The organism is Bradyrhizobium sp. UFLA05-153 (assembly GCF_054185185.1).
The window spans coordinates 114951-223772 of record NZ_JBBIAM010000004.1; the positions used below are offsets into that span (position 1 = coordinate 114951).

General features: G+C 62.7%; 99 protein-coding genes, 2 tRNA genes and 5 pseudogenes (1 of these 106 cut by a window edge). 29 read left to right on the top strand and 77 right to left on the bottom strand.

Annotated features, from left to right (window positions below; genetic code table 11):
• From dnaE to Q2941_RS04275, 4 genes are all read right to left on the bottom strand, one after another.
• Positions 1–2465 carry the 5' portion of a DNA polymerase III subunit alpha gene (dnaE, locus tag Q2941_RS04260; RefSeq protein WP_458191735.1) on the bottom strand. It extends 1039 nt beyond the left edge of the window, so 2465 of the gene's 3504 nt are visible here — the first part of the coding sequence; it begins with the start codon at positions 2463–2465; the stop codon falls past the left edge of the window.
• 485 nt (positions 2466–2950) lie between these two features.
• Complete coding sequence (locus Q2941_RS04265; protein ID WP_254112192.1) at positions 2951–3676, bottom strand: outer membrane protein; 726 nt, start codon at positions 3674–3676, stop codon at positions 2951–2953.
• Between the two features lie 366 nt (positions 3677–4042).
• On the bottom strand, positions 4043–5914 hold the full coding sequence (gene nirK, locus Q2941_RS04270) for a copper-containing nitrite reductase (protein WP_458191736.1): 1872 nt from the start codon (positions 5912–5914) through the stop codon (positions 4043–4045).
• 526 nt (positions 5915–6440) lie between these two features.
• Complete coding sequence (locus tag Q2941_RS04275) at positions 6441–7214, bottom strand: helix-turn-helix transcriptional regulator (protein WP_458191737.1); 774 nt, start codon at positions 7212–7214, stop codon at positions 6441–6443.
• Between the two features lie 115 nt (positions 7215–7329).
• Here Q2941_RS04275 and Q2941_RS04280 point away from each other — a divergent pair, with 115 nt between their 5' ends.
• Complete coding sequence (locus Q2941_RS04280; protein ID WP_458191738.1) at positions 7330–8409, top strand: zinc-binding dehydrogenase; 1080 nt, start codon at positions 7330–7332, stop codon at positions 8407–8409.
• Positions 8410–8533: 124 nt separating this feature from the next.
• Here the strand turns inward: Q2941_RS04280 and Q2941_RS04285 are convergent, their stop codons facing one another.
• Positions 8534–11221 (bottom strand): arylsulfatase, encoded by a 2688-nt coding sequence (locus tag Q2941_RS04285; RefSeq protein ID WP_458191739.1) that lies wholly within the window; start codon positions 11219–11221, stop codon positions 8534–8536.
• A gap of 194 nt (positions 11222–11415) precedes the next feature.
• Here Q2941_RS04285 and Q2941_RS04290 point away from each other — a divergent pair.
• Positions 11416–11655 (top strand): annotated as a pseudogene (locus Q2941_RS04290) (transporter); the annotation flags it as partial.
• A 479-nt stretch (positions 11656–12134) separates the two neighbouring features.
• Positions 12135–12506 (top strand): hypothetical protein, encoded by a 372-nt coding sequence (locus Q2941_RS04295; protein WP_254112186.1) that lies wholly within the window; start codon positions 12135–12137, stop codon positions 12504–12506.
• Between the two features lie 210 nt (positions 12507–12716).
• Here the strand turns inward: Q2941_RS04295 and Q2941_RS04300 are convergent, their stop codons facing one another.
• From Q2941_RS04300 to Q2941_RS04355, 12 genes are all read right to left on the bottom strand, one after another.
• Positions 12717–13418, bottom strand: a complete 702-nt coding sequence (locus Q2941_RS04300; RefSeq protein ID WP_027523840.1) for an ABC transporter ATP-binding protein — start codon at positions 13416–13418, stop codon at positions 12717–12719.
• A gap of 4 nt (positions 13419–13422) precedes the next feature.
• On the bottom strand, positions 13423–14703 hold the full coding sequence (locus Q2941_RS04305) for a lipoprotein-releasing ABC transporter permease subunit (RefSeq protein WP_027523839.1): 1281 nt from the start codon (positions 14701–14703) through the stop codon (positions 13423–13425).
• Between the two features lie 74 nt (positions 14704–14777).
• Positions 14778–16097: a proline--tRNA ligase gene (gene proS / locus Q2941_RS04310; RefSeq protein ID WP_254112185.1), complete on the bottom strand. Its 1320-nt coding sequence runs from the start codon at positions 16095–16097 to the stop codon at positions 14778–14780.
• Between the two features lie 175 nt (positions 16098–16272).
• Entirely contained in the window at positions 16273–17835 is a 1563-nt protein-coding gene (locus Q2941_RS04315; protein WP_458191740.1) for a copper resistance CopC/CopD family protein, read from the bottom strand.
• Positions 17835–18350 carry a YcnI family copper-binding membrane protein gene (locus tag Q2941_RS04320; RefSeq protein WP_027523836.1) on the bottom strand — a complete coding sequence of 172 codons (516 nt, stop codon included), beginning with the start codon at positions 18348–18350 and terminating at the stop codon, positions 17835–17837. The genes Q2941_RS04315 and Q2941_RS04320 overlap by 1 nt, the downstream gene beginning before the upstream one ends.
• 38 nt (positions 18351–18388) lie before the next feature.
• Entirely contained in the window at positions 18389–18922 is a 534-nt protein-coding gene (locus Q2941_RS04325) for a copper chaperone PCu(A)C (protein WP_458191741.1), read from the bottom strand.
• 41 nt (positions 18923–18963) lie between these two features.
• The gene (locus tag Q2941_RS04330) at positions 18964–21429 is read right to left on the bottom strand and encodes a TonB-dependent receptor (protein ID WP_458191742.1); all 2466 of its coding nucleotides are present in this window, start codon (positions 21427–21429) and stop codon (positions 18964–18966) included.
• A gap of 85 nt (positions 21430–21514) precedes the next feature.
• Positions 21515–21889, bottom strand: a complete 375-nt coding sequence (locus tag Q2941_RS04335) for a DUF2946 domain-containing protein (RefSeq protein ID WP_254112182.1) — start codon at positions 21887–21889, stop codon at positions 21515–21517.
• A gap of 88 nt (positions 21890–21977) precedes the next feature.
• Positions 21978–22907 carry a copper homeostasis membrane protein CopD gene (gene copD, locus Q2941_RS04340; RefSeq protein ID WP_051389789.1) on the bottom strand — a complete coding sequence of 310 codons (930 nt, stop codon included), beginning with the start codon at positions 22905–22907 and terminating at the stop codon, positions 21978–21980.
• 14 nt (positions 22908–22921) lie between these two features.
• Positions 22922–23254: a copper resistance CopC family protein gene (locus Q2941_RS04345; RefSeq protein ID WP_458191743.1), complete on the bottom strand. Its 333-nt coding sequence runs from the start codon at positions 23252–23254 to the stop codon at positions 22922–22924.
• 39 nt (positions 23255–23293) lie between these two features.
• Positions 23294–24295 (bottom strand): hypothetical protein, encoded by a 1002-nt coding sequence (locus Q2941_RS04350; RefSeq protein WP_458191744.1) that lies wholly within the window; start codon positions 24293–24295, stop codon positions 23294–23296.
• Positions 24296–24350: 55 nt separating this feature from the next.
• The gene (locus tag Q2941_RS04355; protein WP_254112180.1) at positions 24351–24725 is read right to left on the bottom strand and encodes a DUF2946 family protein; all 375 of its coding nucleotides are present in this window, start codon (positions 24723–24725) and stop codon (positions 24351–24353) included.
• Between the two features lie 483 nt (positions 24726–25208).
• On the opposite strand from Q2941_RS04355, the gene Q2941_RS04360 reads away from it, so the two are divergent.
• The 4 genes from Q2941_RS04360 (at position 25209) to Q2941_RS04375 (ending at position 29326) form a co-directional block, all read left to right on the top strand.
• Positions 25209–25613, top strand: coding sequence for a globin (locus Q2941_RS04360; protein ID WP_254112179.1), 405 nt, complete (start codon positions 25209–25211; stop codon positions 25611–25613).
• 139 nt (positions 25614–25752) lie between these two features.
• Positions 25753–26775 carry a sugar ABC transporter substrate-binding protein gene (locus Q2941_RS04365; RefSeq protein ID WP_027523828.1) on the top strand — a complete coding sequence of 341 codons (1023 nt, stop codon included), beginning with the start codon at positions 25753–25755 and terminating at the stop codon, positions 26773–26775.
• 7 nt (positions 26776–26782) lie between these two features.
• The gene (locus tag Q2941_RS04370) at positions 26783–28285 is read left to right on the top strand and encodes a sugar ABC transporter ATP-binding protein (protein WP_458191745.1); all 1503 of its coding nucleotides are present in this window, start codon (positions 26783–26785) and stop codon (positions 28283–28285) included.
• A gap of 12 nt (positions 28286–28297) precedes the next feature.
• Positions 28298–29326 carry an ABC transporter permease gene (locus Q2941_RS04375; RefSeq protein WP_027523826.1) on the top strand — a complete coding sequence of 343 codons (1029 nt, stop codon included), beginning with the start codon at positions 28298–28300 and terminating at the stop codon, positions 29324–29326.
• Between the two features lie 81 nt (positions 29327–29407).
• Here the strand turns inward: Q2941_RS04375 and Q2941_RS04380 are convergent, their stop codons facing one another.
• Both Q2941_RS04380 and Q2941_RS04385 read right to left on the bottom strand, forming a co-directional pair.
• Complete coding sequence (locus Q2941_RS04380) at positions 29408–30106, bottom strand: L-2-amino-thiazoline-4-carboxylic acid hydrolase (RefSeq protein ID WP_254112177.1); 699 nt, start codon at positions 30104–30106, stop codon at positions 29408–29410.
• 48 nt (positions 30107–30154) lie between these two features.
• Complete coding sequence (locus Q2941_RS04385; protein WP_254112176.1) at positions 30155–30541, bottom strand: RidA family protein; 387 nt, start codon at positions 30539–30541, stop codon at positions 30155–30157.
• A 133-nt stretch (positions 30542–30674) separates the two neighbouring features.
• Between Q2941_RS04385 and Q2941_RS04390 the strand changes: the two genes are divergently transcribed.
• Positions 30675–31304, top strand: coding sequence for a LysR family transcriptional regulator (locus Q2941_RS04390; protein WP_458191746.1), 630 nt, complete (start codon positions 30675–30677; stop codon positions 31302–31304).
• Positions 31305–31391: 87 nt separating this feature from the next.
• Here Q2941_RS04390 and Q2941_RS04395 read toward each other — a convergent pair.
• Positions 31392–31635 (bottom strand): annotated as a pseudogene (locus Q2941_RS04395) (oligopeptide/dipeptide ABC transporter ATP-binding protein); the annotation flags it as partial.
• Between the two features lie 355 nt (positions 31636–31990).
• Here Q2941_RS04395 and Q2941_RS04400 point away from each other — a divergent pair.
• Both Q2941_RS04400 and Q2941_RS04405 read left to right on the top strand, forming a co-directional pair.
• The gene (locus Q2941_RS04400; RefSeq protein WP_027523822.1) at positions 31991–32209 is read left to right on the top strand and encodes a hypothetical protein; all 219 of its coding nucleotides are present in this window, start codon (positions 31991–31993) and stop codon (positions 32207–32209) included.
• Between the two features lie 171 nt (positions 32210–32380).
• Positions 32381–33217: a hypothetical protein gene (locus Q2941_RS04405; protein ID WP_027523821.1), complete on the top strand. Its 837-nt coding sequence runs from the start codon at positions 32381–32383 to the stop codon at positions 33215–33217.
• 22 nt (positions 33218–33239) lie between these two features.
• Here the strand turns inward: Q2941_RS04405 and Q2941_RS04410 are convergent, their stop codons facing one another.
• The 8 genes and pseudogenes from Q2941_RS04410 to Q2941_RS04445 form a co-directional block, all read right to left on the bottom strand.
• Complete coding sequence (locus tag Q2941_RS04410; protein WP_027523820.1) at positions 33240–33929, bottom strand: class I SAM-dependent methyltransferase; 690 nt, start codon at positions 33927–33929, stop codon at positions 33240–33242.
• A gap of 9 nt (positions 33930–33938) precedes the next feature.
• Positions 33939–37055: an adenylate/guanylate cyclase domain-containing protein gene (locus Q2941_RS04415; RefSeq protein WP_458191781.1), complete on the bottom strand. Its 3117-nt coding sequence runs from the start codon at positions 37053–37055 to the stop codon at positions 33939–33941.
• Between the two features lie 108 nt (positions 37056–37163).
• Positions 37164–37289 (bottom strand): annotated as a pseudogene (locus tag Q2941_RS04420) (zinc-ribbon domain-containing protein); the annotation flags it as partial.
• A 183-nt stretch (positions 37290–37472) separates the two neighbouring features.
• On the bottom strand, positions 37473–38525 hold the full coding sequence (locus Q2941_RS04425) for an ABC transporter ATP-binding protein (RefSeq protein WP_035662732.1): 1053 nt from the start codon (positions 38523–38525) through the stop codon (positions 37473–37475).
• Positions 38518–39498, bottom strand: a complete 981-nt coding sequence (locus Q2941_RS04430; protein WP_458191747.1) for an ABC transporter ATP-binding protein — start codon at positions 39496–39498, stop codon at positions 38518–38520. Before Q2941_RS04430 ends, Q2941_RS04425 begins: the two co-directional genes overlap by 8 nt.
• Complete coding sequence (locus tag Q2941_RS04435; protein ID WP_027523817.1) at positions 39495–40316, bottom strand: ABC transporter permease; 822 nt, start codon at positions 40314–40316, stop codon at positions 39495–39497. The genes Q2941_RS04430 and Q2941_RS04435 overlap by 4 nt, the downstream gene beginning before the upstream one ends.
• Entirely contained in the window at positions 40313–41236 is a 924-nt protein-coding gene (locus tag Q2941_RS04440) for an ABC transporter permease (RefSeq protein WP_027523816.1), read from the bottom strand. The genes Q2941_RS04435 and Q2941_RS04440 overlap by 4 nt, the downstream gene beginning before the upstream one ends.
• A 59-nt stretch (positions 41237–41295) precedes the next feature.
• Positions 41296–42885: an ABC transporter substrate-binding protein gene (locus Q2941_RS04445; RefSeq protein WP_458191748.1), complete on the bottom strand. Its 1590-nt coding sequence runs from the start codon at positions 42883–42885 to the stop codon at positions 41296–41298.
• Between the two features lie 326 nt (positions 42886–43211).
• Between Q2941_RS04445 and Q2941_RS04450 the strand changes: the two genes are divergently transcribed.
• Positions 43212–44093: a hypothetical protein gene (locus Q2941_RS04450; RefSeq protein ID WP_458191749.1), complete on the top strand. Its 882-nt coding sequence runs from the start codon at positions 43212–43214 to the stop codon at positions 44091–44093.
• Positions 44094–44151: 58 nt separating this feature from the next.
• On the opposite strand, the gene mtnK is transcribed toward Q2941_RS04450, so the two are convergent.
• From mtnK to Q2941_RS04580, 26 genes are all read right to left on the bottom strand, one after another.
• On the bottom strand, positions 44152–45441 hold the full coding sequence (gene mtnK / locus Q2941_RS04455; RefSeq protein ID WP_027523813.1) for an S-methyl-5-thioribose kinase: 1290 nt from the start codon (positions 45439–45441) through the stop codon (positions 44152–44154).
• Positions 45442–45473: 32 nt separating this feature from the next.
• Positions 45474–45821 (bottom strand): hypothetical protein, encoded by a 348-nt coding sequence (locus Q2941_RS04460; protein ID WP_254112172.1) that lies wholly within the window; start codon positions 45819–45821, stop codon positions 45474–45476.
• Between the two features lie 30 nt (positions 45822–45851).
• The gene (locus Q2941_RS04465; protein ID WP_027523811.1) at positions 45852–46127 is read right to left on the bottom strand and encodes a DUF1467 family protein; all 276 of its coding nucleotides are present in this window, start codon (positions 46125–46127) and stop codon (positions 45852–45854) included.
• Between the two features lie 9 nt (positions 46128–46136).
• Positions 46137–46541: a methylmalonyl-CoA epimerase gene (mce, locus tag Q2941_RS04470; protein ID WP_027523810.1), complete on the bottom strand. Its 405-nt coding sequence runs from the start codon at positions 46539–46541 to the stop codon at positions 46137–46139.
• A 90-nt stretch (positions 46542–46631) separates the two neighbouring features.
• Positions 46632–48302 carry a ribonuclease J gene (locus Q2941_RS04475; protein ID WP_254112171.1) on the bottom strand — a complete coding sequence of 557 codons (1671 nt, stop codon included), beginning with the start codon at positions 48300–48302 and terminating at the stop codon, positions 46632–46634.
• On the bottom strand, positions 48302–49108 hold the full coding sequence (locus Q2941_RS04480; RefSeq protein ID WP_458191750.1) for a biotin--[acetyl-CoA-carboxylase] ligase: 807 nt from the start codon (positions 49106–49108) through the stop codon (positions 48302–48304). Before Q2941_RS04480 ends, Q2941_RS04475 begins: the two co-directional genes overlap by 1 nt.
• 2 nt (positions 49109–49110) lie before the next feature.
• Positions 49111–50547, bottom strand: coding sequence for an NADH-quinone oxidoreductase subunit NuoN (gene nuoN / locus Q2941_RS04485; protein ID WP_027523807.1), 1437 nt, complete (start codon positions 50545–50547; stop codon positions 49111–49113).
• Between the two features lie 22 nt (positions 50548–50569).
• Positions 50570–52078 (bottom strand): NADH-quinone oxidoreductase subunit M, encoded by a 1509-nt coding sequence (locus tag Q2941_RS04490; protein ID WP_027523806.1) that lies wholly within the window; start codon positions 52076–52078, stop codon positions 50570–50572.
• Positions 52079–54157: an NADH-quinone oxidoreductase subunit L gene (gene nuoL / locus Q2941_RS04495; protein WP_458191751.1), complete on the bottom strand. Its 2079-nt coding sequence runs from the start codon at positions 54155–54157 to the stop codon at positions 52079–52081. It abuts the gene before it with no gap.
• Positions 54158–54164: 7 nt separating this feature from the next.
• Positions 54165–54473, bottom strand: a complete 309-nt coding sequence (nuoK, locus tag Q2941_RS04500) for an NADH-quinone oxidoreductase subunit NuoK (protein WP_027523804.1) — start codon at positions 54471–54473, stop codon at positions 54165–54167.
• Positions 54470–55108: an NADH-quinone oxidoreductase subunit J gene (locus tag Q2941_RS04505; protein ID WP_027523803.1), complete on the bottom strand. Its 639-nt coding sequence runs from the start codon at positions 55106–55108 to the stop codon at positions 54470–54472. Before Q2941_RS04505 ends, nuoK begins: the two co-directional genes overlap by 4 nt.
• A gap of 9 nt (positions 55109–55117) precedes the next feature.
• Entirely contained in the window at positions 55118–55606 is a 489-nt protein-coding gene (nuoI, locus tag Q2941_RS04510; RefSeq protein WP_026232873.1) for an NADH-quinone oxidoreductase subunit NuoI, read from the bottom strand.
• Between the two features lie 14 nt (positions 55607–55620).
• A complete protein-coding gene (nuoH, locus tag Q2941_RS04515; RefSeq protein ID WP_027523802.1) occupies positions 55621–56688 on the bottom strand; it encodes an NADH-quinone oxidoreductase subunit NuoH in 1068 nt (355 codons plus the stop codon).
• A 10-nt stretch (positions 56689–56698) separates the two neighbouring features.
• Positions 56699–58774: an NADH-quinone oxidoreductase subunit NuoG gene (gene nuoG / locus Q2941_RS04520; RefSeq protein WP_027523801.1), complete on the bottom strand. Its 2076-nt coding sequence runs from the start codon at positions 58772–58774 to the stop codon at positions 56699–56701.
• Between the two features lie 5 nt (positions 58775–58779).
• On the bottom strand, positions 58780–60105 hold the full coding sequence (gene nuoF, locus Q2941_RS04525; protein WP_027523800.1) for an NADH-quinone oxidoreductase subunit NuoF: 1326 nt from the start codon (positions 60103–60105) through the stop codon (positions 58780–58782).
• A 15-nt stretch (positions 60106–60120) separates the two neighbouring features.
• A complete protein-coding gene (locus tag Q2941_RS04530) occupies positions 60121–60327 on the bottom strand; it encodes a hypothetical protein (RefSeq protein ID WP_027523799.1) in 207 nt (68 codons plus the stop codon).
• Entirely contained in the window at positions 60327–60938 is a 612-nt protein-coding gene (nuoE, locus tag Q2941_RS04535) for an NADH-quinone oxidoreductase subunit NuoE (RefSeq protein ID WP_027523798.1), read from the bottom strand. Before nuoE ends, Q2941_RS04530 begins: the two co-directional genes overlap by 1 nt.
• 12 nt (positions 60939–60950) lie before the next feature.
• The gene (locus tag Q2941_RS04540) at positions 60951–61913 is read right to left on the bottom strand and encodes an FkbM family methyltransferase (protein WP_458191752.1); all 963 of its coding nucleotides are present in this window, start codon (positions 61911–61913) and stop codon (positions 60951–60953) included.
• Positions 61913–63109 (bottom strand): NADH-quinone oxidoreductase subunit D, encoded by a 1197-nt coding sequence (locus Q2941_RS04545; RefSeq protein ID WP_254112164.1) that lies wholly within the window; start codon positions 63107–63109, stop codon positions 61913–61915. Before Q2941_RS04545 ends, Q2941_RS04540 begins: the two co-directional genes overlap by 1 nt.
• 2 nt (positions 63110–63111) lie before the next feature.
• Positions 63112–63723, bottom strand: coding sequence for an NADH-quinone oxidoreductase subunit C (locus Q2941_RS04550; RefSeq protein ID WP_027523795.1), 612 nt, complete (start codon positions 63721–63723; stop codon positions 63112–63114).
• Positions 63724–63734: 11 nt separating this feature from the next.
• Complete coding sequence (locus Q2941_RS04555) at positions 63735–64325, bottom strand: NuoB/complex I 20 kDa subunit family protein (RefSeq protein WP_027523794.1); 591 nt, start codon at positions 64323–64325, stop codon at positions 63735–63737.
• Positions 64316–64681 (bottom strand): NADH-quinone oxidoreductase subunit A, encoded by a 366-nt coding sequence (locus Q2941_RS04560; protein WP_008136158.1) that lies wholly within the window; start codon positions 64679–64681, stop codon positions 64316–64318. The genes Q2941_RS04555 and Q2941_RS04560 overlap by 10 nt, the downstream gene beginning before the upstream one ends.
• 264 nt (positions 64682–64945) lie before the next feature.
• Complete coding sequence (locus tag Q2941_RS04565; RefSeq protein WP_254112163.1) at positions 64946–65155, bottom strand: hypothetical protein; 210 nt, start codon at positions 65153–65155, stop codon at positions 64946–64948.
• Positions 65152–66288: a PepSY-associated TM helix domain-containing protein gene (locus Q2941_RS04570; protein ID WP_254112162.1), complete on the bottom strand. Its 1137-nt coding sequence runs from the start codon at positions 66286–66288 to the stop codon at positions 65152–65154. Before Q2941_RS04570 ends, Q2941_RS04565 begins: the two co-directional genes overlap by 4 nt.
• Before the next feature lie 22 nt (positions 66289–66310).
• Positions 66311–68572, bottom strand: a complete 2262-nt coding sequence (locus Q2941_RS04575; protein ID WP_458191753.1) for a TonB-dependent siderophore receptor — start codon at positions 68570–68572, stop codon at positions 66311–66313.
• Between the two features lie 194 nt (positions 68573–68766).
• The gene (locus Q2941_RS04580; protein WP_027523792.1) at positions 68767–69282 is read right to left on the bottom strand and encodes a MarR family winged helix-turn-helix transcriptional regulator; all 516 of its coding nucleotides are present in this window, start codon (positions 69280–69282) and stop codon (positions 68767–68769) included.
• Positions 69283–69456: 174 nt separating this feature from the next.
• Here Q2941_RS04580 and Q2941_RS04585 point away from each other — a divergent pair, with 174 nt between their 5' ends.
• From Q2941_RS04585 to Q2941_RS04595, 3 genes are all read left to right on the top strand, one after another.
• A complete protein-coding gene (locus tag Q2941_RS04585) occupies positions 69457–70647 on the top strand; it encodes an aromatic ring-hydroxylating dioxygenase subunit alpha (RefSeq protein WP_027523791.1) in 1191 nt (396 codons plus the stop codon).
• A 45-nt stretch (positions 70648–70692) separates the two neighbouring features.
• Entirely contained in the window at positions 70693–71988 is a 1296-nt protein-coding gene (locus tag Q2941_RS04590) for a spinster family MFS transporter (protein ID WP_027523790.1), read from the top strand.
• Positions 71989–72113: 125 nt separating this feature from the next.
• Positions 72114–72317 (top strand): hypothetical protein, encoded by a 204-nt coding sequence (locus Q2941_RS04595; protein WP_254112159.1) that lies wholly within the window; start codon positions 72114–72116, stop codon positions 72315–72317.
• Between the two features lie 98 nt (positions 72318–72415).
• Here Q2941_RS04595 and Q2941_RS04600 read toward each other — a convergent pair.
• Positions 72416–72492, bottom strand: a tRNA-Asp gene (locus tag Q2941_RS04600).
• Positions 72493–72836: 344 nt separating this feature from the next.
• Here Q2941_RS04600 and pepT point away from each other — a divergent pair.
• The 13 genes from pepT to Q2941_RS04665 all read left to right on the top strand — a co-directional run bounded on the left by pepT (position 72837) and on the right by Q2941_RS04665 (position 88293).
• Positions 72837–74084 (top strand): peptidase T, encoded by a 1248-nt coding sequence (gene pepT / locus Q2941_RS04605; protein WP_027527432.1) that lies wholly within the window; start codon positions 72837–72839, stop codon positions 74082–74084.
• Between the two features lie 86 nt (positions 74085–74170).
• Entirely contained in the window at positions 74171–74371 is a 201-nt protein-coding gene (locus Q2941_RS04610) for a GDCCVxC domain-containing (seleno)protein (RefSeq protein ID WP_458191754.1), read from the top strand.
• A gap of 139 nt (positions 74372–74510) precedes the next feature.
• The gene (locus Q2941_RS04615) at positions 74511–75125 is read left to right on the top strand and encodes a class I SAM-dependent methyltransferase (RefSeq protein ID WP_254112157.1); all 615 of its coding nucleotides are present in this window, start codon (positions 74511–74513) and stop codon (positions 75123–75125) included.
• A gap of 67 nt (positions 75126–75192) precedes the next feature.
• Positions 75193–75570: a hypothetical protein gene (locus Q2941_RS04620; RefSeq protein WP_458191755.1), complete on the top strand. Its 378-nt coding sequence runs from the start codon at positions 75193–75195 to the stop codon at positions 75568–75570.
• Between the two features lie 116 nt (positions 75571–75686).
• Entirely contained in the window at positions 75687–76094 is a 408-nt protein-coding gene (locus tag Q2941_RS04625) for a FixH family protein (RefSeq protein ID WP_027527435.1), read from the top strand.
• The gene (locus Q2941_RS04630; protein WP_458191756.1) at positions 76091–77548 is read left to right on the top strand and encodes an efflux RND transporter periplasmic adaptor subunit; all 1458 of its coding nucleotides are present in this window, start codon (positions 76091–76093) and stop codon (positions 77546–77548) included. Before Q2941_RS04625 ends, Q2941_RS04630 begins: the two co-directional genes overlap by 4 nt.
• Positions 77545–80790, top strand: a complete 3246-nt coding sequence (locus Q2941_RS04635) for an efflux RND transporter permease subunit (protein ID WP_458191757.1) — start codon at positions 77545–77547, stop codon at positions 80788–80790. The genes Q2941_RS04630 and Q2941_RS04635 overlap by 4 nt, the downstream gene beginning before the upstream one ends.
• A 277-nt stretch (positions 80791–81067) precedes the next feature.
• Positions 81068–81370: a hypothetical protein gene (locus Q2941_RS04640; RefSeq protein WP_458191758.1), complete on the top strand. Its 303-nt coding sequence runs from the start codon at positions 81068–81070 to the stop codon at positions 81368–81370.
• Between the two features lie 70 nt (positions 81371–81440).
• Entirely contained in the window at positions 81441–81797 is a 357-nt protein-coding gene (locus Q2941_RS04645) for a hypothetical protein (RefSeq protein ID WP_458191759.1), read from the top strand.
• 56 nt (positions 81798–81853) lie between these two features.
• A complete protein-coding gene (ihpA, locus tag Q2941_RS04650; RefSeq protein ID WP_254112154.1) occupies positions 81854–83128 on the top strand; it encodes a divalent metal ion exporter subunit IhpA in 1275 nt (424 codons plus the stop codon).
• Positions 83125–84096 (top strand): divalent metal ion exporter adaptor subunit IhpB, encoded by a 972-nt coding sequence (gene ihpB, locus Q2941_RS04655; RefSeq protein WP_027527439.1) that lies wholly within the window; start codon positions 83125–83127, stop codon positions 84094–84096. The genes ihpA and ihpB overlap by 4 nt, the downstream gene beginning before the upstream one ends.
• Positions 84089–87307 carry an efflux RND transporter permease subunit gene (locus tag Q2941_RS04660; RefSeq protein ID WP_458191760.1) on the top strand — a complete coding sequence of 1073 codons (3219 nt, stop codon included), beginning with the start codon at positions 84089–84091 and terminating at the stop codon, positions 87305–87307. Before ihpB ends, Q2941_RS04660 begins: the two co-directional genes overlap by 8 nt.
• Before the next feature lie 2 nt (positions 87308–87309).
• Positions 87310–88293 carry a cation diffusion facilitator family transporter gene (locus tag Q2941_RS04665; protein ID WP_458191761.1) on the top strand — a complete coding sequence of 328 codons (984 nt, stop codon included), beginning with the start codon at positions 87310–87312 and terminating at the stop codon, positions 88291–88293.
• Between the two features lie 142 nt (positions 88294–88435).
• Here the strand turns inward: Q2941_RS04665 and Q2941_RS04670 are convergent, their stop codons facing one another.
• The 5 genes and pseudogenes from Q2941_RS04670 to Q2941_RS04690 all read right to left on the bottom strand — a co-directional run bounded on the left by Q2941_RS04670 (position 88436) and on the right by Q2941_RS04690 (position 91814).
• A complete protein-coding gene (locus Q2941_RS04670; RefSeq protein ID WP_458191782.1) occupies positions 88436–89296 on the bottom strand; it encodes a class I SAM-dependent methyltransferase in 861 nt (286 codons plus the stop codon).
• Positions 89297–89304: 8 nt separating this feature from the next.
• Positions 89305–90189 (bottom strand): cytochrome P450, encoded by an 885-nt coding sequence (locus Q2941_RS04675; protein ID WP_458191762.1) that lies wholly within the window; start codon positions 90187–90189, stop codon positions 89305–89307.
• 73 nt (positions 90190–90262) lie between these two features.
• Positions 90263–90721 (bottom strand): annotated as a pseudogene (locus tag Q2941_RS04680) (cytochrome P450); the annotation flags it as partial.
• 113 nt (positions 90722–90834) lie between these two features.
• Complete coding sequence (locus Q2941_RS04685) at positions 90835–91332, bottom strand: hypothetical protein (protein ID WP_051390169.1); 498 nt, start codon at positions 91330–91332, stop codon at positions 90835–90837.
• A 290-nt stretch (positions 91333–91622) separates the two neighbouring features.
• A complete protein-coding gene (locus Q2941_RS04690; protein ID WP_156944805.1) occupies positions 91623–91814 on the bottom strand; it encodes a hypothetical protein in 192 nt (63 codons plus the stop codon).
• A gap of 273 nt (positions 91815–92087) precedes the next feature.
• Between Q2941_RS04690 and Q2941_RS04695 the strand changes: the two genes are divergently transcribed.
• Entirely contained in the window at positions 92088–93950 is a 1863-nt protein-coding gene (locus Q2941_RS04695) for a caspase family protein (RefSeq protein WP_458191763.1), read from the top strand.
• Between the two features lie 235 nt (positions 93951–94185).
• Here Q2941_RS04695 and Q2941_RS04700 read toward each other — a convergent pair whose 3' ends face one another.
• The 13 genes from Q2941_RS04700 to Q2941_RS04760 form a co-directional block, all read right to left on the bottom strand.
• Positions 94186–95274: a site-specific integrase gene (locus Q2941_RS04700; protein WP_458191764.1), complete on the bottom strand. Its 1089-nt coding sequence runs from the start codon at positions 95272–95274 to the stop codon at positions 94186–94188.
• A 412-nt stretch (positions 95275–95686) separates the two neighbouring features.
• Entirely contained in the window at positions 95687–95938 is a 252-nt protein-coding gene (locus tag Q2941_RS04705; RefSeq protein ID WP_458191765.1) for a helix-turn-helix transcriptional regulator, read from the bottom strand.
• A 533-nt stretch (positions 95939–96471) separates the two neighbouring features.
• On the bottom strand, positions 96472–96780 hold the full coding sequence (locus tag Q2941_RS04710; protein ID WP_458191766.1) for a hypothetical protein: 309 nt from the start codon (positions 96778–96780) through the stop codon (positions 96472–96474).
• Between the two features lie 94 nt (positions 96781–96874).
• Positions 96875–97057 carry a hypothetical protein gene (locus Q2941_RS04715; RefSeq protein ID WP_458191767.1) on the bottom strand — a complete coding sequence of 61 codons (183 nt, stop codon included), beginning with the start codon at positions 97055–97057 and terminating at the stop codon, positions 96875–96877.
• Between the two features lie 331 nt (positions 97058–97388).
• Positions 97389–97970: a Swt1 family HEPN domain-containing protein gene (locus Q2941_RS04720; RefSeq protein ID WP_458191768.1), complete on the bottom strand. Its 582-nt coding sequence runs from the start codon at positions 97968–97970 to the stop codon at positions 97389–97391.
• A complete protein-coding gene (locus tag Q2941_RS04725; RefSeq protein ID WP_458191769.1) occupies positions 97957–98595 on the bottom strand; it encodes a DUF5343 domain-containing protein in 639 nt (212 codons plus the stop codon). Before Q2941_RS04725 ends, Q2941_RS04720 begins: the two co-directional genes overlap by 14 nt.
• Before the next feature lie 226 nt (positions 98596–98821).
• Positions 98822–99163, bottom strand: coding sequence for a hypothetical protein (locus Q2941_RS04730; protein WP_458191770.1), 342 nt, complete (start codon positions 99161–99163; stop codon positions 98822–98824).
• Positions 99160–99510 carry a hypothetical protein gene (locus Q2941_RS04735; RefSeq protein ID WP_458191771.1) on the bottom strand — a complete coding sequence of 117 codons (351 nt, stop codon included), beginning with the start codon at positions 99508–99510 and terminating at the stop codon, positions 99160–99162. The genes Q2941_RS04730 and Q2941_RS04735 overlap by 4 nt, the downstream gene beginning before the upstream one ends.
• Positions 99511–99829: 319 nt before the next feature.
• Positions 99830–100267 carry a hypothetical protein gene (locus Q2941_RS04740; protein WP_458191772.1) on the bottom strand — a complete coding sequence of 146 codons (438 nt, stop codon included), beginning with the start codon at positions 100265–100267 and terminating at the stop codon, positions 99830–99832.
• 15 nt (positions 100268–100282) lie between these two features.
• Entirely contained in the window at positions 100283–101365 is a 1083-nt protein-coding gene (locus tag Q2941_RS04745) for a hypothetical protein (RefSeq protein WP_458191773.1), read from the bottom strand.
• Between the two features lie 325 nt (positions 101366–101690).
• Positions 101691–101915 carry a hypothetical protein gene (locus Q2941_RS04750; protein ID WP_458191774.1) on the bottom strand — a complete coding sequence of 75 codons (225 nt, stop codon included), beginning with the start codon at positions 101913–101915 and terminating at the stop codon, positions 101691–101693.
• A complete protein-coding gene (locus tag Q2941_RS04755) occupies positions 101893–104214 on the bottom strand; it encodes an AAA family ATPase (protein ID WP_458191775.1) in 2322 nt (773 codons plus the stop codon). The genes Q2941_RS04750 and Q2941_RS04755 overlap by 23 nt, the downstream gene beginning before the upstream one ends.
• A gap of 188 nt (positions 104215–104402) precedes the next feature.
• The gene (locus Q2941_RS04760; protein WP_458191776.1) at positions 104403–104576 is read right to left on the bottom strand and encodes a hypothetical protein; all 174 of its coding nucleotides are present in this window, start codon (positions 104574–104576) and stop codon (positions 104403–104405) included.
• Between Q2941_RS04760 and Q2941_RS04765 the strand changes: the two genes are divergently transcribed.
• On the top strand, positions 104575–104847 hold the full coding sequence (locus Q2941_RS04765) for a hypothetical protein (protein WP_458191777.1): 273 nt from the start codon (positions 104575–104577) through the stop codon (positions 104845–104847). The genes Q2941_RS04760 and Q2941_RS04765 overlap by 2 nt on opposite strands.
• A 112-nt stretch (positions 104848–104959) precedes the next feature.
• Here Q2941_RS04765 and Q2941_RS04770 read toward each other — a convergent pair.
• The 4 genes and pseudogenes from Q2941_RS04770 to Q2941_RS04785 form a co-directional block, all read right to left on the bottom strand.
• Positions 104960–105034: transfer RNA gene (locus Q2941_RS04770), tRNA-Val, on the bottom strand.
• A 190-nt stretch (positions 105035–105224) separates the two neighbouring features.
• A complete protein-coding gene (locus Q2941_RS04775; RefSeq protein ID WP_027527444.1) occupies positions 105225–105629 on the bottom strand; it encodes a GFA family protein in 405 nt (134 codons plus the stop codon).
• 59 nt (positions 105630–105688) lie between these two features.
• A complete protein-coding gene (gene lon / locus Q2941_RS04780) occupies positions 105689–108112 on the bottom strand; it encodes an endopeptidase La (RefSeq protein WP_027527445.1) in 2424 nt (807 codons plus the stop codon).
• A gap of 320 nt (positions 108113–108432) precedes the next feature.
• A pseudogene (locus tag Q2941_RS04785) lies at positions 108433–108822 on the bottom strand (ATP-dependent Clp protease ATP-binding subunit ClpX); the annotation flags it as partial.

The following is a 108822-nucleotide window of genomic DNA, read 5'->3' on the forward strand; positions in this document are numbered from 1 at the left end:
AAGGTCGCGCCGGAGCGGTTGACGTTCGGCGGCTCGACCTTGATGCCGAGGCGCTGCGCCTCGGAGCGGAATTCGGAGAGCTTGTCGGTGTTGTTGAGATCGAGCGTCATCGACGCCGCGATGAACTCCACCGGATAATGCGCCTTCATGTAGGCGGTGTGGTAGGACACCAGCGCATAGGCCGCCGCGTGGCTCTTGTTGAAGCCGTAGTCGGCGAATTTGGCGAGCAACTCGAAGATGGTCTCGGCCTGCGCCTTCGGCACGCCGTTCTTCACCGCGCCCGCGACGAAGATGTCGCGCTGCTTGTCCATCTCGGCGCGGATCTTCTTGCCCATCGCGCGGCGCAGGAGGTCGGCGTCGCCGAGCGAATAGCCCGACATCACCTGCGCGATCTGCATCACCTGTTCCTGGTAGATGATGACGCCGAACGTCTCTTTCAGGATCGGCTCCAGGACGGGGTGGAGATATTCCGGCTCCTCGTCGCCGTGCTTGCGCGAACAATAGGTCGGGATGTTCGCCATCGGGCCCGGGCGATAGAGCGCGACCAGCGCGATGATGTCCTCGAAACGGTCGGGGCGCATGTCAATCAGCGCGCGTCGCATGCCCTGACTTTCAACCTGGAACACGCCGACCACGTCGCCGCGCGCCAGCATCTGGTAGCTCTCGGCATCGTCGATCGGCAGCGTCGCGAGATCGACATGGATGTCGCGCGGCTTGAGCAGCTTCACCGCGACATCGAGCACGGTCAGCGTCTTCAGGCCGAGGAAGTCGAACTTCACGAGGCCCGCGGGCTCGACCCATTTCATGTTGAACTGGGTCACCGGCATGTCGGACTTGGGATCGCGGTAGAGCGGCACGAGCTCGCTCAAGGGGCGATCGCCGATCACGATGCCGGCCGCGTGCGTCGAAGCATGCCGCGTCAGGCCTTCGAGGCGCTGGGCGATGTCGAAGGCGCGCGCCACCACCGGGTCTTCATCGCGGAACGCCTGGAGTTTTGGTTCGCTCTCGATCGCGGCGGCCAGCGTCACCGGCGCGGCCGGGTTCTGCGGCACCAGCTTGGTCAGCTTGTCGACCTGGCCATAGGGCATTTGCAGCACGCGCCCGACGTCGCGCAGCACGCCGCGCGCCTGCAGCGTACCGAAGGTGATGATCTGCGCGACCTGGTCGCGCCCATAGCGCTGCTGGACGTATTGGATCACCTCGCCGCGGCGGTCCTGGCAGAAGTCGATGTCGAAGTCCGGCATCGAGACGCGTTCCGGATTGAGGAAGCGCTCGAACAGGAGGCCAAACTTGATCGGATCGAGATCGGTGATGGTCAGCGCCCAGGCAACCAGCGAGCCTGCGCCGGAGCCGCGGCCCGGCCCGACCGGAATGCCCTGCAACTTCGCCCATTTGATGAAGTCGGACACGATCAGGAAGTAGCCCGCATATTTCATGCGGGTGATGACGTCGAGCTCGAAGGCGAGCCGCTTGTTGTAGTCCTCTTCCGTCGTGCCCTGCGACAGGCCGTGCACGCGCAGGCGGTTGGCGAGCCCCTCCTCCGCCTGCCGCTTCAATTCGCCCGCCTCGACCGCGGCCGCATCGGAGCTGCCTGCGGCGCCGACGGTGAAGAACGGCAGGATCGGCTTGCGCGTCATCGGTCGGAATGAGCAGCGCTCGGCGATCTCGATCGTCGAGGCCAGCGCTTCCGGAATGTCGGCGAACAGCACGGCCATCTCGGCGCGCGTCTTGAAGCGGTGATCGGGCGTGAGCTGCTCGCGCTCGGTCTCGGCAATCAGCCGGCCGCCGGCGATGCAGAGCAGCGCATCATGGGCCTCGTAGTCATCGGTCGAGGCGAAGTACGGCTCGTTGGTCGCAACCAGCGGCAGGCCTTTTGTGTAGGCGATGTCGATCAGCCCGCTCTCGATGCGGCGTTCCTTGTCGATGCCATGGCGCTGCAACTCGATGTACAGGCGGTCGCCGAACAGGGTCGAGAGCCGCTCGCAGCGCGTGGCTGCGAGCTCGGCATGGCCGGCCCCAAGCGCAAGCGAGATCGGCCCGTCCGGACCGCCCGTGAGCGCGATCAGGCCGTCGGTCTCGCCGTCGAGCCAATCGAACTTGATGAACGGCGCGTGGCTGTCGGGCGTCTCGAGGAATGCGCGCGAGTTCAGCCGCATCAGGCTGCGATAGCCGCGCTCCTGCGCCGCCAGCAGTACGACCCGCGACGGCAGAATCGCATTGCGCGCATTCGGATCCTGGTCGCCGAAATCGATCGCGAGCTCGCAGCCGACGATCGGCTGGATGCCGGAGCCCGCCATCTTGTCGGAGAACTCCAGCGCACCGAACATGTTGTCGGTGTCGGTCAGCGCCAGCGCCGGCTGATGGTCCTTTTTCGCAAGCTCGGCGAGCTTGGCGATCTTGATCGAGCCCTTGAGCAGCGAATAGGCCGAGTGAACGTGAAGATGGACAAATCCGGCGCTCGGCATGGTCGCTTAGGGCCTCTCAGCATCGTGGGGACACCAGCCGGACCAGGGCGCAGCATGCTGCACTTCGCTGGCCCGACTCGCCCGACAATGGTGGTGCCTCGGCCCCCAAGAGTCTACGGAGAGTCCACGGCAGGAGCGCACATTCCTCGCGCCGTCCCGCTTTTCAACAGAGGGGCCACCGATCCCCCGCTCAGAGCTGGGGAATCAGAGCTGGGGGATGACTTGCGCCCAGATCGCGATCATCCCGACGAACAGCGTGATCGACGCCAGTGCAGCGGCTTCTTCCACGAAGATCTTCAACACGGCCTTGCTCCCTCGCTAGAACATAGAGAGAACATTGTTCTATTTTTGTTCTAAGAGTCAAGCGGCGCAATGGCAGTCGCGGCGCGGCTTCGCACCCAATGGTTAACTCAATGAATTCAGAAAGAAAAAAGCCCCGGCACGAGGCCGGGGCTTTCGCAACCGCTCCGAGGGAGCGATCGATATCAGTACTTGGCGACGAGCGGGCCGCCGAACTTGTAGTTCAGGCGGACGAGACCCATGTCGACGTCCTGACGGATGCGGTCGGTACCCACGAGACCAACGAAGGTGACGTCCTTGTCCTGCAGGAAGATGTGGTTGTACTCGACGCCAACCGACCAGTTCGGCGCGAAGCCGACTTCGAGGCCGGCACCGATCGTGCCACCCCAACGGGTCTGGCTGGTCGAGGCGAGCAGCGCGCCGGTGGCGGTGCTGTACACATCGAACTTGTCGCCGACCACGGCCGCGCCGCCCTTCACATAGGCGAGCACGTTGTTCCAGGCGTAGCCGACCTGGCCGGTGATCAAACCGAACGAGTTGATGCGGGTGCGGTTGCGATCCGCGAACAGTGCGCTGATGTTGTCGCCGGAGAAGTCGGCCCAGTTGCCCTGGCCTTCGACGCCGAACACCCACTGGCCGGTCTGCCAGCGATAGCCGATCTGACCACCGACGGTGCCGCCGGTCGCGTTGTGCGAACCCTCAGTGCCCGTACCGACGAAGTCCCAGGTCGTGTGAGCCGAACCGCCACCGCCGTTGATACCGATGTAGAAGCCGCTCCAGTCGTAGATCGCGGCGACCATCGCGGGCGGAGCCTTCGTGTAAGGCCGTGCTGCGAGGTCAGCAGCCACCGCCGGCGCAGCCGCGCTGAGCGCAACGAGGCTAGCAGTGACAAGCAACAAACTCTTCTTCATTTGATTCCCGTTCCAGTTTCTTCGTAAAGGCCCCCGGGCCGTGGGCACCTCTTAACAGCGATCGACGGAATTGCTGTAGCCATGACGCAACAGTCCTATCGAAAGGACCTGGTACGTTAATGGATGTTTCTCGCGCGCAACCGGAGCTCGTTTGATCCCTGTTTTTGCAGTGGTTCCAGCGTTCATCGCATGATCCTCTGTTCACAGAAAACGCGTTCACATCTTGGTGTGAACGCGAGTGTGGCGCGCAAACTTTTTGTCTCCGCATTGCCGCCACAATCGCGCCAGCGCGGTTCCACAATGCAGCCCGTTCACAACGGCGTGTGGATCACAAGTTTCTAAGTGGAAGCGTCACTAGAGGCGTGGTCAGTGCCCCATGCCCGGCATCACCTGACCGTTGAAGATTTCGGGGTTCGGGGGCCCCTCGACGCTCAGGATGCCCGACAGCCCACGCTCCAATCGCGAAAGCGCATGATCGACCAGCGTGTAGTTGCCCGGGACCTCCAGCTTGAAGTCAACGATAGCCGCGCCGCCCGGCGCCACGGTGATGGTCTGGATTCCCTCATGCGGCGGGCTTTGAAGTCCGCCGAACGTGTAGACCTTGTCGAGTATCTCCCCGATGACGTGGAACGAGGATGTGTAGTTCGGCCCGCCGACGCCGAAGAAAATGCGCACGGTTTCGCCGACCTTGGCGTGCAGCGGGTGGAGCTTGGACAGCGCTCCGACTGAACCGTTGAAGACGAAGTATTCCGGGCGTTCGTTCAGAAGCTTCTCCACGCTAAACTCCGCGCTTCCACGCTGGCCGAAGGGCATGTCGGAATAGATTTCGCCCTGCATGACATAGAACTCGTGATCCACCGGCGGCAGGCCGCCTTCAGGCTCCACGAGGATCATGCCGTACATGCCGTTTGCAATGTGCTCGGCGACCATTGGGGTGGCGCAGTGATAGACATAGAGTCCCGGCACCAGCGCCTTCCACGTCATTGATTTCTCCTGGCCGGGATCGACCTGAAGAGCAGCCGCGCCGCCACCCGGGCCGGTTGCGGCATGGAAGTCGACCGAGTGGATCATCGAGCTGTCGGCGGAATTCTTCAGATGAATATCGATGGTGTCGCCGACACGCACCCGGATCATCGGGCCCGGCACCTTGCCGTTGAAGGTCCAGTAGCCGAACGTCGTTCCTTCCGCGAGCCTGCCTTCGAGCTCGACGCTCAAGAGGTCGACACGCACGGTTTGCGGATCGCGTTTGCCGATCGGCGGCGGCACGTCAGTGGGCTCACGCGAAATATCGGCTTCCACCACCGCCTGAGGCGGCGGGCGCGGGGTAACCAGGAATTGACCTTCCATCCCGGCTTGCCGATGGCCGGGCACGCTGCAGAAATAAACGAAGTCTCCGGACTTATCGGCGCGGAATGCGATCGTCGTGCTCGCGCCCTTTCCGGTAACGCGTGGCGAGGTGGTGTTCTGGTCGGGAAAGGCGATATCGTGCTGTGCCCCTTCGCCATTGATCAGAGTGAGTTGAACCACCTGTCCCTCAACCGCGGTCAGGACCGGATTGACCTTGCCGTCGATCTCGCCGCCCTCGCCGATATAGACCATCCGCCCTTCCGCGATCCCCGAACGCAAGGTGTATCGAGCGTCGGGAATGTAGGTGACGGAGGGACCGGGTGCGGCTTGCGCCACCTGTGTCTGGGCCGGCTGTGGCGTGGGCGACGCCGCAGCCTGCGAAGGCTGCTGCGCGGCGGTGGCCGCGGGCTGCGTGCCGCCTGCGAGATACGCGATCACGTCGGCCCGATCATGATCGGTCTTGAGGCCGGGAAACGGCATCTTGTTGCCCGGCACGACCTTCGCCGGGTCGGTCAGGTATTGGTCGAGCGTCTGCGCACTCCACACGATGTCAGCCGCCTTCATCGCGGGCGAATAATTGTAACCAGCCTCCGAGCCGGCCTTGCGGCCGATGACGCCGGCGAGCGACGGACCGAGCATGTTCTTGCCGGGCTCAGTAGAATGGCAGGCCTGGCACTTCCTGAAGACCAGACGACCTGCCGTGGCATCGCCGATTCCCCGCACGGCGTTCGAGGCGGCCGTTGCAGCATTGGACGCGGGCGCCGCAGGTGACTGTCCGGTCGTTGCGCTCGCCTGCGGCCTGTTGCCCTGTGCCATATGGTCAGGAGCGGGTGGTGACGGGCTGGCGGGCAGTGGTGGCGCTGCGCCTGGGGACAGGGTGTCCGCCGCCATGTGGTCATGAGCGGACGGCGAGGCAGCAACGGCCGGAGATGACGCGGCTGCGTTGGCGGTTGGCTTTGCGGTCGGCGCTGGATTGTTCTGATCGGCCGGCGACTGAGCAGGCGCCTTGCCTGATTGAGCGAGCTGCTGAGCAGGTTGCTTCGCGCTGCCGCCTTGTGGCGACGGCGTCTCGGTCGAGGCGACGGCCGGCTGGCCCCGATTGCGACCTTGATCCGATGAGGCGGCTTGATCCGAGGTGGGGGCTGCGGCAGGCGGCGGGTTCGTGGATGAAGACAGGCGTCCGACCAGATAGATCCCGCCGAAAATCACGGCCAGCCCGACAATGAAAACGGACGATGCCCGCCAGACGGCGCGAATTTGTTCCCACATCCTGAAAACCCGCTGCTTTGTCCGGCGCTCATCGGTAAGTATTGCTGCAATGCATCGGTCTCGTTTGATCTAAATCAACTGCGTAGGGTCGCTCCAACTGATCGCAACATTCCGCTCGGCCTTCACGCTTAGCGCTTGCCCTTACGCCCTAGACCGGCGTGTAGATGACGAGCTTCAACGCGGGATCGTCATTGGCCTGAAAGCTCGTGTGCTCGAAATGCAGCACGCCGAGGGTCGGATGAGACATGGTCTTGAGGCCCGAGGCGGTGCTGCGGATCTCGTGCGCTTCCCACCATTTGACGAATTCTGGACTGCCCTGCCGCAGCCGCGTCAGCAATTCGGCAAACGCCGGATCGCCCGCCCAGACGTCGTGGGTCGCGCGAAACATCGCGACCATGCGCTTGGCCACGTCCGCCCAGCCCGCACCGTAAGCCTTTCGCGTCTGCTTGTTGGTCATCATGAGAAGCATCGTGTTGCGATCTTCTTCGGGTAACCGACCGAACGCGAAGACCTCCTCGGCGGCATCGTTCCAGGCCAGCACGTCCCAGCGCCGCCCGGTGATATAGGCCGGCTGGTTCAGGCTCTCGATCAGGCGCTGGATCGGCGGCGGCACGATCTCGCGCGCGAACGCGCCCCTCGCGCCGTCGCGCGCCAACGCCTTCAGATGCGCGTGCTCGGTCCTGGAAAGGCGCAGCGCACGGGCCAGCGCATCGATCGTGGTGACCGACGGGCTGACGGTGCGCCCCTGCTCGAGGCGGATGTACCAGTCGACGCCGATGCCGGCGAGCTGCGCCACCTCCTCGCGCCGCAGCCCCGCGGTGCGCCGCCTTTGGCCAACCGGGAGGCCGACGGATTTCGGCGTCAGCTTTTCGCGGCGCGAACGCAGGAAATCGCCGAATTCGACACGTCGGGGATCGGCCATGATCTCTCTCTCCGCCTGTTATGCAGGGCCTTCATAATACTAGGATAATACCAGGCCTTCATGCACCTTCAAGGCAGGCGCATATTCCGTTCGGCTCGAATATGAGGTGAACATCATGAAAGCCGCTATCCTCAAATCCCTGGGAACACCGCTCGTCATCGAGGATGTCCCCGCCCCCACGCTCGGCACCGGCGAGGTCATCGTCGACGTCGTCGCCACCCGCGTGCTGCCTTATCTGAACGAGGTCTTCAGTGGCGCACGCAACTACGCGCTCGATCTGCCCGTGATCCCCGGTCCCGGCGGCATCGGCCGTATCAGCGCCATCGGGCCGGATGCGACCAGGCTCGCCGTCGGCGATTGGGTGTTTTGCGATCCGACCGTGCGTTCACGCGACGACGCGATCTCGCCCGACATCACGCTACAAGCCCTGAGTGCACGCGACGAAGGCGGCATGAAGCTGCAAAAGCATTTTCGTCACGGCTCGTTCGCCGAGCGGATGAGGGTGCCGACGGAGAATGTGAAGCGGCTCGGCGAGATCACACCGGCCGAGGCTTCGCGGTGGTGCGCACTCGGTACCATGCTCGTGCCCTATGGCGGCTTCCTCGCGGCCGACCTCAAGCCCGGCGAGACCGTGCTGGTCAGCGGCGCCACCGGCAATTTCGGCAGCGCTGCCGTGGCGGTGGCGCTCGCCATGGGCGCGGCCTGCGTCGTGGCGCCAGGGCGCAACGAGAAGATCCTCGCCGATCTCGTGCGGCGTTTCGGCCCGCGCGTGAGGCCCGTGAAGCTCTCCGGCAACGAGAGCGACGACCGCGAGCAGATGAAGTGCGCCGCACCCGGCCCGATCGATTGCGTGTTCGACATCATGCCGCCCTCGGTCAGTCCCACGGTGGTGCGCGCTGCGATCATGACGGTGCGCGCCCACGGCCGTGTCGTACTGATGGGCGGCGTCGGCATGGCCGGCGGCGTGGGGCTTGAGCTCCCCTACCCCTGGATCATGCGCAATTGCGTCACCATCCACGGCGTCTGGATGTATCCGCCCGATGCAGCGGTCCGCCTGGTCGCGCTCGTGCGCGCCGGGCTGCTGCGGCTCGACCATTACGAGACGACAGAATTCGATCTCGACCATGCCAACGAGGCCGTCGCGCACGCCGCGGCCCATGCGGCTCCGTTCAAGATGACGGTGATCCGGCCGTAGCCGACACAGCTCTGCGCGGCATGAAACCAGCCGGCCGCGGCCGTTCAACGACGCAGCTCTCGTCGAGACGAGGGGAGGCAACGCCAGCCCTCGTTGATTGGATGCGCATTGTCGCGCACCGGCGTCACTGCCCGACGCATTGCTGGACGAACTTGATGCGGTCCACCATGCCGAGACCCTGCGCCTCGGCCTGCTTGCGGCAGCCTTCGCGCTTGTCGATCCGCAACTGGATCTTCTCGACCAGGCTCACACCGACCGTGCCCACCTGCGGTTCGGCCGAAGCGGTCTTCCCGTCGTCGGTCGAAGGACCGTCGCCCGCCGCACGCGCGGCTTCCTGCAGCCGCTTGATGTCGTCCGGGCTCAGCTTTGGCCGATCGATGTCCAGCGTGATCCTGTTGATCTTGCCGGTGAAGGCGAATGGCGTCTGATAGTCGTTGTCATCGACCGGCGTGCCGGTGTCGGAACCAATGTCGAACGCCTCGTCCCACTGCAGGATGAAGGGAAGCGAGTGCTCCATCTTCTCCGTGGCCACCACGTTGCCATCGACCTTCAGCGTTCCGGTGCCGCCCTGTCCGATGCCGCTATAGTTTCCGAACACCATGGTGGCAGCGCCGAGGCCGTCATATTTGAAGTCGAACTCGATCACGTGCTTGCCGGGCGTCAGCTCAGGCCCTTCCCAGCGCACGCGCTTGAGATCGACGAGATTCCACGTAAACACGGGCTTGTTCTTCAGGAGATAGAGGCCATAGCCGGCGAATCGGCCGCCCTGGGTCACCAGCATGCCTTCGGCGCCGCCCTGCGGGATGTCCACGTCGGCCTTGAAGTTGTAGGACGAGTTGAGCAGGCTGGGCGCATCGCCATTTGGCGTGCCGGTTATCGGCTGGGTCCACGCGAAGTTCGTGCGTCCCGCGCTGAGACTCGGACGCGGCGTGATGATCCGGGTCGCCACCGACGAGTCGAGCGGCAGCACCTGATATTTTTCCGCTTCCTTCCAGAACTGCGCCTGCAATTCCTTCAGCTTGTCCGGATACTTGGCGGCAACGTCCTCGGCCTGCGTCCAGTCGTTGCGGAGATCATAGAGTTCCCAGGGGTAATCCTGCGGGGCCGGTGTCTTCGCAATCGTCACCCACGGCGGCCGCTGAACTTTTGTGCTCGCAATCCAGCCGTCGTTGTAGATGGCGCGATCCGCAAACATCTCAAAATATTGCGTCGTGTGAGTGGAGGGCGCGTTCGCGTTCTTGGCATCGAACGTATACGTCATGCTGACGCCCTCGATCGGGCTTTGCTTGATGCCGTCGACGAATTCCGGCTGCTTGATTTGAGCTGCCTCGAGAATGGTCGGAACGACGTCGATGACATGATGGAACTGGGTCCGGATGCCGCCCTTGTCCTTGATCGCCGCCGGCCAGGAGATCGCCATGCCCTGGCGCGTGCCGCCGAAGTGGGAGGCGATCTGCTTGGTCCAGGAGAACGGCGTGTCGAAAGCCCAGGCCCAGCCGATCGACATGTGGTTGTAGGTGCGATCGGTGCCCCACACATCATAGAAATATTTGAGCTGCTCCTCGACCGACGGGTTGATCTGGTTGAACATGGCCACTTCGTTCGGTGTGCCGTTCGGCTGGCCTTCCGCGCTCGTTCCGTTGTCGCCTTCGATGTAGATGATCAACGTGTTGTCGAGCTTGCCTATGTCCTGAATGGACTGGATCACACGACCGATTTCATTGTCGGCGTAGGCGGCAAACGCGGCAAAGACTTCGGCCTGACGGATGAACAGCTTCTTCTCGTCGGCTGAGAGTTGATCCCACTCCTTGATCAGATCCTTCGGCCACGGCGTCAGCTTCGCGTTCTGGGGAATGACGCCGAGCCGCTTCTGGTTCTCGAAGATCGTATCGCGGAGCTTGTTCCAGCCCTGGTCGAACAAATGCATGTCGCTGATCTTCTTGACCCACTCCGGCGTCGGGTGGTGCGGCGCGTGGGTTGCGCCGGGGGCGAATTTCACGAAGAACGGTGTGTCCGGCGATAGCGCGTTCATGCGATTCACATAATCGATCGCCTCGTCCGCCATCGCGGTCACCAGATTCCAGCCTGGCTTTCCCTGGAAGGGATAGATCGGCGTGGTGTTACGGACGAGATTGCCGGGCTCCCATTGATTGGTGTCGCCACCCATGAAGCCGTAGAAATATTCGAAACCCATGCCGGTCGGCCATTGATCGAACGGACCGGCCTGGCTCGCCTGGTATTCAGGCGTGTTGTGGTTCTTGCCGAACCAGGCGGTGTGATAGCCGTTGTCGGTCAGGATGCGGCCGATCGTTGCCTTGTCCCTGGTGATGACGCTGTCGTAACCGGGATAGCCGGTCGCCTGTTCGGCGACGACGCCATAGCCGGCGGAATGATGATTGCGCCCGGTGATCAAAGCTGCGCGCGTCGGGGAGCACAATGCGGTCGAGTGGAAGTTGGTATAACGCAAGCCGTTTTGTGCGATGCGATCAAGCGCGGGCGTCGGGATGACACCTCCGAATGTACTGGCAACGCCATAGCCGGCATCGTCGGTGATGATCAGCAGCACGTTCGGTGCGCCCTTGGGGGGCACCACGCGTGCTGGCCAGTACGGCTTTGAATCTCTTGCATCGCGCTCGATCTTGCCACCGAACTTCTGCGGTGGCGGCGGAAGTTGATCGCCGGGGATGGTGATCGTCGCCGCGGGAGATCCGGGCGGTGGCGCAACTTGTTGTGGTTGTGCTTGCTGTGCGATTGCCGGCGTACACAAGGCTGATGTCAGGATCAGCGCGGCAAAGGTCTTGCGAATATTCATTGCAAAATCCTCCGTGATACACGGACGCACACAGTCTGAAGAGCCCTTTCGTGCCGCACGCGTTGACACAGATCAACCATTCCAACGGAGTTACTCCGGAATGCTGATAGGTTCGACGAGATCGACACGCCGCGCTATCGGATTGCGCAGCACGCAAAGTGACTCCGCAGCCGAATACCGCGGACGAGCGATGCTGCGATAGTGGTTCCGGCGATCGCGTCGGCTGCTTCCGCTCGCGGGTCGGCGGCGTCGGCCCGCAGATAGGATTCATCTTCCCCGTCGGCGACATGCAGGGCTACCTCAACTTCAAGGGCTACAAGGAATTCGCTGCCGAGAACCGGCCCGAAGGCCGGAATGCCTGGGTGACGTTCGTCATCTCGCCAGCCGCTCCGCCCCCGGCGGTCACGCCAACCAAGCACGCGATCACGAACTAGGGCCCTTCATTCGCAACGGTTTGGAGCGCGGATGCGCGAAAGCCCTAACTGCCAATGAGCGGGCGGCCGTTTCGCTGTTCGTCCAAAACGTCCGATTCATTTGCGATAGATCAAGCAAGCACGGCCCCCCCTTCTTTAAAGAGGCAGGAACGCATTCGTATGCTCTGCTTCAGAGGAGGCGGGCCATGACGCAACGATGTGAGATTGTTCAGGATCTCCGCGGCGGGACACCTGGTCTTGAATCCCAATCTGCTTTCGACCGGCTGTTGAGACAATACTTCGCAATCCCGCCTGTTCGCGACTTTCGAGCAAAAGTTGGCGAAAGCGAAGAGCCCGGCGCAAGAATCCTTCCTCACACGCTGCCTGACCATAACTTCGTGGAGCAAGCGTTGGCATAGTGCACCCGCGCAGCCTGCCCAATTGCAGGAAGTACAGGCGCACTCCGTCGATGTGACCGGTGAGATACTAAGGAGCTTCAGATGAAGACCGCCCTGTTGTCGCTTGCGCTGCTCGCGAGCACCGCGCCCATACCCGTCTCCGATCGTGTTCCCGAATTGAAGGTCGAGGCGCTCTGCAAGGCGACGTCCGAAACGGACAAGGCCATGGGGTTGGCGCTGGCGCAGAGTGTTGCCGACTGCATGCGCGACGAAACCGCAGCGCAGCAGCAGCTCGGCACAGTATGGTCGACGACGAGAGCCACTGTCCGCGATGCTTGCGAGGGCGAGGCCAGTTCGGGTGGAATGCAAAGCTATGTCGATCTGCTCACCTGCATTCAGATGACGGACTCGGCAAGTGCGTTGTCCCCCGCACCGCCGCTCAGAGGCGCCAGCAAGAATCGAAACAAGCAGTAGCACAGGCCGCCGTTGTGCCGATCCCGCCGCCCGTGCGCCCGGGGGCGATGAGCCATCAGGCGCTCGCCCTTATCAATGTGACCGGCGTTGAACAGCGACCGCGATGATGGATTTATCGCGCTGATTTGCCCGACGCGTGAACCGATTTCGCAAAATCAGCAAGGCGCCGGCGGTCACCGGCTACTTTGCATGGGGTTGTTTTCGAGGTTTTTAGTCGAGCTCGACCACCTGGCCGTTGGAAAGCGACACCCGCCGGTCCATGCGGCCGGCGAGCTCCATGTTGTGGGTCGCGATCAACATCGAGACATGGGTCGCCTTGACGAGCTGCATCAGGGCCTGGAACACGTGCTCGGCGGTGCCGGGATCGAGGTTGCCGGTCGGCTCGTCCGCAAACAGAACACGCGGCGCGTTGGCGACCGCACGGGCGATCGCGACGCGCTGCTGCTCGCCGCCCGACAGCTCGGCCGGGCGATGGGTGATGCGGTCGCCGAGGCCGAGATAGCCCAGAATCTCCTTGGCGCGCTTCACGCTCTCGGACCGCTTCAGGCCGCGGATCATCTGCGGCAGCATGACGTTCTCCAGTGCCGAGAACTCCGGCAGCAGCCGGTGCGACTGGTAGACGAAGCCGATCTCGGTGCGGCGGAGCTGCGTGCGCTCGATGTCGGGCAGTTGCGAGGTCGGGGAGCCCCCGACATAGACCTCGCCGGAATCGGGCGCCTCGAGGAGGCCAGCGATATGCAGCAGCGTCGACTTGCCCGAACCTGACGGCGCCACCAGCGCCACCGACTGTCCGGCCCACAGCGCGAGCTTGGCGCCGTCGAGGATGGTCAGCACGTTCTCGCCTTGCACGTACTGCCGCTTTATCTCGTGGAGATAAATGACCGGTACATCTTCCGCCCCCTGCTCCATCAGCCCCTCACTCGTACCGGAGCGCTTCGACGGGATCGAGACGCGCGGCGCGCCAGGACGGGTAGAGCGTCGCAAGGAACGACAGCGTCAGCGCCATGATGACCACCGCCGTGGTCTCGCCGACATCGATCTCGGCAGGCAGGCGGGACAGGAAATAGAGCTCCGGCGAGAACAGTTCCGTGCTGGTGAGCCAGGACAGGAACTGCCGGATCGATTCGATATTGAGGCAGATGACGAGCCCGACGAAGAAGCCGACGAGCGTGCCGACCACGCCGATCGAGGCGCCCGTGATCAGGAAGATCCGCATGATCGAGCCTTGCGAGGCGCCCATGGTGCGCAGGATCGCGATGTCGCTGCCCTTGTCCTTCACCAGCATGATCAGGCCGGACACGATGTTGAGCGCGGCCACCAGCACGATCATGGTGAGGATCAGGAACATCACGTTGCGCTCGACCTGAAGCGCGTTGAAGAAGGTCGAGTTGCGCTGCCGCCAGTCGACCAGGAACACCGGACGGCCGGCAGCTTCAGTCACCGACTTGCGAAATGCGTCGATGCGATCGGGATTGGTGGTGAACACCTCGATCGCGGTGACGTCGTTGTTGCGGTTGAAATAGGCCTGCGCCTCGGGCAGCGGCATGAAGACGAAGCCGGCGTCATATTCGGACATGCCGATCTCGAACACCGCCACGATCTTGTACGGCTTGATCCGCGGTGTCGTGCCCATCGGCGTGACTGCGCCTTTCGGCGCGACCAGCGTGACGCTGTCCCCGGCATGCAGCGACAACTGGTCGGCGAGCCGACGGCCGATCGCCACACCCTGCCCTTCGTCGAAATTCTCGATCGAGCCCTGCTTGATGTTCTTGGCGATCGAGGTGAGGTTGTTCAGGTCATCGGCACGGATGCCGCGCACCAGCACGCCGGAGGCATTGAACGGCGATGAGGCCAGCGCCTGGCCGTCGACCACGGGTGCCGCGAGCCGCACGCCGTCGACCTGGCTGATGCGCTCGGCGACGTCCTTCCAGTCGGTCAGCGGCGATTCCAGCGGCTGCACCAGGATGTGGCCGTTGAGGCCGAGGATCTTGTCGAGCAGTTCCTTGCGGAAGCCGTTCATGACGGCCATGACGATGATCAGCGTAGCCACGCCGAGCATGATGCCGAGGAAGGAGAATCCGGCGATGACCGAGATGAATCCTTCCTTGCGGCGCGCCCGCAGGTAGCGCGCCGACAACATCCATTCGAACGGCGCGAAGGGCGCGGTTTGCACAGGCTCGGTCATGGTCTCATCCATCGCTCGATAATCCCATGATTCGGGGTCAATTGTGGCCGGATTGCCTGCCCCACAAATGGCGCGGTGGATAATATTCAGCCGGTCAGGCGTGCGACCGCGTCGGCCAGCGACATGGTCTCGCGCGAGCCGTCGGCGCGCCGCTTGATCTCGACCTTGCCGTCGGCGAGGCCCTTGGGCCCGATCATGATCTGCCAGGGGATGCCGATCAGGTCGGCGGCAGCGAATTTGGCGCCGGCGCGCTGGTCGGTGTCGTCATAGAGCACGTCGACGCCCTTGGCCTGGAGCTCGGCATAGAGCTTTTCGCAGGCCGCATCGACGGCGGCATCGCCCTGCTTGAGATTGAGCACGACGGCGCGGAACGGCGCCACCGCCTCGGGCCATTTGATGCCGGCCTCGTCATGGCAGGCCTCGATGATGGCGCCGACGAGGCGCGAGACGCCGACGCCGTAGGAGCCGCCGTGGATCGGCACGTCGACGCCGTCGGGACCCGCCACCGTCGCCTTCATCGGCTCGGAATATTTGGTGCCGAAATAGAAGATCTGGCCGACCTCGATGCCGCGGGTGTTGAGCCGCTTGGCTTCGGGCACCTCCTGCTCGAAGCGCGCGGCGTCGTGCACGTCTTCGGTCGCGGCATAGACCGAGGTCCACTGCTTGATGATCGACGTGAGATCACTCTCGTAGTCGACGTCCTCGCCCGGCACTGGCAGATCGAGCACGTCGCGATTGATGAAGACGCCGGACTCGCCGGTCTCGGCGAGCACGATGAACTCGTGGCTGAGATCGCCGCCGATCGGGCCGGTCTCGGCACGCATCGGGATCGCCTTCAGCCCCATCCGCGCGAAGGTGCGCAAATAGGCGACGAACATCTTGTTGTAGGCGACGCGCGCGGCCGCCTCGTTGAGGTCGAAGGAGTAGGCATCCTTCATCAGGAATTCGCGGCCGCGCATCACGCCGAAGCGCGGACGCTGCTCGTCGCGGAATTTCCATTGAATATGATAGAGATTGAGCGGCAAGTTCTTGTAGGACTTGACGTAGGCGCGGAAGATCTCGGTGATCATTTCCTCGTTGGTCGGCCCGTACAGGAGCTCGCGCTTGTGGCGGTCGGCGATGCGCAGCATCTCCGGACCATAGGCATCGTAGCGGCCGCTCTCGCGCCAGAGATCGGCGAGCTGCAAGGTCGGCATCAGCACCTCGATCGCGCCGGAGCGATCCTGCTCCTCGCGCACGATCTGCTCGATCTTCTTCAGCACACGGAAGCCGAGCGGCAGCCAGGCATAGATGCCGGCAGCCTCCTGCCGGATCATGCCTGCGCGCAGCATCAGGCGATGCGAGACGATCTCCGCCTCTTTCGGATTTTCTTTCAGGATGGGCAGAAAGAACCGGGACAACCGCATGGATACACTCGAAGAATCAGTGAGGGGTTGCAGTGAAACCGGATTGGGAGCGAAAACACAAGACCGGGTTCGAAGAAAACCCGCTAACGCGGCGAAATTCCTGTCATTTTTCTGTTTTCTTGAAGTGCCGCTTGAACACGCAGGGGGCCGCTTTCGGAACCCGGAGGCGAGGTCTTCAGCGCGGCGCGACGTCGAGGTCGTCCTCGAGTGTGACCTTCTCGAAATCGGTCACCAGCGCGTCGATACGCAGATGCCAGCGGCCGGGGTACGGCAGCTCGACCTTGCGCACGTGCCAGTAGCCGTCAGTGCCGAGCTCGGCGTCATATTCAATCGGCTCGATGCCGCGCTCAGGCAGGCTCAGGGTCAGCGTCGCCTCCTTGGCGGAAAGCGGCGCCGCCTCGCCTGTCATGAGCTGGAGGACGAAGTCGTCGGTGCCGGCCTTGCCGGGCGACACCAGGACCTGGAACATCGCTTTCTCACCGTGGATATGGACCGCAAGCGGCGTCTCCGGGACGATGGTGCGCGGCGGCGGCGTGAAGCGCCAACCGGCGACGACGGCGAAGACGGCAAGCGCAAGCACGCATTCAGCAAGGATCGAGCGCCTGAGAGCGGAGGCTGCCTTGAGGTTCTTGGCAAGCGCCGGCGTGAGGCGAAAGCGGTTCAGTGCGGCGAGCGCCAGCAGCGCGGCGACGAGCGCGAGCTTGATCGAGAGGATGATGCCGTATCCGGTCTCGACCAGGGCAGCAAAGCTCTCGAGCTGAATGATCGCCAGCGTCAGTCCCGTCAGCGCCAGGATGGCGACGACCGGCAGCGCAATGCGGGAGAACCGGTTCAGGATCGGCAGTGTGGCGGAGGTAGGCCTCGACACCAAAACGGCCAGCGGCGCCAGCGCGCCGGTCCAGAATGCGATGCCGAGGCCGTGGAGGAAGACCGCCGGCCGCGTCAGCGCCTCCGGCGGCGCAGTCGCGGCGTGGCCGGTACTGGCGAGCGACAGGCCGACGCCGGCGAGTGCGATGGCCGAGAGAATGCGCGCGCCCTGCCCTCCGCGCAGCGCGATGCCGGCGACCAGCATGGCGGCGATCGCGACCAGAAGCGCAAGACCGGCACTCGTCGTGAATGCAATCGTCCAGGGCGCTGATGTCAGAAGTGCGGTAAGCGACAGACCGAGGAGATCGAGCCCCAACAGGGGAAGCGAGGCAATCGCACTCAGCATGCCCACGACAAGCGCCGTGCGCGGCAAAACCATTCCATTCGTCGATCGCGCGATCCAGATCGCAAAGAACACGCCGCCGACGCCCGCGAAGAGCCCGAGATAGAGCCCTATCCGGGTCAGCCAGATCAGCGCGTTCACACCGCTATCCACACCCGCGGGAACTTGCGTCGCGGACGGCGCGCCGATCGAGAAGATGACCGATCCCGCCACGGGATGGCCATCCTGCGAGATCACGCGATAGCTGACGACTACCGTGCCCTGCGGCAGGTCCTGTGGCATTCCGATCGAAATGGTCTCGCCGGATGGGCTGACACGCGCCTCCTCGCGCACCTTTCCGGTCCCGTCGATCAGCCGGATCGCGCCGGGCGTCACCGCCTCATTGAAGCGCAGCTCGACACGCTTCGGCGCGCTCGCAACTATGCTGCCGTTGGCCGGCTCGACCGAGACCAGCGCCGCATGCGCCCACGCACCGGTCGCAAAGCCGATGCAGAGCAGCAGCGTCGCAAGCGCGGCGAGGACACGCATCAGGACTTTGGCAGCAGCTTCACGCCGGGCGCGGGCGATTTGCCCTCATGCGAAGGGGCCGCCCCCTCAGGGATCTCGATCCAGCGGCTGACGCCCTTCTCGCATTCCTGCACGACCGGGAAATACAGCGTGGTGTTCGGCTTCAGGCTGTCGGTGAGAAACGTGCTGATCACGAACTCATCATAGTTGTGATCCGGCAGCTTGCCGCCCGACCACACCACTTCCTTCGGCCCGGACGAGACCTTGTTGCCATGGTAATCGTATTCGCCAGTGTACTTGCCCTCGACGACGTCGACGCTCCAGCCGGACTTCGGCATCGGCTTCACGGCGATGACGCCTTCGGGGATCTGCACGCGAATCTTCACTGTCGGTGAGCCGGCGCAGCCATGCGGCACGGTGAACACGGCTTTGTAGGAGGCGCCGACTGTTGCCTGCTTGGTCTCCAGCGAGACATGCGCTGCCGCCGGCGATACGGCCAGCGCGGCAATCAGGATCAGGCAGGATCGCATTGACATGTTCATGTTCGGTCTCCCGAAAGAGCAGATCAAGCTCATCACATCTTCATTCCCGAATGATCCGGCATTTTTTTCCTATCCATGTGTCCGCCATGCTCGCCGCCACCCGGTGCCTGCGCGCCGACGGCCTGGACGTCGAGCGTAATGGCCACCTTGCCGGCCTTCTCAAACTGAAGCGTGACCGGGACCCTGTCGCCCTGCTTGAGCGGCCCCTTCAGCTCCTGCATCATCAGATGATAGCCGCCCGGTGCGAGCTTGACGGTCTTGCCCGGTTCGATCGCGAGGCCCTTATCGAGCGGCCGCATCTTCATCACGCCGTTGTCCATCGCCATCTCGTGGACCTCGATCTTGCCGGCGATCTCGGCCGAGACGCCGACCAATTTATCCGGCGCACTCCCCTTGTTCTCGATCGTCAGATAGCCGCCGGCGACCTTTGCGCCGCCGGGCGTGGCACGGCTCCATGCCTGCGTGATGACGAGATCGCCGGCCTTGACGTCGTCGGCGCGGCCGGGTGCGGCGAAAGCCAGTGCCGAGAGCGCTGCTAGCGCAAGGATGCGTGAGAGCTTGTTCATGTGGCTAGCCTTTCTTTTCATCGTTGCGTCCATCCCGCCCGTCAGAACGTGTACTTGCCGGCAAGAACGAAGGTACGTCCCGGGAACGGATGGAACAGGAAGTACTGGTAGTTGAAGAGATTATCGATGCCGAAATCGAGCGAGAAATTCTTCATAGCATTGTAGTGGATTTTCATGTCGACGACGAAGAACGGATCGAACGCCTGGTACACGTGGGGAACGACGTCGGTATTGTCGAGGGTCGCATACTGCTTGCCGGTGTAGCGCGCGGCAACGGTGTAGACCCAGCCCTCGTTCGGACGATAGCTGACGCCGACTTTCGCGCGCCAGTCCGGAACATACGGCACGCGCTTGCCGACGACGGTGGTCGTTCCCGTCCAGCTCGGATCCGAGATGATCCTGGAATCGACGTAAGTGACGCTGCCAAAGAGCTGCAGCCCGCTGAACAGGACATTGTCCTTGTCGGCCGACAATTCGACCCCTCGCATGCGAATGGCGGCGACGTTGCTGACCGCCGTCTGGAACGACTGGTTTCCGGCCACATCAGTCACGGTGGTCGTCTGCGAGATCAGCGCGTCGTTCGTGCGTTCGCCGAAGACCGTGAACCTGATCCGGCCGTCCTGCCAATGTCGTTCAAGATTGAGTTCGCCGGTGAAATCCTGCTCGGGCGCGAGCCGCGGGTTGGCAAGGTAAGTGATGTTGCTGACGGAGATGTTCTGATAAAGCTCCGTCACCGTCGGGTAGCGATATGCCTCGCCGAAATTCGCGGTGATGTTCCAGTCCTTGTTGGGATCATACGACAGCGAAGCCTTCGGCGAGAAATTGGTCGACGAGAGCGAGGGCTGATGCCTCGTCGTCACCGAGGTGATGGCGCCGGCGCCCGTCGCCGTCGTGTTGACGTTTAGGCCGTCGAGCGCCTGCCAGGTCTCCAATCGTCCACCGAGGGTCAGCTTGACCTTCGGCGTGATCTTCCAGGCGTCCTGAACCCAGAGTGCCTCGGTCCGCGTCTCGCCGACGCCCGTTGAGTAGAGCAGCCCGTTCCCCGTCGAAGGAGCCGTATACCAAACCGTGGAGGCGTAGACGGGGTTCTCGAGCCTGTAGCGGTCGCCGTGAACGCCGAAGCTGACCTCATGTGAACCGTCAATCCCGTCGGGACGCCAGACGCCCTTGGCATCGGCGTTCTGCCAGTTGGTACCGTCCATCCGCGTGACCTTGCCGTTCAGCGAGTAGCCGAGCCCGGGCGACGCCACGACGGTGTACGGATTGAGAAGAATATCCTGGAGGTAATTGTAGCTCGATGCCGAAAGATCAAAATCAAAGACGCCCTTGGTATCGCTCCGGAGTGAGAACGCGTTACTCACATGAAGCTCATCCCAGGTGTATTTGTTGGGAGCAAATCCCGAGAGACCTGCAAATGTCGGCTGGCCCGTCACGGTCGATCGCAGATAGGTCTGCGGCTCCGAGGTCTGGTGATTATTCCAGACTGCGAACGAATAGGTCGCCTGCACCAGCGGGGTCAGGTCGTAAGCCAGCCTGATATTCGCTGACGTCTGCTGAGAGTGTGCCACCGCGCCGGCGCCGACGACGTCAGCCACCCCGCCGGTCCGACTCGGTGCGATGAAGGTGCCTGTCGTCTTGGCCGGGACCGAGCCATTCGTCACGTAGCTCAGCGGCTGCTGATAGCCGTCGCGATAGTTGGCGCTGATGAGCCACGAGAGCGCACCATCGCGGTTGCCTGCGGCCGCACTGGTCTGGCTGGTGACGTAGGTGCTCTTGGTGCCGTACTGACTCCAAGGCATCACCGAGACCGTTTCCTTGGCCGTCGCAAACGACTTGTCCGGCATCTTCGAGGTCATCAGCAGCACGCCGCCGATCGAATTGCCCGGATAGGCCGCGGCGAACGGACCGTTGAGGTAATCGACCCGGCCGATCGCCTCCGGCACGATCAGATTCCACTTCGGCGAGGCGCCCGAGTTGTTGTTACCGGTCAGCGCCGAGATCAGGAGCTCGTCGTAGTAGACGAGCGTGCGCGCGCTGGAATTCAGCCCCCAGCTTCGAGTCGCCAGCACCGCCTGGTTATCGCCGTCGTGCCGTTTCCGCACGAACAGGCTCGGCATGTATTTGACGGCATCCTCGGGATCCCTGAGGTTGATCGTCTCGTCGATCTCCTTGGCGGTGATGCTGAACGAACGCTGAGGCAGTTGATAACGCACCGCTGCCGGCGGGATCTCCAGCGAGGCACGCGCGGTGCCGGCGCCCTGCCCGCTGGTGGCGACGGCCGCAGGAGGCGCTCCCGCGGAGCTTGCAGGTTTCGCGCTCCGGTTTCGCGCTGCCGCGGATTGGACGGCCGGCTTGCGCGGCTTATGTGGTGCCACAATTGGCGCATCGACCGTCACCGGCGGCAGGGCGCTTTCGCTGCTCTGGGCGGCGGCTCCGCCCGTCGACGCGAGCAGCGCGACCTGAACGGCAACGACACTCACACCACAGCGGGCATGACGAGGTAACATGGGAATTTCCTGACGCCGGCTTTCTCTCCGGCCCTTCGGCGGCATCAATCGCCGGCGGACGAGCCGCGGCGGTCACGAGGGGTCTTCAGGAAAATTGAGGGGGTGCGCGCGCCTGCGCGTTGGAGCCGGCGTGGGGCAAGGCGACACGATCTGCCACGTCGTGCCACGCCACGCGTTCGGCAGGTCGGACGGGTGCTGCGAAGACGGTCTGCGGCGCATCGAGAGACGCGCTCGCCTGCGCCAGGCAGCAGAGCGAGCAAGCGCCAGCATGTGAGCCGGGCACACTGGTCCGGTGGTCAATGCCCGCGCCTGAATCGCCACTAGCGTGGCAGATGACGGCGTTCTGAAGGGGATCGGCGACCGCAATACCGGCTGCCCAGCAGGCGGCGATCGGCGCCAGCACCTGCATCGCCAAGGCGATCAGGACGATAGGTAAGTATTTTTGAAGCCGCGCCCGCATCCGCCGAACCATTCGTTCGCTTACTACCTAGACACGATCCGCCGTGGAGTCGAGATCGCTCTTTCACCAGATTGACGCAGAACAACCATCAGTTCACCAGGTGTATCGCGGGATGCATCGTGCCAAGCATCCCAACAATGGTGAGGATGGCAAGGCCGAGAGCAAGCTCGATCGTGCTACTGCCCGTAAGCCAGCGCAACGCGTGCCCGTCCTGGACAAGCCGCGGCGTCAGCACAAGCCGGTTGACCAAAGCAAGCACCAGCATAATCGCGAACAGGACAAGCTTGAGCAGCAGCAGCCGTCCATACTCGGTGACGACCAGTGCGTGCACCGAGCCCACCAGGATGGCAGCATTGATGAATCCCGTGAGCAGCAGCGTTGCCACGCTGACCATGCCCATGATCGAAAATCGGCTCACGACGTCGCGGGCGAGCGCAATCGCCTTCTTTCGGCAGGCCGCAGCCAGGAACAGGATGAATGGCGCCAAGCCACCGATCCAGGCCGCGCTGGCCGCCAAATGCAGCGCATCCGCGGCAAGATGCAGGTACCCTGCCTCGCCGGTGGTCGAGCCGGCATGGCCGCTCCAGGCGAGGCTTGCGGCAAATGCGAGCGCAGCGGCAAATCCACCCCACCGCGCGATCGCCATGCGATCATAGGTCAGGCAAGCCGCCAGACAGATCGCAAGACCTGCTCGAAGCGTCGTCACCAGGCCAAATTGCGTTTCGTTGATCACCGTCGACAACACATCCGCCGACATTGCTTCATCGAGCGGCATCCCGCTCATCGAGGCAGCCTGAAGCAATAGCCAGATCGCGCCGGAGATCACCGCGAAGCCAAGACCGAGCCACGAAACCCACAAGGTGGGAGCCTCGAACGACACGGCCGCGGCCCGCTCCGAGCGGGCGACGGGCGCAACGATGACGGTCCGAAACATGACGTCTCCAACCGTGATCGCGGTTGCCGCGAAGTGCACGGCGCGCGTCGCGACCAACGGTGCTTCCGCTGCTGACCAGTCCATCGGCGGTCAGGCCTTCATGGACCGACCTGGAAGGTGAAGCTGCCGTCCGTCGTGTGGGCGTCCACGGACAGCACGCGCCAGTTCACGTGGTACGTGCCTGCCCCTCCAGACTTCAGCGGGATCGACATCTGGTTACCGCTGACGCGCGCCTTGCCGGCTTCGACGCGTTGACCGGAGGGACCCGTGACGCTTATCGAGCTGAACGCGGCCTCCAGCTTCTGCGTAAACCAGAGCGTCACCTCTCGCGGGGGACTTGCCACCTTGTTGCCGACGCGCGGCTCGGCGTGGTCGAGCTCGGCATGGGCGCTTGCTTGGCCAGGGGCCAGCGAAGCCAGCAAGAGGACCATGAACACTATCACTGAACTGAGGGATGAGCGTCGCATCGGTCAATTCCTCGCGAAGGGGTTGGCAGATTGGACCGGGCCACCGAAAAGCGGCTTGCCGATGCCGCGAGGATCAATGTCGTCGAGATAGAAGTGCAACTGTCCGATCACGCCGACATGCGTCCCACTTTGCCGATTGATCGGAATAAGCGCCTCAATACCCACCTGATACTTGTTGCCGATCCAGAGCACGCCGGGATTAATGGTGCCTGTCGTCATCGTGCCCGAGGTGAGCGTGTTCGCCACCGGCGTTTGCAGGTTGAACTCGACTAGCGGGATCAGATGATTGATGAATTCCGGAAGACCGAGATCGATGACCGAAGATTTCAGGTACGGCATGCTGTACTGGATCGTTCCGCCCCAGTTCAAAACGCGGGGGTGGAATTCGGTATCGGCTGTCAGGTCGCCCGTATCGGGGTCGATCCCGAACGTCGTCGTAAAATTCCTCGCCGGAATCGCGTAACCGAACTGGCCGGTGATAGCCACCGGTCGCAGCCACGAGAACGTGTCCGGCAGGTCGCCAAAGCCTTTGCCGAACCACAGCATCGGCGAGTAGGTGTGGAACGGATCGGCGCCGACGTTTTGCGCGCCGGTGCCGCCCCATTCGACGCTGAGGCCGACCGACATCACGAACTCATGGGTGGGATCCCTGAAGACTCGATATTTGAACGTCGTCTCCAGGTTCTGAAAGCCATTGGCTCCGGGGATAGTTGGATCGGTAGGATTCAGAAACGTGTAAGTCGAGCCGAACGAGATCGCGAAATCTTCGGTGATCCGTTTGGAGAACTCGCCGGAGATGTCGTGCTGCCGAACGGGCGGGACATCGCCGGTCTTGAAGCTGTCGACCGTTGGGATCGACAGTTCATCGTTGACGCCGGGATCATCGATGCCCAGCGTTGCCGGGAAGAAGCGGTTGCCAACGATCTCGTGAGCAACACTTCCCGAATGAGGGACGAGCGCAAGGGCGAGCCCCAGAAGGCCCGCACGTGTAAGACAGATGGACATTTGAGAATCTCCGCGATGTTGACGTGCGAATTCGGCGGCCGGTTGGCCGCCAGGCTCACGTCAGTTGCGGAGGCGCTCGTGCGCGTGCGTTGGATCCGCCGTGCGATGTGACCGCGGGTGCAGCCTGCTCATGCCACACCACAGGTTCAGCGAGCCGGAACAGATTCGCGAACGTGGCCTGCGGCGAATCAAGCGACGTATTGGGCTGCGCCAGGCAGCAGATCGAACAGCTTCCGGCATGTGTCGCCGGCACATTGGTTTGGCCGGCCGCACCTGCGCCCGGTGCATCAGCGCTGTGGCAGATCACCGCACTCTGGAGCGGATCGGCGACCGCAAGATCCGCGGCCCAGCAGGCGGCAACCGGCGCGAGCACCTGCATCGCGAGAGCCAGCAGGACCAGGGGCAGGAATTTTTGCAGCCGCGCGCGCATTTGCAGAACCATTCGTTCGCCTAACAACTAAACACCGCGCCGAACCCGAGTCGAGGTCACTTCGCCGGTCTGCTTGCGCGATCACAAATTTCTGGAAAACTGTGTTCGCTCCGCCCGCCCGACGGGTGACGGTCCGGCGTTTGAGGCAGAAGCGAGGCCGCCCTATATCCACAGATTTCATATATTTGTCATATACTTAGGGGGGCAAAAAGCCCGATCATTTCGTGAACTGCTCGAATTTTGAACAATCGTTGCCGAAAATGATGACAAGTGAGAAAAGTTGATCTAGCATCTCTTTGCTCAGGCTGGCCGCGAGGTCGAAGTCTGGTGGTCCAAGTCTCGGGAGGAGCCCCTGGCGCGCAAAACGCAGCGTCGCCCCGTCAATCAAGATCAAATCTCAGAGATCGGGGATAATAGGGTCGACACAATTTTTGAGCGGGGCTAGGGCCCCGCTCTCTTTTTTTGTGCGGGCACCCAACGCGGATGAACGCTTCAGCCAATCCGATCGAGAGAAGCTTCGAACTTGCAGCGACGCGCTGCGACGATCTGACACCACTCGTCTATCAGCGGCTGTTTGCCGAGCATCCCGAAGCACAGGTGATGTTTCGCAAAGACGGCGGCGACCTGGTCCGGGGATCGATGCTTGCGCTCACGATCGAGGCGATCCTCGATTTCGCCGGCGAGCGCCGTGGACATTTCCGCATGATCCAGTGCGAATTATCCTCGCACGACGCCTACGGCACACCCCAAGAGTTGTTCATCGAGTTCTTTCGCGTGATCCGTGATGTGCTGCGCGAGCTGCTGGGCAACGAATGGTCCCCTGATACGGATGAGGCCTGGAAGAAACTACTCTTGGAGATCGCGGGCCTTGTCGGCAGTCCCGCGTAACTCTCTTTGCGTTGCACCAAGGCAGGCGTCGCTGTCGCCATTGCAGAACGGGTAGCGTGAACTCGTCGATTGTGAGACACTGCCTGCCTTGGTAGCGCAAACAATGACGCCGCCAACGATAAAGTCATGGGAGCGAGCGATGTCCGAGACGAAAGATTTCTCGACAACCAGGCGCGATCTTCTTCAGGCGGCAACGACCGCCGGCGCCGCGGCGGCCATCCTCGGCGGCATGGGGATCAACCCTGCACTTGCAGCCGAGATGGGACGTTCGGAGAAGCCGTTGAAGGCGGCATTCTCCAATGCAGGCCTGCAGGCCACCTGGTGTGCCCAGGGCAAGCAGGCTGCGGAATTCTGGGGCAAGCTGTTCAACGTCGATGTGACCTGGTTCGACGGTCAGCTCGATGCGGTGAAGCAACGCGCGGCGATCGACAACATGGCCTCGCAGAAGTGGGACTTCGTCGCCATCCAGGCCTTCGGCATCGGCACCCTCACCCAGCCCGTGCAGAAGATGATCGATGCCGGCACGCCCGTCATCGACATGGACACGCTGATCGCCCCGCTCGATCAGATCAACGTGCATTCCTTCCTGGCGCCGGACAACGAGTTCATGGGCGCATCCGTGACGCAGGCGCTGTGCAACGCCATGGGCGGCAAAGGCAAGATCATCATGACGCAAGGCGCGCTCGGCCATACCGGCGCGCAAGGCCGTGCCAAGGGCTTCAACTCGGTCGTCAAGCAATTCCCCAACATCGAGGTGCTCGACACCCAGCCGGCCGATTGGGACGTCTCCAAGACCGCGCGCCTGTGGGAGACGTATCTGACGAAATACCCGCAGATCGATGCGGCCTTCTTCCACAATGACGACATGGCGCTCGCGGCCGCCAACATCATGAAGGCGCACAACCGTGCAAACATCCTGATCGGAGGCGTCGACGCCATGCCGCCCGCGATCCAGGCGGTGAGCGAGGGCCGCATGTTCGCGACCGTGCGCAATCCCTCCTGCCGCATCCATGGCGGCGCCATCATCGCTGGCGTCGCCGCGGTCGTTGGCGGGGAGAAGAGCGGCCAGGGCATTCCGAAGAGCGTGGTGACGGATGGCCCGGTCGTGACCAAGGCGAATGCCGCCGGCATGCAGTGGATGGAGGATCACTTCCTGATCTGATTCCTCCATGCCTGAAGGCCGTTCGCCGATCCTGGAACTACAGGGCATCACGAAGAGCTTTGGCGGCGTCGAAGCGCTTCGTGGTGTCGACTTCGCGCTGTACGCCGGCGAGATCCATGGTCTCGTCGGCGAGAACGGCGCCGGAAAAAGCACGCTGATGAAGATCATCGCCGGCGTGCACACGGAATTCTCGGGGCGCTTCCTCGTCGAAGGGAAGGAGACCCGGTTTCGCTCGGCCCGCGACGCGCACGCGGCCGGCATCGCCATGGTGCATCAGGAGCTCAGCGTCGCACCCGATCTGACGGTCGCCGAGAACGTCTTCCTCGGCAACCAGCCCACCAACCGCCTTGGCCTCGTGCAATGGCGGCAGATGGCACGCGAGGCCGGCGAGCAGCTCGCCCGCTTCGGCATCGACGTCGACCCGATGTCGCGGCTCGGCGACCTCCCGATCGGTCTCCAGCAGCTCATCGAGATCGCCCGCGTGCTGTTCTCCGGCGCGCGCATCGTCATCCTGGACGAGCCGACCTCCGCTCTCTCCCCGCCCGAGGTCGAGCGTTTGTTTGCGACACTCCGCCGATTACGCGACGAGGGCACTGGCATCGTCTTCATCTCGCATTTCATCGAGGACATCTTGCGCGTGTCCGACACGGTGACCGTATTCCGCAACGGACGGAAGGTCGCCGAGACCCCGGCTTCAGCAACCACCAAGGGCGCCCTGATCGAAGCGATGATCGGCCGCGGCGGCGAGGCACTCGAGCACAGCTATACCGACGATCTCATGTTGCCGGCCGCGAATGGGGGCCCGGTCGTCCTGAAGGTCGATCAGCTTTCGCTGGCGCGCAGCCTCCAGGACGTCTCGTTCGAGGCGCGTTCAGGCGAGGTGCTCGGCATCTACGGCTTCATGGGCTGCGGACAGCAGGAGCTGTCGCGCATCCTGTTCGGCAAGCTCAAGCCGGACTCTGGCGCGCTGATCGTCGACGGATCGCAAAAATCGTTTGCCTCGACCGCGGCCGCGCGGCGCGCGGGCGTGGCGCTTGTGCCCGAAAGCCGGCGCGCCATGCTGTTCCACCAGGAGCCGGTCTACAAGAACATCTCGATCAGCATTCTGGATCGCATTTCGGCCATGCTGCTCAAGCCCGCGCAGGAGCGCGACATCGCTCAGCGTCAGGTCGAGCAGTTGCAGATCAGGCCGCCGGTGGTCGGCCTCGACCTCGGCATGCTCTCTGGAGGCAATCAGCAGAAGGTGGCGCTGGCAAAATGGCTGACCTATCCGCCGCGGCTCCTGGTTCTCTGCGAACCAACGCGCGGCATGGATGTCGGCGCCAAGAACGACGTCATCAACATCGTGCGCGACCTTCGCGCCAAGGGCCTTGCCATCATCGTGCTGTCGACGGAGCCGGAGACGGTGCTGTCGCTGGCCGACCGCATCCTCGTGCTCAAGCGCGGCACGGTGGTGCGCGAATTCAAGAACGAGCCGGTCAGCAAAGACCGCCTGTTGGAGGCGGCGTGACGGAGAAGCACAATGGCGAGCAGTGAAGCAGTTTCCGGAGCGGCCCGCCGGCCTCGCGGCATTGGCTCTTTCCTGCGCTCGCAGATGCGCAACATCGCGCCGTTCCTGACGCTGATCTTCCTCAGCCTGTTCTTCGCCTTCGCAAGCCCCTCCTTCGCCACGCTGGACAATCTCGGCAACATCCTCACGCAGGTCTCGGTGACCGGCGTCATCGCCGTCGGCCTCACTTTCGTGATCCTCTGCGCCGAGATCGACCTCTCGATCGCCAGCATCGCCAACGTCACGGGCATTGCGGTCGCCTATTTCACCGTGCAGGAATCCTACGTCAACATCGCCAACATCCCTCTCCCCGGCGCCGCCGCAATCCTCCTCTCGCTGCTGCTCTGCGCGACTCTCGGGTTCGTCAACGCGCTGGGGCTGACCGTGATCGGCATCCCCTCCTTCATCATGACGCTTGCGATGATGCAGATCGCGGCCGGCATCTCCGCGCTGCTGGTGCGCGGCCAGATCGCCTACAAGGTGCCTGACCTGATCGCTACCCTCGGCTCCGGCTCGATCGGCGGCATTCCCTGGATCGTCATCGTCGCCGCGGTGATGCTGCTCGCCGGACACCTCGTGCTCACGTACACGCGCTTCGGCCGCTACGTCTACATGGTCGGCGGAAACCGCGAGGCGGCCGAATATTCCGGCCTCAACGTCAAGCTGATCCTCGGCGTCGTGATGGTCATTTCGGCGGTCTGCTCAGGGATCGGCGGCATGCTCGGCGTCGCCCATTTCGGCAGCGCGCAGCAGAACGAGTTCGACACCTATCTGCTCGACTCCATCGCCGCCGTCGTTGTCGGCGGCACCAGCCTGTTCGGCGGCCGTGGCGGCATCGGCAACACCATCGTCGGCCTGTTCGTGCTGGGCGTGCTCAACAACGGCCTCGACCACGTCAACATCGACAGCTTCCTGAAGATCCTGATCCGCGGCCTGATCCTCCTGGCGGCGCTTATCATCAACGTCTACGCGCAGCGGCTCAGGGAGAAAGCGGCGGAGTAGCGGCGCGATCGGCGTCACTTCAAAATGTCGAAAACAACCCCATGCAAAGTAGCGAGTGACGGTAGAGGCAAATTTCGTATTTTACGAAATCATTTGACACGTCAGCCGGGAGAATCGGAAATTGCAGTTGTTCGCGCCGCCAGCCAACGTTTGTGTCCTTTCCAGGCGGATGCCACGCGTTGCATAGGCGTCAAAATCAAGCCCACAAATGTTCGGCAAAATTTCTCTATCTCCATGACGAGCCGCGAATTTGCAAAAGCCGCAAGCTTTGTAGTTGATGCCGAATTCAAAGTTGTCGCCCGGGCCCGGCTCGACGAAATCGTAGACGAAGTCTTCCGGAAACTCTTCCTGATGGCTATTGGTGGTGCTTTTTGTCGCCTGCTCGCGCAGCAATGCCTGATTCTCTGACGACATGAACTGACGCCCCGAGGCGAGACGTTCCGCTTCGGGTACTGTGAGCAATTGAGCCTTGTAGGTTTCCCGCTCGATTTCGCCGATCACGGGCAGCGGCACGCCGTGTCGCCGGAGCACTCGGCTGATGGCCATAAAGCCCATGAGACGCATGAAAAAATCGCTCATGCGACTTGCCGCGCCTCCGACATAGGGCATCTGGGTGAGCACGATCTCGAATTCGTCCATCACCTCCTGCCTAATCCCATCGATATTGGATAGATGCGCACGCTCGCACAACATCGCTTCGGCAAGATCGAGGCGATGGCGCATGGCGGCCTCCATTGCACCGCGATGCGACTCGTAAAAAGGATGAATGATCTCAGTCATCGGACACCTGACACAATTGGCCTATTGCAAAGTCGGCGAGAGCTGGCTTCATTCCGCAGCAATCGCCTCGATCTCCAGCAACCATTTGCTGTCGACGGTTTCAGCGATCATGACCGTCGACGCGGGTTCATGTCCCTTGAGCATCTTGCGACGAACCGTGCGGTTGGCCACCACCTGATCCCGGTCGGTCAGAAACGTATTGATCTTCACCAGATGCTCGACGCCGAGGCCGGCGCCAGCGAGCACCTCGATGACGTTGCGCCAGGCTTGCTCACATTGCGCCTCAAAACCTTCAGGCACGGTGCCATCGGATGTCTCAGGCACCTGGCCGCTGATGAACAGCAGGCGGCGATGCTGCTTCAGTTCAAGTCCCATGCTGTAGCCACCGGCGGGAGCGTGGACCGTTGCGGGATTGTGGCTGACGATATGAGCCATGTCAGTTTGCCTCCTGTTCGACGAATTCCAGCCTATTCGGCGACATCGCCGCGGGGCAAAGCATTGTTGCTGCGGTTCAGCACTAGAAAATCTATTGCAAGGCCACAGCTCATCCGTGTCAAACTGCAGCGCGATGACCTACGCCCTTCCGCCGCTTAACGCGCTCCGCGCATTTGAGGCCGCCGCGCGGCACCTCAGCTTCAAACTGGCCGCGCATGAGCTGCACGTCACGCCCGCCGCCGTGGGGCAGCAGGTGAAGGCGCTGGAGGCGCGCCTCGGCGTACGGCTCTTCGAGCGATTGCATAAGCAACTCATCCTGACCGCGGCCGGTCAGGCCTATCTGCCCGGGATATCCGATGGCTTTCGTCGCATTGCGGAGGCAACCTCGCAATTGAAGCCGGCAGGCGCGGTGCTACTGCAGTTGGGGGTCCATGGCAGCTTCGACCTGCGCCGCCTCGAATTGGCGGAGTTTCGCAACGCGCATACGGACATCGGTTTGCAGGTGCTGCAGCCTGCCGGCTTGCACGAGTTGGTCGAGGGCAAGATCGACCTGCTGATTGCTCGCGGTCTCGGCCACCATCCGGGCTATCGCTGCGACCGTGTCAATGAGGGATCCGGTCTGGGCGATTGGCTGATCGCCCCTGAAGGCACCGCGGATTGTCCCGAGATCGTCAGCTTCCGCGAATGGCTGCGCGCCCTGCCAGCCAAGGCCCCGCTCGCAAACCACCGCGGCCCTCGTCTCGTGGGCGTTGTCGGAAGTTGAGACGATCGCCAAGCAGTAGGAATTCGGCATCGAAGATCCGGAAGTGCACCACAACGGACGCCCCTCTTTCCCACGGACGTCCCCCTCGCTCGAAGCCAATGCCGTCTGACCAGCATTCTCCTCACTTCGCCAACACCTCACCGAATGCCCGTCGGGACGCGTTTCAAGCGATGGGCCGAGCTCGCGACGACACACGCCTTCGGCGCAACGACAGCGAGGGCTGAACGCACATCCGTCCGGCGGGCTGAGCGGATTGGGAAGGTCGCCCCCCTGTCGTCGCGAGCGGTGCATGGCGCAGCGGATCGGGGATGGCGGAGATCAGGGCTTGCGTGGACATCGGCCACGACCATTCCACAATATCCGTCAGGCTCTCAGCGCTCCCACCGTTCGCCAGGCCGAGACAACGTCGTCATTTGAATCTCCCTCAAACTAGCATATTATCGCTCAAGGGTTGCGAATGTATTCGCTTCTCGCATAGCATGACGCACAAAGATAGATCAACTTATACGTGCTCACCTTTCCACTGTGAGGAACCCCCGCACTATCGATTGTACGGCTCAGGCGACGAAGACGGAGCTGGGCCACGACTACCTTTGCGGCGCAGCGAACGTTAGGTCGACGACGGGGTATTCCTCTGCGAGCAGAGGTCATAGTATCTTTAGGCGACATTCAACCATGAGGGGAATATGGCGAAGGTAAAAGACGAGGGCGGCAGCCCCCTAGCCAAGGATTTCGTTGCAGTTCGTGTCAATGTGACCTCGTCTCAACTGGACCAGGTCCTGACGGCGCTCGGCATTGCAAAGAAGCATAGGGCCAATTTTGCTGCTGGCAGCGTGTTCATCGTGCAAAAGAGGAAGGCGGCGGCGAGAAAGAAATCGCAACGGCGACCAGCAAAAAAGAAGTAGGCGTGACCGAAATTGACGAGTGACTGGAAGCTTACTTCGGTTCTTAGACGCTCGGGATCTCTCAAACGGTCTCGATGGATAAAGTCTCCAGCCTTTGAGGGAGATATTGGCGCGTTCAAGCTGCTATCGAGTGAAGCGCCCATCTCTTTGGAGCATCCATCCGGCAGGTCGATGGCAATCCTGCCGGGTGACATTTTTCTTGCGACGCCAGGCCATCGAGAGTCGACCCGATGGGTCGTGGGCGGCGTTCCCAAGGAAGGACTTCTTCCAGACAAGGAGTATTCGATACTATCGAGCTGCGGAATTATCGGCGAGCTCGTCGGCTCGTCTTCACAAAGGAAAAACCCCCTCGGTAAAGTCGAATTTCTTGGAACGTTGGGATCGAACAAAGCAAATATTCGGGATTTCTCGGCAATCAGCAGCGAGGAAAGCTCGGACAAGGGCGCCGAGCTCTACCTGATCGTCGGCACTTCCGCAGAAGTCGGAAAAACGACGGCCGGGCTCACGATCTTGCGGTCGCTTCTTCATCAGGATTATTCAAAGGTCGCAGTCCTCAAGGCCACCGGGACCTCGTCCATCGTCGAGCTCCTGACGTATCGGGATTTCGGCGCTTACAGCGCGCTGGATTGCGTCGACTTCGGCCTTCCGACGACCTACCCCTCCGAGAGAAAGGACATTGCACCGGTATTCGATCGCGCAATTCAGTACATGCTCGGATTGCCCGCTCAAGCCGTGTTGATCGAGTGCGGTGGAGACATCCTGGGCGCAAACGTTCCGATCTTCCTCGAACGTCTCAAGCGAACGCGGGCTGTTGACAAGCTCGTGCTCGCCGCGCCGGACTCACTGGCGGCGTTTGGCGGGCTCCGTATCCTGGATAAACTGGGCTTCGCGGTGGATCTGCTGACCGGCCCCTGCACCGACACGCCGACTCTGCTGGAGAGGACACAGAAACTGTGTGGGATTAGAGCGATGAACATGTTGGGCCACGTCTCCGGCGGTGCCCTTTGATGTTGGCTCAGGTCCCTCGGGCCTACTGACGCACCTTGACGCGTGCACTGATCGCCCAGAAATGTCTTAGTCGCGTGATGCGTACTTGGTCGCAATGATCTGAAAGTGCGCGCTTCAGATCATCATCGGCAGGATAGTTCTTAACAATTTCGTAGAGAACATCGTCCTTACCCACCCTTATCTCGTATCTATCTCCGAAGCGATCAAGCCTCGAGATTGGGTTCTTCGCCGTACCTCTGCGGTAGACTTCATCAACCAGCAGGAGCTTTGCGCCCGGCGCAAGCCGCGACAAGAATTGCGCAATGAACTTTTCTTGCTCCCGTTGCTTCAGATGCGACCACCAAAGGACGGCCATTCCGACCTCGAATCTGGTCTCGAATGCGGGCAAGCGAAATGCATCGGCGGTTACAAACGAGACCTGCGAACCGAGGCGCCGCCCAGCTGCAACGGTCAATGTATTGGCGTTGTAGTCGGTGGCTACCACCTGCCTGGCCGATCGAGAACACACTTGCGTCCAATAGCCCGTGCCTGCAGCTACCTCCAACACGGTCTTCCCCTTGACGTGCCGCGTAACCCATCTCCGTAACCAGGCAAGATCTGCCTGACGCCGGCGCAGTTTGTAAATGTCATCGTACTCAAACGCTCGATGCTTGTAGTACGTCTTGATTGCGTCTGTGCCGCTGCGGATCATGACTCCTGTCGATTTCAGCATGGGAATGCCTCAATCCTCGGCAGGATTTCTGGACAAGCGCGGTGCGCCAATAACGGCCGTTATATCTGCGAGAAGCTTTGAGGCCGTTTTGAAATCCGTCGTCGATTGACCTTCGGTCAGGCCGGATAGAGCCGGCAAAAGGACGTTGTACGCGGCGTCGTCTTTGCCTTCCGCATGCCAGCATGTTGCCTGGGCGGCGGCGGCCCTCAACTCCCAGAGCCTTGCTCCCTGCTTTCTGGCCGTCGCTACCGCTTCGGAAAGCCATTGGTCTCTTTCACCGGCATTTGCGGAGCAAACCAGCGCCCGCATCCGCATGATTTCTGACTTGCACCAGATCTCACCCGTTTCCTCCGCCAGCTGGAATGCTCTCTCCAACAGCATGAACGCCTCAGCACTCTGCCCCTGCTCGTGGTGCACTTCCGCAGCCGCTGCCATGAAGAACGGCAGGATCACCGAGTGACCAGCCTCGTGCAGCTCCTCAATATGGCTCCTCATGGCTTCCAGGTGACTTACAGAGGCTTCAGTCCGCGACAATGCCCACGAGTGAAAAAAGCCACCTTCACGCGTCCCCAGAAAGGTCTCGTGGTCTCTGTTTACTTCCAGAAGTCGTCCGGAAAGCGCTGCGCAGCCTTCCACGTCTCGCCACATGATGCGCTGTACGCAAGCCCTCCTTAGGGCAAGCACCAGCGTTATGACATGTTTGAGCGATTCCGCATGCCTTACGCCTTTCATTGCCGTTTCGCAGCCGGATTCCGGATAGCCCATGGCGGTCTGCGACATTCCGACTATCGTATACATGGACGCCTTCATGTCCCTGCTGGCCAAATTGGCATCAGGGCCATCCCGATCGACTTCGTAGTCGGTCAGCAACCTGGAGAGGATGTCGCAGGTTTCGCCAAACTGTCCACGAATGAAATGCGCCAATCCGGCGGCCCGGAACGACATCATTTTCGATTGGGAGTCGGCTAGTTTTGCATCCTGGTGAAGCTCGCGAATATCAGCGGCGCAGCGAGACAAGCTCTCTGCATCCGAGTGAGTGAAATGATAATTGATCAGACCGTCATAGACTCTCAGGAGAGATACGGTGTCACCGGTATGCAGGCTCAGTGTGCGAGCTCGCTCATAACAGGTCAGGACCTCTTCGCTGCCCGATCCTCGAAGATCTATGAGTGCCCGCCCGAGCTGCAATCGCAAAAACAGCTCTCGCTCAGCGCTCTCTGCCCCCGATGGAAGCAGGTCTTGCTGACGAAGCGCATTCTTCAAATGGCTGGCTTTCTCGGCCAGCGCGGAGCGACCGGATGCTTTTTCCGCGGCGAGCAAGCAGTATTTTATTGATCGGTCCGGTTCACCGGCCTCTTCAAAATGAAGCGCCAGAACCTCGGCGTTGGTCATCGGACTATGTTCAGCGGCTCTTTCCAAAAGTGTAGCAAGGCGTAGATGCAGGTGGCGTCTGCGGTTACGCAAAATGGAGTCATATGCCGCATTCTGAACCAAAGCGTGCTTGAATGAATACGAGCTGTCGGGCGCCCGCCCGCGACCATTCACAAGCCCCGCCGCCGTCAGCTCGTCGAGCGCCGCAATCAGAATGCTCTCGTCCAAGTCACTAATGCTTTTTAGAACTTCGAATGAAAACTCCCGTCCTATTACCGATGCCGTCTGAGCCACTTCTTTGGCATTTGGATGACGATCCAATCGCGCTGTCAAAGATGCATGGAGCGACGGAGGGACCAGCGCCGAACGTCTCACACCAACTTTAAGCCAGTCTAGTTGGCTTTCCAAAACTGACTTGGTCAGCTCCTCAATATGCAACGGCACGCCATCAGAGCGGGATATGATTTCATCGACCACCTCTGCCGATAGAGCATGCTCGCCAGATACGGCATCGACGAGCAAAGCTGCGTGCCGCCGATCAAGCCCCGTCAGGATCAAGTCGGTTACCTGTGGACGGGTAATCCAGGGCGGTCGGAACTCCAAACGACTGCTGGCGATCAACATCAGCGGAAATTGGTCGATTTCATCGATCAGCCTGTCTATCAGATCCAACGTAACTTGATCTGCCCAATGCAGGTCTTCAAAGACAGCCAGCCTTGCGGATTGAGACGTCTGCATTCTCAGCAACCGAATAATCGAAGCCAAGGTCAGGTCTCTTTTCCTGCGCGCCGATAAATCGAGCGGCAGGCCTGGCGTTGGCATGGCAATCGAAAGGAGATCACCAATCAAGAAACCATCAAGCTCCGTAGCACCGTATTCCTCGAGGAGAAGCGCCAGTTTCTCCGACCTTACCGGCATGGAATCTCCGCCTTCAATCTTCGCTGCGAGCTCGATGTGGCGGATGATTGGGTAAAGCGGCGCGTCCTGCTGGTGGGCTGAACACGAAAACTGCAGCGGAGGAAGTCGATCTCCTCCCTGACTTGCATCTTCAAGGACTGAAATGAGCCTGGATTTCCCAATCCCTGCTTCACCGATCAAGAAACACACCAGCCCTTGACCGGCGATAACCCGCTCCCATCGACGCAGAAGCAGGCCCTTCTCTTCCGCGCGGCCGATCAGAGGCGTCTCACTCGAACGAAGAGCTTTGAAACGACTCTCGATGATATTTTCCTTGGTCACCGCCCAGGCAGTTACTGGCCCCTTCAGACCTTTCAGATCCAAGGGGCCCAGGCGTCGGTACTGAAACATCTCACCGGTAAGTCGACGTGTCGCCTCGTCGATAACCACCACGCCTGTCTCGGCGATGGATTGCAGTCGCGCTGCGAGATTCGGAGTTTCGCCGACCGCAGTTTGAGAATCCCTGTCCCCGTCGACGATAGCACCGATAACGGCGATACCCGTCGCGATTCCGACACGACAGTTAAGCGAACCGGGAGGCCCCGCCGGGCTGCTCAGATGATGAACGGCCTCAACCGCGAGCAAGCCACTTCGCACGGCGCACTCGGCGTCGTCCTCGTGTGCGCGTGGATAGCCAAAATACGCGAGTATGCCATCGCCAATGTAGCGAGCGACATATCCTCCATTTTTGGAGACCAGATTCGTGACACATTGGTGGTGAGCGGAGATCACTTCGCGCAGATCTTCTGGATCCAATCTCGTTCCAAGCGCGGTCGACCCGACCAGGTCGACGAACATGACCGTTAGCCGACGCCGCTCAATCTGGGGCTTTGCGCCGTCTTCGGGAGCACCGGCTGCACCGCGTTCTTCGGGGAATTCTTTGGCGCTCGTCTGACCGCATTCAGAGCAAAATCGCGCGCCCGCAGCGTTTTGGTGTCCGCATGAACCGCATTGCCATGAAAGGGGCATACCGCAGTCACGGCAGAACTTTGAGCCAGTAGCAACACGCAATCCACAGCGGGAGCAGAGCATATCCACCTGCTAATCCGGACCGTGCTGTGCCCAGTTTGGTCCTAGCCGAAAGTCTAGAGTCCTGCTGACCTGCTGTCACGTGCCAGTAAGGGCGCGGGGTGCAAATCATTGCGCCTCGGCAACACCGCATCCAAAGTGGTGGGACTGGCCTGACAATGGCCTCAGACCGGCGAGCCACGCAGGTCAGGATGCTCCGTGCTCAGCATGTCCGCTTTCGCTCGAGGCCAAAGCCGTCTGACCGGCAATCTCGTCACTCCGCCAGCACCGGACCGAGTGTCCGTCGGGACGCGTTTCAAGTGACGGACCGGGCTCACGGCGACACACGGCTTCGGCGTGACGACAGCGCGGGCTGAAGGCGCATCCGTTCGGCGGATTGAGCGGATTGGGAAGGTCGCCGCCTGTCGTAGCTAACGGTGCGTGACGGAGCGGATCGGGAATGGCGGAGATCAGGGCTTGCGTATAGGGGTGCGCCGGCCGTTCGAAGATTTCGCGCCAATCGCCGTTCTCCACGATGCGGCCGAGATACATGACGGCGACTCTGTCGCTCATGTGTTCGACGACGCCGAGATCGTGGCTGATCATGATGTATGAGAGGCCGAGAGTTTCCTTCAATTCCAGCAGCAGATTGATGATCTGGGCGCGGATCGAGACGTCGAGCGCCGAGACGGGTTCGTCGCAGATGACGATCCTGGGATTGAGGATCAGCGCGCGCGCAATGCCGATACGCTGGCGCTGGCCACCCGAGAATTCATGCGGGTAGCGGTCGGCCTGTTCGGGCCGCAGGCCCACATGCCGGAGCATCGTCGCAACACGGTCCTCGATCTCGCTTGCGGCGGTCACCCCATGCACGCGCAGGGGATCTTCGAGCGTGCGACGAACGGTCTGGCGTGGATTGAGAGAAGCGTAGGGATCCTGAAAAACCATTTGCACGATGCGGGCGAGCGCCTTGCGATCGCCGGATTGCCGGCCCGTCACGACCTGTCCGTCCACCACGATGCGGCCGCGCGTCGGCCTCAGCAGACCAAGGATCGAAAGCGCGACCGTCGACTTGCCCGAGCCGGACTCGCCGACGAGGCCGAGGCATTCGCCTCGCCTCAAGCTGAGATCGACGCCGTCGACGGCACGGAGCAGCCGCCGGCCGCGGCCCAGCAAGCCTCCCCCCACCGGAAAATGGACCGCGAGATCCTCGACGCTGAGAACGATATCGTCGTTCGGCCTGCCCCGCGGCTCATGCATGGTGATGACACCTGACGAAACCACCCGCCTCCAGCAATGTCGCCTCCGGCGCGACTGTCCGGCAAATATCGGTCGCATGCGCGCATCGCGGATTGAAACGGCACCCGGCCGGGAAATTCGTGATGGCCGGAACGACGCCCGCGATCTCCTTGAGCCTGTTACGGCCAAGCGCCGCGCGGCTGCCCAGCCGCGGCAGCGAGTCGACCAGGCCCTGCGTATAGGGGTGCGAGGACGCCCGGAAGATATCGGCCGAGCCGCGCTCCTCGACAATGCGGCCGGCATACATGACGGCAACGCGGCGACAGACGTTGGCGACCAGGCCGAGATCGTGGCTGATCATCAGAATAGCCGTTCCTCTCTCGGCGCACAGATTGCGCATAAGCTCGATGATTTCCGCTTGCACGGTCACGTCGAGCGCGGTGGTCGGCTCGTCGGCGATCAGAAGATCCGGACCGCATGCGAGGGCGATGGCGATCATCACGCGTTGCCGCATGCCGCCCGAAAGCTGGTGCGGGTAATCGTTCACGCGCCGCTCCGGCGCGGGGACGCGGACACTCGCCAGCGCTTCGACGGCTAGCTGGTTGGCCTCGCGCCAGCTCTTGCCCTTGTGGAGGACGAACATCTCGGCGATCTGCCGTCCCACCGGCGAGACCGGATTGAGCGCCGTCATCGGCTCCTGGAAGATCATGGCGATGCGATTGCCACGCAGATCCCGTTGGGCGGCGGCCGAAAGGTGCTGAATTTCTCGCCCGTCGAACCGGATGACGCCACCTCCGATCTGCAGCGGCTGCCGCAGCAGGCCGATCAGGGCCAGCGCCGTGATGCTCTTGCCGCAGCCGGATTCACCGACCAGGCCGAACGTCTCGCCGCGATCGATGCGGAAGGAGATGCTCTCCGCCGCCGCAACGCGCCGCGATCCATCGTCGAGATCGATGCGGAGGTCTTCGACCTCGATCAGCGGTGTGCCGGTCATGTCCGCCGGCTCCGCGATTGGGGATCGAGGATGTCGCGCAGGCCGTCGCCGAGCAGATTGAGCCCGAGCACCGTCAGGAAGATCGCGAGACCCGGAAAGACCGAGAGCCATGGCGCCGTCGTGATCTGGTCGCGGGCATCCGACAGCATGCTGCCCCAGCTCGGAAACGGCGGGCGGACGCCGAGGCCGAGGAACGACAAGGCGGCCTCAGAGAGGACCGCGCTGCCCATGCCAAGCGTACCAATGACGACGATCGGCCCGAGCATGTTCGGCAGGAGCTGCGTGATCATGATGCGCAGATCGCCGTAGCCGAGCACGGTGGCGGCCTGCACATAGCCCTGGCTTCTGAGCGACAGTGCTGAGGCGCGTGCGATCCGGCAGGTGAAGGACCAATTGGTCAGCCCGAGTGCGATCAAGAGACTGGTCAGGCCCGGTCCAAGCACCGCCATGATGGCGAGCGCGAAGATCAGCGAGGGGATCGCGAGCATGACATTGGTCAGTGCGTTGACGAAATCGTCCCACCAGCCGCCCCAATAGCCGGCGCTCAGACCCAGCGCTACGCCAATGACGCTGTTGATGAGCTGCGAGGCGATGCCGACCGTCAGCGAGACCCGCGCCCCGTAGACGACGCGGGAATAGATGTCGCGCCCCTGGTCGTCGGTGCCGAACCACCAGGTCCAGCTCGGCGGTTCCTCCGCATTCATCAGATTGGCGTCGAGGACGGGATCGGTGTGCGCGAGCCAGGGCGCCAGTACCCCGACCACGATCGCGAGCGCGAACAACGCGCCACCGATGATGAGATTGGCGCGGAGCTTCATGCGTATCTGATCCTGGGATCGATCACGCCGTAGAGCACGTCGACCAGCAAGTTGATCGCGAGAAAGGCCAGCACCACCACGAGAATGGAGCCCTGGACGGCCGGAATGTCTCGCTGCAAGACGCTGTCTACCAGCAGCGAGCCGATGCCCGGCCAGGAGAATAGTTTTTCGACGACGACCGCCTGCCCCATCAACCCGCCGAACTGGAGGCCGACAGTGGTGAGAATGATGACAAGCGCGTTGCGCATCACGTGCCACTTCACCACCCGGGTCTCGCTCATGCCTTTGGAGCGCGCGGTGCGGACGAAATCAGCCGTCATGATCTCGAGGACCGCAGCACGCGTCGTCCGGGCAAATAACGCCATAGGTGAGACGCCGAGTGTCACGGCCGGCAGCAGCAGATATTTCAGGCCGCCATCGCCATAGCCGAAACTCGGCAACCAGCCGAGCTTCAACGCAAACAGATACATCAGCACCAGTCCGAGCCAGAATTTGGCGATGGATAGCCCCGACACCGCCACGACCATTGCCGCGCTGTCGACGAGACCGCCCGGCCGCAATGCGGCGATGAAGCCGAGCGGCACGCCGACCACAACGGAAAAGGCCATGGCCGTGAAGATCAATTGCAGCGTCGGCCATGCTCGCTTGGCGATCATCGTCGTCACAGGCTCACGCGTCCGGAACGACGTGCCGAAGTCGCCGGTCGCGAGCTTGGCGATGTAGTTGCCAAAGCGCACATAGACGGGATCGTTCAGGCCGAGTTGCTGCTTCAGGCGCAGCTCGACCTGGGGATCGACGTCGTCGCTCATGGTCGAGGCGATGCTGCCGGGAACAACGCTGAACAGCACGAAGACCAGCAGCACGACAGCGAGCACCGTCGGAATGGTTTGCAGGAGGCGACGGATCAGGAAGGAGAGCATCGGCACTTTCTTCCCTCCCTCCATCGCTCATCGCGACGGAGGGAGCACGAGAACGCGTGTCACTTCGCGGGCGAGGTCTCGTCGACCCAGACGTCCTCGACGTTCTGGTGGGTCAGCTCTGTCGCGTTCAGCTGAATTCCGTGGAGCCAGGGCTGCACGGCCATAACAGCCTTGTTGTAGTTGAAGAACCAGACCGGTGCCTCGTCATAGAGCAGCGCATTGGCCTTTTGCAGCAGCTGGGTGCGCTTGGCGGTGTCGTCGGCCTGCCCGGCCTCGTCGAGGATCTTGTCGAAGTCGGCGTTTTTGAAGTTCATGTAGTTGCAGGCCGATTGCGGCGTCGACGAATGGAAGCATTTCAGCGCGGCCTGGGGATCCGGGCCGGTCTGCTGGGAATAGATGAAGGCCTGGTAGTCGCCGGAGCGAACCACCTCCGCCAGCACCGCGGCCTCGACCTGCTTGACCTTGGCCTTGATGCCGACCTTGTCCAGCATCGGGATCACGGCCGCGACGATCGGCAGGCCCCAGCTTTCATTCTGGCTGGTGGTCCATTCGAATTCGAAGCCCTGGGGATAGCCTGCCTCGGCGAGCAGCTGCTTGGCCTTGGCGGGATCGTAAGCGTACGGTTTCATCTTCTTGTCGTAGGCCGGCGAAGTCAGCGGCAGCCAGCTTGTAGCGCGATAGGCCTTGCCCTTGACCAGCTTGTTGATGATCAGGTCGGTATCGATCGCGTAGTTGATCGCCTGCCGGACACGCTTGTCGGCGAACGGCTTGAATGCCGGATTCATCCCCATGTAACGGGTAAAGACCTCGGCGATCTCGGCGATGGTGCCCTTGAGGTTGGGATCGGCCTGATAGGCGACATATTGCGCGGGCCCGAGCACGGAGGTGTCGATCTCCTTGTTGCGGAAGGCGACGTCGCGCGCAGCCGCCTCGGCCATGATCGACACGACGACCTTGTCGGCATAGGGCTTGCCCGGCTTGTAGAACTTATCCCACCGCTCCATGACGATGCGCGATCCCGGCACGTGCTCGACGAACTTGAATGGCCCAAGGCCGATCGGATGCTGGATGAAGCTGTCCTTGGCGGCCTCGTCGGCGGGATAGATCGACGTCAGTGCGGTGAAGAAATAGAAGCCGGGATCGACCTTCTCGGTCAGCTTCATCTCGACGGTGAAGTCGTCGATCTTCTTCAGACCGGAGATCTCCTTGGCCTGCCCCTTCTCCAGCGCGGCCGCGCCCTCGATGATGCGGACATAGCGCGCGCCGGGATAGGCCTTGGCGCCGTCCATGATGCGATTGAAGGACCAGATGACATCGTCGGCCGTCATCTTGCGGCCGTTATGGAAATAGGCGTCGTCGCGGAGCTTGAAGGTCTGAACGAGACCGCCGCCCGAGACGATGACCTCCTTCGCAAGTTCAGGAACCGGCTTTCCTTCCGCGGAGTCCCAGATGTAGAGCGAGCGATGCAGGGCCTTGGCGTAGATTTCGTCCTGGGCGCGCTGGGTGGTGTGGATGTCGAGGCTGGTGAAACTCGAACCGTAGGGCGCGGTCATGCGGATGGTTCCGCCCTTGCGCGGTGTCTGGGCCTCCGCCGTGGCGGCGAGCGCCAGCCCTAAACCCGCGACGATTGCCATTATCCTGAACATCATATTCCCCTCCGACACTGCAGGCCTATTCCGAGTTGACCATTCGCGGCACGCCAAACGCAAGCTCCTCTTTTCGTCTTGATCGAGACCAAACCTTGCGCAGTCGCGGCACGCGCTCCGTCCTGAATTCCTGAAGCCGGAGCTCGGGAGACAAATGACAGTCGCCAGGAGCGACGCCGGTTCCGAACGACGGCCCGGGCCGGGCGCGAACTCAAAATCAGCTGAAAAAACAACGCTATACGAGCAGTGAACGTCTTCCGAGATCGATGCGACCAAGCTCAGGACGAGGGCCATTAGCCCAGGGATCTCGTAGAGATGGAAATCCGGAGATGAAAAGCCGAACGCTGGGCATTTTGCTCGTCGGCAGCTTGGTCGCGGCGACGGCTGTGCTGGCAATCCCAGTCACGCCAAGCCCTGCCGGGGCGAGTCCGACGGGCGAAATCCACACGGGCTGGACCCGCACATCGGGGTCGGACGACCACGGCGACGTGACGTGGTGGGCGGTCAAGGGCCGTTGCACCCCGGAATACGTCGCCCAGCGCCTGCTCTGCGCCGCCATTTCAGTCCTGACAGAGGCCACCAGCCGGGGGTTCGAGGCCAAGGTTTCCGCAGACACCGGTCTGCCGCTGCCCGAGGGCTGGGTCCTCACGACGGCGAAGAATTCGCCGCAGATCAATTCGGTCTACGCCGAGACGCCGCGCGATCTCGCAGCCGTGCTCGACTTCTACCGCGACGCACTCGGCAAGCGTGGCTGGGCCGAGAATGACGGAGCGGTCGTCGCACCTGATAGGGCGGTGATCACCTTCACGACGGCCGCACGACCGGTCCTGCTCCGGCTCTCCCGTCAGAATGACAAGACAGTCGCAGAGCTGTCGAGGCGCAAATTCGCCCCGGCGACTGCCGGCCTTCTGCCGAAGCCGGGGCAAGTGAGGCTGCTGCTCGGCAACAAAACGGATGAAGCGGCAGTCATCACCGTTGCCGAGCAGGCGATCAGGCTTGCGGCGCACGCCGGCGAGAAATTGACTGACTCCGACGCCGCTGCAGGCGAATTGCCGGACGGCCAAAGGATCGACCTGCCGCCCGGCAAGTACGAGGTCACCCTCAAGGTCGTGGGCAAGGTCCAGAGCCGGGAGTTCGAGGTCGCGGCCAGTGAGACCTGGGGTCTGCTGGTCGGCACGGACGGCGCCCTGCTGCCGATGCGCCTGTATTAGCGTTCCGCAACAGCCCCTCCCGTCATTGCGAGCGGAGCGTGCGCCTCGCGCGACGTCTTTAGCCTGACAATTCCGCCTGCCAATCGCGCAGCTTTCGCGCAGCGCCGGTAACGTCCGCGATAGCAGGAAACGCTGCCGTCTCCACCATCATTCCGCGCGCGAGACGGACGGCGCGGGCTTCGCTGATCGCACGCCGCTTCGGATCCTCGATCAGCTCGAAATCGATGTTGTGGGCAAGACCGAAGATGCGGCGAATGGTTTTTGCGGCGGCGAAGCCGACGGTGTCGGCGAACAGGCGCTGCATGTAGGTTTGCCGCTCGGCCTCCAGCCGCGCGGCGCCCTGCTCGCCAGCGAACAGCGAGACGGGATAGGCATCGCCCGTGGCGCCGGCGCGCCAGAGGTCGAGGAATTTGCGGGCGAACCCGTTCCAGACGCTTTCGACCGTCTCCAGCACCCAGGCCTCGAAGGCGGCGCGCTCGCCAGGCGCGCGCTCGTGGCCGGCGGAGGCAAAATAGGCCATCAGGAGATTGGCCAGCACGGCGCCGACGTCGAACCCCATCGGGCCGTAGAACGCGAATTCGGGATCGATCACCCGCGTCTCGCTCCCCGTCACCATGATCGAACCGGTGTGGAGATCGCCATGGATCAGCGCCTCCGGGCTCGCCATGAATTTCAGCTTCAGCCGGGAGATCGCGACATGCAGCTCCATGTCATCGCGCAAGGCCGCGGCCGTCGCGTCGAGGTAGGGCGCGGTCCATCGGTTCTGCTCGGCCACGCGATAGGGATCAGTGAAGATGAGGTCTTCGGTGATCTTGCAGAGCGCGTGATTGCCGGCAAAGGCCGCGATGCCCTCCTTCTTCTCCGCGGCGGTAAGCGCGAGATCGGAGGTGAAGAACAATGTTTGCGCCATGAAGGTGGTGACGTCATCGACGAAGCGCGGATATTGCGTGCCGGCGATCAGCCCTTTGCGCATGATGATGTGCGGCTCGAGCAGCTCCATCACCGTGAGCGCAAGCGCGTCATTGTGATGCAGCACCGACGGCACGAGGCCAGGCGCAAGCTCGGCCTGTCGCGTCAACGCCAGGTATTCGTAATGCGCGCGGGACAGCGGCAGCGGCCAGCTTTCCCCGACCAGGCGGACATAGGGCAGCGCCTGCTTCACGGCAACGCCACCGCGCGCTCCCTTCACGATGAAGACGAGATTGAGATTGCCGTCGCCGACTTCCGTGATCGACCAGTCGCCCGGTGCGCCACCCAGCACCGTCACCAGCTTCGGACGGCCCGCGAGATAGTCCCGCAGATCCACCTCATGCAGAATCCGATAGCTCTCCGCCTGCCCCTGCGTCATGACGATTCCTGCCCATGATTTTGGCCGGATCGTCAGTCGCGCTCCAGGAAGCTCGAACCGATATCGGCCTTTCTTTTGATCGGATCGTAATCGCAATAGACGCCGTCCGCTACCAGCGTGTAGCTCGCAACGACCGTATATTTGTCGAGCTTGATCGAATGCAGTCCGGCGATCGCGGTGCTCTTGCCGCCGTTCCATTTGAACGGCGTCGAGCTCTGCGCCTGCTCACAAGCCATCACCGCCTCGTTGAAGACGTAGCCCTCGACGAAGGCCTTCATGGTGCGGACCTGCACGGCCATCTTCCATTCGAAATAACCTATCGCGGCAAGCCCTGCGACGATCAATATCAAGAGCGCAATGACGATCCGTTGAAATGTCATTTCTTCCCCCAAAGCGTCGTCTCGAAAACTCTAGAACGGCATTCCCATCAATTTCGACAAGCGTTCGATCGAGAGATAGCCGGCATGATAGGCGGCCATGCCGATCGCAAAGACGACCGCCGAGATCAGCGTGGTCCAGATCAGCTTGCGGCGCATCCCGGTCAGGATCGGCGCGCCGGGATCGGTGCCGGGGGCGCCGACGCCGTCCTCGTGTTGGCTGCGCACGCCGAACGGCAGGGTCACGAACAGCGTGACCCACCAGAGCACGAAGTAGATCGCGAGCGCGGTGGAGATCTGGTAGGCCATCGCCCTGCCCTACGCCTGTTCGATCTCGACCAGCGCGCCGGAAAAGTCCTTCGGATGCAGGAACAGCACCGGCTTGCCATGCGCGCCGATCTTCGGCACGCCGTCGCCGAGCACCCGCGCGCCCTCCTTCACCAACACGTCGCGCGAGGTGATGATGTCGGCGACCTCGTAGCAGATATGATGGATGCCGCCGTCGGCATTGCGCTCAAGGAACTTTGCGATCGGCGACGCTTCGCCCAGCGGCTCGATGAATTCGATCTTGGTGTTGGGGAGCGTCACGAATACGGTGGTCACGCCGTGCTCGGGCAGAGCCACGGCCTCGGAAATCTGCGCGCCGAACGCCGCGCCATAGATCTTTGCCGCCTTGGCGGCGTCCTTGGTCGCGATCGCGACATGGTTGAGCCGGCCCAGCATGGTTCTCTCCCTTAGAGCATGATCCGGACCCGAAGGGCCGCGTTAGCGCAAAGTGTGACGCGGTTTTGCGAAGGGATCTGCTCAAAAAATTCAGACTGTCAGTACATGTACCAGACAGGGGGGCTTTTTGCCCCAATGTTCATTGATCACGGCCCGGACCGCCCGTCGCACCGACTCGCCCAATGCGTCCGGGTCGCGGCGGCGCGGCTTTGGCAGGCCTTCGATCGTCGAGACCACGGCGTCGAAGACCAGGTCGTCGAACAGCTCGCCCGCCTTGTTCTTCTCGGGGATGCCGACGAGATCGACCTCGGGTTCGTCGGCAAGCTCGCCCTGCGCGGTCATGGCGATGGCGACGAAAGCACAACCGGAGAAAGCCATCCGCCGCCGCTCGACCACCGCGCGCGACTTGGAATCCTCCAGGATCGTACCGTCCTTGTAGAGGCGGCCCGAAGGCACCTCGCCGACGATGCCGGGGTCGCCCGGGCCGAGCTTGACCAGATCGCCGTTGCGGCAAACCAGCACCCGCGGCACGCCGGCGGCGCGCGCGAGCTTGGCGTGCTCGTGGAGATGCAGGGCCTCGCCATGGACGGGGATCAGGAGCTGCGGCCTGGTCCAGGCGATCATGTCGCGCAATTCGTCGCGGCGGGGATGGCCGGAGACGTGGACCAGGTGGTCGCGGTCGGTGATGACCTCGACGCCCTGGAGGACCAGATTATTGATGATCGAGCCGACCGCCTTCTCGTTGCCGGGAATGGTGCGCGAGGAGAAGATCACGCAGTCGCCACGGTTCAGCGTGATCTCGGGATGGTCATCATTGGCTATGCGCGCCAGAGCCGCGCGCGGCTCGCCCTGGCTGCCGGTGCACAGCGCCAGCACCTTGTTCTGCGGAAGATGGCCATAGACCTCGGGCGAGCGGAAGTTCTGGACGCCCTCGAGATAGCCGGTCTCGCGCGCGACCTGCACGACGCGGTCCATGGCGCGGCCGACCACGACGACCTCGCGGTCGGCGGCGCGAGCCGCCTCCGCCACCGCCTTGATGCGCGCGACGTTTGAAGCAAAGGTCGTCACCGCGACGCGGCCCTTGGCTTCCTTGACGAGCTCGATGATGGTCCTGGCGACTTCGGCTTCCGAGGGCGAGCGGCCCTCGCGCACCGCGTTGGTGGAATCGCCGATCAGGGCAAGCACGCCCTCCTCACCCAGCTGGCGCAGCCGCCGCTCGTCGGTGGGACGGCCGATGATCGGGGTCGGATCGATCTTCCAGTCGCCGGTGTGCAGCACCGTGCCGGCCTCGGTGTGGATCGCCAGCGCATGAGATTCCGGAATCGAATGCGCGACCGGGATGAACTCGACGTTGAACGGGCCGATGTCGACGCGACCGCCGGAGGGGATCACGGTGACCGGGATCCTTGGCGGATTGCGCTCGGCCGCGCATTTGGCCTCGAACAGCGCTGCGCTGAACTGCGTCGCGTAGATCGGACATTGCAGCTTCGGCCATAGATCGATGATCGCGCCGAAATGGTCCTCGTGGGCATGGGTCAGCACCAGACCCATCAGGTTCTTGCGTTCCTTCTCCAGGAAGCTGATGTCGGGCATGATCAGATCGATGCCCGGCAGGTGCTCCTCGTCGCCGAAGGAGACGCCGAGATCGATCGCGAGCCAGGCACGCTGGTGGCGGTTACCGAGGCCGTAGATCGACAGGTTCATACCGATCTCGCCGACGCCGCCGAGCGGGGCAAACACCAGTTCGTCGGGCCTTGCCATCATGCCGCTCCCATGGATGCGGCCGCGCCGAAGAACACCTCGCCGGCGGCCACCGGCACGCGCCGGCCGTCGGCGGTGCGGACGATCAGGCAGCCGGTCTCGTCGATGGTGTCGAAGATGCCCTCGAGCGTCGCTTTCCCGGTCTGGATCGCGACCTTCTCACCGAGGCCGGCGGCGCGCTCCAGCCAGAGGCGGCGGATCTCCGCAAAGCCGCGACCAGCGTCCCAGATGCCCCGGAATTCAACCCAGGCGTCCGACAGGGCGGTGAACAGCTCTTCCGCGCTGATATGGATCCCGAGGGCGGCCAGCGATACCGCAGGCGTCGGCATGCCTTCGGGGGCCGCGACGACGTTGGTGCCAATGCCGACCACGATGGCAAGGCGGTTGTCGATGGCCTCGGCTTCGAGGCCGATGCCGACGAGCTTCTTGCCGCCGGCAAGCACGTCGTTCGGCCATTTCAGGGTGTATCGGGGCCGGTCGGGACCCAGGCGAAGCGCGGCCTCGACGCTGACCCGCTCCAGCGCCGCCTCCTCCGCCAGCCCCGCCGCAAAGCCGAGCGTGGCGGCAACGGCCGGCGCGACGTCCATCACCTCGAGGATGCTACAGGCGAGATTGCCCCGCGGCGCGATCCAGGCGCGCTGGCGGCGGCCACGCCCCGCGGTCTGCTCTGAGGTCGCGAACCAGATCGGGCCGCGCTCGCCTTGGCGAGCGCGCTCAAGGGCTTCCGTATTGGTCGAGCCGATCTGGTCGAAGGCTGCGAGGCGGTAGCCCGCGTTGAGAGCGCGATGACCGAGCGCGAAGCCCATCCCTAGAACAGCGACTTTGCCGCTGCGCTGGCGACACTCACGACGGGTCCCGCAAACAGCGCAAACAGGATGGTGAACAGGCCTGCCACCGCCAGCACGGCCCTCACCTCGATGCGTACCGGATCGATCTGCCCGGCAGGCTCGTCGAAGTACATCGTCTTGACGATGGCGAGATAGTAGTAGGCGCCCACCACGCTCGTCAGCACGCCGATGACGGCGAGCGTGAACAGGTTGGCCTTGATCGCTGCGACAAACACGTACCACTTGGCGAAGAAGCCGGCGAGCGGCGGAACGCCCGCGAGTGAGAACAGCAGCATCGCAAAGAAGAAGGCGAGCAGCGGGTTGGTGCGCGAGAGGCCGGCGAAATCGCTGATCTGCTCGACCGCCTGGCCGTTGCGCTTCATGGCGAGAATGACGGCGAAGGAGCCGAGCGTCATCGCAATGTAAATCACGAGGTACATCAGCACACCCTGCGCGCCCTCGACCGTGCCCGAGGCAAGGCCGACCAGCGCAAAGCCCATATGGCCAATCGAAGAATAGGCCATCAGGCGCTTGATGTTGGTCTGGCCGATCGCGGCAAAGGAGCCAAGCGCCATCGAGGCGATCGCCACGAACACCAGGATCTGCTGCCATTGCGAGACGATGCCGGGGAACGCCGTCAGCGTCGCGCGCGTGAAGACGGCCATGGCCGCCACCTTCGGCGCCGACGCGAAGAAAGCGGTCACTGGCGTCGGCGCGCCCTCATAGACGTCGGGCGTCCACATGTGGAACGGCACCGCCGAGACTTTGAAGCACAGGCCGGCGAGCAGGAAGACGAGACCGAAGACCAGGCCGACGCTGGCGGTCGTCGCAGATGCCGCGATGCCGGTAAAGCTGACCGTGCCGGTGAAACCGTAGATCAGCGAGGCGCCGTAGAGCAGCATGCCGGACGACAGGGCGCCGAGCACGAAGTACTTCAGGCCGGCTTCGTTGGACTTTGCGTTGTCCCGGTTCGAGGCCGCCACGACGTAGAGCGCCAGCGACATCAGCTCGAGGCCGAGATAGAGCGAGATCAGGTCGCCGGCCGAGATCAGCACCATCATGCCGAGGGTGGAGAGCAGGACGAGGATCGAATATTCGAAGATGCGGCGCGACGGATCGGACAGGAACTCCGTCGACAGGATCAGCGTCACCGCCGAGCCGATCAGCGCCAGGATCTTCAGGAAGCGCGCGAAGTCGTCGACGATGAAGCTGCCGCCGAAGGTCACCTGCTTGCCCGCTGGCACCAGCAACACCAATATGCCGGTCACGATCAGGAGGAGGATCGCGAGCGTAGTGACCGCCTTCGTGGTCCCCTGCCCGCGATACGCACCCAGCATCAGAAGCGCCATGCTGCCGACCGCGAGCACAAGCTCGGGCACGACCGGCGCCAGTTGATAACCTGCAGTCTCAAAGCTCATGGCGATATCCTGACCTGCCCGCTCACTGGAGCAGAGCGGCGGCCTTCACGGCCGTCACCGCGGTGTTGTAATTGTTGACGAGTTGCTGGACCGAGGCGGCCGACATGTCGAGCACCGGCTTCGGATAGACGCCGAACAGGATCGTCAGCGCGATCAGTGGAAACAGCGTCAGGCACTCCCGGAAGGTGAGGTCCTTGATGGTCGTCAGCGACGGCTTCACCAGCGCCCCGAACACGACCTTGCGGTAGAGCCAGAGCGCATAGCATGCCGACAGGATCACGCCTGTCGTGGCGAAGAACGCGGTCGGGAGCGAGACCTTGAAGGTGCCGAGCAGCGTCATGAACTCGCCGACGAAACCGCTGGTGCCGGGCAGACCGACATTGGCCATGGTGAAGACCATGAAGGTCAGCGCGTAGAGCGGCATCCGGTTGACGAGGCCACCATAGGCCGCGATCTCGCGGGTATGCATGCGGTCGTAGACGATGCCGACGCAGAGGAACAGCGCGCCGGAGACGATGCCGTGCGAGATCATCTGGAACACGCCGCCTGCGACGCCCTGCATGGTGCCGGCGAAGATGCCCATGGTGACGAAGCCCATATGCGCGACCGAGGAGTACGCGATCAGCTTCTTCATGTCCTCCTGCATCATCGCCACCAGCGAGGTGTAGATGATGGCGATGGTCGAGAGCGTGAAGATCAGCGGCGCGAAGTCATGCGAGGCCAGCGGGAACATCGGCAGCGAGAAGCGCAGGAAGCCGTAGCCGCCCATCTTCAGGAGGATCGCGGCCAGGATCACCGAGCCCGCGGTCGGCGCCTCCACGTGCGCGTCCGGCAGCCAGGTGTGCACCGGCCACATCGGCATCTTCACCGCGAAGGAGGCGAAGAAGGCCAGCCACGCCCAGGTCTGCAAGCTGCGCGGCACCGCGGTATGCATCAGGGTCGGGATGTCGGTCGTGTTGCCGTTCCAGTACAGCGCCATGATGGCGAGCAGCATCAGCACTGAGCCGAGGAACGTGTAGAGGAAGAACTTGAACGAGGCATAGACCCGGCGCGGACCGCCCCAGACGCCGATGATCAGGAACATCGGGATCAGGCCGCCCTCGAAGAACAAGTAGAACAGCACGAGATCGAGCGCCGAGAAGGTGCCGATCATCAGCGTTTCCAGGATCAGGAACGCCATCATGTACTCGCGCACCCGGTTCTGGATCGCCTTCCAGCTCGCGATGATGCAGAGCGGCATCAGGGCGGTGGTCAGGATCACGAAGGGCAGCGAGATGCCGTCCACACCCATGTGATAGGTGATGCCGGCGGCGAGCCAATTGGCCTTCTCGACGAACTGGAAGTCGGCGATCGAGGGATCGAAGCGGGCGACCAGGAGCAGCGAGACCGCGAAGGTGATCAGCGTGGTCCACAGCGCGATCCAGCGCGAGTTGCGCTTGGCCGCTTCATCCTCGCCGCGGACGAGGTAGACGAGCAGCGCGCCGACCAGCGGCAGGAAGGTGGTGACGGAGAGGATGGGCCAGGTTGTCATTTACTGGCCTCCAAAGCCGAACATGAACCAGGTGATCAGGCCGGCGACACCGATCAGCATCGCGAATGCGTAGTGATAGAGATAGCCGGTCTGGATCTTCACGACATTGCGGGTGACGTCCAGGACGCGCGCGGAGACGCCGTCCGGGCCGAAGCCGTCGATGATGAAGCCATCGCCCTTCTTCCAGAGCTGGTAGCCGATCCACTTCGCCGGACGAACGAAGATGGTGTCGTAGAGCTCGTCGAAGTACCACTTGTTGAGCAGGAACTGGTACAGCATCGGCTGGGTGTTCGCGAGCTCGACCGGCAGATAGGTCCAGCGGATGTAGAACAGGTAGGACACCACGAAGCCGCCCACCATCATCACGAAGGGCAGCCATCCCAGCAGGGGCGGCATGTGCTCCATGTCCTCGAGGATATGCGGATTCATCTTCACGGATTCGCGGAAGAACTCTTCCACGCCGTGAGGTCCGGTGAATATCTCCTTGAACGGGAAGCCCGAAAGGATCGAGCCGGCTGCTAGGACACCGATCGGGACCAGCATCCACATCGGGCTCTCATGCGCCGCCTCGTAGTGCTTCTCGTCGTGCGGCTCGCCGAAGAAGGTCTTGAAGATCAGGCGCCAGGAATAAAAAGAGGTCAGGGCCGCGGCTGCGACCGTCAGGAGATAGGCATAGGTCGCGAACGGGTTGTGCGAGGCATAGGCGGCCTCGATGATCGCATCCTTCGAGAAGTAGCCCGCGAACAGCGGGAAGCCGGTCAGCGCCAGCGTGCCGACGGTCATCACCGCGAACGTATACGGGATCTTCCGCCACAAGCCGCCCATGTTGCGGATGTCCTGCTCGTGGTGCATCGCGTAGATCACCGAGCCGGAGCCCAAGAACAACAGCGCCTTGAAGAAGGCGTGGGTGAACAGGTGGAACATGCCGACCGAATAGGCCCCCGCGCCCATCGCCACGAACATGTAGCCGAGCTGCGAACAGGTCGAGTAAGCGACGATGCGCTTGATGTCGTTCTGAACGAGGCCGATGGTCGCGGCGAAGAACGCCGTCGTCGCGCCGAAGAACATCACGACGGCCTGCGCGTTCGGCGCCAGCTCGAACAGCGGCGACAGCCGCGCCACCATGAAGACGCCCGCCGTCACCATGGTCGCTGCGTGGATCAGCGCCGACACCGGGGTTGGGCCTTCCATCGCGTCCGGCAACCAGGTGTGCAGCAGGAACTGCGCCGACTTGCCCATCGCGCCCATGAACAGCAGCACGCAGGCAAACGTCAGGGCGTCGGCGTGCCAGCCGAAGAAGTTGATGGTCTTGCCGGTGAGGCCGGGCGCCGCATGGAAGATGGTCTCGAAATCGGTCGAGCCGACCAGCGCGAACACCGCAAAGATGCCGAGCGCAAAGCCGAAGTCGCCGACGCGGTTGACGACGAAGGCCTTGATCGCCGCCGCGTTTGCCGACGGCTTCTGGTACCAGAAGCCGATCAGCAGGTAGCTGGCGAGGCCCACGCCTTCCCAGCCAAAGAACAGCTGCACGAGGTTGTCGGCCGTCACCAGCATCAGCATGGCGAAGGTAAACAGCGAGAGATAGCCGAAGAAGCGCGGACGGTACGGATCCTCGTCCATGTAGCCGATGGAATAGAGGTGCACGAGCGAGGACACGGTGTTGACCACCACCAGCATGACGGCGGTGAGCGTGTCGACCCGCAGCGCCCAGTAGACCTGGAGGTCGCCGGAGAGAATCCAGGGCAGCAGCGGAATCCGCGCGTCGTGGTGCATGAAGCCGACGTCGACCAGCGTGAACCAGGACAGGGCCGCCGAGACGAACAGCAGCCCGGTCGTGATCAGCTCGGCCGCACGCGAGCCCTGAGCCGGCGGCTCGGAAACGTGGTGGTCGTCGTGGCCGTGATCGTCGTGGGCGTGGTCATCGTGGGCGGCCGCAGCATGGGCGTCGCCATGACCGTGATCGTCACCGTGATGCTCGACCGTATCGCCACTGGGGTTGCGGGCATGCGCGCCGAAAATGGCGATCAGGCCGGCGAGAATGGCGCCCAGCAGAGGCAGAAAGACAATTGCCTGGACCATAGCTGGGTTAACCCTTCATCAGATTGACGTCCTCAACCGCGATCGAACCGCGGTTGCGGAAATAGACCACCAGGATGGCGAGACCGATCGCGGCTTCGGCAGCTGCGACCGTCAGCACCAGCAGCGCGAAGACCTGGCCGACGATGTCGCCGAGGAAGGTCGAGAACGCCACGAAGTTGATGTTGACCGAGAGCAGGATCAGCTCGATCGACATCAGGATGACGATGATGTTCTTGCGGTTCAGGAAGATGCCGAGGATGCCGAGCGTGAACAGGATCGCGCCGACGGCAAGATAGTGTCCGAGCCCGATCGTCATTTCACCCACTCCGCCGCATCGGCATCCTGGAGCCCCTGCCCCGGCGCCACCTTGCGCAGCGCCATCGCCATGTCGGGCGTGCGCGCGTTCTGAACGTTGATGTCCTGCCGCTTGACGCTGGCCTTGTGGCGCAGGGTCAGCACGATGGCACCGATCATCGCGACCAGCAGCACCATGCCGGCGAGCTGGAAGTAATGGATGTACTTCGTATAGAGCACGAGCCCGAGCGCCTCGGTGTTGGAGACGTTGGTCGGGATCGCCGCCGTGATCGTCTTGGACACGGTCGGGTTGATCACCCAGGCGCCGACGACCAGCAACAGCTCGAACATGAAGATGCCGCCGATCACGAGGCCAACCGGCAGGTACTCGATGAAGCCCTCGCGCAGCTCGAGGAAATCGACGTCGAGCATCATGATCACGAACAGGAACAGCACCGCGACCGCGCCGACATAGACGACGATCAGGATCATCGCCAGGAACTCGGCGCCCATCAGCACGAACAGGCCGGAGGCGTTGACGAAGGCCAGGATCAGGTACAGCACGGAGTGCACGGGATTGCGCGAGACAATCACCATCACCGCCGAGGCGACGCAGATGCCGGCGAACAGATAGAAGAACAGCGCGGGAAGGATCATGCCCTCACCTCACCGGTACGGCGCGTCGAGCTCGATCGCTTTCGCGATCTCGCGTTCCCAGCGATCGCCATTGGCGAGCAGCTTGGCCTTGTCATAGAACAGTTCCTCGCGGGTCTCGGTCGCGAACTCGAAGTTCGGGCCTTCGACGATGGCGTCGACCGGGCAGGCCTCCTGGCAGAGGCCGCAATAGATGCACTTCACCATGTCGATGTCGTAGCGCACGGTGCGGCGGGTACCGTCGTTGCGGCGCGGACCGGCCTCGATGGTGATGGCCTGCGCAGGGCATACCGCCTCGCACAGCTTGCAGGCGATGCAGCGCTCTTCGCCGTTCGGATAGCGGCGCAGCGCGTGCTCGCCGCGGAAGCGCGGCGAGATCGGGCCCTTCTCGAAGGGATAGTTCAGCGTCGGCTTCGGCTGGAAGAAGTAACGCATGGCGAGGAAGAACGCCGAGACGAATTCCGACAGCAGAAGCGAGCGCGCGGTGGCGTTGATGTTGATACCCATGGCGGACCTCACTTCGGCGCGATGCCGGCGAAATGCAGCACGCCGGCCACCACGACCACCATCGCGAGCGACAGCGGCAGGAACACCTTCCAGCCGAGGCGCATCAGTTGATCGTAGCGGTAGCGCGGCACGATCGCCTTTGCCATCGCGAACAGGAAGAACATGAAGAACAGTTTGAGCGAGAACCAGATGATCCCCGGCACCCAGTTGAACGGCGGCAGATCGACCGGCGGCAGCCACCCCCCCAGGAACAGGATCGTCGCCATCGCGCACATCGTGACGATCGCGACATACTCACCGAGCATGAACAGCAGGTATGGCGTCGAGCCGTACTCGACCATGAAGCCGGCGACGAGCTCGGACTCGGCCTCGACGAGGTCGAACGGCGGGCGGTTGGTTTCCGCCAGTGCCGAGACGTAGAACACCACGAACATCGGGAACAGCGGCCACACATACCAGTTCAGGATGGTGAGCTGCGGCAGGCCGATCAGGCTCGCAAAGCCGTGCAGCTTCTGCGCCTCGACCACGGCCGAGAGGTTCAGCGTGCCGGCGCAGAGCAGAACGGTGATGATGACGAAGCCGATCGAGACCTCGTAGGACACCATCTGCGCCGCCGAGCGCAGCGCAGCCAGGAACGGATATTTCGAGTTCGACGACCAGCCGGCCATGATGATGCCGTAGATCGACAGCGACGAGATCGCGAAGATATAGAGGATGCCGACGTTGATGTCGGAGATCACCCAGCCGAGGTTGGTCGGGATCACCGCCCAGGCCGCGAGCGCGAGCACGCACGATACCAAGGGAGCAAGGAGAAAGACGCCCTTGTTGGCGCCGGCCGGGATGATCGGCTCCTTCAGCACGAACTTCAGGAGGTCGGCGAAGGACTGGAACAGGCCCCAGGGGCCGACCACGTTCGGGCCGCGGCGGATCTGCACCGCCGCCCAGATCTTGCGGTCGGCGAGCAGGATGTAGGCGATCGCGACCAGCAGGACGACGAGCACCAACACGCTCTCCGCGACCATGATGATCAGCGGCCAGAGGAACCCGGTCCAGAATGCGCTTTCGAAGAATGCCATCAGATCACGCTTACTCCGCTGCGGTCAGCATCTGCCCGGAGGCAAGCCGCGAGCATTCCGCCATCACGGCAGACGCACGCGCGATTGGGTTGGTCAGGTAAAAGTCCTCGATCAGGGCCTTGAACGGCGCCTTCTCCGGCGCGCCGCCCTTGCCCGCGAGCGCCTTGACCTGGTCGGCACTGCCCGTCTCGATCTGGTCCAGACGGATCAGATGCGGCACCGCCTTGAAGATCGCCTGGCGCAGGGCTGCGAGCGAGTCATAGCCAAGCTTCTTGCCGAGCGCTTCCGACAGCGCGCGGACGATCGCCCAGTCCTCCCGGGCCTCGCCCGGCGGGAACGCGGCGCGTCCCGTCATCTGCGCGCGGCCCTCGGTGTTGACGTAGATCGCCGACTTCTCGGTGTAGGCCGCCGCCGGCAGGATCACGTCGGCGCGATGCGCGCCACGGTCGCCATGGGTGCCGATATAGACCACGAAGGTGCCGTCCGGCGCCTTGATCTCGTCGGCGCCGAGCAGGAACAACAGGTCCAGCGTGCCGAAGGTCGTCATCTGCGCGGCGTTCAGGCCGCCAGCGCCCGCCGAGAAACCGATATCCAGCGCGCCGACGCGCGACGCCGTCTCATGCAGCACGCCAAAGCCGTTCCAGCCGTCCTTCACCGCGCCGACATCGAACGCGATCTTGGCCGCCTGCGCGAGGATCGCCGCGCCGTCGTGACGCGAGGTCGCACCCGCGCCGACCAGGATGACCGGATGCTTGGCGTTCTTCAGGACGTCGGCGAAGGAGTGCTTGCCGGCTGCGAGGTCGGCGAGCGTCTCTGTACCGGCACCGAGATGATCGTAGTCGTAGGTCAGATCGGCCTTGGCGCCGATCAAGCCGATCTTGAAGCCGCCCGCGCGCCAGCGCTTGCGGATGCGGGCGTTGAACACGGCCGCCTCCTTGCGCGGATTGGCGCCGATGATCAGGAGCGCGTCGGCCTGCTCGATGCCGACCAGCGTCGGATTGAAGATGTACGAGCCGCGGCCGAGCGCGGGATCGAAGCCATCGCCGCCCTGCACCGCCAGATTGGCCGAGCCGAACTTGGCGAGCAGATCCTTCAGCGCGAACATCTCCTCGACGCCGGCGAGATCGCCTGCGATCGCACCGATGCGCTTGCCGTCGGTGCGGCCCGCCTTGGCGGCAATCGCGGCGAAGGCTTCGGTCCACGAAGCCGCACGCAGCTTGCCGGCCTCGCGGATATAGGGCCGGTCGAGCCGCTGGGTCCGCAGGCCATCGACGACGTGACGGGTCTTGTCGGAAATCCACTCCTCGTTCACGGCCTCGTTGACGCGCGGCAGGATGCGCATCACCTCGCGGCCACGGGTGTCGACGCGGATCGCCGATCCGATGCCGTCCGTCACGTCGACCGACTGCGTCTTGCCGAGCTCCCACGGCCGCGCCGCGAAGGCGTATGGCTTCGAGGTCAGCGCGCCGACCGGGCAGATGTCGACGAGATTGCCCTGAAGCTCGGACGTCAGTGCGTGCTCGAGATAGGTCGTGATCTCCATGTCCTCGCCGCGGCCCGTGGCGCCCATCTCGGGGGCCCCGGCAACTTCCGCCGAGAAGCGGACGCAGCGCGTGCACTGGATGCAGCGGTTCATCGATGTCTTGACCAGCGCACCGAGATATTTGTCCTCGACGGCGCGCTTGTTCTCGGCGAAGCGGCTGGTGTCGACACCATAGCCCATCGCCTGGTCCTGGAGGTCGCACTCGCCGCCCTGGTCGCAGATCGGGCAGTCCAGCGGATGGTTGATGAGAAGGAACTCCATCACGCCTTCGCGCGCTTTCTTCACCATCGGCGAACGCGTGGAGATCTCCGGCGGCTCGCCCTTGGGACCCGGACGGCAATCGCGCACGCCCCAGGCGCAGCTCGCGACCGGCTTCGGGCCGCCCTTCACCTCGACGAGGCACATCCGGCAGTTGCCGGCGATCGACAGCCGCTCGTGATAGCAGAAGCGCGGAATCTCGGCGCCCGCAGCCTCGCACGCCTGGAGCAGCGTGTACTCCGGCGGGACATCGATCTCTTTGCCGTCGATGATGAGCTTTGTCATTCTTCCTACTCCGCCGCGACCATGTTCACGGGATCGCGGACGCCGGCATCGTCGATGTCGGCCTTGTGCGAATACTGGTCGATGCGCGCTTCGATCTCATGACGGAAATGCGCGATCAGGCCCTGGATCGGCCAGGCGGCTGCGTCGCCGAGCGCGCAGATGGTGTGGCCTTCGACCTGCTTGGTGACTTCCAGCAGCATGTCGATCTCGCGCTTGTGGGCGCGGCCCTCGGCCATGCGGGTCAAGACGCGCCACATCCACCCCGTGCCCTCGCGGCACGGCGTGCACTGGCCGCAGCTCTCATGCTTGTAGAAATAGGAGATGCGGGCGATCGCGCGGATCAAGTCGGTCGACTTGTCCATCACGATCACGGCCGCGGTGCCGAGACCCGAACGCAGCTTGCTTAAGGAGTCGAAATCCATCGGCGTGTCGATGATCTGCTCAGCCGGCACCATGCGAACCGACGAGCCGCCAGGAATCACGGCCTTCAGATTGTCCCAGCCGCCGCGGATGCCGCCGCAATGCTTCTCGATCAGCTCACGGAACGGAATCCCCATGGCCTCTTCGACGTTGCAGGGCCGCTCGACATGGCCGGAAATGCAAAAGAGCTTGGTGCCGACATTGTTGGGACGACCGATGCCAGCGAACCACGCCGCACCGCGCCGCAGAATGTCTGGCGCCACCGCGATCGACTCGACGTTGTTGACCGTGGTCGGGCAGCCGAACAGGCCGACATTCGCCGGGAACGGCGGCTTCAGCCGCGGCTGGCCCTTCTTGCCTTCCAGGCTCTCGAGCAGCGCGGTCTCTTCGCCGCAGATATAGGCACCGGCGCCGTGGGCGACGTAGAGGTCGAACGGCCAGCCGTTGACGTTGTCCTTGCCGATCAGCTTGGCGTCATAGGCCTGGTCGATCGCGGCTTGCAGGTGCTCGCGCTCGCGAATGAACTCGCCACGGACATAGATGTAGCAGGCATGCGCGTTCATCGCGAAGCTCGCGATCAGGCAGCCCTCGATCAGGAGATGCGGATCGTGCCGCATGATCTCGCGATCCTTGCAAGTGCCGGGCTCGGACTCGTCGGCGTTGACGACGAGATAGCTCGGCCGGCCGTCGGTCGATTCCTTCGGCATGAACGACCATTTCAGGCCCGTCGGGAAGCCGGCGCCGCCGCGGCCGCGCAGGCCCGATGCCTTCATCTCGTTGATGATCCAGTCGCGGCCCTTGTCGATGATGGCCTTCGTGCCATCCCAGGCGCCGCGGCGCCGCGCGCCCTCGAGCCCCCAATCATGGAGGCCGTAGAGGTTCTTGAAGATGCGGTCCTTGTCCTCGAGCATTTCAGTGCTTTCCGATCAACGGTTGGCTTGCTTGTAGGCAAGCCCGGCGGCGCAGACAGCGAAGGTCAGCGCCCAGAGCAGACTGGTTTCCAGCGACGCGTTCAGGGTGAAGCGCTGCAGCAGGAAGATGAAGGCGGCCGCGACAGCGGCATGCATCGCGATGAAGCCCCACTTCTTCACGGCGCCGCTCCTCTCCGCTGCCGGTGACGCGAGATCACGCATCAGGTGGTCTCCTTCAGCGTGGTCGGTCCGGTGATGGGGGCCGAGAACTGACGGCCGTTCTGCGGGCCGGGCTTGGGCGGATTGCCCGAGGCAAAGCCGTCGAGCACCTTACCGAAGCTGTCCTTGGTCAGATCCTCATAGGTGTCCTTGCCGATCAGGACCATCGGCGCGTTCACGCAGGCGCCCAGGCACTCGACCTCTTCCCAACTGAAATTGCCGTCCTTGGAAAGGTGGAAGGGCTCGTGATGGATCCGGCTCTCGCAGACGTGGATCAGGTCTTCGGCGCCGCGCAGCCGGCACGGCGTGGTGCCGCAGACCTGGACGTGGGCCTTCTTGCCGACGGGCGCGAGCTGGAACATCGTGTAGAAGGTCGCAACTTCCAGCACGCGGATGTAGGGCATGTCGAGCATGTCGGCGATCACGCGGATTGCGGCTTCCGACACCCAGCCGTCGTTCTGCTCCTGCGCGCGCCACAAAATCGCAATCACGGCGGAGGCCTGGCGACCGGCCGGATACTTCGCGATCTGCTGCTTCGCGAACGCGAGGTTCTCCTCCGTGAACGCAAAGCTCGCGGGCTGGACTTCCTTGGGCGCTAGGCGGCGAACGGACATCTCTTCAATCTCTCACTGGATACGGCGCACAGCCTTCGCATTCAGGGCATCGATCCTGTCCTGCCAGAATGCGCTTGCGGTGCCGAAAACGTTGTAGCCGACGTGGGTGGAGACCTTGATGCGATCGAGGATCGAGAGTTCGGTCACCGTCTCCATGCGATTGGTGCTAGGATCGTAGACAATCAGCTTAAGCGGGGTCTGTTCGAGGATGTAGCGCGACACCGCGTGCGAACGGTCGCTGCCGTGCTCCTCGCAGATGATCACGCTGTCGCCTTCAAGAAGCCGCTTGCCGCCCTTGATGGCCTCGATCTCGACGCCCTCGACGTCGAGCTTGATCAGATACTTGCCGCCAGCCTCGACCTTGCCGTCATCGAGCAGATTGTCGAGCGCAATCACCGGCACTTCCTCGCCGCCCGCCGAGGGGGCGCCGGCGATGCTGAAGGCCTCGTGCTTGGTGCCGGACAGCCGCGCGGTACCGCGCTCGGCACCGATCGCGCATTTCATGGTCTCGAAACGGTTGCCGTTGATGCGGGCGTTGTTCGCAAGCTTCGGATAGTTCTGACCCGACGGCTCGATGGCGATCGCCTTGTGCGCGCCGAACGGCTTGCTCGACACCAGCACCGACCAGTAGCCGTAGTTCGAGCCGCAATCGAGCAGCGTGTAATCGACGTCGACGGAGTCCGCGAACAACAGCTCCAGTTCGTCCTCGTAATTGTAGGAGCGGTTGAGCAGCTTGCTCCAATAGCCGTCGCCGTAAGGAAATTCGAACACGGCGTCGGGGTTGAGCTTGATCGCGATGTTGCGGTCGGGCAGCGTTTTCCGCAGCAGGTTCGCGCAGGCGATGTAGCCCATGTGGGAGAAGTGCGAGGAGATCTTCGATCCCGTCACCAGCGCCAAGGCAGCCGTCCGCTCCCACAGGTTGGCCCCTTCAAGGGCCCCCGAGCCGCGGTCAAACTGGATTGGCGCCTGCACCATCACCGATCGACCTCTCCGAACACGATGTCGAGCGAGCCGAGGATGGCCGAGACGTCGGCGAGCAGATGGCCCCTGCAGATGTGGTCCATGGCCTGCAGATGGGCAAAGCCCGGCGCGCGAATCTTGCACTTGTAGGGCTTGTTGGTGCCGTCGGAGACGAGATAGACGCCGAACTCGCCCTTCGGCGCCTCGACCGAGGCATAGACCTCGCCCGCCGGCACGTGGACGCCTTCGGTGTAGAGCTTGAAGTGATGGATGAGCGCTTCCATCGAGCGCTTCATCTCGCCGCGGCGCGGCGGGAAGACCTTGTTGTCCTCGACCGCGACCGGCCCCTGCCCGTCCGGCGCCTTCAGCTTCTCGATGCACTGCCTCATGATCCGCACCGACTGGCGCATCTCTTCCATGCGGATCAGGTAGCGGTCGTAGCAGTCGCCATTCTTGCCTATCGGAACGTCGAATTCCATCTCGGCATAGCATTCATAGGGCTGCGCCTTGCGCAGGTCCCAGGCCGCGCCCGAGCCGCGCACCATCACGCCCGAAAAACCCCACTCCCAGGCTTCCTTCAGCGGCACCACGCCGATATCGACGTTACGCTGCTTGAAGATGCGGTTGGCGGTGAGCAGGCGGTCGAGGTCGTCGACCACTTTCAGGAACGGATCGCACCAGGCCTCGATGTCGTTGATCAGCTTGGGCGGCAGGTCCTGGTGCACGCCGCCGACGCGGAAAAAAGCTGCGTGCATACGGCTGCCCGAGGCGCGCTCGTAGAACACCATCAGCTTCTCGCGCTCTTCGAAGCCCCACAGCGGCGGGGTCAGCGCGCCGACGTCCATCGCCTGCGTGGTCACGTTGAGAAGATGCGAGAGGATGCGGCCGATCTCGCAATAGAGCACGCGGATCAACTGGCCGCGGCGCGGCACCTCAATGCCAAGCAGCTTTTCCGCCGCAAGGCAGAAAGCGTGCTCCTGGTTCATCGGCGCGACGTAGTCCAGGCGATCGAAATAAGGAATCGCCTGCAAGTACGTCTTCTGCTCGATCAGCTTTTCCGTGCCGCGGTGAAGCAGACCGATATGGGGATCGACGCGCGCGACGATTTCACCATCCAGTTCGAGCACGAGGCGCAACACGCCATGTGCCGCCGGATGCTGCGGACCAAAGTTGATGGTGAAATTACGGAGGTTCTCAGGTTGTTCGTTCATGATCAGACCTTCGGCCCCGCCTTCTCATCGCCGGGCAGCGGATAGTCCGCCCCTTCCCACGGCGACAGGAAATCAAACTTGCGGAATTCCTGGTTGAGCCGGACCGGCTCGTACACAACCCGCTTCTCCTGGTCGTCGTAGCGGACCTCGACGAAACCGGTGAGCGGGAAGTCCTTGCGCAGCGGATGCCCCTCGAAACCGTAATCGGTGAGGATGCGGCGCATGTCGGGATGGCCGACGAAGATCACGCCATAGAGGTCGTAGGTCTCGCGCTCGAACCAGTCGGCGCCGGGAAACACCTCGATCAGCGACGGCACCTGCGTGGTCTCATCGGCCTGCGCCTTGAGCCGGATCCGGGTGTTCAGGGTCGGCGACATCAGATGATAGACGACGTCGAAGCGCTTCTCGCGCGACGGGTAATCCACCGCCGTCACGTCGGTAAAGTTGACGAAGCGGCAGTTCGGATCGTCGCGGAGGTACTTGACCACCTCAACGATCTTGGCGGCCTCGACGTCCACCGTGAGCTGGTTGAAGGCCACCGCGTGACCGGTGGCGGCGCCCGGAAGCGCGCTAACGATCGTTTGCCCAAGGGCGTCGAGCTTGCCGTCGTCCATGACGTAAAACCTTAGCGTTCGATGGTGCCGGTGCGCCGGATCTTCTTTTGCAACAGCAGCACGCCATAGAGCAGCGCTTCCGCCGTGGGCGGGCAGCCCGGCACGTAGATGTCGATCGGCACGATGCGGTCGCAACCGCGCACGACCGAGTAGGAATAATGATAGTAGCCGCCGCCATTGGCGCAGGAGCCCATGGAGATGACGTAGCGCGGCTCTGGCATCTGGTCGTAGACCTTGCGCAGCGCCGGGGCCATCTTGTTGGTCAGGGTGCCTGCGACGATCATCACGTCGGACTGGCGCGGCGAGGCACGTGGCGCAAAGCCGAAGCGCTCGACGTCGTAGCGCGGCATCGAGACCTGCATCATCTCGACCGCGCAGCAGGCGAGACCGAAGGTCATCCACATCAGCGAGCCCGTGCGCGCCCAGGTGATCAGATCGTCTGTGGCCGCAACGAAGAAGCCCTTGTCGGACAGCTCGTGATTGACCTCGAGGAAGAACGGATCATTGGCTCCGACCGGCTTGCCGGTCGACGGGTCGAGAATGCCCTTGGGGGCCGGCGCTAGAACCGGACCGGAGGACTGTGTGGCAGGGTTCAATCCCATTCGAGTGCCCCTTTCTTCCATTCATAGGCAAACCCCACCGTCAGCACGGCGAGGAACACCACCATGGACCAGAAGCCTGTCGCACCAAGCTTGCCGAACGCTACCGCCCAGGGGAACAGGAACGCCACCTCGAGGTCGAAGATGATGAAGAGGATGGCGACCAGGTAGAAGCGGACGTCGAACTTCATCCGGGCGTCGTCGAAGGCGTTGAAACCGCACTCATACGCCGACAGCTTTTCCGGATCCGGCTGCTGGAACGCCACGATGAAGGGCGCGATCAGCAGCACGAGGCCAATCAGGCCCGCTACCCCTATAAAGACCACAAGTGGAAGATAGTTCTGCAGAATGCCGCTCATTGGCGAGCCCTTTTTCCCGCAAGCCTCGGGTGGCTCGCGGATTCGTCCCAATTTGGAATTGTTCTGAGCCTTAGCGCAGTGCACCAAAGGGTGCAAGACGCGCTGTTTTTAGGCCCTTTGCCGCCCCCAGAACAGTGGTAATCCCGGAATCGCCCCGCGGTTGGTATGGAGCAGAACGGCCGCCCCAGCAAGGGCATCCATGTCAGTCTCCCCGCCGTCGGCGGATGCTCCGCGCGGAGCACGTCGGACCGCGTCTCGGGGTGTCTAGGACGGCTTTGCTGTCCTGCCGCGGCGCAGCCAGGCCCAGGGAATGACGAGCACGGGAAAGCCGACCGTCACCCAAGCGACATATTTGCCGATCTCGCCCCAGAGCAGCGCCGCCAACAGGCCGATCGAGGTCGCCACCGCAATCAGAATCGGCGCGCCGAAGACCCGTATCCACGGACGCCAGCGGCCGGACGAGCCATGCATCATGACGGGACCGGGGCTCGTTTGGCGAATGCGTCGGCGCGGGCGGGTCCCCGCTTCCGCCGCCGCGCCAGCCAAAGGTAGAGGCCGCTGCCGATCACGATCATCGTGAGCACGTCGAGCGCGGCCCAGATCACCTTCAGCGGCATACCGCCATAGTCGCCGAAATGCAGCGGTTGCGAAATCAAGAGCGCCTGGAGATAGACCGGCAGCGCCCGGCTGTCGGCGACCTCCCCGGTCTCCCCGTCCAGCAGCACAGGCTTCAGCAGGCGCGCCGTAAGCGCGGTATCGCCGCGCATGAACGCCGCGAAATGGTGCGATGACGTGAACGGGGTGCCCGGGAAGGCGATGAAGGCGATGTCCATGCCGGGTGCGGCCGCCCTGGCGCGGGCGACGACGCCGTCAAGCGAGGCCAGACGCAGCGGCGGCGGCTTGCCGGCATAGGGCCCGACCATGCTCGCCAGTTCGGTCGCCTTCCATTGATCGAGCATCAGCTCGGCCCAGGTGTTGATCACACCGGTCAGCCCGACCACCAGCGCCCAGACAACCGTCACCACGCCGATCAGATTATGCCAGTCGAGCCAGACCACGCGGCGCGCGGCGGAAGCGCGGATGGTCGCAAAGCGCAGGCGGCGGGTGAACGGCCAGTACAGCACCACGCCGGAGATGATCGCGACCGCGAACATGAGCCCCATCGCGCCGAGAAACAGCTTTCCGGCCTGGCCGGCGAACATGTCCGTGTGCAGTTTGAGCACGATCAGCATCGGCCCGACGCCGACGGGTCCGAGCAGCCTGGCCGAGACCGCATCGACGGCACGCACGGTGGCATTGTCCGGCGGGCCGTCCGGCGCGCTATTGGTGAATGCGAACACGATCCCGGGTTCGTCCTTGTCCCAGGAGATATACTGCAGCACCCGCCCCGGATCGGCTGCAAGCGCGGCGTCGGCGACCTCCTGGGTGGTCGCACGCGCCGCGCCCGCATGAGCTTCGGGGCGGGGGGCATAGCCCAGAAGCTCATCGATCTCGTGATGGAAGATCAGCGGCAGGCCGGTCAGGCAGAGCAGGAGCAGGAACACGGTCGAGATCAGGCTGGTCCAGGTGTGGACCACGGACCAGACCCTGACGGTGCGCGCCTTCACGACGCGATCCCCTCGCCTGCCCTCACCATTTGTACGACACGCTGGCTGTGACGCGCCGGCGATCGCCGTAGAAGCAGGACGTCACCGACGCACAACTGGCGACATAGATCTTGTCGGTCACGTTGATCACGTTCAGCGCGGTGCGCCAATTCTGCCATTCGTAGTGAAGCGCGAGATCGCCGAGCACGACGGCGGGAACCTCGAGCGTGCTGGCGGTGTCAGCCCAGGACGAGCCGACATAGCGCACGCCCCCGCCGAAGCCGAACCCCGCCAGCGGTCCCTCCTTGAACGTGTAGTCGGCCCAGCCCGAGGCCAGGAGCTCAGGCGTGTTGGTCGGCGTCTTGCCGATTAGCGATGAATCGAGATCCTTGCTGGTGAAGAGATGATAGCTGGTGAAGGCGCCGATCAGCTTCAACTCCTTCGTGACATTGGCTACCGCCTCGAGCTCGATGCCGCGCGAGGTGACCTCGCCGGTCTGGTTCTGCAACAGCGCATTTGACGGATCGGTGGTCAGCGCGTTCTGACGCTTCAGGTCGAAGGCCGAGACCGTGAAGTAACCGTCGAACCACTTCGGCTGCACCTTCAGGCCGACCTCGACCTGCTTGCCGGTTTCCGGCAGGAGCAACTGGTTGTTGGCATTGAGGCCAATGACCGGATTGTAGCTCGTCGCATAGGACACGTAGGGCGCAAGGCCGTTGTCGAAATTGTAGATGAGGCCCGCGCGCCCGCTGAACCTGCTGTCATCGCGGCTGGCGACTATGGCCCCCGTGTCGCGAGCGGCCTGGGTCGTCTCGACCCAATCATTGCGGCCGCTCACCACGAGCGTGAAATTGCCGAGCTTGATCTGGTCCTGAAGGTAAGTGCCGGCCTGCTTCTGCGTGATCAGGAAGTTGCGGAACGGCCCGTTCGTAAATGGCACATTGAGACCGTAGACCGGACTGAAGACATTGATCGACGGCGTGGTGCCGAACTGGAACTGCTGGTAGTCGTCGATCTGGTAGCCCCGCAAATCGACGCCGAACAGCATCGTGTGCTTCAACAGGCCAGTGTCGAAACGATACTCCAACTGGTTGTCGAGATTGGCCTGGTTGGCGGTGTCCTTCGCATACCAATTGTAGCGCGCGATATCGCCCGTCGTGGCGTTGGAATAGCCGTTGGCGACGAGGCCGCGATAGGTCACGTCGACATGCGCAAACCGCGCATTCTGCCGGAAGGTCAGGCTGTCGTTGAGATTGCGCTCGAACTGATAGCCGAGCATCTCCTGCTCGCGCGTGAACTTGTCGATGCTGGGATCGCTGAGGAACGTGCTCGTCGGGATGCGGCCGAACGCTGCGTTGGTCACCGTGCCCTGATACGGCAGGAAGTTGATGCCGCGGGTATCCTGCTTCGACGCCGAAGCCAGGACGGTGAACGTCGTGTCGGCATCCGGTTTCCAGGTGACCGACGGCGCGATGAAGTAGTTGTTGTCGGGCGTGAAGTCGACCTGGGTGCCGCCGTTCTGGACCTGACCGACGACGCGATAGAACAGCTTTCCGTTCTCAGGGCTCGTCGCGACGGGACCACCGACATCGAAGCCGACATAGGCGTTGCCGAAATTGTTGACGCCGGTCTCGATGTAGCGGATCGGCTCGCTGGGCGGCATCTTGCTGATGACGTTGACGATGCCGCTCGGGCTCGAGGCGCCATAGAGCACTGCCGAGGGACCGCGCAGCACCTCGACGCGCTCCATGTTGAGGGGCTGGAGCTTCCAGCTTGCATAGGACGTGTAGAAGAGCTGCATGCCGTCGAGGAACAGGCCGACATCGTCGGATTTGAAGCCGCGGATCAGCCACCAGTCATTGCGGGTGTCGGCACCGAAGGTTCCGGCGCGCACGCCCGCCGAATAGCGCAGCACCTCATCCAGCTTGTTCGGCTTCTGGTCGCGGATCTCTTCGGCGCCGATGACCGACACCGATTGCGGCGTCTCCATGATCGGCGTGTTGGTCTTGGTGCCGGACGAGCTGCGGTTAGCGACATAGCCGTGGACCGGACCGCGCGGCGTCTCGACGAATCCGACGTTGCGCTCAGGCTGCGGCTTTCTCTCGCTCGCGCTCTGCGCCGCCGCGCGCGGCGTTCGACGCGGCGCCGCGGCGGCCGCGCGGCGGCGGGGCTCAGGCGAAGCCACGGTAACCGGCGGCAAGGCTTGCGCACCGCTCTGCGACGAGGATCCCGAGGATTGAGCGATCGAAACTTGCGGCAACAGCACCAAAGCGGACGCGGTCGCAAGTCCCGCCGACCGCAGCATTCCAAGACAGTTCAACGCACCACCCCAACCTGCAACGTTTGTTGTTCCATGCCGTCAGTGCGAATGACGACATGCGTTGCGGCGACGCTTAAGCGCGCGCGTGCGGGAAACCTAATTGAATACCTCTTAGAAAATTTCTTAGAGATCCTCCAAGAACTCTTCCAAAATGGGCGCTTCGAAAATCGGCGCGGCGATCAGTCGGGATCCTTTTCCGCCTCTAACATCGCTTCGGCGGTGACCGTCAGGTGATCGATCTGCACCAGCAGCGTATCGAGCTCGTCCTTGCTCAATTGCTCAAGCAGGCGCCGATTGCGCTCCTGCGCGCTGGCAACGATCGCGTCATGGGCGGCGAGTCCCGCCTTGGTCAGCGAGATCAGCACTTCGCGACTGTCGTGCGGATTGGCCGTTTTCGCGATCAGCTTGCGTGACGACAGGCCCGCGAGTGCGCGGCTGATCTGCCCCTTGTCCTGACCGACGGCTTCGGCGAGCCGCGCCACGCTCATCGGCGGACGCCGGCCGAGCGAGGCGACGAGACCGAACTCCACCGAATTCAGTCCGACGAGACGCTTGTAGCGGAGGATGGCGCCGCGCCTGAGCAGATTGGCGAGCACCATCAGCCGCGACGACAGCATCACGGTGATCGGTGCCGGCGGCGCCTCGTCCTCAACGTCAGGCGGCATTCGCCCGCCCCTGCTCGGCTTCTGGCTCATGCGCCACCTCTGCCAACAAACAAACGGCCTGCCAAGGGGCGCAAGGACCGGTGGTTAAAATGATTGTCAGAGGCATTCGCAAGATCGTTGACACTGTCATCGATCTATCGTTGACTGCCTCAACGGGCAAGAACACGACCTGGCGGCCGACGAGCCGCAGGCGGGAGGAGCATCATGACCATCACCCAGCGGGATCGCGATCTCGGCACGGCCTACGCGATGCGGGAAGCAAGCACGCGCACCGAGCTGACTTCGGTCGCGCGCGGCACGCCGATGGGCGAACTGCTCCGCCGCTACTGGCACCCCGTCGGTCTCGTTAGTGACGCCACCGATACGCCCAGGAAAGTCCGCGCGCTCGGCGAGGACCTCGTCCTGTTCCGCGACAAGCATGGCCGGCCCGGCCTGCTGCACGCACGCTGCTGCCACCGCGGCACCACGCTGTATTACGGCAAGGTCGAGGAGGACGGCATCCGCTGCTGCTATCACGGCTGGAAGTTCGACGCGCAAGGCCACTGCCTCGAGCAACCCTGCGAGCCCGACGGCGGGCAGTTCAAGGACAAGGTGCGCCAGCCCTGGTATCCGGTCCAGGAACGCTACGGGCTGATCTTCGCCTATATGGGCCCCGCCGAGAAACGCCCGGTCCTGCCGGCTTATGAATGCCTGGAGACCATGGACGAGGGTGAACTCGTCGAGGCCGATGATTCCTCGATCGGCGGCGGGGGACCAGCCATCATCCCCTGCAACTGGCTCCAGCATTTCGAGAACGTGGTCGATCCCTACCACGTGCCGGTGCTGCACGGCTCGTTCTCGGGCCCGCAATTCACCAACATGATGGCCTCGATGCCGGAGGTGAAGTTCGAGAAATCGCCGCGCGGGGTCCTCGTGCGTTCGGAGCGCAAGCAGGACGACGGCAAGGTGTTTTACCGCGTCAGCGAGGCGGCGCTGCCGACCTTACGCGTCGTGCCGAACCCGCGCGTCGCGCAGTTCGCCCGCGTCGAATCGATCGGCTGGGTGCTCCCGATCGACGACATTTCTTTCCGCATTTATGTCGCCGGCCGAGTGAAGAATGCCGGCGACATCGGCCGCATGCGCTCGAAGTTCAACGGAAAATTCTGGTGGGACATGAGTGAGGCCGAGCACCAGCAGTTTCCCGGCGACTATGAGGCTCAGGTCGGCCAGGGCCCGGTGACCATCCACTCCGAGGAGCATTTTGGCCAGAGCGACCGCGGCATCCTGATGATCCGGCGCATGCTGACCGATCAACTCGAGGCACTCGCCGCAGGCCGCGACCCGATCGGAGTCTCCTTCGATCGCAGCGCGCCGCCGGTCGCATTCGAAGCAGGGAATTACATCCGCGACGCCTAGACGAGACGTACCAACGACAACAAGATAGACGTATCGGGGGAAGCGATGGTCGATGTGACGTCAGACGTGCCGACGCCGGCGGCCGCCGCCGCAAAGCCGTCCGCGCGGCGCTATTACGTGCTGGGCCTGCTCACCATCATCTACGCGCTGAACTTCCTCGATCGCACCATCTTCAACGTCCTGATCGAGCCGATCAAGAAGGAGTTTCAACTCAGCGACACCATGATGGGTCTTTTGGCTGGCTTCGGCTTCGCGCTGTTCTATTCCCTGCTCGGCATTCCCATCGCGCGCATGGCCGACCGGCTGAACCGGCGCAACATCGTCGCGCTCGCCTTCGCGTTCTGGAGCGCGATGACGGCGCTGTGCGGTATGGCCACGAGCGTGACCTCGCTGGCGCTTGCCAGGATTGGCGTCGGCATCGGCGAATCCGCAGGCTCGCCGGCCTCGCAATCGATCGTCGCCGATCTCTTTGCCAAGAATGAGCGGCCCCGCGCGCTCGGCATCTATGCCATCGGCACCTATCTCGGCGTGTTCCTCGGCTATTTCGTCGGCGGCTATGTCAACCAGCACTATGGATGGCGCATGGCCTTCTACGTCGCGGGCCTGCCCGGCATCCTCCTTGCCGCCGTCTTGTGGCTGACGATCTCCGAGCCGAAGCGCGGCGCCATGCAGGAAACGTTCACGCCCGAGCCGCTCGGACCGACGCTGCGCTTTCTCGCCTCCCAGCAGAGCTTCATCGTCGTGCTGATCGGCTTCTGCCTCACGACCTATACGAATTACGCAACCGCGGCGTGGATCCCGCCGTTCCTGGCGCGCGTGCACCATTTGTCGAGCGCCGAGATCGGCACCTATGCAGGGACCTTCAAGGGGCTCGCCGGGATGGCGGGCACGCTGCTCGGCGGCTTCGTGGTGGCGCAGGTCAGCCGCCGCGACGATCGCTGGAAGCTGTGGGCACCCGCGGTGACTTCGGGGCTGGCCGGCCCCGTGTTCGCGCTGTGCATGCTGACGCAGGATTTCGCGACCATGGTCGCGATGCTGGCGCTGACCTCGTTCCTGGTCGGCTTTCATCTCGGGCCGATCTTTGCGATCGCGCAGACGGTGGCAAAGCCCAGCATGCGGGCGCTCGCCTCGGCCCTCATTGCCCTGACCGCAACCTGCTTCGGCCAGGGGCTTGGCCCGCTCATCGTCGGCGTGATCAACGACGCGCTGAAAGCCGGCTTCGGCGCGGACGCCGTCCGCTACTCCCTGCTGTCGGCGGCGGTCACGACCACCGTGGGTGCCCTCCTCTTCCTGCGGGCTGCCCGGACGATCCGGACCGATATTGCCCGGGCGGCGGCCTGAAACGGCCCTCCGGACGAAACCTGGCAAATGAAACCATTTTGCCGAAGGCGCGAAACCATCCGGAAACAGATCGTCCTTAGAAGGTGGGCCAACAGACGGGCGGGAAAGCCCGTCGGGAGGCCCAGATGAACCACTCCATTCACTCTGCCGATCGTGCGACACACCTGAAGATCGTGGTGGTGGCGCTGGTGGCCGGTATCGCAGTGGCAGCCTTCGGGATCGCGGCGCGGACCAGCGTCGACCTCAGCGAGACCGCCCAGGCCACCCACACGATCAAGGCCGGCAAGCCGGTGGTGGTGACGAGCTCGGGTACGTCGGAGATCCGGTAAGGAAAAAGGTCCGTTTCGGACAGACGTCAAGGCCGCCTTCGGGCGGCTTTTCATTTGCGGCGTTTTGTGGAGAATTTAGGGCTAAGCCATTGATTCAATGGCGCGAGAGACGGGGCTCGAACCCGCGACCTCCGGCGTGACAGGCCGGCGCTCTAACCAACTGAGCTACTCCCGCGTGCTGGGCAAAGCCATGCGGAACGAGGGGGGACTTAAAGGCGCGATCTGGTGAAGTCAAGGACGTTGCGCCTCTCCTGTAAACATCGGGTGTTTCTGCGAGACTTCACCGAATCCAGCCCCGGATGCCAACGTCAAGCCGGGTCCCGAATCGTCGGGCGGCAGGAAGCCGCCCAATCCCCGCGCGGACGGGCCGCCCGCCACCGGGGGAACTTCTGGAATCGATCCGAGGCCTACGCTTCATTAAGCCTGATCACGCCTCCTTGCGCGGCGACACGCGGTCCCCGGAATGACGCTTTTCTGGTATACCGCCAGCTCATCCGACTCCGGCGGTTACGAGAAGAAATGCCCCTCACCTTTACCCACACCGTGACCGAGCGCTTCCTGCGCTACGTCACCATCGACACCCAGTCCGATCCCGAATCCCCCACATCGCCCTCGACCGAGAAGCAGAAGGATCTCGGCCGCGTGCTCGTCACCGAGCTCAGGGAGATGGGCGTCGAAGACGCCCATCTCGACGACTACGGCTATGTCTATGCGACGATCCCGTCCAACACCGACAAGAAGGTGCCGGTGATCTGCTTCTGCTCGCACATGGACACCTCGCCCGACTGCTCGGGCAAGGACGTCAAGCCGCAGGTCGTGAAGAATTATCGCGGCGGCGACATCACGCTGTCAGCCGATCCCACCCAGGTGATCCGCTTCGCCGAGCATCCCGCGCTCAAGAACCAGATCGGCAACGACATCGTCACCACCGATGGCACGACGCTGCTGGGCGCCGACAACAAGGCCGGCGTTGCCGAGATCATGGATGCCGCGCATTTCTTCATCAACAATCCCGACGTGAAGCACGGCACCATCAAGATCCTGTTCACGCCCGATGAAGAAATCGGCCGCGGCGTCGACAATGTCGATCTCAAGAAGCTCGGGGCCGACTTCGGTTACACCATGGACGGCGAAAGCGCCGGCAGCGTCGAGGATGAGACCTTCTCGGCCGATGGCGCGACCATCACCATCACCGGCGTCAGCGCCCATCCCGGTTACGCCAAGGGCAAGATGGAGCATGCGATCAAGATCGCAGCCGCTATCGTCGAGCGCCTGCCCAGGGAAGGCTGCTCGCCCGAGACCACCTCGGGCAAGCAGGGCTTTCTGCATCCGATCGGCATCTCCGGCGCGCTGGAGCAGGCCACGCTCTCCTTCATCGTGCGCGACTTCACCGAGGAAGGGTTGAAGGAGAAGGAGACGCTGCTCGAGGGTATCGTCAAGGATGTCATGAAAGACTATCCGCGCTCGACCTACAAGTTCGAGGTGCGCGAGCAGTACCGCAACATGAAGCAGGTGATCGACCGTCACCCGCATATCCTCGAATACGCGATCGAAGCGATCCGCCGCGCCGGGCTACGCCCGATGCGCACAGCGATCCGCGGCGGCACCGACGGCTCGCGCCTCTCCTTCATGGGCCTGCCCTGCCCCAACATCTTTGCCGGCGAGCACGCGTTTCACTCGCGGCTGGAATGGGTCAGCCGGCAGGACATGGAGAAGGCAGTGCAGACCATCGTGCATCTCGCGATGATCTGGGAGGAACGGGCGTAGGCCGTTCGGCCTTGGATGCGGCCACGACGATTGCTGTCGGGTGCTGGGACGACCGGACTTACGACCGGCCCTGGAGTTCATCGCGAATGCAGCTTGAATCGACTCTCACCTGTCCGGAATGCGGCCATTGCATGCGCGAGGCCATGCCGACGGACGCCTGCCAGTTCTTCTATGACTGCAAGGGCTGCGGCAGGAGGCTGAAACCGAAGGTGGGCGATTGCTGCGTATTCTGCTCGTTCGGATCGGTCCCCTGTCCACCCGTCCAGGCGGGTGACTGCTGTTCCTAAGCCATGATCCGGACCCGAAGGGCCGCGTTAGCGCAAAATGCGAAGCGGTTATCATGCTCAAACAATGACCTAAAGTGCGATGACGATTCATCCAAATCTCATCGCGCCTTAGACCGCGCCAAGCGTCCGAGGATCTCGCATGGGCTTCTACCAGGACAGGATCGTGCCTTGGCTGACGCATCTGGCGATGCGCCAGGCCCAACTCGTGCCGTATCGAACACGCGTTGCCTCCGGCGCGACCGGCCGCGTGCTCGAGATCGGAATTGGTCCCGGGCTCAATCTCGCGTTCTACGGGCCTGATGTGACCGAGGTCATCGGCCTTGATCCGTCACCAAAGCTTCTGGAGATCGCGCGCGATGCCAGCCGAAAGAGCATGGCACCGCTCGAGCTGATCGAAGGCTCGGCGGAGGCAATTCCGCTGGAGAATTCGAGCGTGGACACGGTGGTGACGACCTGGACCATGTGCAGCATCCCGGACGTCAGTCGCGCATTGTTGGAAGCGCGGCGCGTCCTGAGGCCTGGCGGAAAGTTCCTGTTCGTCGAGCATGGCCGCGCGCCGGAGCCGCGCGTGCAATGGTGGCAGGATCGTTTGACCCCACCCTGGAAGCGCCTCTCGGGCGGCTGCCATCTCAATCGCGCCATTGCCGACCTGATCGGCAGCAACGGATTCGCCGTCGAAGACCTCCATCTCGGCTATGCACCGGGACCGAAACCGATGGCATTCATGTATGAAGGGCAGGCAGCGCCGCGCTGACCACGTTTGTCGACATCGTGATGTCGCCCCGGTTTACAGGTTCCGCAACGACGTGCAACAAACGCGCATGCACCCAAAACGGTTCATCAACGGCCTGGTTATGCTGCTCGTCGCGGTCGGGCTTCTGCTCGCGCCGCTGTCGACGCCGGCATCTGCCATGCCGGTGTCCGGCGGCGCCGGCAATATCATGCAGGTGATGTCGGATGACATGCAGGCTGTGTCCGAAGACATGCCCTGCTGCCCGGACCAGACCAAGAGCAAGAACTGCGACACCTGTCCGTTCGTGGCGCTGTGCATGCTGAACCTCACGCTCCCCGCTCCTTCCGGAGCGAGCTCGCTTATCGAGCGGAATCCGCGGCGGAACGCGCTTGCGCCGCGCGATGATCTCCTGCGCGATGGGCTCGCGGCAAAGCCCCCCGACCATCCTCCTCGAACCGACGTCTGACCGGCGCGGAAGCGCCTGATCGCTGACGCATGCCTGCAGAGGCACGCGCATCGTCGCATGCCGCCTTGCTGCACGTCGCAGTGGCGGCTCACCAGACCTATCGAGGAATTGAAATCATGACGACTTCCAACGTTGCGCGCGCCGCTAAGGCTGCGCTGATCGGTGCTGCCTTCGCAGGAACCACCCTGACGGCACATGCCGAAATCAAGAACTACGAATTCCAGCTCGTTCAGCCGACGGTCAAGGCCGGCGCCGATCGCATTGTCACGGTGCGGCTGGTCGACAAGACTACCGGCAAGGCGGTGCCCGACGCGGTGATCTTCGCCAGCCGGCTCGACATGGCCCCGGACGGCATGCAGGAGATGGTCACCAAGGTCACGGCAATGCCGGGCACGGAGCCGGGGACCTACCGGTTCAAGGCCAATTTTGGCATGGCCGGACGCTGGCAGCTTTCGCTCGGCGCCAAGGTGCAGGGCGAAACCGGCACGGTGGAAAACAAGCTCGTCGTTACGGCCGAGAAATGACCCGCCTCGCCGCCATGGGCACTGCCGCTGCGATTCTCGCAGCGGCAGGTGTCGCGCTGTTGGCCGGCATCGGTGCGCGCCCGCAGTTCGACGCCGACCACCTTGCATCCGCCGCGCGCGCGGCAGATGCGGGCGCACCGATCTATTTCCGGGATCCGGACGGCAAGCCGTTCTACTCGCTCACGCCAAAGAAGACGCCGGATGGCCGCGACTACCGCGCCGTGCCTGCCGGCGCGGATATCAGCTTCGACGAGCCCGATCAGCCTTCGGACACGAAGGCTGCCGACGCCAACAGCGATCATACGAGCGATCGCAAGATCAAATATTACCGCAACCCGATGGGCCTGCCCGACACCTCGCCGGTGCCGAAGAAGGACTCGATGGGGATGGACTACATCTCGGTCTACGAGGATGACGACAGCGACGACGGGACGGTCAAGCTGTCGCCGGGCAAGATCCAGCGCACAGGCGTCAAATCCGAGCCGGTCGTGCAGCACCCCGTCAAGTCGGTGATCCGCGCACCGGGAAGAGTTCAGGAAGACGAGCGGCGCGTTTCAGTGGTCGCCCTGCGCTTCGAGGGATTCGTCGAAAGCGTCGCGAACGTCACAACTGGGGACCATGTCCATAAGGGGCAGCCGCTCATGAACGTGTACAGCCCGGCGCTATCCAGTGCTGCTGCCGAATATCTTTCCGCCATTAATGCCGGCGCAACCGGCCAAGCGCTCAAGGGTGCCCGCCGCAGACTGGAAAATCTCGCTACGCCGGAGTCGGCCATCAGGGAGCTCGAACGCACGCGCGAAATCTCGCTATCCATCCCCTGGATCGCTCCGCAGGACGGCGAAATACTCGAGCGTAACGCGGTAAACGGGATGCGCGCGGGACCGGGCGACGTTCTTTTCAGGATCGCCGATCACCGCCTGGTCTGGGTCGTCATCGACGTCGCGGAACGCGATCTCAGTCAGGTTTCCGTTGGAAGCAACGTGACGATCAGGCCGCGCGCTCTGGCTGACCGGACTTTCACCGGAGTGGTGGCGCTGATCTATCCGCACCTGAACGCACAGACCCGCACCGCTCGCATCCGTGTCGAAGTACCAAATCCGGATGAGGTGTTGCGGCCCGAAATGTATGTCGACGCGGAGATTCAATCTGGCACACCCGGCCCGGTCTTGGCAGTGCCGGAAGGTGCTGTCCTCGACAGCGGCACGCGCCAAGCCGTCCTGATTGACAAGGGCGATGGCCGCTTCGAGCCGCGCGAGGTCAAGCTCGGCCGTCGCGGGGGTGGCTTCGTTGAAATCACCGATGGTGTCACCGCAGGCGAATTAGTCGTCACCTCGGCCAACTTCCTGATCGACGCCGAGAGCAACCTGAAAGCCGCGCTCAAGGGATTTACCGAGCCTGGCAAGGCGCAAGGTACCGATCCCTCCGACGACAAGACCGTGGGAGGCAAGCCATGATCGCGCGCGTCATCGCATGGTCGGCGCGCAACCTGCTCCTTGTGCTGTTCGGCACGGGCTTCGCCGCCGCTGCAGGCCTCTATGCGCTGATCCACCTGCCGCTGGACGCCATTCCCGACCTCTCCGACACCCAGGTGATCGTCTACACGGAATATCCCGGACAGGCGCCCCAGGTGATCGAGGATCAGGTCACCTATCCCCTCACCACCGCGATGCTGACGGTACCGAAATCGAAGGTGGTGCGCGGATTCTCCTTCTTCGGTGTCTCCTTCGTTTACGTCATCTTCGAGGACGGGACCGACATCTACTGGGCGCGCTCGCGGGTGCTGGAATTCCTCAACAGCGCAGCGCCCCGGCTGCCCGCCGGCGTTACGCCAACGATCGGCCCGGACGCGACAGGCGTCGGCTGGGTCTACCAATACGCCGTGATGTCCAAGGAGCTGAACCTCGCGGACACCAGGACAATCCAGGACTGGAATCTGAAATTCGCGCTCGCCAAGGCCGAAGGCGTCGCGGAGGTCGCAAGCGTCGGCGGCTTCGTGAAGCAGTACAACGTCATCCTCGATCCACAGCGCATGCGCGATCTCGGCATCACCATGCAGAAGATGCGCGACGCCATCCGCGCCAGCAATGCCGACGTCGGCGGGCGCACCGTCGAGCTCTCCGAGTTCGAGTATGTCATTCGCGGCAAAGGCTACCTCAAGAGTATCAACGATCTCGGCAACATCGTGTTGAAGGCCGAGAACGGAACGCCCGTACTCTTGCACGACGTCGCCCGCGTCGAGCTCGGGCCGGACGAGCGCCGTGGCATCGCCGAGCTCAACGGCGAGGGCGAGGTGGCGAGCGGCATCGTGCTCCAGCGCTTCGGCATGAACGCGCTCGACGTGATCGAGAGCGTCAAGAAGCGGTTCAAGGAAATCGCGACCAGCCTGCCGAAATCGGTCGAGATCGTCCCGGTCTACGATCGCTCGAATCTCATCAAGGCGGCGATCGAGACGCTCAGGCACACGCTCGTCGAAGAGAGCATCGTGGTGGCGCTGGTCTGCATCGCGTTCCTGCTGCACGTCCGCAGCGCCCTCGTCGCCATCCTGATGCTTCCTGTCGGCGTGCTTATGGCGTTTGGGGCCATGAAGCTGCTCGGGATCGGCTCCAACATCATGAGCCTCGGCGGCATCGCCATCGCGATCGGCGCCATGATCGACGCCGCCATCGTCATGATCGAGAATGCGCACAAGCATCTGGAGCGCGCCGAGCCCGGCCGCTCGCGCGTCGCGATCCTCATCGACGCAGCATCGGAGGTGGGCCCGGCGCTGTTCTTCAGCCTCCTCATTATCACCGCGTCGTTCATGCCGATCTTCACGCTGGAGCAGCAGGAAGGTCGGCTTTTCAGCCCGCTCGCCTTCACCAAGACCTTTGCGATGGCGGCGGCGGCGCTGCTGTCCGTCACGCTGGTGCCGGCGCTCATGGTGATTTTCGTCCGCGGCAGGATCATCCCGGAGCACAGAAATCCGATCAACCGCTTCCTGATTTTCATTTATCGCCCGGTGATCAAGGGGGTATTGCGCGCCAAGATAGTGGTGATCCTGCTCGCGATCGGCGTGCTCGCCGCCTCGATCTGGCCGGCGCGGCAACTCGGCACCGAATTCATGCCGAACCTAAACGAGGGTACCCTGCTCTATATGCCGACCACCCTGCCGGGGATTTCGGTGACCAAGGCGGCCGAACTGATGCAAACCCAGGACCGGATCATCCGCTCGTTCCCTGAGGTCGCCTCGGTCTACGGCAAGGCCGGCCGCGCGGCCACCGCGACCGATCCCGCGCCGCCAGAGATGTTCGAGACTGTGGTCAATCTCAAGCCGAAGGAGCAGTGGCGCGCTGGGGTGACGATCGACAGCCTAATCGCCGAGATGGACAAGGCGCTGCTATTTCCCGGCGTATCCAACGCCTGGACCATGCCGATCAAGGCGCGCATCGACATGCTCTCCACCGGCATCCGCACGCCGATCGGCGTCAAGGTCATCGGCACCGACCTTGCCGGCATCGACAAGCTTGCCCGGCAGGTCGAGCAGGTGCTGAAGGCGGTCCCCGGCACCTCTTCGGCCTACGCCGAGCGCGGCCTCGGCGGCTACTACCTCGAAATCACGCCGAACCGGGAGGCGCTGTCGCGCTACGGCATCATGGTGCAGGACGTGCAGGACACAATCGCGACCGCGCTCGGCGGCCAAACCGTGACGACGACCGTGGAGGGCCGACAGCGCTTCACCGTCAACATGCGCTATCCGCGCGATCTTCGTGACAATCCGAAGGCGATCGAGAGCGACATCCTCGTCCCGATGCCGGCCGGCGGCGCCGTCCCGCTCGGCGAGGTTGCAAGCGCCACGCCCGCGCGCGGGCCGACATCGATCCGGACCGAGAACGGGCAACTCGCGACCTACATCTATGTCGACATCCGCGACCGCGACCTCGGCGGCTACGTCGCTGATGCACAGCGCGCGGTGCAGGCGAGCATCCAGTTTCCAGCAGGCTCTTACGTGGTCTGGAGCGGACAGTACGAATATCTGGAACGCGCCACTGCGCGGCTCAAGATCGTCGTGCCGGTGACGCTGCTGATCATCTTTCTCCTGCTCTACCTCAACTTCCGCTTGGTCACCGAGACCATGATCGTCATGCTCTCACTGCCGTTCGCCCTCGTGGGCGGCCTCTGGCTGATGTGGTGGCTCGGCTTCAACCTCTCCGTCGCGGTCGCCGTCGGCTTCATCGCCCTTGCAGGCGTGGCCGCCGAGACCGGTGTCGTCATGCTGATCTATCTCAACCAGGCTTTCGCTAAAACCACGGCGCACTGCGCCCGCGAGGGTCGCACAATGACCCGCAACGATCTCTACGCGGCGATCATGGAAGGCGCGGTCGAGCGCGTCCGGCCCAAGATGATGACGGTGGTGGCGATCATGGCCGGGCTCCTGCCGATCATGTGGAGCACCGGCACGGGCTCCGAGATCATGCAGCGCATCGCGGTCCCCATGATCGGGGGCATGATCTCGTCGACGCTGCTGACGCTGATCGTGATCCCCGCGATCTTCGGATTGATCAAGGGATTTGGGCTGCCGTCCGGCGGCGGCGGAAACGTGCAGCCGCCAATCGATATCGCGGATGCTACGCTGCTAACTCCAGAACCTGAACAGAGGCGCCGAGCCGCGCCTAGTCCGATACCGACCGGCCATGCGATCGGCGGCGTCGCACGATGAAGCCGGCCTCTGACCTTCGATTCATCCACGATCAAGGCTGGCCGGTCCCCGCCAAACCCGAGCCCACGGCGCTAGGCGCGGGTTGCCCGACACGGTCGCCATCCGCGCAAGTCCCAGGGAAGATGATTGTGAGCACAAAGGCCCGAGCCCGGTCACCCCCCGGGAAGCTGGGGCCTTCTGCTTTTGCGCAGCTTTGGCTCTCCTATGTTAACGACGCCAATCTCGCGATCATCAAAGATGCGAATCGGGGTGGAACCTCCAGGAGCGGGAGAGCGGCGTGGATCGCAGAACGGCGTGCCTGAACCAGGCAAACGCATTCCGGGAAAAGGCGCTCGCCGATCCCGAGCACCACGATCAATGGATCGATGAAGCCATCAAATGGCTGGAACTGGCGTTGGAAGCGAGCTGCCACGTCGCGGTGACGGTCGAAGCGAGTGATGGCTGCACCGTTCCGCAGCTGGCGGCGGCAGCCGACACCGTCGTATCGCATCAGCCTGACGCGCAGGTCCTGATCACACCCGCACGTGAGAACCAATCGCGACAGGCTGTCGCCGCTGCGGCGTTTATTCTCGGGACGTAACAATGTTGCGGGTCGACACTGTTCCCGCAGGCGTGCTAGGCGGGACACGAACCGCAACGAGAGTGACCTCGTGTCCGCGATCCGCTGGCCATTCGGGATGTTTCGCACGCGCCATCTGCGCGGGCTGCTGGCCGTGCTCGTCGCAACCATCTACCTGCTGTCGTGCCTGCTGCACGGCGCGCACGAACTCGATGTGACCAACCCCTCCAGCAAGGCGGAGATCGCCTCCGTGCTGGACGGGGCCGCCGGCCATAACAAGGCGTTCGCCGGCCATCATTGCCATGGCTGCTTCTCGGTGACGGTTGCGCAGCCGGCGCAGGCCGAGACCCTGACTGCTCTCGTCGCCGCTCCCGAGCCACCGCGCCTGCCTGCCATCGCCGGCGTGGTGCTCGATACGGACTCCCCGCCTCCCAAACGTATTGCCTGAACGGATTGGTCGGGCGCTCGCGCGCCTCCTAGCTTCATCCTTCACAGGTCGATTCCATGTTTTGCAGGCGAACTGCCGCGCGCTTGGCGTGCGCGACGGCGATTCTCATCGGCGGGCCGCTCATGCTGGCCGCGCAGGCCCAGACCCTGACCATGCGCAGCGCGCTGACGCGCGCGCTGGCCGCCAGCCCACGGCTGACGGCCGCCGAGCGCGACGTCGGCATCGCCACCGGCCAGCGCATCCAGGCGGGCGCGCTGCTCAATCCCGAGCTTTCCTACGAGCAGGACAATTCCTTCGGCTCCGGCATCTACCGCGGGACAAAATCGGCCGAAACCACGCTCCAGATCAGCCAGGCGTTCGAGTTGTTCGGCAAGCGCGAGGCACGCATCGCTGCGGGTAGCGCCGGTGTCGAGGTCGCCGCGATCCAGCGCAAGGCTGTCAGGCTCGAGGTGCTGTCGGAGACGGCGATCGCCTTCCTCAGTGTGCTCGGCGCCCAGCGCCGCATCCAGATCCTCGACGAGCAGGTCGCCGCGATCGATCGCCTGACACCCCTGCTCCGCCGCCGTGTCGAGGCCGGCGCGTCTTCACCCGCAGAGACCGGCCGGGCCGAGGTCGCCTCCGCGCTGGTGAAGGCCGACCGCGAGCGCTTCAAGGCGACGCTTGCCAGCGCCCGGCGCGAGCTCGCCCTGCTGATGGGCGATCCCACGCCGAAATTCGCCGACGTCTCCGGACGGCTTGACGCCATGGGCCGTCCGCCCTCGTTTCAGTCGGTGGTTGCCGCGATCGACGCCAACCCGCAACTTGTGCGCTGGACCGCAGTCTACGCCCAGCGAAATGCCGAGCTGCTGCTGGCGCGGTTGAAGCCATATCCGGACGTCCGGATCGCCGCCGGCTGGCGTCATTTCAACGAGACCAATGACGACGCGGTACGCCTCACCGTCTCGGTGCCGATCCCCGTGTTCGACCAGAACCAGGGCAACATCCTCTCGGCGCAGGAAAGTCTCGCCAGGACGAAAGCCGAGCGCGAAGCCAATCGCAACGCGTTGATCGTGATTGCCGGCCGCGCCTACGACTCGCTGCAAGGATCGCTGCGCGAGCTCGCGATATTGCGCGAGACCGCGATCCCGAAGGCCCAGGAGGCCGCCGAGGCGATCTCGCAGGGCTACGGCCAGGGCCGCTTCACGCTGCTCGAGGTGCTCGATGCGCAGGCAAGCGTGACGCAGGCGCGGCTGCGCGAGCAGGAAGCGCAGCAAAATTTCCACGCCGCGGTCGCGACCATCGAAGGTCTCGTCGGCAATCCCTTCACGCTCGCCCGGGAGAGCGCCAGATGAAGACATCCTCAACCATCCTCGTGGCTCTCATCACCGCCGCGCTCGGCGCCTATGGCTATGCCATGCTCGCACCCGCCAGGGTCGAGACGACGGAGCAGGCGCACGAGAAGAAGCCGGCGAACGAGCATGTCGAGCAGGACGAGCATGGCGCCGACCGCATCAGGATCTCCGACGTCAAGCTCGCCGCCGCGGGCGTCGCGCTCGCGGAAGCCGCAAGCGCGACGCTGACCGACACCCTCTCCTTCAACGGTGTGCTGCGCGCCAACCAGGAGGCCGTGGTGCAGGTGACGCCGCGCTTCCCCGGCATCGCCAAATCGATCCGCAAGCGGATCGGCGATACCGTCGCCAGGGATGACCTCCTGGCATCGATCGAAAGCAACCAGAGCCTGACGGCCTATGATCTCAAGGCGCCGATCGGCGGCACGATCATCGACCGGCAGATCTCGCTCGGCGAATACGCCTCCGAGCAGAAGCCGGCCTTCGTCGTCGCCGATCTCTCCACGATCTGGGTCGACCTCTCGATCTATCGCCAGGACATCAAGCGCGTGCGCCTCGGCGACGAGGTGCTGATCGATCCCGACGACGGCCGCGGCGAGATCAGGGGCGCGATCTCCTATCTGGCCCCGGTCGGCGTCAGCGAGACCCAGACCGCGCTGGCGCGCGTCGTGCTGGAGAACGCCGACGGACGCCTGCGGCCGGGCCTCTTCGTCAGCGCGCGGCTGATCCTCGCCGCGCGCAACGTCGCCGTGGCGGTTCGAGCCAGCGCCATCCAGACGCTGGAAAACCGGACCATCGTCTTCGTCCGCGAGGACGGCGACAAGATCGAGGCCCGCCCGGTCGAACTCGGCGAGTCCGATCCGCGCTACGTCGAGATCAAGGCGGGGCTGTCGGCCGGCGAGCGCTACGTTGCCGAAAACAGCTTCGTCGTGAAGGCGGAGATGGGCAAGGGAGACGCCGATCATGATTGAACGCATCCTCGCCTTCTCGCTTCAACAGCGCTGGCTGGTGGTTCTCCTCTCGCTCGTGGCCGCGATCTTCGGCGCCTGGAATTTCACGCGTCTGCCGATCGATGCGGTCCCTGACATCACCAACGTCCAGGTCCAGATCAATACGAACGCCCCAGGCCTGTCTCCGCTCGAGGCCGAACAGCGCATTACCTTTCCGATCGAAACCGTCATGGGAGGCCTGCCAAGGCTCGACTATACGCGCTCGATCTCCCGCTATGGCCTGAGCCAGGTCACGGTCGTGTTCCAGGAAGGCACCGACGTCTACTTCGCCCGCCAGCTCGTGGGCGAGCGCATCCAGCAGGTGAAGGATCAACTGCCCGCAGGGACCGAGGTCGCGATGGGACCGATATCGACCGGTCTCGGCGAAATCTACATGTACACGGTCAGTGCCGAGCCGGGCGCGAAATCCGCGAGCGGCCGCGAATACACGCCCACCGAACTCCGGACCATCCAGGACTGGATCATCAAGCCGCAGCTCCGTACCGTTCCTGGGGTGGTCGAGGTCAACTCGATCGGCGGCTATGAACGGCAATTCCACGTGCTTCCAAATCCGGGCCGGATGATGGCCTACAATTTCGGCTTCCGGGATGTGCTGAGCGCCCTCGCCGCCAACAACGCCAATGTCGGCGCCGGCTACATTGAGCGCAACGGCGAGCAATATCTGGTCCGCGCGCCCGGCCAGGTCGCAACGATCGAGGAGATCCGCGACGTCGTGATCGGCTCCCGCGGCGGCGTGCCGGTTCGCGTTCGCGACGTCGCCGACGTCCAGGAAGGCAAGGATCTGCGGACCGGCGCGGCATCCGTGGACGGCAAGGAGACCGTGCTGGGCACCGCGATGCTGCTGATCGGCGAGAACAGCCGCTCGGTCGCGCAGCGGATCGCGGCCAGGCTTGGCGAGATCGCCAAGTCGCTGCCGGACGGCGTCGTCGCGCGGGCGGTCTATGACCGTACGCATCTGGTGGAAGCGACGATCGAGACCGTTCAGAAGAACCTGCTGGAGGGGGCCGCCCTCGTCATTGCCGTCCTGTTTCTCGTTCTCGGCAACATCCGCGCGGCGCTGATCACCGCCTGCGTCATTCCCCTCTCGATGCTGCTGACGATCACCGGCATGGTCGGAGCCAAAGTCAGCGCCAATCTGATGAGTCTGGGTGCAATCGATTTCGGCATCATTGTCGACGGTGCCGTCATCATCGTCGAAAACTGCCTCCGCCTGCTTGCGCAGGAACAACACACGCGCGGTCGTCTGCTGTCGGTCACGGAGCGGACCGAGACGATCCGGGCGGGCGCCAGCGAGGTGATCCAGCCGAGCCTGTTCGGCACGCTGATCATCGCCGTGGTCTATCTCCCGGTCCTGACCTTGACCGGCACCGAGGGCAAGATGTTCACGCCGATGGCGCTCACGGTGCTGATGGCGCTGGCCGGCGCGGCCCTGCTGTCGGTCACCTTCGTTCCTGCCGCGATCGCGATCCTGGTCAGCGGCAAGGTCTCGGAGAAAGAAAATATCTTCATGCGAGCGGCGAAGCGGATCTACGTTCCGCTTCTCGACCGGGTCATCCGTCACCGTGTCGGCGTAGCCCTCGCGTGCTTCGTCGTCGTTGCCGGCAGCCTGGCTGCGGCAACCCGGATGGGCGGCGAATTCATTCCCAGCCTTGATGAGGGAGACGTGACGATCGAGACGCTTCGGATCCCCGGCACCAGCCTGACGCAGAGCGTGGAGATGCAGCTCCGGCTCGAGCGCGCGCTCAAAGAGGTCCCCGAGGTCGCCACCGTGTTCTCCAAGCTCGGCACCGCGGAGGTCGCCAACGATCCCATGCCGCCCAACGCTGCCGATACCTACGTCATGCTGAAGCCCAGGGAGCAATGGCCGGCCCCCGGCAAGTCCAAGGCTGATGTCGTCGAGGAGCTCGATCGCGTCGCCAACACGCTGCCGGGCTCGAGCTACGGCATGACGCAGCCGATCCAGATGCGCTTCAACGAGCTCATCGCGGGCGTACGCAGCGACGTCGGCGTCAAGATATTCGGCGACGATCTCGACATCCTGCTTGGAATTGCGCAGCAGGTGCAGTCCGTCCTGCGCGGTATCAATGGCGTAGCCGATCTGAAGACCGAGCAGGTCGCGGGCCTGCCGATACTCACCGTCAAGCTCGACCGTCAAGCCTTGTCGCGTTATGGCCTCAGCGTCGGCGACGTGCAGAGCGTCGTCGAGATCGCGGTCGGCGGGAAGCCTGCCGGCAAACTCTACGAGGGCGATCGCCGTTTCGATATCGTCGTTCGCCTGCCGGAAAACCTGCGTGCCAACCTTGATGCGATCAAGGCCATTCCCATTTCCCTGCCGCCCGGACCGGAGGGTGCGGCACTGACCAGGACGGCATGGGCGGGCACAACCGGCGCGCCGCTACGCTACGTGCCGCTCTCCTCGGTGGCCGCCGTAGAGATTGCGCCGGGTCCCAACCAGATCAGTCGTGAGAACGGCAAGCGCCGCGTCGTGGTCGCGGCCAACGTCCGCGAGCGCGATCTGGGCTCGTTCGTCACCGAGGCGCAGGATGCTGTTGCGCAGAAGGTCAAGCTGCCGCCCGGCTACTGGATCGGCTGGGGCGGCCAGTTCGAGCAGCTTGTCTCGGCGACCAAGCGGCTGACCATCGTCGTGCCGGTGGCGCTGCTGCTGGTGTTCCTCCTGCTGTTCATGAGCATGGGGTCGGCGGCGGATGCGCTGCTGGTCTTCAGCGGCGTGCCGCTGGCGCTCACGGGCGGTATCGCGGCGCTGCTGATGCGCGGCATCCCGCTGTCGATCAGCGCCGGCGTCGGCTTCATTGCACTGTCCGGCGTCGCCGTGCTCAACGGCCTCGTCATCATCGCGTTCATCGAGCGGCTGCGGAGCGAGGGCAAGCCTCTCGTCTTGGCCGTCCACGAAGGCGCCCTGACGCGTCTGCGCCCGGTGCTGATGACCGCGCTGGTCGCCTCCCTCGGCTTCGTGCCTATGGCGCTTGCGACCGGCGCCGGCGCCGAGGTGCAGCGGCCGCTCGCGACCGTCGTGATCGGCGGCATCATCTCCTCGACCGTGCTGACGCTCCTGGTCCTGCCGGCACTCTACGTGCTGTTCCGTCGTGACGGCGTCCGCGAAACGCCTAAAATGGGTTCTGATTTGGCGCACGCCGATTCCGGGGAGCGGTAGACGTGGACAAGCACGACCATGCCGGCCATCATCACCATGACCACCACGACCATGCCGGGCACGACCACGGTCATAGCCACGGCCTTGGCCACGGTGCGCATGTCCACGCGCCCGCAAGTTTTGGCAGGGCATTTGCGATCGGCATCTCGCTGAACACCGCGCTCGTTGTCGCGCAAGGCGTCTACGGCTACGTCGCCAATTCCACCGCCCTGCTCGCCGACGCCAGCCATAATCTCAGCGACGTGCTCGGCCTCGTCATGGCCTGGGGTGCATCGGTTGCGGCCAGGCGCGCGCCCACGGGCCGCTTCACCTACGGCTTTCGCGCCTCGACCATCCTTGCGGCCCTCGCGAATGCCGTCTTCCTCCTGGTCGCGACCGGCGCGATCGGCTGGGAGGCGATCCTGCGCCTGCGCGAGCCCGAGCCGGTCGCCGGCGTCACGGTGATGATCGTCGCCGGCATCGGCATCCTCATCAACGGCGCGACCGCGATGCTGTTCGCGAGCGGTCGCAAGGACGACATCAACATCCAGGGCGCGTTCCTGCACATGGCTGGCGATGCCGCGGTCTCGCTCGGCGTGGTTATCTCGGCGGCGCTGATCATCTGGACCGGCTGGCTCTGGCTCGATCCGCTGGCGAGCCTTTTGATCTGCGCCGTCATCCTCTGGAGCACGACCGGCCTCTTGCGCAGCTCGATCGACATGTCGATGGCCGCCGCGCCGCGCGGCACCGACCTCGACGCCATCAAAGCCTTTCTGATGCAGCGGCCCGGCGTCACCGATATTCACGACCTGCACGTCTGGCCGATCAGCACCACGGAGACGGCGCTGACATGTCATCTCGTCATGCTGGGCGGTCATCCCGGCGACGCCTTCCTGATGGAGACCGCGCAGCTCCTGAAAACCTCGCACCGGATCGGCCACACGACGATCCAGATCGAGACCGGCCAGGACAACGGCTGCGCGCTGGCGCCCGACAACGTGGTGTGACGGCGCGTCGTCTAGAGGCAACGGGCACACCCGCATCCCCACCGTCATTGCGAGCGCAGCGAAGCAATCCAGACCGTGTCCGCGGAAAGATTCTGGATTGCTTCGCTACGCTCGCAATGACGAATACGGATAAGCCGTGTTGCTACGCCGCCTTCGCCGTCACGATCCAGATCGCGCCCGGCAGCGCCACCGACTGCCCCTCGACGAATGGCGCCAGCGCTTCGCGGATCGAGCCCTTGGCGGCCTCAACGATCTCCGGCGGATGGCCTTGCAGCGCGCGGCTGGCGGGGCCGATTTGAAGAGAGCCGTCGACGGCCGCGTCCAGCCCGCCACCGATCGCGATGTCCATCGCAAGGTTATGCGGCTCCATGGCGACGTCCGCGAAGCCGGCGCCCTTCAGGATGCGCATCACGCGCTCTTCCGAGGCAAAGGCGAACGGACCGGGGTCCTCCGGGCCGACCGGCGGCATCTTGGGCACGTGTTTGTAGACCGCCATCAGCGGCGTCATCATCCAGGGATTTTCGCGCGGCTCGCGCCAGCAGATGAAGGCGAGCCGCCCCGAAGGTTTCAGCGCGCGGCGCAGGTTGGTGAACGAGACAATTGGGTCGGCAAAGAACATCACGCCGAAGCGCGATGCGAGCAGATCGAAGCTCGCCGGCTCGAATAGATAGACCGTTGCATCCGCCAGCACGAAATCGAGCGGCAGGTTCTTTGGCGAAAGCGCACGCGCCTGCGACAGCATCGGCTCGGACACGTCGAGCCCGAGCGCAAAGCCATTCGGTGCCACCGCCTTCGCAAATGCGACGGTGGTCGCACCGGAGCCGCAACCGATATCCAGCAAGCGCTCGCCCGGCTTCGGCTTCGCCCGGTCGATAAGGATGTCTGCAATCGGCCCGAGCAGCGTCTCCTGCACCGCGTGGCGATCGGCCCAGCGCTGCCCGCCCGGTCCGTTCCAATAGGCGATCTGGTCGGCGTTCTCTGCGTGTCCGCTTGGCAATTCCATCACGGCCTCTATGTCTCGCATTGGCAAGCTGCCTCCGCCTCGCAATTGCGCGCAGTCACACGCATGGGCAGCCCGTGTGCAGGACGTAGCGTAATTTTCTGCGACGGCCAAACTTTGGCGTCCGGCAACAGCTCCATGTCGAAGCGATGCACCAGTGCCGCGAGCACGATCGTCGCCTCCTGGAGCGCGAAGGATGCCCCGATGCAGATGCGCGGCCCGTTGCCGAACGGCAGATAAGCAAAGCGCGGGATCGCCGCGCGTGCCTCGGTCAGGAAGCGCGACGGATCGAACGCGTCGGGCTGCCGCCACAACAGCTGGTGCCGATGCAGCACGTAAGGCGCGATCACGATCAGGGAGCGCGGCTTGATCTTGAGGCCTCCGAGCGTATCCGCCCCCTCGGCCATCCGGCTCAGCGCCGCGATGGGCGGGTAGAGCCGCAGCGCCTCCTCGACCACGGCACGGGTCACCACCAGCCGTTCCGCAAGCCCCTCGACCGGCCCTGCCAGTTCGCGCCCCGCCTCCTCTCGGACACGCGCACGCCAATGCGGCGCTTGTGACAAGAGGAACATCGACCAGGCCAGCGTGTTGGCCGTCGTTTCATGTCCCGCCGACAGGAAGGTCAGGATGTTCGATCTGACCTCGGCGAGCGACATCGCGCGCCCGGTCGCAGGATCGAGCGCGCGGAGCAGCAGCGTCAGGAGATCGGAAGGCGCCTCGCCCGCAGAGAGGCCGGCAAGCCGCAATTGCCGCGTTGCGATGATCTGGTCGATGATCCCTTCGAAATAGGCCATCGTCCGACGCAGACGGCCGCGCCCGGGCCGCGGCACGGATTGCGGCAGGCCGAGCAGATCGAAGGCGCCAATCCGGCCGATCACCGTAAAGTAGGCGCTCATCGTCGTAGTCGCCACCAATGCCGTCCGAGAAGATGGTCAAGGCGAGCACGTTCAGCGTGATCAGCGTCATCTCTGCCGCGACGTCGACGGTTGTCCGCGGCCCCAGGGTGCGCCATCTCTCCGCCAGCTGGTCGGCCGCCGCCAGCATCGCGGAGGTGAAGGATGTGACCGTGCGCCGCGCAAACAGCGGCGCCAGCGTTCGCCGCTGCATCTCCCAACGCTGGCCCTCGACGCTCAACAGCCCATCGGCAAGACCGCTGGCGAGAATGCGGCGCTGGATCGGGTCCTTGCGGTAGTTGCCGGCATTGTCGACCAGCACATGCTTGATGGCCGCCGGGTCGTGCACGAGGACGGCATCGGTGAAGGGGAGCCTGACCTTCGCAATCGGCTCGCGAAAGAATTCCGCGCTCCAGCATTCCAGCGGATTGCGTTTGAGCGCCGCGAGCAGCGGAAACAACCGCAGCCGCGCCTCCGGCGGACAGGGCGCCGGCGGGCAATAACTCTCCGAAACTCCCAAAACGGAAACAGGCATCGAACGGGCAAAAAGTCGGGAACAATATGCAGTAAAGTCTCAGCCTCGCCGGATTTCCTGGCGGCGTCCAGCGGCAACGTGGGAAGCCCGCGGCCGAGTACCCGACTACCCAGTCAGTTGGATCGAGCGGTGCGACCGATATTCCAGCGAATGGCTTCCAGAGGGATGTGGGTGAACGCCTCGGCCAGCCGTCGCCTCCAAGGTTGCTTCACCGTCGAGAGCCTCCCCTCCAGATGCGCGGCCTTCTCGCGCGCTGCCACAGTTTCGACGTTGGCTTTGAGCAATTCGGCCAGCAGCTTGTTCGTGCGGTTGCACTCTCTCTCGAAGTCGGACCGATGGCTGCCGGCAATAGCCTTCATCTCCAGGAGATCGGCCTGCAACGTGGCAATGTGCTCCTTGAGGGCGGTGACCACCTGGTGACCGGCCGGAGCTTGGGAGGTGCGTGTGATGGGCGAATGGCTGATTTCGGTGAGATCGACGTGAACCAGGGTCTTTCCATCATTCGAGCGAGACCGGGGAAACCGGTGTCGCTTCACCAGCGATCTGGCTGCCTCAGGCGATATCCTGAGTCGCTCGCCTAGCTCGGCATAAGTCAGCATCTCGACGGGCATGATGGCTACTCCCGGCCGGTCGGGCGGTCACCGCCCGAACAACGAGACGCACGATAGCAGCCCCGAGTTAACGAACGGTTTACTATGCCTGCGGGTGATGTCCGCTTGGCCGATGGAGTATCTCTGGCAACTTGGTCGGAAAGCCCGGGTGCCGAAATGACAAGAGGCCGCCAAGCGGCAGCCTCTTCGATCACCTCGGCGAGCAGCTTCATGAATGTCACGCGCGCGGTACGCCGTCCGACGGTGATAAGCGGTGAGAGGACCGAACCACCGACCCGCGCCAGCCTGGATCATTCGGCTGCCAGCGAGGCTCCTGTTCGCTTCGCAAGAACGCGGCGAAAGTCCGCCGCCAGCTCGTCATAGTAGCGAGCAAGCTCCTCATAAAAAGCCTTTCCGGCCTGGTCGCTCGCTTCTTGGGCTGCTTTCATGCAGTGAGCGGCTTTGGACTCGTACCTTTCCAGCTTGATGCGAAGATCACTCATCACGGCGATACTCCACGCTAATGACGGGAGCTGGAACGGTGGTTCGGGCGGAGATCGAAAAGATGACCGAACGAAGGCAATTTTGGACCGGTCGGGGGCCCTTTCTGGGCGTCCGGCGCGCTGGGCTATGAGCCAAAGCGCGTTTGCCGCCATGCACCCTGATGTGGATATTGGCCGTCCAGCGCACCGATTTATGTGATGTCGATCACAATTGGGACTTTGCGCCAATGCCATGCTCCGACTACTCTGTTCGCATTGCGATTTGGGGCTGCAATGGGCGCGTTTCGGATTTTTGTATTTTGGTTGGTTGCAATCTGTCTCGGCTGCGGATCGGCGCACGCGGAAAAGCGCGTCGCCCTGGTGATCGGCAATTCCGCCTACAAGAGCGTACCCAAGCTGACCAATCCGGTGAACGATGCCACCCTGGTCGGCGGCATGCTCAAGAAGGCCGGGTTCGATGCCGTCGATGTCAGGCTTGACGTGAGCGCGGCGGACATGCGCCGGGCGCTGCGCGAGTTCGCTGGCAGAACGCGCGATGCGGAGGTCGCCGTAATCTATTATGCGGGGCACGGCATCGAATTGGACGGGGCCAACTACTTGATCCCCACCGACGCGATGCTGGAAACCGACGGCGATGTGCTCGATGAGACGGTCGCGCTCGATCGGGCGCTCTTCGCGGTCGAGCCCGCCAAGCAGCTTCGCCTCGTCATATTGGACGCCTGCCGCGACAATCCCTTTGCCAAGACCATGAAGCGCACGGTGGCCGCGCGCGCCATTGGACGCGGGCTCGCCAAGGTCGAGCCGACCAGCCCGAACACCATGATCGCCTTCGCCGCGAAGGCCGGCTCGACGGCCTCGGACGGTGATTCCAAAAACAGCCCGTTTGCGGCGGCCCTTGTTGATCGTCTCCCCACGCCCGGTCTCGACCTACGCAAGGCCTTCGGCTTCGTGCGCGACGACGTCCTCAAGAACACCGGCTACAAGCAGGAGCCGTATGTCTACGGCTCGCTGGGCGGTGACGACGTGCCGCTGGTGCCGGCCAGGCCGGCAGCAGCGCCGGGCCCGCAAGCCAATCCCCAGGACAGCGTGCGCCGCGACTATGAGCTGGCGCTCCAGGCGGGAAACCGGGACGCATGGGAAGCATTTTTGCAGGCTTATCCGGACGGGTTCTATGCGGGCCTCGCCCGCGCGCAATTGAAGAACGTCGCCGCCGAAGAGGCGCGCACGGCTGCCGCCGAGAAGGCGCGCCAGGCTGAGGAGGCAAAGGCGCGGCTCGCCGCTGAGCGCGCCAACAAGGCCGAGCAGGAGAAGGCGGCCGCCGCCAAGGCTGCCGAGGACGCCCGGCTTGCCGCCGAGAAAGCCAAGCAGGCCGAGGCGGCCAAGGCGGCCGCAGCCGAGCAACGCCGGAGGGAGGCCGAGGCCGCCGCGGCGAAGGTGCTGGCCGACAAGCAAGCGGCCGAGAAGGCACTTGCCGAGAAGCTCGCGAGCGACAAGGCCGCTGCCGAGCTGGCCGCCAAGCAGGCTGCCGAAAAGCAGGCTGCCGAGAAACAGCAGATCGCCGACACCGCGCAGAAGGTCGCGGCTGTCGCACCAACCTCATCGCAGCCGAGCCTGTCTCCGCAAGAGGCTGCGAAGCTGGTGCAGTCCGAACTGCGCCGCGTCGGCTGTCTGGCGTTGCCGGCGGACGGCGACTGGAATACGTCATCGCAACGCTCGCTGACGCTGTTCAACAAATATGCGGGAACGAAGTTCGACGCAAAGCTTGCGAGCTTGGATGCACTGGACGCAATCAAGGCCAAGCAGGGACGGGTCTGCCCTCTGGTCTGCGACCACGGCTTCAAGGCCGACGGCGACGCTTGCGTGAAGATCACGTGCCGCGCCGGTTATCGCATCAACGACGACAACGAATGCGAGAAGGTTCAGGACAAGAAGCCGGTTGCAACCCGCGAGGATGCCAACAAGCGAGACGCGGAGCGAAAACAGATCGAAGCTGCACCTGCGAAGCCGTCTGCATCCGGTCAAATGATTTGTAACAATGCGGGCTGTCGGCCGGTAAAGTCTGGCTGTCGGCTTTCTAGCGGCCCGAGGTATGGACATGGGGGCATGGCTGTCCCGGAAATTGAAGTGTGTAACTGAGCGGCGGCAGAGACGAGCGACCCCTCTGCGGATCAGGCACCGTAGCTCGCCTCGACAAGCCCGCCCTCCTCGTCCGCTGGGCTTCGGCGTGGCAGCCTGCCTCGCTGCGCGAGCGAAGGCTGGTGGGCGGTCACGGATTCGAACCGCGGACCCTCTCGGTGTAAACGACACGTTTTGAACAGCCAACATTGAATTTGCTGTCTTTTTGTAGCAGCTTGTCGCGTTTTGTTCATGGTCATTGCGCCTGTTTCTGTTGCATATCTGTTGCGCTCCGGCCGAGGCGCATTGACTTGGCGAGAACGCCATCATGAGTGCCCGGGATATGGTGCTTATAAACTCGGCGGATGATTGCTTCGGACACGCCGCAATAATCGCTGACCAGATGCGGCGGGACACCCGACCGCAGGTACCAGCTAATCGCGGTATGCCGCAGCGTATGCGGGATGACCCTGTCTTCCCTGATTTCGGTCGCCAGTCCTGCCGTCTTCACGACCTCAGGCCAGCCTTTTGAGACCCGCAGCACCGGCTTGCCCTGGAACTCGACCACTGCCTTGATCGCGATGCCGAGCCGGTTCCAGCGCCGCAGATGAGCCAGCAGACGCGGTGGCAGATCGACGGTCGGTTGTCGCTTGTTCGTTTCTTTTGTTCCATAAGCCAGCCGCCTGAACTGGCCTGTCTCAAGGTTGACGTAACCGCGACCGATAGTCGGGATCATTGCCGCGCCACAGATCGCACCGGCACGGGTTCCGGTATAAAGGCCGACGAGAATAAACCTTGCGATGTGCCGCGACGTGAACCGACCGGTCTCTTTGCCATCGCGCATCTCGCGCTTGCGCCACGCCGCCCAGATCAGGCGAGCAGCTTCGCTGCGGGTCAGCCATCGTTCGCGCGCTGGCGACGCTTCGGGCAGCACCGGCCGAAACAGTGTCTGCACGCCACCGACCATGTCTTTGATGTAGGCGTTGATCGCAGCCGACAACGTTTCCAGATCACGACGCGCCGCGCTCTGCGAACCCCGGTGCTTTGCGTAATCGCGCTGCCGCTGGCCATTGAGATCGCCGATGGTGTCCTCGCCGAAGAACTCGCCGAGATCGAGAACCATCTTCTTCAGCACTTTCGGGCGAGCCACCTTGGCGAAGTGATCGGTCAGGTAAACGCTCAGCGCGTCTGCGACCTTGACGGCATTGGGATCACCGCCGCTGCGGCCTGCTCGCGGGTCGTGCTTGCCGATGATGTAGGCGGCAAGCTTTCGCTCAGCGCCAACGCGGTCGCTTTCAATGCAGCCAGTGCCGATGGTGCGTTGACCGTCTCGGATGTTCCACATTGGCGTGCGGCCTTTGGCTTTGAAGAGCGCAAGACGGGGTCCTTTGCTTGGACGCGGCATGAAAATTTCATCTCCTCGATGTTGGCTAATGTGGTGAAGTCTTTGCCAGCGACGCGAAAGATCAGCAGATGGCCCGTCGCCGCTTCGCGTCGTAAGGCGGCAACCGATATCGAACCGTCAGGGAATGCGAGCGCGGCGGCTTGTTCGAGCCGCAACATGGTGTCGCGATCCGGCGGAACAGATGACGTTTTGCCCGACGGCTCATCATTTTGCCACGGCTGAAATAGCCGAACCTGTTTGTCGATTGCAGCGTGTGCTGCACGGAGCTTCGACAGATCACCGGCAGACTCGCCGTAGGCCAGGAACATTGCGGCCTTCAGCTTGCTGTTGATCGCCGCCAGATGACACGACTTCATGGCCGGTCATCACTGTGCGCAGACAGCGGCAAACGACCACGCGGAGGCTTACCGCGCATTGGCCTAGTAAGAACCCATTGTTCGATTTCGCTTTCGAGCCATGCAGACTTGCCGCCTACTGCACGTGCTGCCGGGAAATCATCGGCCTTCATCAACTTGTAAATAACGTCCCATGTCAGCGGTATGCGGCGCAGTAGTTCATGGCGGTCGATAAGCCTTGACGGCTTAGACGGCTTTGCTTTCGTCATCGCAAGGTACTCCCTCAAACAGACGCGACACACACAGGTTCTCGACTGCCGGTCACCGGCAGGAAATAGGCGTGGGCACTGCTCTGAGGGGACAATCAGCCTAGCCCTTATTGCGCTGGCGTCAAGTCATGAGATGCGACGCACGGCCGTTCAGCGACCTGCGTGCATATCTAAAATTTTCTGACACGACTGAAGCCGATCAACGATTGTCGTTTGAGGCCTGCCGACGCAGAGGCAGGCAGCCGCCTCGCCGGTTTTGGCCGGTCTTTGGGCCTTGGTCAGCCGGAAAGCGGCTGGCGCACGCTCGCTAGGTCATGGCGAGGCCGTGCCGAGACCATCTGGCACCACCGGCTTTTGGACTGACACAGGGGCCACGTTGGCCCAACCGTGGCGCGCAGGTCCGACACGACAAGAGGCCGGGCCGCCAAGGCAGCCAGATCGCCAGCGCGAGGCGCTGGCCAGCGGTGCGGCGGCTAGCTGGCCTTAGGGACCGACCTGCGGTCTAGGCCATCAGGCGAGACTCGCAGTTAGAACTAGCACGCAAAGGAGCTAAAGAGGCTCGACGCCCCACCTAATGCGACGGCCACCGCTGTCCAGCGTGCTGCTTTCTTGTTGAGACGAGCCGTTTGTTGAGTCGCCTCGTACATGCCACCCAGCCACAGCGTGTTCATGCCGGTCATCCGGTTCAGCATCTCTTGCTGTTGGTCTCCGTCAGGGAATGGCACGTGTTCGTTCGCACCCCACCGTTTAATTTCGACTGTGCTTGAGACATACCAGTAGTAGGCTCCCATAAGGCCGGCGAAGGCTCCCGCAATCGCAAACCAGAATGCTAAAGACTTCACGATTTCTAGTCCTCCGACTGTCTTTGATGAGGATCAAACAGGTTCAGGGCAACGAAAAAAAACGGGCGGCATCACGCCGCCCGTCGTCGTTAGTTTACGCAGAACGCTTTGATGCTGCGACTTGCTTGCTTCCGATGTGCGCCTTCTCAGTCAGGATCTCGCTGACGCGTCCCGCATTGATGCGGTAGTCGGCAGCGATCTCGTGCTGAAGCTGGCCACTCAAATAACGCAACCAAACATCCACAGCCTCATCGCGCGTAAACTTGGTCTTGCTCAATTTTATAGGTCCTTGCATTGGACCTCTTGACCAGACTCAAGCGTTCAGTATTACTGAAGTTACAAGAGACGGCCAAAAGGCCGCATGGGAGTTGAAGATTCATGAAAGCCGGGCGTCCTGGCAGGGGTGGCCCGGTTTTTTCATCATCAGCCGACTCACGTCGCCTGACCCGCTAATTGTACAAGAGATTCGCGCGTGACTCGCAATTCCGCGTGGATATCCCGCAGCTATCCGACCTTTTCACAGAGCCTTGACAGGGCGCGACTCAGTTGACGCACTGGCGGATGCATTGGAAGAGAGGCGGTATCACCACTGATAATTCACGCCCATCTTAGCCGATCATTCTGAACCAGTCTTTGACCGCAAGTCTTAAGCGATCCGTCTCGTCCTCCGATAGCGGGCAACAATGTGCAATGGGTCCGCGCAGCATGTTGAGGCTCGCCATCACCTTCTGAACCGCGCGCGGGCTCTTGAAAATCGTGCCGAAGACGTCCCAGTTCGATGTGATGATAACCGATAGCTGACCAAATGTGGTGTAGTCGATGGCGCGATCCGATCGCGGCGTTATGCTGTTGTCGATCTCCTTCTTTTTGAGGCCTGCCACATCCTTTTGAATGTCAGGATCAACCTTAGTGTCCCACCAATTTGGTCCTGCCGCATCTTCTAGCGATTCAGTAATGATTTTGCGGATTGCCTGCTCAAGACAGTAAAACAGCTCGTACTGTTCTGCCATGCGGGCCGCTTCTCTCCGCACTTCCTGTTCGAACTGAGGGTAATATTCCGCTGCGCTCTGACCAGAGACGCGCGGGACATGCCCAAGCTCCAGGTTGAACCTCTTTTCTAAGTCTTGCAGTTCGTTGGTGATCAGAAGCCCCGACATACCAAACGAGCGCAAATAGTCATTCGGTTTCACTCGGACCCTCCAAGAGATGCTCCTTCAAGCTCTTGAAAATGGCGTTGAAGACAGCAACGTCAGCAGTAGCTGGGAGATTTAAGTTTATCGTATATCCCAAACGGAGACCGACCGACTGAGCATTGGGATTCGGTGGAAGGGCCGCGGGCAACGCGGGCGGCAGCTCGTTCACCTCGACTTTACTTGGTTCGTTCGACTTTTTGTCGAATGTGGCGAATTTCCTGAGACCCTTAATAGAGCCGAGAATATAGCCGACGGTAGCAGAGTTGGACTCTTCTCCGGTCTCCTCGATAATAAGCCCTCGGAGTTTAGCGTCATCGAGCGCATACCAGTACTCATTGCGTGTCGACAGAGGAGCGTATCCGACTTTCAGTGCATCGGCCGCAGCATCGCCCATGCTGGAGCTGTTGCGGAACCGTGTGTAGATTTCAGACGGACTTCCGTCGACTTTCACAAATCCTATTTTCTTAAGGAAGGCCGCCATCTGGTTGCCAGACCCTCCAGGGATTTTGAGGATTGTTTTGACGAAATCCTGAGTGACGCTTTCCGGCGTTGCTGCCGCCTTGATGCCCAATAACGCCTTTTCGACGTTACCTGTGGCGGTGACATAGGGAAGAGATGCCATAAGTGATTCCTCGCTGTGGCCCTATGCTCATATTCCTCCAACGGTTGGCAAGGCCATCGTGCAGGTACTCACAGTTGTGTGCATAAATTCTTTGGGTGGATAACGGGGATAGCCTTCAATTTTAAGCCGAGCAACACGCGGTCTAGCGCTTTTGCCGTGGCGGCTACTGGCCCAGAGGCATGGTGGACCTCATAGGCAACCTGACCTCGACCAGTGCCTGAATTGGTTATCGTTGGGCCCCGACCACAGCGGCAAGCGCCGCCTCCGGGTCAGGATGCCACCTTGAAATGCCGTGACGGAGCATTTTCTTTAAGACTCGAGCAGCGATTCGTTCGCTTGCTTCCGGATGCTCCAGAGCGATCACAGCGCACGGCGGCCACTGCCAAGCCTTGAGTTTTAGGCTTCTGATCTGCGCACTAAACGCCGCGAACTTCGCCACGCTTTCCCAAGGCTCGTGTTCCAATTTATAGTCAATCTGGTCACTGCGCTCTTGGCTTTGCCTACGCGCGTACTGCATTGACAGCGTCAAGGCTCTGTAATCATTTTCACTATACATCATCGTCGTCACTCGTCGTCTTCGTCATCGACAAACGTATCGTAATAGGAGGCTGGCGTAGTCAGCTTTGGCGGCGGGTTGTTCGGACGGCGGCCTTGCGGTGACAGCCGCAGCCGCATGGACAACGCGACGATTGCACGCAGGCTTTTTTCCTGAACGACCAGCCACGGCGAGGCTTTGCCATTGACCACAGCGTTACCGCGCAATTCCTTTGCTGCACGCTCGGCCAAGACGATGGCTTCGGCGTAACGGCATAGCAGCGGCAGGTCGCTCATCTGGAAATGTGTCGGCGCCGTGTTGTTGACGATGTCGAGGAACGCGGCACGTTCGGCTGGGCTCAGGTTGGACGGCGGTTTCACCCGCGTTGGCCGCGGATGGCTGGCAATCAATTCGAGATGAGCGGTGGTTTTTCTCGGCATTTGCCTTCCCGTTAGAATGGTGGCGCTAACAGGTTTAGCGACGTAGCAGAAAGTGACCTGTGGGCCGCTGAGCTAGAGCCGCGGTACCGCATTTCCGAAAGGCCCCCCCGCCGAATAAACAAGTCGTAGATGAGACTGCCGCTTTGGTTGGTTGCGCACCTCAGTTAGGCCATTTGGCTTAACTGATTTTCTTTCAGCTTGTGACCGTGCCGCGATAACTGCATAGGCAAAAATATCTTGGACCATTCGATCAATCGAACTATTTGACCAAGACGACTGGTGTTTGCTTGCCATGGTGTTCATGCTGTCTCTCCGAAGAGGAATGTTCGATGCGCGCAAGAATGTCTGCCTTCAGTCGTTCGCCATACATCTGCAGTGCGCGGCCTATGACTTCAGCAGCATGCGACCGTTCGGCCGCAATCGCTGCATTGATCGCAGCTTGCTGCTGAGCTCGCACCTGCTCGATGCGCCTGTTCAGTCGGGCTTCAAGCGAGGCTGATGCAATCTCGGCTTTCTCGCGTTCGCATCTGGCAGCGAACGCATCGCCCTCACTTCGCCATTGCTCTACAGCATCGATTGGCCGCGCCAATTCGCGCCTCACGGCAAACTCGGTGGCATCGCCAAATTCCAAACGCGTGCGTTCCGATGCTGCGCGGGCTTCGGCAATAACACTGCGCGCATATCCTGGTGTGTACATCGACGCGGCTCCCTTTCACCAATTGATGTTTTGAACCCACTGTACGCCGCCGCTTGCCGCAGCCCATGCCACCCATGCGCGAACACGAACGGCAATGCAATTTGTTTGGAACATGCTGCGCTGAGGTGCAGCCACGACCGCGGGCGAGCCCGAACCGACAAGCGGCAGTGGCGCTGTGTCTTCGGCGTGGAAAGCGGCGTGCTTGCTTGTCTCAATTGCCGGAGCCTCGCGGTAGCCGCTGGCAATAGCACTAGGCGCAACGGCCATCACCGATTTGGCTGGCAGGCCGAGCGTCATCAAAACGCTGAAGCTACTGGCTTGCGCCCGCAAACTGAGAATAAGGGCTTCTCGTGGACCTGCGACAAAAACTGTGTCGCTTGGATCGATGCCAGCCGCACCGATTGCACCAACCAGATTGCCAAGGTCTTGCACCAGCGCACTGCCGAGCGGATCATTGCCGGTCACTGCCGTCGGTGTAAGCGGTGTGACGCCGTTGAGCAAACCTTTTGGCGTGACGCCGTCATCGGCCTGCGACCCAAACGCTACCTTGTCGATGGCAGCATTGCTTCTGTCGCTTAGTACCTTGCCGATGATCGCGCTGGCGTTATCTGGATTGGCGTCTTCCAGCTCTTGCGAGACAGCGCTCAGGATCAGAATTTTTCGGGCAGGTCCAACCACTGCTCCGGCAAAGCTGAGCTGCACCGCTGGCGCTGGCAGGCCTTCGCCGACGAAGATCGGCACGCCCGCCTGCGCTACCGCGTTTGGAACGGTGACGGTCGTAGCGCTATTAAGATCAAGCTTCAAGCCAAGGTTGAACAGTTTGATGGCTGCACTTCCTGGCGCAAGGCTGCGAAACGTTTCAACAATTGTGTGCGGTGGGAATTGCGCCGTAGACGTTGGACTGACTGCCGCCTTATGGATCAGTGCGGCACGTTCATCGCGTGGCCATTCCGATTTGAGAATGGTCTCTGGCTTGCCGCGTCCTAATTTGGAAAGCGCATCGGCTGTGATCGCGCGGTACCATGATCGCTGTTCGTTTGAGCGCATTAGAACAGGGTCAGGTAGAAATGGTCGGTCGATTTTTTGAACAAGGGTCATCGGTCGCAGGCCTCCCAAAGTCGCAGCCTAGACCCGCGTCAAGGCCAAGGGGCGTTACGGTCAACGGAAAATTTTCGCTGCGCCGCAAGGTTCAGGACTGCCTTGGTGTCGGGGGTCTGTCAGGGGTGGGGTTGTTTCCCCTAAAGGGGAAAACAACTACCCCTGACACCCTGCGTCAGGAGTTTATGTCAGGGGTCGTGCGAACTCCTGACACGCCTGCTAAAACAATGGCTTGATGCCTGTCAGCAAGCCAAAAAGATCCAAAATAGCGTCAGGAGTCCACACGACCCCTGACAATGCAGCGATTTGGCATCGCAGCAACCGCCTATAGGCGCTCGGCAGCGGCCCGCAAATGCTGCGCCCATTGCTCGATCAGGCTTTCAAGCTCGCGCGCAACACATTGGCGATCCCATACAGCGGTCTCAGGCAGACCAAGGTCGATTAGGGTCTCAATCACGTTGTCGCTGAGCGTCAGGCGATAGCAGCGCAGGCCGTTGCGCCGTCGATCACGATAGCGCTTTTGGCTGTCAGAACTCCCCGGCATCGGCATCCTCCGCTCTCGGTTCGCGGCCTGCCGAAATGAAGTCAACTGGGTCTCGAGATCGCAACGATGGGTCCCGACGGTTCTCTACAACGAGCAACCCGCCTTTGATCCATTGTTCGATGCGCGTAATCAGTTGCGTCCGATCCCTCTTGTTATCGATATTGAGTCCGAACGCCTTTGCAATTGGATCACCGATCCACGGTTTGGCACGTTGGTCTTTGCGCCAAGGTCCGCCTTCGTTGATCAGCGCTTGTGCGCGCCTGATATGATCAACCGTCACGATAGTCGGGTTGATTGTGAAGTCCCATGCTGCGACCACGCCCATGTTGTCGCCAGGAGCAGCACGCAAGGGATTGTTGCCTATATCGACCGACATGAACTGATACCAATCTGCATGTTCGGCAGGCGGTAGCAGATTGGCCTTGCCCTTGTCGGCGCGGAAATAATAATTCTTGAGCTTCGGATCGATCCGTGCGTTTTCAGCTTCCTCTTTGGTCATGTTGTTCAGTGCGCGCGACAGTCGTACTGCATCGCGAAACGACGAAGCACCGCGGCCGTCATCGGTTGAAACGCCGTTTGTCCCCTGCATCGGCTTGCGCGTATGATGCGCAAGCATGATTGCACAGTTGGCGATCTTGGCGATGTGCATCCACGTCCTGACCACCTGATCGATGGCGTTGTTGTCGTTTTCTGGAACGTGATGACAGGTGATAAATGGATCGATGATCAAAACATCGATCTTGTTTTCGACCAGCGTTGCAACGACGCCTTCGACAACCGGCACTGCGATCTTGATACCGTTCTTGGTGTCTTCCGCTATCACAATCGGCATTGAACTGCCGCTGTCCATGAATAGGCGCGCACCGAGATCATCCGGCGTCAAGCCGTAGTGCTTGATCGCAGCACCGAAGCGTCGTTGCAGCTCAAGCTCCGGTTCTTCGCCATTCCAATACCAGACCCGCAATTGCTCGTCAGGCTGCACGCCTAGCAAATCTTGGTTGCTGACCATCGCCAAGCTTTCGGCGATCAGCAAATAAGATTTACCGATGCCGCCTGTAGAAATCGTCGCTGATACGGTCTGGCGAACGTAATAAGGCTTATAGAGCCATTCGCGCATCGGGATTTTGCTTGGATCGATCCAGACGAATGGCGTCGCGTGGATGCCTTTTGGTTTGGGCTTAGGTGGCGGCTCGGGTGGCGGCTCGTCATCATTGGCCGGTGTTGATTTAGCCGCCTCGGGTTTGGGTTCAGGCGATGGCTCATCACGCCGTCGCGCTGCATCGCGCGCCGCAGCCTGCATCTTGACTTGCAGATCGCGGAGCACCTTGTTCATATAATCGTCACGCCAGCCCGGCGCGGTTTCATCGGCATGCCAATAGAGCGTACCGACTTTGATTTCACGCGACGGATTTTTGGTAAATGCCTTCCAGCGTTCCTTCGTGCGTTTCTCTTCGTGCTTCTTTTCCGACTTTCCCGACCACCGTTCAAATGCGTCATAGGCGCGTTGATCGCCGCCCGAACCGTTGTGAGCGGCCGCCATGATGTGATACCAAGTTGTTTCATCGACATCGGCATTGGTGGCGGCGTCGAGCGCGAAAATCACCTTGTCGATATCGATCTCCTCGTCATCGATGATCGCAGGCCGTTCATGTTCCTCGGCCTTGACGCGGTCGATCAACCATTGCGGCGGATCGGCGATTGGCTGTCCTGCATTCAACCACCGATATGGGCCAACACCTGGCTTGATGCTCGGCGGCACAACAACCATGCCGCCTTCGCCGCATATATCGACACCGTCTACAGGTTTATTCTGCCTGTTTCGGATGACAACGCCAGTTGGATAATTGAAGTAATAATGTAAACCACCGGTCGGGCTGATCGCGGTCAACGTGTCTGGCCATTCAAAGCCATGTTCAGCGATAAAGGCCTTGAGATTGCCGACACCATCCTTACCGTGACCTGCGATCGTATCGGCATCTGCAATAAAAACTTTGTTCTTGATGCCGGTCGGCAGACCGATATTGGGACTTTGACCGTCAGCTAGGCTCGGCCATCGTTTGCGGAAGTCGAGACGAACTTGCGCTATGTTGTTGGTTGCACCCCAGCGCTCACCGTCTTTGCTGTACTCGGCTGACTTAAACGATTTCTTTTCGCCCGGCACTGCCGGAAAGACGGTATAGCCAAGTTGCGCGTAACGCGGTGCGGCCTCGAACATCGATGAGATCGGCTCGGCCAGATTTGGGCTAGACGGCGTCTCGGAGGCGGATCTAATCTCGGTCTCGCGCTGGTTGCTGTGGTCACCCATGATCGTGATCCTTCAGAAAACTGAAAACGGTCGATTGCTGAAAGCGTCATTGGCAGTTTCTCTTCAGTTTTCAGGTTTCAGTTTTCAGGTTCACGATCTCAAAAACTACAGCGACGAGCGCTTCAGTCATAGCGGTCACTATAGGAGCCCCTTCGGGTGAAAGCTGATGCCCATCCGAAGGGGTATTTTTATGCGATAGGTTGGCCTTCGCTCTGTTGTTGTTGTTGTCGCTTGGCCAACGCCGCTTTCGCTTCGGCCAACAACCTTGCAAATTCTTCCCGGCGTTCTCTCGTACGCTTATCGGTCTTCAAGTCTTGCAGCCGATAAAACGCACGCCGCTTTTTACGTTCGAGACTGCGCATGCCGCACCTCCTCGATGATCTCGCGCACCAGATGATTGAAATGTTGCTCGCCAAAAAAGTAGCGTTGCTGCGGCGCTCGTTCGCGATGCACCTGATTGACGGCTTCGCGAACGGCTCTGCCGACTGCATGCCGCAACTGCCAGCCTGTCGCTGTCTCGATCACGTCGCGCGGGTAGCCATCAATGCCTTCGGCCAGCAATCTGATGGCCAGGAACTTGATGTGGGAATGATAGCGATGCGGTTTCACGGCTCGACCCTCCATCGCGTCTGATCGATCAGGCTTAGGAAGATCGAAGGTCGGTCCATCGCGGCAAGCGCACGGTGCCAGCCGCGCCAGATCGCAGCGCCTAGGCGGCAGATGATGTGATGATGAGGTCGGGGAATGGTGGGCGGTGACGGGATCGAACCGCCGACCCGCTGCGTGTAAAGCAGCCGCTCTTCCGCTGAGCTAACCGCCCGTATTCCTGTTGCGGTATCTGTTGCACTAATAGGCGGCTTGGCAAGAACGTCAAGTTCTTCAGATACTTCGCCGGTCAACGCATGTCGGTGTAAACGAGATGCTCTAACCAGCTGAGCTAACCGCCCCTCGCCGCCTCTTTAGCCCCAGGCCCCCCGGAGGGGCAAGGGCCGAACGTCAACGCATATCAATCAATCCCTCGGCCGTCCCGGCAGCCCCGGCACGGCGTCGATCCACACCGCCGCCGATTGGCACCAGATCTGGCGGCTGGGCCGCAAGGCCTCGCGCTGGCGGATGCTACCCCAGCGGATGCCCCAATCGTCGGCTTCCGTGCCCTCGCCGCTGGTGAACAGCGGGGAGCCGCAGTCGCCGCAGAAATGCTGGAAGCGCATCCGGCCGTTGTCGCCGCGCTTGCCATAGACCCTGGGCTTTCCGCCGGTCAGCCGGATGGTTTGCCCGGAGCAGATCGCGGTCACCCGAAAGGGAGACCCGGTCAGCGTCTGGCAATCGGTGCAGTGGCACACCGAGACGGCCTCCGGATCGATCTCCGCCGCGTAGCTGACTCGTCCGCAATGGCATTGTCCGTCGATCTGCATGCCGCGCTCCCGAAACAAAAACGGCGCCCGAAGGCGCCGTTTTAACATCTTTGGCGGTCTCAGTGAGCGGTCAGGCCGCCGGCGGCTTCGTCACCGTCCGGCTTCACCGTCACCTTGGTATCCTCTTCCCAGACGATCGGCACCGGCTTCTTCACCAGCGCGCGGGCGACGACGTCGTCGAGCCGCGAGACCGGGACGATGTCCATGCCGCCCTTGATCGCATCGGAAATCTCCGTGAGATCCTTGGCGTTGTCCTCGGGGATCAGCACCGTCTTGATGCCGCCGCGGGCGGCAGCCAGGAGCTTCTCCTTCAGGCCGCCGATCGGCAGCACGCGGCCGCGCAGCGTGATCTCGCCGGTCATCGCGACATCGTGGCGGACCGGGATGCCGGTCATGACCGAGATGATCGCGGTGGCCATCGCCACGCCTGCGGACGGGCCGTCCTTGGGCGTAGCGCCCTCCGGCACGTGCACGTGGATGTCGCGCCGGTCGAACTGCGGCGGCTCGATGCCGTAGTTGATCGCCCGCGAGCGGACATAGGACGCCGCCGCCGAGATCGACTCCTTCATCACGTCGCGCAGATTGCCCGTGACCGTCATCTTGCCCTTGCCGGGCATCATGACGCCTTCGATCGTCAAGAGCTCGCCGCCGACGTCCGTCCAGGCAAGGCCGGTGACGATGCCGACCTGCGGCTCGCTCTCGATCTCGCCGAAGCGATACTTCGGCACGCCGAGGAACTCTTCCAGAGTCTTCTCGGTGACCTTGACCGACTTCTTCTTGGAGATCATCAGCTCCTTCACCGCCTTGCGGGCGAGTGTCGACAGCTCACGCTCAAGATTACGCACGCCCGCTTCGCGGGTATAGCGGCGGATCATCAGCAACAAGGCGTCGTCGTCGATCGACCATTCCTTGGAATCGAGGCCATGCTTGGCGATCGCGTTCGGGATCAGGTGCTTGCGCGCAATCTCGACCTTCTCGTTCTCGGTGTAGCCCGCGATCCGGATGATCTCCATGCGGTCCATCAGCGGCCCCGGAATATTGAGCGTATTCGCGGTCGTGATGAACATCACGTTGGAGAGATCGTAGTCGACCTCGAGATAGTGGTCGTTGAAGGTCGCGTTCTGCTCGGGGTCCAGGACCTCGAGCAGCGCCGAGGACGGATCGCCGCGGAAATCGGCGCCCATCTTGTCGATCTCGTCCAAGAGAAACAGCGGGTTGGACGACTTCGCCTTGCGCATCGACTGGATGATCTTGCCGGGCATCGAGCCGATATAGGTGCGGCGATGACCGCGGATCTCGGCCTCGTCGCGCACGCCGCCGAGCGAGACGCGCACGAATTCGCGCCCCGTCGCCTTGGCGATCGACTTGCCGAGCGAGGTCTTGCCGACGCCGGGAGGCCCGACCAGGCACAGGATCGGACCCGTGAGCTTATTGGCGCGCGACTGCACCGCAAGATACTCGACGATGCGGTCCTTGACCTTCTCGAGCCCGTAGTGATCGGCATCCAGAACGGCTTGCGCGGCCTCCAGGTCCTTCTTGACCTTGGACTTCTTGTTCCACGGGATCGACAGCAGCCAATCCAGATAGTTTCGCACCACCGTCGCTTCCGCGGACATCGGCGACATCTGGCGCAGCTTCTTCAGCTCGTGCTGCGCCTTCTCGCGCGCTTCCTTCGACAGCTTGGTCTTGGAGATCTTCTCTTCGAGATCAGCGAGCTCATCGCGACCATCGTCGTCGCCGAGCTCCTTCTGAATCGCCTTCATCTGCTCGTTGAGATAGTACTCGCGCTGGGTCTTCTCCATTTGGCGCTTGACGCGCGAGCGGATGCGCTTCTCCACCTGCAGCACCGAGATCTCGCTCTCCATCAGCCCCAGCACCTTCTCCAGGCGCGAGGTAACGGACAGCGTCTCCAGGATTCCTTGGCGATCCGCGATCTTGACCGCGAGATGCGAGGCAACGGTGTCGGCGAGCTTGGCGAAATCGGTGATCGCCTGCACGACGCCGACGACCTCGGCCGAGATCTTCTTGTTGAGCTTCACATAGCTCTCGAAGTCGGACACGACCGAGCGCGCCAGCGCTTCGGCCTCGACCGATTTCGCATCGGTGTCGGCGAGCGCAACGGCGGTTGCTTCATAATAGTCGGCGCGATCGGTATACTTCTCCACGCGCGCGCGCTCGAGCCCTTCGACCAGCACCTTCACGGTGCCGTCGGGAAGCTTCAGGAGCTGCAACACGCTGGCGAGCGTACCGGTCTCGTAAATCGCATCGGGCGCCGGATCATCGTCGGACGCGTTCTTCTGCGTCGCGAGCATGATCAGCGCGTCGTTCTTCATCACCTCTTCGAGCGCGCGGATCGATTTCTCGCGACCAACGAAGAGCGGCACGATCATGTGCGGGAAGACGACGATATCGCGCAGCGGAAGCACGGGATAAGCGTGCGCCTCGCCGTGAACGATGGTTGGCCGGGGTTTGGGACTGGTCATGGCCTTTTCCTTTTGCTTTGCCCCCTTGCACGCAGCCCGCTGTAGCTAGCGCAACCGCCACAAGGTGCCGAGGTGATCCGCAAAACCAGTAGGCCCTTAAGCTTGGACCGGCCTTGCCAGATCGAAGTGAGGCGAATCTTGAAGAGAATTCCTGCTCGCCGTTGACACTAAGGTGGCTATCGACCCGGGGGGTGTCAAGCCATTGAAAAATGCGCGCCATTCGGCGCCTACGCACGCGGGACGAGCGACGCAACACCGGCTGCGGATACATGTTCCGCAGCCGTCAATTCGAGAGGTTCGAAGGCTCAGACCAGCGCCGTTCAGGCGCTGGCATTCTCAACCGCGCGATCGGAGCGATCGGCGTAGATGTAGAGCGGGCGCGCCGTGCCTTCCACGACCTCGCGGGAGATCACGACCTCTTCCACACCTTCCAGGCCCGGCAAATCGAACATGGTCTCGAGCAGGATTGCCTCGAGGATCGAGCGCAGTCCGCGCGCGCCGGTCTTGCGCTCGATCGCCTTGCGGGCAACCGCGCCAAGCGCCTCGTCGGCGAAGGTCAGCTCGATGTTCTCCATCTCGAACAGGCGCTGGTACTGTTTGACCAGTGCATTCTTCGGATCGGTCAGGATCTTCTTTAGCGAGGTCTCGTCGAGGTCCTCGAGCGTCGCAACGACCGGCAGACGGCCGACGAACTCGGGGATGAGGCCGTA

What these genes read in the sequence shown, in the direction of transcription:
- Q2941_RS04265 (WP_254112192.1), bottom strand. Translation starts at nt 3,676, where the DNA reads ATGAAGAAGAGTTTGTTGCTTGTCACTGCTAGCCTCGTTGCGCTCAGC.
- nirK (WP_458191736.1), bottom strand. Translation starts at nt 5,914, where the DNA reads ATGGCGGCGGACACCCTGTCCCCAGGCGCAGCGCCACCACTGCCCGCC.
- Q2941_RS04275 (WP_458191737.1), bottom strand. Translation starts at nt 7,214, where the DNA reads ATGGCCGATCCCCGACGTGTCGAATTCGGCGATTTCCTGCGTTCGCGC.
- Q2941_RS04280 (WP_458191738.1), top strand. Translation starts at nt 7,330, where the DNA reads ATGAAAGCCGCTATCCTCAAATCCCTGGGAACACCGCTCGTCATCGAG.
- Q2941_RS04285 (WP_458191739.1), bottom strand. Translation starts at nt 11,221, where the DNA reads ATGAATATTCGCAAGACCTTTGCCGCGCTGATCCTGACATCAGCCTTG.
- Q2941_RS04295 (WP_254112186.1), top strand. Translation starts at nt 12,135, where the DNA reads ATGAAGACCGCCCTGTTGTCGCTTGCGCTGCTCGCGAGCACCGCGCCC.
- Q2941_RS04305 (WP_027523839.1), bottom strand. Translation starts at nt 14,703, where the DNA reads ATGGATGAGACCATGACCGAGCCTGTGCAAACCGCGCCCTTCGCGCCG.
- proS (WP_254112185.1), bottom strand. Translation starts at nt 16,097, where the DNA reads ATGCGGTTGTCCCGGTTCTTTCTGCCCATCCTGAAAGAAAATCCGAAA.
- Q2941_RS04315 (WP_458191740.1), bottom strand. Translation starts at nt 17,835, where the DNA reads ATGCGTGTCCTCGCCGCGCTTGCGACGCTGCTGCTCTGCATCGGCTTT.
- Q2941_RS04320 (WP_027523836.1), bottom strand. Translation starts at nt 18,350, where the DNA reads ATGTCAATGCGATCCTGCCTGATCCTGATTGCCGCGCTGGCCGTATCG.
- Q2941_RS04325 (WP_458191741.1), bottom strand. Translation starts at nt 18,922, where the DNA reads ATGAACAAGCTCTCACGCATCCTTGCGCTAGCAGCGCTCTCGGCACTG.
- Q2941_RS04330 (WP_458191742.1), bottom strand. Translation starts at nt 21,429, where the DNA reads ATGTTACCTCGTCATGCCCGCTGTGGTGTGAGTGTCGTTGCCGTTCAG.
- Q2941_RS04335 (WP_254112182.1), bottom strand. Translation starts at nt 21,889, where the DNA reads ATGCGGGCGCGGCTTCAAAAATACTTACCTATCGTCCTGATCGCCTTG.
- copD (WP_051389789.1), bottom strand. Translation starts at nt 22,907, where the DNA reads ATGGACTGGTCAGCAGCGGAAGCACCGTTGGTCGCGACGCGCGCCGTG.
- Q2941_RS04345 (WP_458191743.1), bottom strand. Translation starts at nt 23,254, where the DNA reads ATGGTCCTCTTGCTGGCTTCGCTGGCCCCTGGCCAAGCAAGCGCCCAT.
- Q2941_RS04350 (WP_458191744.1), bottom strand. Translation starts at nt 24,295, where the DNA reads ATGTCCATCTGTCTTACACGTGCGGGCCTTCTGGGGCTCGCCCTTGCG.
- Q2941_RS04355 (WP_254112180.1), bottom strand. Translation starts at nt 24,725, where the DNA reads ATGCGCGCGCGGCTGCAAAAATTCCTGCCCCTGGTCCTGCTGGCTCTC.
- Q2941_RS04360 (WP_254112179.1), top strand. Translation starts at nt 25,209, where the DNA reads ATGAACGCTTCAGCCAATCCGATCGAGAGAAGCTTCGAACTTGCAGCG.
- Q2941_RS04365 (WP_027523828.1), top strand. Translation starts at nt 25,753, where the DNA reads ATGTCCGAGACGAAAGATTTCTCGACAACCAGGCGCGATCTTCTTCAG.
- Q2941_RS04370 (WP_458191745.1), top strand. Translation starts at nt 26,783, where the DNA reads ATGCCTGAAGGCCGTTCGCCGATCCTGGAACTACAGGGCATCACGAAG.
- Q2941_RS04375 (WP_027523826.1), top strand. Translation starts at nt 28,298, where the DNA reads ATGGCGAGCAGTGAAGCAGTTTCCGGAGCGGCCCGCCGGCCTCGCGGC.
- Q2941_RS04380 (WP_254112177.1), bottom strand. Translation starts at nt 30,106, where the DNA reads ATGACTGAGATCATTCATCCTTTTTACGAGTCGCATCGCGGTGCAATG.
- Q2941_RS04385 (WP_254112176.1), bottom strand. Translation starts at nt 30,541, where the DNA reads ATGGCTCATATCGTCAGCCACAATCCCGCAACGGTCCACGCTCCCGCC.
- Q2941_RS04390 (WP_458191746.1), top strand. Translation starts at nt 30,675, where the DNA reads ATGACCTACGCCCTTCCGCCGCTTAACGCGCTCCGCGCATTTGAGGCC.
- Q2941_RS04400 (WP_027523822.1), top strand. Translation starts at nt 31,991, where the DNA reads ATGGCGAAGGTAAAAGACGAGGGCGGCAGCCCCCTAGCCAAGGATTTC.
- Q2941_RS04405 (WP_027523821.1), top strand. Translation starts at nt 32,381, where the DNA reads ATGGCAATCCTGCCGGGTGACATTTTTCTTGCGACGCCAGGCCATCGA.
- Q2941_RS04410 (WP_027523820.1), bottom strand. Translation starts at nt 33,929, where the DNA reads ATGCTGAAATCGACAGGAGTCATGATCCGCAGCGGCACAGACGCAATC.
- Q2941_RS04415 (WP_458191781.1), bottom strand. Translation starts at nt 37,055, where the DNA reads ATGTTCGTCGACCTGGTCGGGTCGACCGCGCTTGGAACGAGATTGGAT.
- Q2941_RS04425 (WP_035662732.1), bottom strand. Translation starts at nt 38,525, where the DNA reads ATGCATGAGCCGCGGGGCAGGCCGAACGACGATATCGTTCTCAGCGTC.
- Q2941_RS04430 (WP_458191747.1), bottom strand. Translation starts at nt 39,498, where the DNA reads ATGACCGGCACACCGCTGATCGAGGTCGAAGACCTCCGCATCGATCTC.
- Q2941_RS04435 (WP_027523817.1), bottom strand. Translation starts at nt 40,316, where the DNA reads ATGAAGCTCCGCGCCAATCTCATCATCGGTGGCGCGTTGTTCGCGCTC.
- Q2941_RS04440 (WP_027523816.1), bottom strand. Translation starts at nt 41,236, where the DNA reads ATGCTCTCCTTCCTGATCCGTCGCCTCCTGCAAACCATTCCGACGGTG.
- Q2941_RS04445 (WP_458191748.1), bottom strand. Translation starts at nt 42,885, where the DNA reads ATGATGTTCAGGATAATGGCAATCGTCGCGGGTTTAGGGCTGGCGCTC.
- Q2941_RS04450 (WP_458191749.1), top strand. Translation starts at nt 43,212, where the DNA reads ATGAAAAGCCGAACGCTGGGCATTTTGCTCGTCGGCAGCTTGGTCGCG.
- mtnK (WP_027523813.1), bottom strand. Translation starts at nt 45,441, where the DNA reads ATGACGCAGGGGCAGGCGGAGAGCTATCGGATTCTGCATGAGGTGGAT.
- Q2941_RS04460 (WP_254112172.1), bottom strand. Translation starts at nt 45,821, where the DNA reads ATGACATTTCAACGGATCGTCATTGCGCTCTTGATATTGATCGTCGCA.
- Q2941_RS04465 (WP_027523811.1), bottom strand. Translation starts at nt 46,127, where the DNA reads ATGGCCTACCAGATCTCCACCGCGCTCGCGATCTACTTCGTGCTCTGG.
- mce (WP_027523810.1), bottom strand. Translation starts at nt 46,541, where the DNA reads ATGCTGGGCCGGCTCAACCATGTCGCGATCGCGACCAAGGACGCCGCC.
- Q2941_RS04475 (WP_254112171.1), bottom strand. Translation starts at nt 48,302, where the DNA reads ATGGCAAGGCCCGACGAACTGGTGTTTGCCCCGCTCGGCGGCGTCGGC.
- Q2941_RS04480 (WP_458191750.1), bottom strand. Translation starts at nt 49,108, where the DNA reads ATGGGCTTCGCGCTCGGTCATCGCGCTCTCAACGCGGGCTACCGCCTC.
- nuoN (WP_027523807.1), bottom strand. Translation starts at nt 50,547, where the DNA reads ATGAGCTTTGAGACTGCAGGTTATCAACTGGCGCCGGTCGTGCCCGAG.
- Q2941_RS04490 (WP_027523806.1), bottom strand. Translation starts at nt 52,078, where the DNA reads ATGACAACCTGGCCCATCCTCTCCGTCACCACCTTCCTGCCGCTGGTC.
- nuoL (WP_458191751.1), bottom strand. Translation starts at nt 54,157, where the DNA reads ATGGTCCAGGCAATTGTCTTTCTGCCTCTGCTGGGCGCCATTCTCGCC.
- nuoK (WP_027523804.1), bottom strand. Translation starts at nt 54,473, where the DNA reads ATGACGATCGGGCTCGGACACTATCTTGCCGTCGGCGCGATCCTGTTC.
- Q2941_RS04505 (WP_027523803.1), bottom strand. Translation starts at nt 55,108, where the DNA reads ATGATCCTTCCCGCGCTGTTCTTCTATCTGTTCGCCGGCATCTGCGTC.
- nuoH (WP_027523802.1), bottom strand. Translation starts at nt 56,688, where the DNA reads ATGGCATTCTTCGAAAGCGCATTCTGGACCGGGTTCCTCTGGCCGCTG.
- nuoG (WP_027523801.1), bottom strand. Translation starts at nt 58,774, where the DNA reads ATGACAAAGCTCATCATCGACGGCAAAGAGATCGATGTCCCGCCGGAG.
- nuoF (WP_027523800.1), bottom strand. Translation starts at nt 60,105, where the DNA reads ATGCTCGAGGACAAGGACCGCATCTTCAAGAACCTCTACGGCCTCCAT.
- Q2941_RS04530 (WP_027523799.1), bottom strand. Translation starts at nt 60,327, where the DNA reads ATGCGTGATCTCGCGTCACCGGCAGCGGAGAGGAGCGGCGCCGTGAAG.
- nuoE (WP_027523798.1), bottom strand. Translation starts at nt 60,938, where the DNA reads ATGTCCGTTCGCCGCCTAGCGCCCAAGGAAGTCCAGCCCGCGAGCTTT.
- Q2941_RS04540 (WP_458191752.1), bottom strand. Translation starts at nt 61,913, where the DNA reads ATGGTGCAGGCGCCAATCCAGTTTGACCGCGGCTCGGGGGCCCTTGAA.
- Q2941_RS04545 (WP_254112164.1), bottom strand. Translation starts at nt 63,109, where the DNA reads ATGAACGAACAACCTGAGAACCTCCGTAATTTCACCATCAACTTTGGT.
- Q2941_RS04550 (WP_027523795.1), bottom strand. Translation starts at nt 63,723, where the DNA reads ATGGACGACGGCAAGCTCGACGCCCTTGGGCAAACGATCGTTAGCGCG.
- Q2941_RS04555 (WP_027523794.1), bottom strand. Translation starts at nt 64,325, where the DNA reads ATGGGATTGAACCCTGCCACACAGTCCTCCGGTCCGGTTCTAGCGCCG.
- Q2941_RS04560 (WP_008136158.1), bottom strand. Translation starts at nt 64,681, where the DNA reads ATGAGCGGCATTCTGCAGAACTATCTTCCACTTGTGGTCTTTATAGGG.
- Q2941_RS04565 (WP_254112163.1), bottom strand. Translation starts at nt 65,155, where the DNA reads ATGATGCATGGCTCGTCCGGCCGCTGGCGTCCGTGGATACGGGTCTTC.
- Q2941_RS04575 (WP_458191753.1), bottom strand. Translation starts at nt 68,572, where the DNA reads ATGCTGCGGTCGGCGGGACTTGCGACCGCGTCCGCTTTGGTGCTGTTG.
- Q2941_RS04580 (WP_027523792.1), bottom strand. Translation starts at nt 69,282, where the DNA reads ATGAGCCAGAAGCCGAGCAGGGGCGGGCGAATGCCGCCTGACGTTGAG.
- Q2941_RS04585 (WP_027523791.1), top strand. Translation starts at nt 69,457, where the DNA reads ATGACCATCACCCAGCGGGATCGCGATCTCGGCACGGCCTACGCGATG.
- Q2941_RS04590 (WP_027523790.1), top strand. Translation starts at nt 70,693, where the DNA reads ATGGTCGATGTGACGTCAGACGTGCCGACGCCGGCGGCCGCCGCCGCA.
- Q2941_RS04595 (WP_254112159.1), top strand. Translation starts at nt 72,114, where the DNA reads ATGAACCACTCCATTCACTCTGCCGATCGTGCGACACACCTGAAGATC.
- pepT (WP_027527432.1), top strand. Translation starts at nt 72,837, where the DNA reads ATGCCCCTCACCTTTACCCACACCGTGACCGAGCGCTTCCTGCGCTAC.
- Q2941_RS04610 (WP_458191754.1), top strand. Translation starts at nt 74,171, where the DNA reads ATGCAGCTTGAATCGACTCTCACCTGTCCGGAATGCGGCCATTGCATG.
- Q2941_RS04615 (WP_254112157.1), top strand. Translation starts at nt 74,511, where the DNA reads ATGGGCTTCTACCAGGACAGGATCGTGCCTTGGCTGACGCATCTGGCG.
- Q2941_RS04620 (WP_458191755.1), top strand. Translation starts at nt 75,193, where the DNA reads ATGCACCCAAAACGGTTCATCAACGGCCTGGTTATGCTGCTCGTCGCG.
- Q2941_RS04625 (WP_027527435.1), top strand. Translation starts at nt 75,687, where the DNA reads ATGACGACTTCCAACGTTGCGCGCGCCGCTAAGGCTGCGCTGATCGGT.
- Q2941_RS04630 (WP_458191756.1), top strand. Translation starts at nt 76,091, where the DNA reads ATGACCCGCCTCGCCGCCATGGGCACTGCCGCTGCGATTCTCGCAGCG.
- Q2941_RS04635 (WP_458191757.1), top strand. Translation starts at nt 77,545, where the DNA reads ATGATCGCGCGCGTCATCGCATGGTCGGCGCGCAACCTGCTCCTTGTG.
- ihpA (WP_254112154.1), top strand. Translation starts at nt 81,854, where the DNA reads ATGTTTTGCAGGCGAACTGCCGCGCGCTTGGCGTGCGCGACGGCGATT.
- ihpB (WP_027527439.1), top strand. Translation starts at nt 83,125, where the DNA reads ATGAAGACATCCTCAACCATCCTCGTGGCTCTCATCACCGCCGCGCTC.
- Q2941_RS04660 (WP_458191760.1), top strand. Translation starts at nt 84,089, where the DNA reads ATGATTGAACGCATCCTCGCCTTCTCGCTTCAACAGCGCTGGCTGGTG.
- Q2941_RS04670 (WP_458191782.1), bottom strand. Translation starts at nt 89,296, where the DNA reads ATGGAATTGCCAAGCGGACACGCAGAGAACGCCGACCAGATCGCCTAT.
- Q2941_RS04675 (WP_458191762.1), bottom strand. Translation starts at nt 90,189, where the DNA reads ATGAGCGCCTACTTTACGGTGATCGGCCGGATTGGCGCCTTCGATCTG.
- Q2941_RS04685 (WP_051390169.1), bottom strand. Translation starts at nt 91,332, where the DNA reads ATGCCCGTCGAGATGCTGACTTATGCCGAGCTAGGCGAGCGACTCAGG.
- Q2941_RS04690 (WP_156944805.1), bottom strand. Translation starts at nt 91,814, where the DNA reads ATGAGTGATCTTCGCATCAAGCTGGAAAGGTACGAGTCCAAAGCCGCT.
- Q2941_RS04695 (WP_458191763.1), top strand. Translation starts at nt 92,088, where the DNA reads ATGGGCGCGTTTCGGATTTTTGTATTTTGGTTGGTTGCAATCTGTCTC.
- Q2941_RS04700 (WP_458191764.1), bottom strand. Translation starts at nt 95,274, where the DNA reads ATGTGGAACATCCGAGACGGTCAACGCACCATCGGCACTGGCTGCATT.
- Q2941_RS04705 (WP_458191765.1), bottom strand. Translation starts at nt 95,938, where the DNA reads ATGACGAAAGCAAAGCCGTCTAAGCCGTCAAGGCTTATCGACCGCCAT.
- Q2941_RS04725 (WP_458191769.1), bottom strand. Translation starts at nt 98,595, where the DNA reads ATGGCATCTCTTCCCTATGTCACCGCCACAGGTAACGTCGAAAAGGCG.
- Q2941_RS04740 (WP_458191772.1), bottom strand. Translation starts at nt 100,267, where the DNA reads ATGTACACACCAGGATATGCGCGCAGTGTTATTGCCGAAGCCCGCGCA.
- Q2941_RS04745 (WP_458191773.1), bottom strand. Translation starts at nt 101,365, where the DNA reads ATGACCCTTGTTCAAAAAATCGACCGACCATTTCTACCTGACCCTGTT.
- Q2941_RS04750 (WP_458191774.1), bottom strand. Translation starts at nt 101,915, where the DNA reads ATGCCGATGCCGGGGAGTTCTGACAGCCAAAAGCGCTATCGTGATCGA.
- Q2941_RS04755 (WP_458191775.1), bottom strand. Translation starts at nt 104,214, where the DNA reads ATGGGTGACCACAGCAACCAGCGCGAGACCGAGATTAGATCCGCCTCC.
- Q2941_RS04765 (WP_458191777.1), top strand. Translation starts at nt 104,575, where the DNA reads ATGCCGCACCTCCTCGATGATCTCGCGCACCAGATGATTGAAATGTTG.
- Q2941_RS04760 (WP_458191776.1), bottom strand. Translation starts at nt 104,576, where the DNA reads ATGCGCAGTCTCGAACGTAAAAAGCGGCGTGCGTTTTATCGGCTGCAA.
- Q2941_RS04775 (WP_027527444.1), bottom strand. Translation starts at nt 105,629, where the DNA reads ATGCAGATCGACGGACAATGCCATTGCGGACGAGTCAGCTACGCGGCG.
- lon (WP_027527445.1), bottom strand. Translation starts at nt 108,112, where the DNA reads ATGACCAGTCCCAAACCCCGGCCAACCATCGTTCACGGCGAGGCGCAC.